Below are 112,780 nucleotides of genomic sequence, written 5' to 3' on the forward strand. Positions count from 1 at the left end.
CGACCACCAGGGTCGCGGGACCGGCGTAGCCGTCCTCGTCGTGCTCGCTCATCGCGGTCCTCTCGTCAGCCGGCATCGCTGTCGGCGTCGGTGCGTTCCTCGGTGCGTCCGAGCTGGACGACCCGGTTCTCCTCCAGCGGCAGGTTCGGATCGATCACCACGCCCTGCTGGCGGGTGAGCCCGTCGATGGCCGCCCAGATGATCTGCGTGAGGTACTCGACCACCGAATCCCGGCCCATCGACCGGCGGTCCAGCCACCATTCACCGGTGCTCTGGACCATGCCGACGATGCCGTGCGCCCACGGTTCGGCGGCGCCGGAGTCCATGTTGAACATCCGCATGTAGTCGCCGAGCAGTGCGGTCAGCGCGGTGGCGATGACCTCCTTGTCCTCGGCGACGACGTCGGATTCGGCCACTTTCTCCGGCACGCCGCCGCGGGCGAGCAGGCGGTAGAGGTTCGGGTGCTCCTCGATCACGGTGAAGAACGCGTCGAGTGCCATCCGGATCCGCGGCACCGGGGCGAGTTCCGCGTTGATCGCCGGGATCAGCCGCTGGAACAGGATCTCGGTGCCCCGCTGGCCGAGTGCGACGTACAGATCGGCCTTGTCGTCGAAGTGCCGGTACAGCACGGGTTTCGTGACGCCTGCCTCCGCCGCGACGTCCTCCATGCCGAGGTCGGGGCCGTGTTCGTCGAGTGCCCGCAGGGCGGCTTCGACGAACTCCGCGCGGCGCGCGATCCGGTGCTTGCGCCATCGGTCGCGGCGGGCGTCCCCGGTCGCGGCCTCGGTGCTCTTCGCGGACACGGACTGCTTGCCGGGCTGCTTGCTGGAGCGCTTGACACGGTCGATCACCCGGGTCATGCTACCAGAGGTAACTGTTACCAGGGGTTACAGGTTGACCGGCATCCGGGATTCGACGATGAGTCAGGCGCTGGAAGGAGCTGCACGATGACGCGGGCACTCGACGGAACCGATCGGGAACGCACGGCGCAGCGGCTGCTGAAGTCCGCGGCGAACAAGTTCTACGACCCGGATGTGGACATCGACTGGGACGCCCCGCTGGTCGAGGGCAAAAACTACATCCTGCCCGAGCGTTCGTCGCTGTACGGCACGCCGCTGTGGGACCGGCTCACCCCCGAGCAGCGCATCGAACTGGGCAAGCACGAGGTGGCCAGCGTCGCGACCACCGGGCTGTGGTTCGAGATCCTCCTGATGCAGATGCTGCTCAAGGAGGTCTACGAGGAGGACCCGACCTCGGCGCACGCACAGTTCGCGCTCACCGAGATCGCCGACGAATGCCGGCACTCCACCATGTTCGCCCGGATGTCCGCGCGGATCGGCTGCCCCGCCTACGGTCCGGTGCCGGTGCTGCGGCAGTTCGCGAAGCTGATGCCGGCGATCTCCTACGGCCCGGCCCGCTACGGCGCGATCCTGGTCGCCGAGGAGGTGCTCGACCGGCTGCAGCGCGAGCAGATGATCGACGAGCGGGTCCAGCCGCTGGTCCGCATGGTCAACCGGATCCACGTGCTGGAGGAGGCGCGGCACGTCACCTTCGCCCGTGAGGAGGTCACCCGCGGGATGGCGAAGCTGCGCAAGCCGGAGATCGCCTACCAGCAGTTCATCATTGCGCTGATCTCGTACTTCGTGACGCGGGCGTTCATCAACCCGAACGTCTACAAGGCGGTCGGCATCCGCCCGCGGGAAGGGGTGGAGGCCGCGTTGAACAATCCGAACTGGCGCGCCACGATCGCGTGGGCGGGCGAGAAGATCATGCCCTTCCTGCAGGAGTCCGGCCTGGTCGGACTGCCGGGGAAGTACTTCTGGCGCAAGTCTTTCCTGCTTCCGGAGGCGGCGTGAGCACCGTTGCGCACCTGCGGAATCCGGCAACGGCGCACCGCTTCGTGACCGGTGACGGCTGTGCACTGCACTTCGAACTGAGCGGCCCGGCCGACGCCGAGGTCACGTTGGTACTCGTGCACGGCTGGACGCAGGACCTGCGCACCTGGGACGGCGTCGTCTCGCGGCTCGGCCCCGGGGTCCGGGTGCTGCGCTACGACCTGCGCGGGCACGGCGGTTCCGCACCCGCCCTCGGCGGCACGGCGACCATCCCGCAGCTCGCCGACGACCTCGCCGAGCTGATCGCGGACCGGGTTCCGGCCGGACCGCTCGTGCTGGCCGGACATTCGATGGGCGGGATGACCGTGATGGCCCTCGCCGAACGGCATCCGGAGCTGGTGGCCACGCGCGTGGCCGGGGTCGCGTTCGTCGCGACGTCGTCCGGGCAGATGGACCGGATCACGCTGGGGCTGCCGGGGATGGCCGGTCAGTTCTCCGCGCGGTTCGAGCGGCGGTTGGCGAAGGCACTGGCACACCGCAAGGGCGACCGGTTGCCGCTCAGCCCGGCGATGGTCCGCTCCGGTGCCCGGTTCCTGGTGTTCGGTGACCGGCCCCGGCAGGCCGACCTGCGGGTCGTGGCCGATCAGCTGCTGTGCGCGCATCCGGCGAGCCTCGGCGCGTTCCAGGACGCGATTTCCACCCACGACCGGCGGGTGGCGCTCGCGATGCTGCGCGGTACCCCGGCAGTGGTGCTGGCCGGGGAGAAGGACCGGCTCTGCCCGTTGCCGCATGCCAAGGTGATAGCCGACGAACTGCCGGATGCCGAGTTCGTCCGCTATCCGGGCGCGGGGCACATGCTGCCGCAGGAACGTGCGGCGGAGGTGGCTCTGCGGATCGGTGCGCTGCTTCGCACGGCGGTCGCGCGCTGAGGGTCACCTCGTCCGCAGCCGGTCCAGTGCCGCGACGGTGCTCGGCACGTCCTCCCAGATCGGCGTGTGTCCCGTTTCCACCACGGTCAGTTCGCAGTTCGGCAGCCGCTCGGCGAGGTACTGCGCGTCGGCGACGGAGCGGGCGCGGTCGTGCCTGCCGTGCAGCACGACGGCCGGGCAGGTGACCGAATCCAGCTTCGGCGTGAGGTCCAGATCCCGTTGACTGGTGAGCACTTCCAGTGCGGCGGCCGGGGATACCCGTGCCGCGTAGGCGAGTAGCCGGGTGCGCAGGTCCGGCGGTACCGGCGTGGCGAACGACCGGTCGAGCACGGCGGCGTGCAGTGCCGGTCCCCAGTCCGCGGCGATGGTGGCGAGGATCCGGTCGACGTCCCCGTGCCCACGCATGTGCGCGCCGGTGTTGGCCAACAGCAGAGCGGAAACCAGATCGGGCCGGACGGCCGCGACCCGGGCGGCGATGCAGCCGCCGGTGGAATGCCCGATCAGCGTGACCGGTTCGCCGCGGTCCTCGATCCGGCGGGCGACCGACTCCGCGACGTCCTCGATCCGCCACGGCCCCGGTGCGGTCATCCAGTCCACTGCGTCGAGATCCGCCGGCAGCGCGGCGGCGAGCGGGGCGAAGATCTCCGGTGCACACAGCGTGCCCGGAACGGCAACGACCGGCCCTGCGGCGCCGGGTCCGGCGGTGGCCGGCACGGTGGCTCAGCCGTCCTTGAGCGGGAATCCACCGCCGATGCCGCGCCAGGCGAGGTTCGCGGTCAGCGCGACCGCTTCCTCCCGGCTCATCGACTGGTTGTGCTGCAGCCAGTAACGGGCGCTCACCTGGCTCATGCCGACCAGGCCGACCGCGAGCAGCCGGGCCTTGCCCTCGTCGAGCCCGGCGTCGGAGGTGATGGTCTCGGTGATCGCCTCGACGCTCGCCGAAGTGGCGCGGTCGACTGCCTCCTGCACGGACGGCTCGCCGCGAAGATCGGATTCGAACACCATGCGGAAGGCACCCACGTCGTTCTTCACGAAGTCGAAGAACGCGCCCACTGTCGCCGGCACCCGCTGCCGGTTGTCGGTGGTGGAGTCCAGCGCGCCCTGCACCCGGCCGACCAGGTCGTCGACGTGGCTTTCCAGCAGCGCGATGTAGAGGTCCAGCTTACCGGGGAAGTGCTGGTAGAGCACCGGCTTGCTGACCCCGGCCTCCTCGGCGATCTCGTCCATCGCCGCCGCGTGGTAGCCGTTGTCGGCGAAGACCCGCTGCGCGGCCGCGAGCAGCTGGGCGCGGCGTTCGGTACGGGGCAGCCGTACGCCTCGCCCTTGCAGTCGCGCCATCTCCGTCATGTTTCCTCCCGTCCGCGGCGTTCACCCGGGCGGGTCGCCACCGCGTGCAGCCGATCCGACATTACCCGCCGGTACGCCCGAAATGCCAAGGGTCAGGCATTCTGGATCCGTGACGACCACGACCTCCCGCACCGCGGCCGCGGCGGTCCGCCCGCCGGTGACCCGGGTGCCATTGTCGACCACGCCCCTGCCGCCGCTCGACCCGGCGCTGCCACCCTGGCCCGGTGCGGTCGAGGAAGCCGGCGGCGCAGCACTGCACGTGCGGCGCACTCCCGGTCCGGACGGCACCACCGCGGTGTACGTGCACGGGCTCGGCGGATCGTCCACCAACTGGACCGATCTCGCCGCGCTGCTGTCCCCGGCCGCCGCCGGCCGGGCGCTGGACCTGCCCGGGTTCGGGTTTTCCGAGCCGGACCCCGGCTTCCGGTTCGGCCTCGACGACCACGCCGAGGTGGTCGCCCGTTACGTCGCGGGGCTCGGCACCGGGCCGGTGCACCTGCTCGGCAACTCGATGGGCGGGGCGGTCGCGCTGCTCGTCGCCGCGAGCAGGCCGGAGCTGGTCAAGACGCTCACGCTGATCTCGCCTGCCATGCCGGACCGGCGGCCGGACCCGCGCCGGCTGTCCGATCCGCTGATGGCACTGGCGTACCTGCCGGTGGTCGGTGCCGGGGTCCGCCGCCGGATGGCCGCGCTGACCGCGCGTGAGCGCGCCGCCCAGGTGATCAAGCTGTGCTTCCACGACCCGACGAGGTTTCCCGACGCCAAGCTGGACGAGCTGACCGCCGAGCACAGCGCGCGGGCCGGGTTCGCCTGGGCAGCGCACGCGATGGAGCGCAGCACGTTCGGCATCTTCCGCCGGTGGAGCGCGTTCGGCGGGGAGTCACTGTGGTCGGTCGCGACCAGGGTGCGGGTGCCCTCGCTGGTCGTATGGGGCATTCACGATCGGGTGATCTCGGTCCGCCGTGCGCCGCGGACCGCCCGGTTGCTCCCGCGTGCCCGGTTGCTCGTCCTGCCCCGGACGGGGCACGTGGCACAGATGGAACGGCCGAATGTGGTGGCCAAGGCGGTACTGGGCCTGTGGGAGGGTGCGGACCAGGGCAGTTGGTAACCCGGCCGGGTGAGTGCCGAGCCGGACGGCCCGCCAGTCGCCGACGGGATCCCGGTGCGGGTGTGGGACCCTGGATCGGTGGACCGGCTGGAGCAGGACGCACGAGCGCACGACCGGCGGGCTTCGGCCGCCGGGTCGGCCCGGCGGTCCACCTCTTCCGCGCGGGACTCGTCGCTCACCGACACCGGCTCCCCGCGGGTCGGCCAGTTCCGCCCGTCGAAACGTCCCGCGCAGCGGGTCGGCGAGGACCGCTACCGCCCCGGCTCACGGCGCACCAGCGCGGAACCGCTGAAGGCGTCGTGGCAGCCGCACGAGGGCGAGCAGCGGCCCCCGCGGCGCAAGCCCCCGACGTCCGGGAAAGCCAGGCTCGGCCGGTTCGTGAAGACCTACGGCTGGCGCGTGTACGCGCTGCCGATCCTGATGGTGATCACCGTGCTGGTCGTGGTGAACACGGCAGGCAGCCCACCCGAACCCGGGTCCGCGTCCGGTGCGGGGGAGGCCGCGGTCGGTGATTCCGCGGTCGGCGGCATCGACAGCGGCGGGGGTGTTCCGGAGAACCCGGCGCAGCCCGCGAACGTCAACGTGCCCACCGCGGACCTGCCCACCGGCGGTCCGTTCACCCAGGCGGGCAAGGGCACCTGGCACGTGGTGCCGGGGTCCGGTCCGGTCATCGGCAAGAGCGGGAAGCTGTTCACCTACACCGTCGAGGTCGAGGACGGGGTGGATCCGGCCAGCTACGCCGGGGACGACGGCTTCGCCTCCGCGGTACAGGGCATCCTCTCGGATCCGCGGAGCTGGACCTGGAACGGCGAACTCCGGCTGCAGCGGGTCGACTCGAGTTACCCGGACCCGAGTTTCCGGGTGAGCCTCACCTCGCCGAACACCACGCACCGGGCCGACGCGTGCGGGTTCCAGATCAAGTTCGAGGCCTCCTGCTACCGCAGCAGCATGGACCGGGTGCTGATCAACCTGGCCCGCTGGGTGCGTGGTGCGAAGGCCTACGGCGCGGACATGACCGGCTACCGGCAGTACGCGATCAACCACGAGGTCGGCCACGCGCTGGGCAACCACCACGTCGGCTGCCCCGGCAACGGCAAACCGGCGCCGGTGATGATGCAGCAGTCGTTCGGCGTGGCCGACGATTACGTGGCGATGCTCAACGACATCCCCGGCGGGGACAAGGGCAAGGTGGCCGCCGACCACCGGGTGTGCGAGCCGAACGCCTGGCCGGATCCCACGCCGCCCGCGCAGTAACCGAACAAAGCAACCCTCGTCCCACCATCCGGACGTCGGGAAGCACACCTTGCCAGCGTGCGTTGTGGGTACTGGGATTGACTACGCGATCCGCGCGAGTATGGAGGACCCGATGTCAGACACGGCACTGCCGCCGCTCGTGGAGCCGGCTGCCGAGCTCACCAAGGAAGAGGTGTCCCGGTACAGCAGGCACCTGATCATCCCGGATGTCGGGGTGGCGGGGCAGAAGCGGTTGAAGAACGCGAAGGTCCTGGTGATCGGGGCCGGCGGGCTGGGCAGTCCGGCCCTGCTGTACCTCGCCGCGGCCGGTGTGGGCACGCTGGGGATCATCGACTTCGACGTGGTCGACGAGTCGAATCTGCAGCGCCAGGTGATCCACGGGCAGTCCGACGTGGGCAAGCTCAAAGCCGCCTCGGCGCAGGAGTCGATCGCGGAGATCAACCCGTTCGTCAAGGTGCACCTGCACACCGAACGGCTCGAGTCGGCGAACGCACTGGACATCTTCGGCCAGTACGACCTCATCCTGGACGGTACCGACAACTTCGCCACGCGGTACCTGGTCAACGATGCCGCGGTGCTGCTGGGCAAGCCGTACGTGTGGGGTTCGATCTTCCGGTTCGAGGGCCAGGTCAGCGTCTTCTGGGAGGACGCGCCGAACGGCAGGGGCCTGAACTACCGCGACCTCTACCCGGAGCCGCCGCCTCCCGGCATGGTTCCCTCCTGCGCGGAGGGTGGCGTGCTCGGTGTGCTGTGCGCGTCCATCGGCTCGATCATGGTGACCGAGGCGATCAAGCTCATCACCGGCATCGGCGACCCGCTGCTCGGCAGGCTGATCAGCTACGACGCACTGGAGATGCGCTACCGCGAGGTCAAGATCCGCAAGGACCCGGAGACGCCGAAGATCACCGAGCTGATCGACTACGAGGCGTTCTGCGGGGTGGTCTCGGACGAGGCCACCGAGGCCGCGTCGGGCAGTACCCTCACCCCGGCGGAGCTCAAGGCCAAGTTCGACCGGGGCGACGACTTCGCGCTGATCGACGTCCGCGAGCCGCACGAGTACGAGATCGTGAACATCAAGGGCGCCACGCTGATCCCGAAGGACCGGATCCTGTCCGGCGAGGCACTGGCCGAGCTGCCGCAGGACAAGCCGATCGTGCTGCACTGCAAGTCGGGTGCGCGGTCGGCGGAGGCGCTGGCGGCATTGCACGCGGCCGGTTTCAAGGACGCCACGCACCTCGGTGGCGGCGTGCTGGCCTGGGCCCGGCAGATCGATCCGAGCCTGCCCACGTACTGAGCAGATCGGCCGGGGAAGGGCCCTTCGGCGGCGTTTCGTCCGCCGAGCGGCCCTTCTCCTGTGTCGGTGGCCGAAAAACCGCCGATGACCAGCGCGTCTTCGTGATGGTGGTGCGCCGGGCCGGTACCGTCTTGCCTCGTGCGGTCCACTCTTGAACGGCCTTCCGACCGGGTCCGCGCCGCTTTCGGCGGCGCACCGGACCCGGTTTCGCCGGTGCCGGATTCCGCGGTATGGCGGTGCGGCGACCTGGTGTTCAAACCGGTCACCGACCGGTCTCGTGCGCTGTGGACGGCGCGGGCGCTGGACTACGCCGAAGACCCGGGCCTGCGGATCGCCAAACCGGTGCGGTCACTGGACGGCCGGTGGATCGTCGGCGACTGGTCGGCGTGGCGGTACGTGGCGGGCAGCACCGAGCACCGCTGCGAGGAGGCGGTGCTGGCTGCGGTCCGGCTGCACCGGGCGACCGCCGATCTGCCGCGACCGGATTTCCTTGCCGCCAGGGACGACGTGGACGCGGTGGCCGACCGCATCGCGTGGGAGGAACTGGACCGGCCGCTGCCGGAAGAGAAGGGCGGCCGCTGGTTCGAAATCCTCGCGCCCGCGCGGCGGCCGGTGAAACTCCCGGATCAGGTGGCGCACGGCGAACTGCTGGCCGGGCTGCTCTTCGACGGCGACGCGGCCCCCGGCGTCGTCGATTTCGTCCCGTACTACCGGCCGGGCGAATGGGGTGCGGCGGTTGCCGCGGTGGACGCGCTCGCCTGGGGCGGCGCCACCGGTGCGCTGCTGGAACGGTGGGCGCATCTGCCGGAATGGCCGCAGCTGCTGTTGCGCGCGGTGTTGTTCCGGTTGGCGGGCAACGCACTCAGTCCGCGCTTCACCGGCGCCGCGCTGGACGGCCTGCGCGGCGCGGCCCGTGAGGTCAGCGCGGTCCTCTGAGCGCTCACCCCCGGGTCGCGCGCGCAGCGCGTCCGATGTCAACTCGCGGAAACATTCGGCGTCTTTCCAGGTAACACGCTCTCCTTACGGTCGGGCCATCGCCGACCCCGAGGAGCGCACGTGCCGCACGTCGACACGCACTGCCCGTACTGCGCTCTGCAGTGCGGGATGCGCCTTGACGGGACCAGCGTCGGACCGCGCGAGTTCCCGGTCAACGCCGGTGGGCTGTGCCAGAAGGGCTGGACGTCCGGCGCACTGCTGCGTGCCGGGGACCGGCTGAGCACGCCGTTGGTCCGCCGCGGCGGGCAACTGCGTCCGGCGAGCTGGGACGAGGCACTGGACCTGGTCGCCGATCGGCTGGCCGGGCTGCGCCGGGACCACGGCGCCGATGCGGTTGCGGTGTTCGGCGGAGGCGGCCTCACCAACGAGAAGGCCTACCAGCTCGGGAAATTCGCCCGTGTCGCGCTGGGCACCTCGAACATCGACTACAACGGGCGGTTCTGCATGTCGTCCGCGGCCGCCGCGGGCCTGCGCGCGTTCGGCGTCGACCGCGGGATGCCGTTCCCGGTCACCGATCTGGCCGGCGCGGACGTCGTGCTGCTGGCCGGGGCGAACCCGGCCGAGACGATGCCGCCGTTCATGCAGCACCTGCGTGGTGCGGACCTGATCGTGGTCGATCCGCGCCGCACGCCGACCGCGGAGCAGGCGAGCCTGCACCTGGCTCCGGCACCGGGTACGGATCTCGCGCTGGCGTTGGGCATCCTGCACGCCGTGGTTGCCGAGGGGCAGCTGGAAAAGTCCTTTGTAGACCTTCGAACCGGCGGGTTCGACGAGGCGTGGCGGATTGCCGCGACGTGGTGGCCGGAGCGGGTCGAACGGGTGACCGGCGTCGCCGCCGCGGATCAGCGTCGTGCCGCGGAGCTGTTGGCGCAGGCCGGAAATGCCTACGTGCTCACCGCCCGCGGCACCGAACAACACACCACCGGCACGGCGACCGTCGGTGCGTGGATCAACCTCGCCCTCGCGCTGGGGTTGCCCGGCCGGGCCGGCTCCGGCTACGGGTGCCTCACCGGGCAGGGCAACGGCCAGGGCGGTCGTGAGCACGGGCAGAAGGCCGATCAGCTGCCCGGGTACCGCAGGATCGACGATCCGGCGGCGCGCGAGCACGTGGCCCGGGTGTGGGGAGTGCCCCCGGAAAGCCTGCCGGGGCCGGGACGTTCGGCCACCGAACTGCTCGACGCGCTGGGGCAGGACGAGGGCCCGAAGGCATTGCTGGTGTTCGGCAGCAATGTCGTGGTCTCCGCGCCCCGTTCGCAGCGGGTCCAAGATCGACTGTCCACACTGGATCTCCTGGTGGTGGCCGACTTCGTGCTTTCGGAGACTGCCGCGCTCGCCGATGTGGTGTTCCCGGTGACGCAGTGGGCCGAGGAGGACGGCACGCTCACCAACCTCGAAGGCCGGATCCTGCTGCGCCGCAAGGCACTCGATCCACCGCCGGGGGTGCGCACCGACTTGGCGCTGCTGTGCGGTCTGGCGACCCGGCTCGGACAGCCTGCCGAGCGGTTCCCGACGGTCGCCGAGACGGTGTTCGACGAGTTGCGCGCCGCGTCGAAGGGCGGGGCGGCGGACTACTCCGGGGTCAGCTACGCGCGTTTGCGCTCCGGAGAGGCGTTGCACTGGCCGGTGCCTGCCGAGGACCATGCCGGCACCCCCCGGATGTTCCTCGACCGCTTCGCCCACCCGGACGGCCGGGCCCGTTTCGTCGCGGTCGACCACGGTGGACCGGCAGAACCACCCGACGCAGAATTTCCCTTGCAGGCCACCACCGGACGAGTGCTTCAGCATTACCAGTCGGGTGCGCAGACCCGCCGGATCGCGGAGCTGACCGCGGTGGTCCCGGAGGCTTTCGTGGAGGTCCACCCGGACACTGCCGCCCGATCCGGGCTCGCCGACGGAGAACGCGCGGTGGTGCGTTCGCGGCGCGGGGAGACCTTCGCGAAGGTGCGCTGCGTTGCTTCGATGCGGCCGGATCTGGTGTTCCTGCCGTTCCACTTCCCCGGTTCTGCGCGGGCGAACCTGCTGACGAACCCGGCGCTCGACCCGGTGAGCCGGATGCCGGAGTTCAAGGTGTGCGCGGTTTCCCTGTCGAAGGCGGACGCATGAACGCCCGGCACGTGGTGGTCGTCGGTTACGGCATGGCCGGCGCCCGGCTCGCCGACGAGATCCGCCGTCGTGATCCGGAAGCCGAGCGCGTGCGGCTGACCGTGCTCGGCGCCGAACCGCATCCGGCGTACAACCGGGTGCTGCTGTCCGCTGTGGTCGCCGGTGGTCTGCACGCGGACACTGTGCGGCTGCACGACGAGGGATGGGCGGAACGCTCGAACGTCGATCTGCGGCTCGATTCGCCGGTGACCGGTCTCGACCCCGCACGACGGCAGGTGGCGACCGCGACGGGTTCCTTCAGCTACGACGCGCTGGTGCTCGCCACCGGCGCGGCTGCGTGGCTTCCGCCGGTGGAGGGGCTGGAACCGGGCCCGGAGGTCGTTGCGTTCCGGACGCTGGACGACTGCACCCGCATCCTGGCCGCGGCTCGTCCCGGCGCGCCGGTCGCGGTCCTCGGCGGCGGGCTGCTGGGGCTGGAGGCGGCGCGCGGTCTCGCCGGACGTGGCGCGAACGTCACCGTGGTCCACCCGAGGGGGCACCTGCTGGAGCGGCAGATCGACGCCGCCGCCGGACGGGTGCTCGCGCGTAGGCTCGCCGACCTCGGCGTGAGCTTCCGGTTCGAGGTGACTGCGGCGCGGCACCTGCCCGGCGACGGGCTCAAACTGGACGATGGCACTTTCGTGCCCGCGGACCTCGTGGTGGTCGCCGCCGGGGTGCGGCCGGAGACCGGGCTGGCCGAGGCCGCCGGGCTGACCGTGCACCGCGGGATCGTCGTGGACGACCTGCTGCGCTCCAGCGATGGGCGCATTCACGCGCTGGGGGACTGTGCGCGGCACGCGGGTGCTCCGGCCGGGCTTGTGCAGCCTGCGTGGGAACAGGCCGCGGTTCTCGCCGATCTGCTCACCGGCACCGATCCGGCCGCGAGGTACCACGGCACCGCTGCGGTCACCCGGCTCAAGGCGCGCGACATCGATCTCGCCGCGCTAGGCGAGGCACACGCGAGCGCCGAAGACGCCGAAGTGCTCACGCTCGACGACCCGTCCGGCGGGCGCTACGGCAAGCTCGTCATCCGGGACAACCGGGTGACCGGTGCGATCCTGCTCGGCCTGCCCGACGCGGCCGCGACCGTGACCCAGCTCCACGACCGCGGCACTCCGGTGCCCGAGGACCGGCTTGCCGTCCTGCTCGGGCGCTCGATGCCGGCAGGCGCGCCGACCGCGACGAGTCCGGCCGAACTGCCCTCGTCAGCCCTGATCTGCCGCTGCAATGCGGTGACGAAGGGGCGTCTGGTCGAAGCCTGGCGCGGCGGCGCGACGGACGCCGCGGCACTCGCCCGTACCACCCGTGCCACCACCGGTTGCGGCAGTTGCCGCGACACGGTGGGCGCGGTCGCCGATTGGCTGGCTGCGCAGTGAGCCCCTGCAGTCCACAAAGGCCACAAAGGAGGACGCCATGACCGCGACGGCCCACCGAGGCGCCCGCTGGATCGACCACTGGGACCCCGAGGACGAAGGTTTCTGGGAGCGCACCGGGAAGCAGATCGCCCGGCGCAACCTGTGGTTCTCCGTGTTCGCCGAGCACATCGGATTCTCGATCTGGACACTGTGGTCGGTCATCGTGCTGTTCATGGGCCCGGACTACGGGTTCTCCGCGGCGGACAAGTTCCTCCTGGTGTCCACTCCGACGCTGATCGGTGCGATCATGCGGCTGCCCTACACCTTCGCGGTGGCGAAATTCGGCGGTCGCAATTGGACCGTCATCAGTGCCGCGTTGTTGCTCGTACCGACTGCGCTCACCGCGATCGTGCTGCATCCCGGTACCTCGCTGGGCACCTTCCTGGTGATGGCCGCACTCGGTGGCGTCGGCGGTGGCAACTTCGCGTCGTCGATGACGAACATCAACACCTTCTACCCGGAGCGCCACAAGGGCTGGGCGCTCGGTCTCAACGCAGGCGGGGGCAACCTCGGCGTGGCAGTCATCCAGCTCGTCGGGCTGCTCGTGATCGGACTTGCCGGCGCCACCGCACCGCGGATCGTGCTCTACAGCTACCTCCCGCTGATCGTCGTCGCCGCCACGTGCGCCGCACTGTTCATGGACAACCTCTCGACCGTGCGCGGCGATACCAGGGCCATGCGTGCAATAGTCCGAAATGGACATACTTGGGTGATGTCCGTACTGTACATCGGCACCTTCGGCTCGTTCATCGGCTACAGCTTCGCGTTCGGGCTGGTGCTGCAGAACCAGTTCGGCCGCACACCACTGCAGGCCGCGGCGGTGACCTTTCTCGGCCCGCTGCTCGGTTCGCTCTCCCGCCCGCTGGGTGGCTGGCTGTCCGACCGGAAGGGTGGCGCTCGCATCACCTTCGGCACGTTCGGTGCGATGGCACTGGCCACGGTGGTGCTCGTGCTGGCTTCATCGGCGAATTCGCTCGCGTTGTTCACCGTGGCGTTCATCGTGCTGTTCGTGCTGACCGGGATCGGCAACGGGTCGACGTACAAGATGATCCCGGCGATCTTCCGGATGAAGGCCAAGGCGGCGATCGACGCCGGTGCCGACGAGGCGGCAGAACTGCGCAAGGCACGTCGGCTTTCCGGTGCGTTGATCGGCTTCGCCGGGGCACTCGGTGCACTGGGCGGGCTGTTCATCAACCTCGCGTTCCGGCAGTCGTTCGCCGGCGCGCACAGCGGGGCACCGGCGTTCATCGGCTTCCTGGTCTTCTACGCCGTGTGCGTGGGTGTGACCTGGGTGGTTTACCTGCGCAAGCCAGCGGTGCGTGCGCAAGTGGCGTTGGCCGGAGCGGAGGTCTGATCATGCCCACTCTCGTGATCGCCGGGCACGGCATGGTCGCGCACCGGCTGGTCGAGGCCGTTCGCGAGGCGGACACCGGTGGCGCGTGGCAGATCGTCGTGCTGGCCGAGGAAACCCGGCCCGCCTACGACCGGGTGGCGCTCACGTCCTACGTGGACACCTGGGATCCGGCCGCGCTCGCCCTGCCTGGTTCGGCCTACGCCGAGGACGACGCCGTCGAACTGCGCCTCGGCGACGCAGTGGTGGCGGTGGACCGTGAAGCCAAGACCGCGACCACGGCTTCCGGGTACGTCCAGCCCTACGACACGTTGGTGCTGGCCACCGGCTCTCGGCCGTTCGTGCCGCCGGTGCCGGGCCGGGATCTGCCGGGGGTGTTCGTCTACCGGACGATCGAGGACCTCGACGCCATCCGTGCGGCCGCACAGCGCCCTGGCCGTGGCCGTCGGGCAGCAGTGGTGATCGGCGGTGGCCTGCTCGGCTTGGAAGCGGCGAAGGCGCTGCGGGACATGGGACTTTCCCCGCACGTCGTGGAGATGGCGCCTCGGCTGATGCCGTTGCAGGTCGACGAGGGCGGCGGTGGCCTCCTGCGCCGGCTCATCACCAACCTCGACGTGACTGTGCACACCGGAACGTCCACGGACGCACTCGTGCCGGACGGCGAACGGCTGCTGGCCCGGCTCGGCAACGGTACCGAACTGGATGTGGACCTGGTGGTCTTCTCCGCCGGAGTGCGGCCACGCGACGATCTGGCCCGCTCGTCCGGCCTTTCGGTGGGTGAACGCGGTGGCGTGCTGGTCGACGCCACCTGCCGTACCAGTGATCCTTCGGTCTACGCGATCGGTGAGTGCGCGGCTGTCGATGGCCGGGTGTACGGCATCGTGGCGCCGGGTTATGCGATGGCCGAGGTGGTTGCGGCCCGGCTCACCGGCAGCGAAGCGACGTTCCCCGAACCGGATACGGCGACGAAACTGAAGCTGATGGGCGTTGACGTCGCGAGCTTCGGCGACGCACACGCGGCCACGGAGGGTGCGCTCGAAGTCGCGGTGAACGACGCCGTATCGGGCACCTACAAGAAGCTCGTGGTCACCGGCGATGGGAAAACCCTGCTTGGCGGTGTCCTGGTCGGTGACGCGGCGGACTACCACACGTTGCGTGCCTTGGTCGGCCGTCCGCTGCCCGCGGATCCGGGAGCACTGCTCGCGCCGGCCGGCGGCGGCGCGGGGGTCGGCGTCGACGCGTTGCCGGACGAGGCACAGATCTGTTCCTGCAACGGTGTTTCGAAGGGCACGCTCACCCATGCCATCACCGAGGACGGTTGCGATTCGGTCGGCAAGCTCAAGGCCTGCACCCGGGCGGGAACATCGTGCGGGTCGTGCGTGCCGACGCTGACCAAACTGCTCAACGCCTGCGGGGTCGAGCAGTCGAAGGCGGTGTGCGAGCACTTTTCGCAGTCGCGAGCGGAATTGTTCGAGATCGTCCGGGCGACCCGGATGGCCACGTTCAGCGAGGTGATCAGCCGGTACGGCACCGGAACCGGATGCGCGGTGTGCAAACCGGCCGTGGCGTCGATCCTGGCGACGCTGGGCAACGGGCACATCCTCGGCGGTGAGCAGGCGACCCTGCAGGACACCAACGATCGGTTCCTCGCGAATCTCCAGCGCAACGGCAGCTATTCGGTGGTGCCACGGATTCCCGGCGGTGAGATCACCCCGGAGAAGCTGATGGTGATCGCCGAGGTGGCGCAGGATTTCGGGCTGTACACGAAAATCACCGGCGGACAGCGGATCGACCTGTTCGGGGCCACTGTGGACCAGCTGCCGGAGATCTGGCGGCGGCTGGTCGATGCCGGCTTCGAGTCCGGCCACGCCTACGGGAAGGCGTTGCGTACGGTCAAATCCTGCGTGGGGTCCACGTGGTGCCGCTACGGGGTGCAGGACAGCGTGGCGCTCGCGATCGAACTGGAGCTGCGTTACCGAGGGTTGCGCGCACCGCACAAGATCAAGTCCGGGGTGTCCGGGTGTGCGCGGGAGTGTGCGGAGGCGCGGAGCAAGGACTTCGGCGTGATCGCCACCGAACAAGGCTGGAACCTCTACGTCGGCGGGAACGGCGGTGCCACCCCACGGCACGCGGAGTTGCTTCTGTCTGATGTGGATACTGAGACGCTGGTGCGGACGATCGACCGGTTCCTGATGTTCTACGTGCGTACCGCGGACCGGCTGCAGCGCACCGCGCCGTGGATCGAGGAGATGGAAGGCGGGCTCGAGCACCTGCGGGCGGTGATCGTGGACGACAGCCTGGGCATCTGCGAGGACCTGGACGCGGCGATGGCCAAGCACGTGGACAACTACACCGACGAATGGCGTGGGGTGCTGGCGGATCCGGAGAAGCTGGCGCGGTTCAGCTCGTTCGTCAACGCGCCCGGCACGCCGGATCCCTCGATCTCGTTCCGTGCGGAGCGGGAACAGAAAGTCCCGGTCCTGCTGGGTGTTCCGGAGGTGCGACGATGACGGTGTCCCTCGAACGAACCTGGACGGCAGTGTGTCCGGCCACCCGGGTTCCGGAGTTCTCCGGAGTCGCGGCACTCGTCGAAGGTAGCCAGGTCGCGGTGTTCCACTTGCCCGGACAGCAGTGGTTCGCACTGTCCAATTGGGATCCGTGCAGTGCTGCGGCGGTGTTGTCCCGGGGCATCGTCGGCGACGCCGGGGGAGAGCCGGTGGTCACGTCGCCGGTCTACAAGGAACGGTTCATGCTCCGAAATGGACAGTGCCTTGACGTCGAAGGCGTTTCGGTTCCGGTGTACCAGGTCCGGGTGCGGGCGGGGACGGTCGAGGTGAGCGCTCGGTGAGCGAAGTCCGCCCGCTGGCCGGTTTCGTCGCCGGGATCACCGCTGCGCGCCGTGCCGAGGAGCTCGGCGCATTGCTGGTGCGCAAGGGCGCCGAAGTCCGGTACGGCCCGGCGATCCGGATCGTACCGCTGGCTGACGACACCGAACTGCACGCCGCCACCGCGCGGTTGCTCGACTCGCCGGTGGACCTGGTGGTGGCCACGACCGGGATCGGTTTCCGCGGCTGGGTGGAGGCGGCCGAGGGCTGGGGTCTTGGCGAGGCGCTGCTGGACCGGCTGTCGCAGGCGTCGTTGCTCGCACGCGGCCCGAAGACGACCGGTGCCCTGCGCGCGGCCGGTCTCTCGGAGGACTACTCGCCGGCCTCGGAGAGCAACGCCGAACTGCTGAACCATCTGATCGAGTCCGGTGTGGACGGACGACGGGTGGCGGTGCAGCTGCACGGCGAGCCGCTCCCGTACTTCGTGGATGCCTTGCGTGCGGCCGGCGCGGAGGTGATCGAGATTCCGGTCTACCGCTGGGTGGGTCCGGCCGATCCGGCGCCGCTGGACCGGTTGCTGGACGCGGTGCTGGAGGGCTCGGTGGACGCGCTGCCGTTCACGAGTGCGCCGGCTGCGGCGTCGGCCTTGGCGATGGCCCGCCGCACCGGACGGCTGCCGGCGCTGGTGCAGGTGCTCTCGACCCGGGTGGTCGTGGCCTGTGTCGGCCCGATCACCGCCGGGCCGCTGGCCGCGCTGGGCGTGCCGACGGTTCAGCCGCAGCGATCGCGGATCGGTGCGCTGGCGCGGACCGTGGCGGAGGCGCTGGTGGCTCGCTCGCCTCGGCTGTGCGCCGCGGAACACCACCTCGAACTGCGCGGCAGCGGGGCGCTTGTGGACGGTGAATGGCGGGAGATAGCGCCCGCGCCGATGGCGTTGTTGCGTGCACTGGCCCGCACGCCCGGACGGGTCGTCTCCCGCCGCGAACTGTCCGCGGAACTCCCGTCCGGCGGCGAAGCACACGCGGTGGAAACCGCGATCGGCCGCCTGCGCACGTCGCTCGGCGGCCACGGCGTGGTGCAGACGGTGGTGAAACGCGGTTACCGGCTGGCGGTGAGTTCCGGCGACACCACGGTGCGCGGTGGCTGACCTCCGGTAGCTGTGCGGATGGTCGCCATCCCGCCGGGCGGGGTGACCCTGTCCGACCGGCGGACGCAACGCAAGCGGACGGTCGAGGTGGCGGCGTTCGAGCTGGCACCGGCCCCGGTCACGCTCGCGGACTACGCCGGTGTGCTGGGACCGGTACGAACCCGTCCGGCTACGGCGGGTACCGGGTTCTGAAGGGCGGCGGCTGGGTGGACGAACGGTGGAGCTGCCGGGTGTCGGTCCGCCGCCGCAACCACCCGGACTACCGCGTGGACGACGTCGGTTTCCGGCCGGCCAAAGGCCGGCTGTACTTGGCCGGGATGATGGCGGCGGGGTGTCCAGGCGGTGTGGTCGAAGGTCGGTGGACCTCCGCTACGGCTCAATGGCCGTCCCACCAGTCCAGGACGCGGGTTGCGTGCAGGGTGAGCCATTTGGACGGTTCGCCTGCCGGAACGTCCACTTCGAACCATACGTCGCCGGGTAGTCGTCCGGTTTGGCGCCACGTGCCGTCCGGTTGCCGGGCTCGGCGGATGCGTTCGACGGCCTCGGTCATCCGGGGGTCCGGTGCGGTGCCGTCCAGCAGTGCTGCCTCGCGAAAGTACGAGCAGGCGTTGAGTCCACTGTAGAGCCACCGGAACGGGTAGCTGAAGGCATCCACCCAAGGACCCACCAGCGCACCCGTCGAAAGCCGGCGGACGAGGCGGCGTTCGAGCAGGTACTCCTCGGCGGACCGTTGCGCGGCACGGGTTTCTTCCGTCCCACCGGTCATGCTGTGGTAGGCCAGCAAGCCCTTGAGCGAGCTGAGGGTCGAGTGGAACGACGAGCGCTTCGAGCCCTCGGCCCATTCGCAGTTCCAACCACCGTCCGGCTGCCGGTGTTCGACGAACCAGTCGACGAGCCCGGTGACGTCCGCGCCGAGCCAGAGGCCGTTCGCGAGTGTCCAGGCGTTGACGCAGCAGTCGATTTCTCCGCCCCAGTACGGCAGATCGTCGTATTCCCACCGGCTGTTCGCGGCGAGCAGCTCGGCAGTGCGGCGTTCGCGCAGCACCGCGGGGTCCAGGCCCCATTCCCGCAGTGAGTCGAGTGACCAGGTGGTTGCCGTCCAGGGCTGACCGTTCTTCTCCGGCGAGGACGCGAAACCGGCGGGGAAGTACGCACCGCCCGCCCACTGGCCGTCCGGCTCCTGAAGTTCCAGCAGCCGCGCCCCGAACCCCTCGGTTGCCACCTTCGCCCTGGTGGCCGTCCAGACCGGCGGCGGTGCACCGGCCAGGTCCCGTTCGACCTGCCAGCGCAACGCCGGATCGGAGTCGAGCAGCCAGGTCAGCACAGCGTCGGACGTCATGGGCTGACTTTAAGCCCAGTTGACCGCAATGTCTCGGTATCCCCGTGCGGTCGCGGCCCGTGCGGCCTCGGCTTCGGTGGCGTCACGGTCTGCGCGGCGCAGCGGATCGAACGCGGTCACCGTGAATGTCAGCCGCTTGCCAGTCGCCTTCGTACGCCAGATGCCCAGGATTTCACCGTCCACCAGCAGGGCACCGGGGCTGCCGAGGATCTTCCAGATCTCCTTGGCCCGGCCCTTGTCCGGTACCAGCACCGCCTTGTCCCGGCACTGGGTGAACGGATCCAGCGGCGGCAGCAGTCGCACGCCGGCCGGCGTCGGCGGATTTTCCAGCGCAGGTAGCCGGTCGGTCGGCAGGAACGTGCGCCGCCCGGCGAGGCGGACTTCGGTGAGCCGTTCCGTCGGCCAGATTTCCGTCACGCACGCGCGGGCGGAGCCGGTGAACCCGGCCGCGTCCCCCGGCGTTGCCGGACCGTTGAACCGCAAGTACCGCTCCAGCACTCGGGCGACGGCGTCGGGCACCGGACGTGTCGACAGCCGTCCGCGGTCCGCCAACGGGGCGAGCGTCGCCGGGGACTGGCCGGCCTCCAGCCGTACCCCGCCGTGCAGGGTCGCCAGCCGCATCAACTGCTCGTGTACGTGCGTTGTCCCGCAGGGGCGGCACCAGCGGGAGAACGCGGGCGGCAGCAGCTTCGTGATCGCGGTGCTCGCCGCGCCCTTGGTCATCGGCCGGGTCACCGTCTTGCGGATCGCCCGCGCCGTCTCGAAGAGAATGTCCACTGCGGACCGGCCCGCCTCGCGCAATTCCTTCTGTTGCCACACCATTCGCGCCAGTGCATCCGCATCGCCGAGCGGGACCAGGGACGCCGTCAGCTCCGCGATGTCGGCCCGGCGGTGGAAGTGCGGCGCACCGCGGTGCGACCACACGAGGACGAGCCGCGGATCGTCGACAAGCGACTCCGGAGTGACCGGGCCGGACCGGCGGGCGGCGAGGGAGAGCAGGGCCGTGTCACGCATGCTGTCCTGGAGCCCGAGGTCGAGCAGCGGCAGCTCGTGCGTGCCGGTGCCCTCGCGGTGCAGCCCGTGCTCGGCGATCCGGTAGGCGAGCGCCTGTTCACGCGACACGTCCAGCATAGTGGCTCTCCTCAGCCGATCCGGTGGTCGAAGGCGTAGGACACGGTGGGTTCGCCCAGTACTCCGTGCACGTTGCCGGTGCCGGTGAGCCCGGCGAGTTCGCCGGTCCCGGAACCCGCCACCACCTCGAACGCCGAGCGGATGCCCACCGGGTCGAAGCTCCACTCGTGCCGGACCAGGAAGGTTCCGCGGCGGCCCGCGAGGGTGCCGTCGAACCGTTCGAAGCCCGGTGACGTCGTGCTCCCGCCGTCATCACCCGCACCCGGGTAGTACAGCAGGTAGTCGCCGGTCGATTCGCCCTCGAATTCCCCGGCGTAGGTCATCGCGGCGTGCACGACGGCCACCCGCTGGCCGGTCGCCTCGCCGCTGGCCACGTGTTCGTCCCACTTCGTCACGCTGAAGGTGTTCATACCGGTCACTCCACCAGGGATACTTGTCATCTTATGGCAGGTATTTCGGTCATACTTGGCGCCATGCGTGCCGGCCGTCTGCTCACCGCGGTGCTGCTGTTGCAGGACCGGGGCCGGATGACGGCCGAGGAACTGGCCGCTGAGCTGGAGGTTTCGGTGCGCACGGTGTACCGCGACATCGAGGCGCTGTCGGCCTCCGGCGTGCCGGTGTACGCCGACCGCGGGCGGCACGGCGGCTACCAGCTGGTGGCCGGTTACCGGACGCGGCTCACCGGCCTCACCGAGGAGGAGGCCCAGTCGTTGTCGCTGGCCGGGCTGCCGTCCGCGGCCGCGGAGCTGGGGCTGGGCACGGTGCTGGCGGCTGCCCAGCTGAAGCTGTCCGCGGCGCTTCCCCCGGAGCTGCGCAGCCGGGCCGGGCGGATCGCCGAGCGGTTCTACCTCGACGTGCCGGGCTGGCATCGGGGCATCGAAAGCCTGCCGTCGCTGGCCGCGGTGGCCGACGCGGTGTGGTCGGCCCGCCGGATCCGGGTTCGCTACGAACGGTGGGGACCACGCGTGGTCGAACGCGTCCTCGAGCCGTTGGGCCTGATCCTCAAGGCGGGCAACTGGTACCTCGCCGCACGCTGCGCCGGCACCGAGCGCACGTACCGGATTTCCCGCATCCGCGAGCTGACCGACCTCGGCGAGCACTTCGAGCGACCGGCCGGATTCGACCTCTCCCGTTACTGGCAGGAGTGGTCCGCGCAGTTCGAACGCCGAATGTATCCGCGGACTGCGACGGTGCGGCTGTCCCCGCGGGCACAGGCTCTCGTACCGTTCTACGCGGGCAGTGTCGGTGCCAGCGCGCTGCGGGAGGCGGTCGAAGCCGGGGCGGAACCCGACGACGATGGCTGGCTGACCATCCGGCTGCCGGTGGAACCGGGCGAACCGGCGATCGGCGAGCTGCTGCGGTTCGGCCCGCACCTCGAGGTGCTCGAACCCGCGGACCTGCGGGCGGAACTGGCCGGCGCGATCGAGGAGATGAGCAGGATTCATGGGTGAGCTGGACGGCGTGCGGTTCGGGGTCACGGCCGAGCGCCGTGCGGACGACCTGATCGGCGCCCTGGTCCGGTACGGCGCGCAGGTGCAGCACGCGCCGACGATCACCATCGTCCCGCTCGACGACGACCCACAGCTGCGTCGTGGCACCGAGGACCTGCTCGCCGCGCCGGTCGGCTTCACCGCGATCACCACCGGAGCAGGGTTCCGCGGCTGGCTGGACGCCGCCGGAGGCTGGGGGCGCCGGGACGCCCTGCTCGAGGCACTGGCTGCGTCACGCATCTTCGCGCGCGGCCCGAAAGCGGTGGGTGCGTTGCGTGGGGCTGGGCTGCGCGAGGAGTACTCGGCGCCAGGGGAGCGCAACGACGAGCTGTTCGGTGCACTCGCGTCGGCCGGGGTGGCCGGTGCGCGCGTCGCGGTGCAGCTGCACGGTACGGCGCTGCCGGAGTTCATCGACCCGCTCACCGCGGCCGGGGCTTCGGTGGTCGCGGTGCAGCCCTACCGCTGGCACTCGCCGCCGGACACCGAACCGGTGCGCTCCCTGATCCACGACGTGCTCGCGGGTGAACTCGAAGCACTGGTCTTCACGAGCGCCCCGGCCGCGACCAACTTCCTCGGCCTCGCGGACGACTTCGGCCGAGGCACTGAACTACGTTCGGCACTACGCGAAGGCACGGTCGTCTGCGCGTGCGTCGGACCGATGACGGCGGCACCGCTGGAGACCGCGGGAATCCGCACGCTGCAACCCGAACGCCAGCGACTGGGCGCGTTGGTGAAACTACTGGTGGCGACGTTGGGCCGGTGAGGCCGGCGAAGCAGGGTCGGCGGCCGGCGAAGCGGCGCCGGGTTGGTGAGGTTCGCGAAGGGCGTTGGCCCGGCGAAGCAGTACCGAGCTGGCGGAGGCGCATCGTCGCCGGTGGAGCTGCGCTGGGCGGGTGAAACGCGCGACGCCGTGTCGGCGCCGGTGCGGCTGGCGAAGCGGTGATGGCTCGGTGGCGCGGGGTCGGGCTGGTGACGGCGGGTCGGTGCAGGTGAGGCTCGCGTGGGCACGGGGGAGCCGCGTTGGGCCGGTGGAGCTGCCCGAAGGCGCGTCGTCGCCGGTGAAGGTGCGCGGGCGCGGCGGAGTGCGCGAAGCGGTGTCGGGGCTCGCGAAGCTTACGATGCGGTGGCGGCGGCTCGTTCCCTGCCGACTGCGTCTTCGCTCATGCCCTGGCGCCAGTAGCCGGTGAAGCAGATTGAGGTCTTGTCGAAGCCTCGTTCGCGTACCAGGTGGCGGCGGACCTGCTTGACCGTGCCTGCTTCGCCGGACACCCACGCGTACGGGGCACCGCCGGGTAGTTCGGCTGCGCGTACGGCGTCCAGCAGCACTTCGCCGTGCGGGCGCGTGCCTCGGACCACCCAGTGCAGCTCCACCGAGGCGTCGGTGTTGAAGGCCTGCCTTTCGGCGCTGTCCGGGATCTCCGCGTACACAGTCGCGCGGGCCGAGCTGGGCAGCGTTTCGAGGATCGCGCCGATCGCGGGCAGTGCAGTCTCGTCGCCCACCAGCAGCTGCCAGCCCGTGCCGTCCGGGACGTCGTACAGGCCGTGCGGACCGACGAACGCGACGTACGCACCCACCTCGGCCTGTTCGGCCCACGTCGACGCCGGGCCGCCGCTTTCCGCGTGCAGCACGAAGTCGACGTCCACCTCTCCGCGCTCCGGGCGTGCGGCGCGCACCGTGTACGTACGCATGTGCGGCCGGATGTCGTCCGGCATCGCCAGGTAGGTGCGGTACCACGACTGCACGTCACCACCGGTCGCCGGCGGCGGCAGCTGCGGGCGTTCTTGACCGGGCAGCGGGAAGAACACCTTCATGTACGCGTCAGGGGCGGCCGGACCGGCTGCCGCGAGACTCGGGCAGTCGAAGGTGATCCGGGCCATGTTCGGCGTGACCCGGCGGATCGCGGTGACTCGCCCGTGATGGTAGTTCAGGTTGCTCATTAGGGCAGGCTAACCTAAAACAATCCCTCGGGGCCATCCCCTGTGTCGTCCGTCGCCGCCTGCCAACGGTACTTCCGGAGGTTCACCCGCTGCTCGTCGGCGAGCACGCCTTCCGTGCGCAGCCGGGCGAGCTGCTCGTGCGCCAGGTGTGGTGCCGGGGTCCCGTTCGCGCGCAGGATCCGGTGCCACGGCAGATCGTGACCGTCCTCGGCGAGCACCCGTCCCACCATGCGCGGGGACGGTGCCCCGCTGAGTGCCGCGATATCGCCGTAGGTCGCGACGGTCCCCACGGGTACGTCGGTGATGACTGCGCGTATCCGTTCGTGCAGTTCGTCGTCCATGATCCAGCACAGTACGAGACCCCGGCAGACTACGAGGAGCGATACTCCGGCCGACCGGTGTGCCGGTGCGTCACCCGGGTGAGCGGACGTGGTTCCATCGCTGATGTGCACGTGCGGAGGACAGGGAGCGGGCAGGCGCGGCTGGTGCGCCCGCCGGTCGCCGCCGCACCCACCTTCACCTGGGACGAAGGTGCTCGCCGCGTGCTGTCCGGTGCGGCCGGGTTCTGCCGGGTGCTCGGTGGCCCCGGAACCGGGAAGACGGCGCTGCTCGCCACCGCGGCGGCCCGCCGGATCGCCGAGGGCGCGGATCCGGAGAGCGTGCTCGTGCTCACCACCTCGCGCAAGGCGGCCGACGTGCTGCGTGCCGACATCACCCGGCGGCTGACCTCGGACGCCGAATCCCGCTCGGCGCTGCCGCGTACGGTGAGTGAACCTCTGGTGCGCACTGTGCACTCGTATGCCTTTTCGTTGCTGCGCCTCGAAGCCAGGGCCGAGGAGCTGCCGCCGCCGCGGTTGCTGGCCGGTGCCGAGCAGGACGTGGTCATGCGCGAGCTGCTGGAGGGTGACCTGGCGGCGGGCGCGCCCGGCTGGCCGGAGCAGCTGCGCCCGGCGCTCACCGTGCCCGGGTTCGCCGAGGAGCTGCGGGACCTGCTGATGCGGGCCGCCGAACGGGGCCTGGGACCGGAGGACCTGGCCGAGCTCGGCCACCGCCAGGACCGCGAGGAGTGGATTGCGGCCGGACAGTTCTGGGCGCAGTACGAGGAGGTCACCCAGTTGCAGGGCGCGGCGCTCGGCCACCGCGGGGCACCCGCGCTGGACGCCGCCGAGCTGGTTACCTCGGCCCTGCTCGCGCTCGAGGACGACGAGGAGCTGCGGGACCGCGAACGCACCCGGGTACGGCACCTGTTCGTGGACGACGCGCAGCACCTCGATCCGTTGCAGATCCAGCTGATCCGCACCATCGGGCACACCGCGGCCGAGTTCGTCGTGGCGGGCGACCCGGACCAGTCGGTGTTCTCCTTCCGCGGGGCCGATCCGCAGCTGTTCGCGGACTCCGACACCGACGGCGACCGCACCGTCGTGCTGACCACCTCGCACCGGCTCGCGCCGGCCGTGCGGGCTGCGGTGACGAAGCTCGGCGGCACCCTGCCCGGCGCCTCGGCACATCGCAAGATCGTGACACCGCAAGGAAAACGCGGGGGCAAGGTGCGGGTCCGGCTGATGCCGACCCCGGCCGCGGAAGCGAGCTGGATCGCCGATCAGCTGCGGCGGGCGCACCTCGTCGACGGCGTGGCATGGCAGGACATGGCGGTGCTGGTGCGGTCCCCGGCACGGACTTTCCTGGTGCTGCAACGTGCCCTGCGTGCCGCGGGGGTGCCGATCGGCTCGGCGACCGAGGAACTGCCGCTGGCCAAGCACTCCGCGGTCCGGCCGTTGCTTGCCGTGCTGCGGGTGGCCGCCGAGCCGGAGTTGCTGGACGTCGACCTCGCCGAAATGCTGCTCTCCTCCTCGCTCGGCGGTGCCGATCCACTCGCGCTGCGCCGGTTGCGCCGTGGCCTGCGCCGGCTGGAACTCGCCGGCGGCGGTCAGCGCTCCAGTGACGAACTGCTGGTCGAAGCGTTGCGCGGCGGGGACATCCTGGCCGGGCTCGCCGAGGTGGAGGCCACCCCGGTCCGCCGGGTCGGCGCCCTGCTGAGCGTGACGCACCAGGCGGTGCGCCGTGGCGAAGGCGTCGAGCAGGTGCTGTGGGAGTTGTGGCAGGCCAGCGGATTGCAGGACCGGCTGCTGCGGCTCGTCGAGCGTGCCGGTTCGCTCGGTGCGCAGGCCGACCGGGACCTCGACGCGGTGGTGGCGTTGTTCGACGCGGCAGGCCGCTATGCCGACCGGCTGCCCAAGGCGAGCGTCGCGGCGTTCGCCGATTACCTGTCTTCGCAGAACATCGCGGGGGACACGCTGGCGCCCGCGGCCATTCCGACCGCCGGGGTTTCGCTGCTCACCGCGCATGCCGCCGCGGGTCGTGAGTGGACAGTGGTCGCCGTCGCCGGGGTGCAGGAAGGTGCGTGGCCGGATCTGCGGCTGCGCGGATCGTTGCTGGGCGTGGAACGGCTGGTCGATCTGCTGTCCGGAGTGGACGAACACGACAAGGTGTCCGCCATCGCGCCGGTCCTCGCCGAGGAGCGCAGGCTGTTCTACCTCGCCGCGAGCCGGGCGTGCCGGATGCTGCTGGTCACCGCGGTGGCCGGGGAGGACGAGCAGCCGTCCCGGTTCCTGGACGATCTCGAGGAAAACGGCGCCGACGACGGTGCGCTCGATTCGCGGATGAAGCCACCCGGCCGTTCGCTGGTGCTGGCCGAGCTGGTCGGGGAGCTGCGCGAGGTCGTGTGCGACGAGAAGACCGAGCCGGGACGTCGGAAACGTGCGGCCCGGCAGCTCGCCCGGCTGGCCGCGGCCGGAGTTCCCGGAGCGCATCCGGACACCTGGTACGGGCTGCTTCCCCCGTCCACAGAGGACCCGGTGCACGGGCCGGGTGACCTCATGCGGATCTCGCCGTCCACAGTGGAGATTCTGGTCAAGTGCCCGTTGCGCTGGCTGATCGAACGGCACGGCGGCAGCGATCCGGCCCAGCTCGCCGCGGTCACCGGCACGCTCGTGCACGGGCTTGCCCAGGCGGTGGCCGGTGGCAGTACCGAGGAGCAGATCCAGGCCGCGCTCGACGAGGCGTGGGTGCGGGTGGATGCCGGTGCGCCGTGGTTCTCCCGGCGGGAGCGTTCCCGGGTCGAGCAGATGCTGCGGAACTTCGTGACCTGGCTGGAGGTTTCCCGGCGTGAGCTGATCGAGGCCGGGGTCGAGCAGGACATCGAGGTCGAGCTGCCGATGGGCGACGACGAGGTGCGCGTGCTGCTGCGCGGCCGGGTCGACCGGGTCGAGCTGGACAAGGACGGCCGTCCGGTGATCGTGGACATCAAGACCGGCAAGGTCCCGGTTTCCGGTGCGGACGCGGAAAAACACCCGCAGCTGGCGGCGTATCAGCTGGCCGTGCTGCTGGGTGCGATCGAGGGCAAGCAGACCCCGGGTGGTGCGCGGCTGGTGTACGTCGCGAAACAGAACGCCAAAACCGGTTCCACGCAACGGGATCAGCCGCCACTCGACGAGGACGCCGGCCGGGAATGGCTGGAGCTCGTGCAGTCCGCCGCGGCTGCTGCGGTCGGACCGGACTACGAGGCACACGAGAACGCCGACTGCGACCGGTGTCCCGCGCGCGGCTGCTGCCCGCTGCGCCCGGAGGGCAGGCAGGTGACCGGGCCGTGAGCGGACTGCTCGTCGCCGACCCGGTGGAACCCGCGGAGATTGCCGACGCGCTGGGCCTGCACCGTCCGACGCCGGAACAGGCGACGGTGATCTCGTCGCCGGTCGAACCGTCGCTGGTGGTTGCCGGTGCCGGTGCGGGCAAGACGGAAACCATGGCCGCACGGGTGGTGTGGCTCGTCGCCAACGGAGTGGTCAGCCCGGAACGCGTGCTGGGCCTGACCTTCACCCGCAAGGCCGCCCGCCAGCTCGGCGAGCGGGTGCGTGCCCGGCTCCGGCGACTGGCCGGCTCGGGCCTGCTCGACCGGATCGATCCGACCGGCGGCCTGCGGGCGACCGTGACCGCGGGGGAGCCGACGGTGCTGACGTACCACGCGTACGCCGGGCGGCTGCTGTCCGAACACGGATTGCGGCTGCCGGTACAACCCGGTGTGCGACTGCTTTCCGAGACGTCGTCCTGGCAGCTTGCGCACCGGGTGGTGTCCACTTGGGACAATGATCTGGACACCGACCGGGTGCCTCCGACAGTGACCGCGCAGCTGCTCGCGCTGGCCGGCGAACTGGGCGAGCACTTGGTGTCCACCGAAAAGCTCGCGGAATACACCGCGTGGCTGTGCGAGGTGATCGAAAGCGCGCCACGGGCAAAGGGACAGCGGGCGGCGTTGCCGATCAAACTGCAGGACGTGCTTTCCGCGCAACGGTTCCGGCTCGCGTTGCTGCCGCTGGTGGAGGATTACCATCGGCGCAAACGGGCCGAAGGAGCGCTGGACTTCGCCGATCAGATGTCACTGGCCGCGCAGCTGGCCGATGGCTATCCGGCCGTGGCGGCGGGGGAACGCGAGCGGTACGGCGCGGTGCTGCTCGACGAGTACCAGGACACCGGGCACGCACAACGGGTGCTTCTGCGGTCGTTGTTCGGCGGGGTGGAGCGCCCGGCGATGCCGGTGACCGCGGTGGGCGATCCGGCACAGGCGATCTACGGCTGGCGTGGTGCGAGTGCGGCCAACCTGCCGCGGTTCACCACGGACTTCCCGCGCAGTGCCGACGAACGCCTCCTGCCTGCGCACGAGTTCGGGCTGCTCACCAGCTTCCGCAATCCGCCGGAGATACTGGAGCTGGCCAACGCAATCGCGGAACCGTTGCGGCAGCGCGGACTGGGCGTGGCACGGCTGCGTGCGCGAGAGGGTGCCGGTCCGGCCGACATCGAGGTGGCGTTGCTGCCGGATGTCCGGGTGGAACGGGAATGGGTGGCCGACGCACTCGCCGCGCGCTGGCACTCGCAGAACGAGGAGACCGGCAAACCGCCGTCGGCCGCGGTACTGGTCCGCCGTCGCGCGGACATGGCGCCGATCGCTGCCGAACTGCGGATGCGTGGCCTGCCGGTGGAGGTCGTCGGACTCGGCGGGCTGCTCGACGAACCGGAGGTGGCCGATCTGGTCGCCACCCTGCGGGTGCTGGCCGATCCGCTGGCCGGAAGCGCGGCCGCGCGGCTGCTCACCGGTTCCCGCTGGCGGATCGCGGCGGCGGACGTGGCGGCGTTGTGGCGGCGGGCCAACGAACTGTCCTCCCCGGCGCCGCGTGCCGAAGGCGGCGACGAGCCGGTGCTCGTGACCGAACGCGCCGAACAGGCCGGGCTGATCGACGCGGTGGACGAGCCCGGTGCGCCCGAGCGGTACTCCGCGGACGGGTACCGGCGGATCCGGCGGGTGGCCGCGGAACTGGGCGCCCTGCGCCGCAGGCTGGACCAGTCGCTGCCCGAGCTGGTGGCCGACGTGGAACGCACGATGCTGCTCGACGTCGAATCGCTCGCCCGCCCCGGCTCGGCAGGGCGGGCGCACCTGGATGCGTTCGCCGAGGTGGTCACCGATTACGCGGAAACCGCACCGACTGCGACCCTGTTGTCCTTTGTGGACTACCTGAACACGGCGGCGCATGCGGAAGACGGCCTCTCCCCGGGTGAAGTGCAGGTCGTGCCGGACCGGGTGCAGGTGCTCACCGTCCACTCCGCGAAGGGGCTAGAATGGGAAGTGGTGGCGGTACCGCATCTGGTGTCCGAAGTGTTCCCCGGCAAACGGCGTTCGTCGTCCTGGCTGCGCACCTCCACCGCGCTGCCGGCGCACCTGCGCGGCGATGCCGCGGACCTGCCGAAGCTCCAGGTGTCGGAGGGATTCGACCGCAAGGAAGTGCAGGAAGCGCTGGAACTGCACGAGGAGGGTTTTGCCGCGCGAGAAGCCGACGAGGAACGCCGGTTGTGCTACGTCGCGCTGACGCGTTCGGAACGGGCCTTGCTCGTCTCCGGGCACTGGTGGAACGAAAGCAGCGCCCGCGCGAAAGGGCCCTCGGTTTTCCTCGCCGAGATCGCCGACGTGCTGCGCGCGGCCGATCCGCCGCTCGGGGTGCTCGCGAACTGGGCCGAGGAACCGGCCGAGGACGAGGAAAACCCGCTCGTGGCCGACTCCCGCACGGCGAGCTGGCCGGTCGACCCACTGGGTGCCCGGCGTTCCGGCGTGACCACCGGGGTGGCACAGGTGCTCGCAGAAATGGCTGCGCTGGCCGAGGAACCGGAACCCGGGTCCGAGCCGGAATCCGATCCCGGGTCCGAGCCGGAATCCGAAGTGGAACCCGATCCGGGATCCGAAGTGGAACCCGATCCGGGATCCGAAGGGGAATCCGAGCCGGTTCCGGTGGCCGACGGCGACGAGATCCCGCTGCCCCCGGAACCGGACGAGGTTCCCGACGAGGAGTTCTTCGACGAGGACGAGGACGCCGTCGATCCCGAGGATCCGGACGGCTGGGCCGCCGACACCGACGTACTGCTTGCCGAGCGTGCCCGTGCACAGTCCACTGTGGATCGGGTCGAGCTGCCTGCCCAGCTGAGCGTGAGCCAGCTGGTCGACCTCGCCGCCGATCCGGCCGCGCTGGCGCAGCGGCTGCGTCGGCCGCTTCCGTTGCCGCCCAGCAGTTTCGCTCGCCGCGGCACGGCTTTCCACAGCTGGCTGGAGCAGCGGTTCGCCGGGGCCGGGCTGCTGGAGATCGACGATCTGCCCGGTGCCGCGGACTTCGGCGCCGCCCCGGACAGCGAATTCGGGGACCTGCAGGAGGCCTTCGAACGCAGTGCATGGGCCGAGCGCGTGCCGGTGGCGGTGGAGGTGCCGTTTTCCGCCGAGGTGGAGGGCATCACACTGCGCGGGCGGATGGACGCGGTGTACCTCGATCCGGACGGCGGCTGGACGGTGGTGGACTGGAAGACCGGCGCGGTGCCCTCCGCCGAACGTCTGCCCGCGCTGTCCGTGCAGCTCGGTGCGTACCGGCTGGCTTGGGCGGCGCTGCGGAAAGTCCCGGTGGAACGGGTGCGCGCGGCCTTCCACTATGTCCGCCGCGACCACACGCTGCGCCCGGTGGATCTGCTGGATGCCGAAGGACTGCGCGCGCTGCTGCGGGACGTGCCGCGGGAGTGAGCTACTTCGACCGGTCGCGGACCGTCAGTGCCCAGCTGACCAGCGGCCACTGCAGGGGCAGCCGCAGCCAGGCCCCCCAGCGCTCCCGTGCCGGGCGGCCACGGCGCTGGTAGTCGAGCGCCATCTTCACGTTGCCGGGAAACACCCCGACGAACAGCAGCGCGGCGGCCAGCCCGCCGAGCCTGCGGGTGCGCGGTACGGCGATGCTCGCGGCCACGCCCAGCTCGGCCACCCCGGAGGCGTAGGTCCAGCTCCGGCGGCTGCCGGGAAGCTCGCGCGGGATCAGGGAGTCGAACGGCTCCGGACGGGCGAAGTGCAGGACCCCTGCGGTGGCGAGCACCCCCGCGAGCAGGTGCGCCGGACGTTGGGACGGGCTGGAATCGGCCATGGGCCCAGCCTGCCACACCACGACCGCCGCGCCGGATGTGCCGGTGTCGGCGGTGGGCTATCCTCCCGCTGTGAGTGTGGCCGAACACCCTCCGGCCCGGGGTATGAAGGCAGTGAAATGAAGGCGAAATGAAGGCGCTGAAACGGCTGCCCCTGAACTCCCGGCTGAACGACCGGCCCGACCACGAGCTCGTCGGCGTGATCAGGATGCCCGAGCTGACCGTCAGCCCGATGCGTTCGATCGTCAAGCGGATCATCGGCGCGCTGCTCGCGCTGCTGGCCACGGTGCTGATCGTGTACGCCGACCGCGGCGGCTACCGGGACACCAACGGCGACGGCGTTTCGTTCCTCGACGCCATCTACTACTCCACCGTCTCGCTCTCCACCACCGGCTACGGCGACATCGCACCGGCCAGCGTGTCGGCGCGGTTCGTGAACGTCATCGTGATCACCCCGCTGCGGGTGCTCTTCCTCATCGTCCTCGTCGGTACCACGCTGGAGGTGCTCACCGAGCGCTCCCGGCAGGCATTCAAGATCCAGAAGTGGAGGACGAAGGTGCGCGACCACACCGTCGTCGTCGGATTCGGCACCAAGGGCCGCTCGGCGATCAACGCCCTGCTCGGTGACGAGGACATCCAGCCGAACCGGATCGTCGTGGTCGACACCGATCAGCAGGCACTGGACGCGGCGAGCGCACTCGGCCTGGTGACCGTGCACGGTTCGGCCACCCGCGCCGACGTGCTGCGCGTCGCCGGTGCCCAGCACGCGCGCGCCGTGGTGGTCGCGCCGAACCGCGACGACACCGCGGTGCTGGTCACGCTCACCGCGCGGGAGCTGGCGCCGAAGGCGCACATCGTCGCGTCCGTGCGGGAGGCGGAGAACGTGCACCTGGTCAAGCAGTCCGGGGCCAACCAGGTCGTGGTGTCCAGCGAGACGGCGGGACGGCTGCTGGGCATGGCGACCGCGAGCCCGCTCGTGGTGGACATGGTCGAGGACCTGCTCACCCCGGAGTCCGGGCTGGCGATCGCCGAACGCACGGTGGAGCCGGCCGAGGAGGGCGGTTCGCCGCGGCACCTGCCGGACATCGTGCTGGGCCTGGTCCGCGGCGGCGTGCTCTACCGGGTGGACGCCCCGCAGGCGGACGCGATCGAACCGGGCGACCGGCTGCTGTACGTCAAAAAGGTGACCCAGGTGGACCAGGTCGAGAGCTGAGCCGGGTGTGACGAACCCGACGCCGCCGGGGGCCGAGGGGCATTTCGGCGCGTCGGAGCCCTTTTCGGACCGCCCTGATGGGGTCCCCCCGGTGCGGTTGTCCCGCTGGGTTTTGCCAGGGGGATCTGGAAGCATGGTGGCGTGCAGGTTTCCGACCCCGCGGTGAAGCGCCCCGTCCAGCGGTGGCTGCAGGTGGGTATTCCGGTGGCGACCGGGGTGCTGGTCGTGGTTCTGGCGTGGCTCGTCGGCCCCGGCCTGTTCGGCATCGGCGCGGACGTCGCAGGCGCACCGGTCGAGGCGCAGGTGACCAAGCCTGCCGCGTGCTCGGTCACCGGTGCGGTGGAGACGGTGCAGTTCCCGCTCGGCGGCAAGACCCGTACCGGAACTCTCGACGGCTGCGGGCACGGGAAGGACGAACACGTCCAGGTCGTCGTGCCGGACAACGTGCCGGCGGACGGCACGGTGGCGGTCACCGCTTCCGACACATCCAGCGGTTCGCAGGACGCTCGCGCGCCGATCGCGCTGGCGCTGCTGCTGTTCTCCTGCTTCTGCGGCGGGATGTACGCGTACCTGGTGATCCGCGGTTCCGGGCGGCCGGCCTTGCTGAGCTGATCAGCTCACCGCGGACGACGGCGCGGAGAAGGTGTTGCAGTCGGCGATCCGGTTGTCCTTCGCCCCGGCCCGCCACCACTGTGCGTAGTGCGCGTTGGTTCCGTGGTCGTGGCTGTGGGACGTGTTGTCGCCACGGGTCTCCTGATCGCTCCAGGCCTTGTTGTACATCTCGCGGGTGACCGTGCCGCCCTGGTCCACGTGCGCGCCGAGGAACATCCCGGAGAAGCACTGTGCCTGCAGTTCCTTGCGCCGTGACATTTCCAGGCCCTCGGCGCTGTTCTGGCCCGCCGCGTAGATCTTCTGCCACGCCGCGTCCATGATGCCCGCGACCTCCTGCACGTGGTGGCCGTACTCGTGCGCGAACAACGCCAGGTAGACGCCGGGGTTGTTGCCGTACTGGTCGGTCTGCAGTCCCTTGAACGGCACGTACAGGTTGTTCTCGCAGTAGTACGCCGCGGTCGCGATGCCGACCTGGATGGTGCCGCATTCGGTGTCGAAGCTGGGTCCGGTGGGGAAGTGCAGTGCGGGCGAGGTGAACGGCAGGTGGTAGGCCTCCAGGAACGGGCCCCATGCGGCGTCGAGGCATTTGCTCGCGGCGGTGAAGAACGCCTCCGCGCCCTGCTGGGTGCTCGCCCACGCGGGCAGGTCGCACACCTGGTTCTGCAGGCCCGCATTCGGATCCTGCAGGAGCGGGTGGTCGCCGAGTTCGAGGATCTTGTGCGGTCCGGAGTCCTCCGAGGACGTCGTGCTCTGCTCGGAACTGGTCGGCTCGTCCGAGGACGTGGACGACGAGCCGTTGTTCGGCGGGAGCTCGTAGGCCGAGGTCGGTGCCGGGGCCGGGGCGTTCAGGTCGCCGGCGGTGGTGTTGCTCGGGTCGGGCCGGTTCAGCGCGACGATCGTGAGCACGCCGAGCACCAGCACGGCGACCGCACCGAGGCTGAGCCCGACGATCAGCCCGGTCGGCTTGCGCCGCGGCTGCGGAGCCGACGGCTGCGGCGGCCATCCGGGAGGCGGCCCCATCGGCGGACCCTGGGGCGGGGACTGCGGGCCGGTCGGCTGTCCCATCGGCTGGGCGACCGGAGGGCCCATCGGCCGTCCTGCCGGTGGCCCCATCGGCCTGCCGTGGGACGGACCCGGGGGGCCGCCGGACGGCGATCCGGTCGGCCCGTACCCCGGCGGTGGTCCGGCTCCGCGCGGCGGTACCGGACCGTAGGGCGGTTGCGTCATCAGGGCAGTCCCGGTGGGTCTCGGCGCAAGCCGGGCGGCCCCCGGCTCGCGGTTCAGCATATCGGGGGAGTGCGGCGGTGCCGCAGCACTTCCGCCGACATCGTGCCCGTCCGGACGTCACCCCAGGTCTGGCCCGGTCTGCGGGGCTCTGGAAGAGTGCACGGCAGCAAGCGCAGGGCCGTGCAGACGAGGGGTTTCGATGACAGCTTCACCCGGTTCGCCCGGTCCCGGCGACGACGCGCCGACGCCGAGCCATGGCACGCCGCTGCCCGGCTCGTCCGAGGCCCCGGGGCCGCAGTCACCGTCCGCCCCCGGCACACCGCAGCAGGCCGGAGACCCGGGTGCGGTGCCGCCGAACTCGGGTCAGCCGGGAGCGGTCCCGTCCGGCGGTGGTCAGCCGGGCGAGCCAGGAGCTGCTCAGCCGAACGTGGGCGAGCCGGGCCGGCCAGCTGCCGTCCCGCCGCCGAACTCGGGACAATCCGGTCAGCCGGACCCATCGGGTGCCGTTCCGCCGAACGCCGGTCAGCCCGGTCAGCCGGGTGCCGGTCAGCCGAACGCGGGGCAGCCCGGTGGTCAGCCGGGATGGGCACCGCCGCCCGGTGCGGGTGGTCAGTGGCAGGCGCCGGGGCAGCCCCAGCCGATGCCGCCCTATCCCGGCGGTGGCGGGTACGGCGGGCCCGGAGGCGGCTGGACTCCGCACGGGCTGGGCAAACCGGGGGTGATCGCGTTGCGGCCGCTCAACGTCAGCGACATCCTCGACGGCGCGATCACCGCGATCCGCCGGTACCCGTTGCTCATCCTCGGCCTGTCGGCGATCGTCGCGGTGGTCGTGGCCGGGCTGAACCTGTTGCTTTCGCTGCTGGTCGTGCCGGATCTCGACCGCGTCTCCCAGCTCGGTCCCGCGGCCACCCGCCAGGAACAGCTCGACGCGGTCTACAGCCTGCTGGGTTCCACCCTCACCTCGTTGCTGCCGACGCTGGTGATCACCCTGCTCGGGCAGACCTTCCTGACCGGGTTCCTCACCGTGGTGATGGGCAAGGCGGTGCTCGGCCGTCCGGTCGATTTCGGCTCGGCGATGCGCGAGGTCGCACCGCGGCTGCTGCCGCTGCTGGCGCTGACCATCCTGTACGCGCTGGCCACCATGGTCGCCGCGGTGTTCTGCCTGCTGCCCGCGGTGCTGCCGTACGTGTTCTGGTCGCTGGCCGGTCCGGCGCTGGTGCTGGAACGCGGCAGTATCCGGCAGGCCTTTTCCCGGTCGGGCAGATTGGTGGCGGGCACGTTCTGGCGGGTGCTCGGCATCCTGCTGCTGGCGGCGATCATCGGCTGGCTGATCAGCGCGATCATCGGCATCCCGTTCAACATCGGTTCCGGTGCGTTCAGCGGCCTGTTCAACCCGCAGCCGACGGTGCCGCAGGTGAGCACCGGCGGGTTGGTGCTGCAGTCGGTGGGCACGGTGATCTCGTCGACGATCGTCACGCCGTTCACCGCGCTGGTCACCGTGCTGCTGTACATCGACCAGCGGATGCGGCGCGAGGGCATGGACATCGAGCTGGCCAGGGCGGCGGGCATCAATCCGCCGCGACAGGCGTGGTGACCTTCCTGCTCACCGACGTCCCGGTCGACATCGACCGGGACCCCGCCAGGCTGCGGGCGGTCGAGGAACTTCGGGATCCGGCGTACGCGGCCGCGCGGCCGGGGCTGGTCCAGCAGGTCCTGCAGTGGCTGGGGCAACGGCTTTCCGACCTGATCGAGGCGTTGAACGGGGTACCCGGCGGTCCGCTGGGACTGCTGCTGGTGCTGGGGTTGCTGATCGTGCTGGCGGTGGTCGTGCGGCTGCGCGTCGGCAAGGTGGGCCGTGCCGCGCAGTCGGCCGGACAGGTGTTCGCCGGCCGCAGGCAGAGCGCCGACGAGTACCGCAGGGCAGCCGAGGCAGCTGCCGCCCGCGGACAGTTCGCGGACGCGGTGCGGGAGCGGTTCCGTGCGCTCGTGCGGGGTCTCGAAGAACGCACGCTGCTCGACGCCCGGTCCGGCCGTACCGCGGACGAGGCCGCCGCCGAGGCCGGGGTGCTGCTGCCGGATCTGGCGGCCGACCTCTTCGCGGCCGCGCGGCTGTTCGACGACGTGCACTACGGCGGACGGTCCGGCACCGAGGCCGGTTACCGGGCGCTGGCCGGCCTCGACGACCGCGTCCGTGCCGCTCGGCCGGTCCTGGTGGGCGTGTGAGCACCTCGGTTTCTCCCGATCTGCACCGGATCTGGCATGCGGCACGGGTTCCGCTGGCGCTGTTGCTGCTGATCGTGCTGACCGCACTGGTCCTCGTGCTCAGCCGGGGCGAGCAGGTCGGCGGAGATCTCGAGCCCGGTTCCTACGAACCGGGCGGCAGTCACGCGCTCGCGCATCTGCTGGAGCAGGAAGGCGTCGAGGTCCACCCGGTGCACACGCTCGCCGAGGCACGTTCGGCAGCCGACGGTGGCACGTTGCTCGTCACTGCGCCGGATTTGGTTCCTGGCAACGGTTTGACCGAATTGCGCCGCCGTGTCTCGCACCTCGTGCTCGTCGCGCCCGGTCCGGGCGCACTCGTGCAGACCGCGCCGTCGGTGAAGTCGGCAGGCAGCGGCGACGTGCGCACGCTGGCGCCGGGCTGCACGGTCGGTTCGGCGGTCGGCGCGGGCACTGCGACGCTCGGTGGCAAGCACTACCGCACCGACGACCAGACCGCGCGCTCCTGCTACCGCGACGGGGGCGCGGCGAGCTTCGTGCAGGTCGCCGATCGTTCGGGCACAGTGACCGTGACGGGTACCGGAAGCCCGCTCACCAACGACCGGATCGCCGACCAGGGCAACGCGGCATTCGGCATGCGGCTGCTCGGCGAGCACCGGCGGCTCGTCTGGTACCTGCCCTCGCCGACGGATCCCGCGTTGGAAGGCGAGAAGAAGCCGTTCGTCGACCTCATCCCGCCCGGCTGGCGCTACGGTGCGCTGACCGCGGGGATCGCGGTGGTGCTGTTCGCGTTGTGGCGGGGCCGCAGGCTCGGGCCGGTGGTGCGCGAACCGTTGCCGATCGTGGTGCGGGCCGCGGAAACCGCGGAGGGCCGCGCGCGGCTGTACCGCCGGGGCGGCGCGGCCGGACACGCCGCGGAGACGGTGCGGGAGGCCGCGCGCGGGCGGTTGCGGACGAGACTGGGGCTGCCGCGCGACGCCGGGCCTGCTGCGATCGTGGACACGGTGAGCGCGCGGACCGGCCGGTCGCAGGCCGAGATCGGTGCCGTGCTCTACGGTCCGCCACCGGCGGACGAGCCCGCGCTGGTGCGGCTGGCGGACGAACTGGACAGGGTGGAACGAGAGGTGGAGCGTTCGTGAGTACCGAACAGGCGCAGGCCCCCGGTGATCCGCAGGCCGCGCGGGCGGCGCTGATCGCGTTGCGTGCGGAGGTCGGCAAGGCCGTGGTCGGCAACGACGCGGCCGTCACCGGGCTCATCCTCGCGCTGCTCTGCCGGGGGCACGTGCTGCTGGAAGGCGTGCCGGGCGTGGCGAAGACGTTGCTGGTGCGGGCGCTCGCGGCGTCGCTGGACCTGAAGACCACGCGGGTGCAGTTCACCCCGGACCTGATGCCGGGCGACGTCACCGGGTCCATTGTGTACGACGCGCACAGCGGGGAGTTTTCCTTCCGCGAGGGGCCGGTCTTCACGAACCTGCTGCTCGCCGACGAGATCAACCGCACCCCGCCGAAGACGCAGTCGTCGCTGCTGGAGGCGATGGAGGAGCGGCAGGTCTCGCTCGACGGCCGGTCGCGGCCGCTGCCGGATCCGTTCGTGGTGATCGCGACGCAGAACCCGGTGGAGTACGAGGGCACCTACCCGTTGCCGGAGGCCCAGCTGGACCGGTTCCTGCTCAAACTGACCATGCCTGCGCCGTCGCGGGAGGACGAGATCGGCATCCTGTGGCGGCATGCGCAGGGGTTCGATCCGCGCAATCTGGCCGCCGCCGGGGTGCATCCGGTGGCGGGCGCACAGCAGCTGGAGGCCGCGCGGGCCGCGGTGGCGCGGGTGACGGTGGGGCCGGAGGTGATCGGCTACGTCGTGGACCTGTGCCGCGCGACGCGGGAGCTGCCTGCTGTCCGGCTGGGTGTTTCTCCGCGTGGCGCAACGGCTTTGCTCGCCGTGTCCAGGGCGTGGGCGTGGCTGGCCGGCCGGGACTACGCGACGCCGGACGACGTCAAGGCACTCGCCCGGCCCGCCCTGCGGCATCGGCTCGACGTGCGGCCGGAGGCCGAACTCGAAGGTGTGACCTCGGACGGCGTCCTCGACCGGGTGCTGGCCGCCGTGCCGGTGCCGCGCTGAACGATGGCGCTCACCGGGCGGCTCGGACTGCTGGCGTTGCTGGGCGCGCTGGTGGTGGGGCTGCTGTTCCCGTCCGGCACCGGCGTGCTCGCCGTGGTCGTGGTGCTGCTCGTGCTGGTGGCGGTGGACCTGGCGCTGGCCGGAAGCGTGCGGGCGCTGCGGTTTTCGCGCACCGGAACGACTTCCGTGCGGCTCGGGGAAGCCGCCTCGGTGACGCTGCTGATGACCAACCCGGGGCGGCGCGCGGTCCGTGGGCTGCTGCGGGACGCCTGGCCGCCGAGTGCGCACGCGGACGACCGGCACCGGGTGGCCGTTCCGCCAGGGGAGCGGCGGGCGTTCACCACGGAGCTGCAGCCGTCGCGCCGGGGTGATCGGGTCGCGGTGCGGGTGACCGTGCGTGCTTGGGGACCGATGGGATTGGCTGCCCGGCAGGGTTCGCACGCGGTGCCGTGGACGGTGCGGGTGCTGCCGCCGTTCCACAGCCGCAAGCACCTGCCGTCGCGGCTGGCCCGGCTGCAGCAGCTGGACGGACGCAGCGCGGTGCTGATCCGCGGGCAGGGCACCGAGTTCGATTCCTTGCGCGAGTACGTGATCGGCGACGACGTGCGGTCGATCGATTGGCGTGCGACGGCCCGCGCGGCGGACGTGATGGTGCGGACCTGGCGCCCGGAACGTGATCGGCATCTGGTGCTGGTACTGGACACCGGCCGCGTCTCGGCCGGACGGGTGGGTGACGCGCCGCGACTGGACGCCGCGATGGACGCCGCGCTGCTGCTGGCGGCCCTCGCCTCCCGGGCGGGCGACCGGGTCGATCTGGTGGCCTACGACCGCCAGGTACGCGCGTCGGTGCCGAATTCGCCGACGCTGCTGCCCTCGCTGGTGAACGCGCTGGCGCCGATCGAACCGTCGCTGGTGGAGACGGACGCGAGGGGCATGGTCGCGGAGGTCCTGCGCCGCACCCGCCGCCGGGCACTGGTGGTGCTGCTGACCGGTTTGGAACCGGCGCCGCTGGAGGACGGCCTGTTCCCGGTGCTGGGGTCGCTGACCGCCCGGCACGAGGTACTGCTGGCCTCGGTGGCCGACCCGCGGGTGGCCGAGATGGCCCGGTCCCGAGGCGACGCCGAAGCGGTCTACGAAGCGGCCGCCGCGGAACGAACGCTGGCCGAACGGGAGTCCGCGGTGGCCCGCCTGACCCGCCGGGGCGTGCGCGTGGTGGACGCGGTGCCGGAAGACCTGCCACCGGCACTGGCGGACCGATACCTGGCCCTGAAGGCCGCGGGACGGTTGTAGGGACGCCGGTTTCCGTACTCCTCACGAGGGCTGGGTGACGGTGGCTCGGTGTGGTGAGGAACGCGGCGTGGCTTCGAATCTCTTGGCTCCGAGGGCTAGCCTCGCCGGTGGGACAACCGGAAGGAGCGGTTCGGTGCAGCTGTACGGACTGGAAGAGCACTTCGTCACCGCGGACGTCATCGAGGCGTGGAAGCGCCAGGACCCGCAGCTGACCGAGCCGTTGATGAAATGGACCGTCGGCAGTCCGCTCACGCAGGAGCTGCTGGACCTCGGCGACGGACGCGTTGCCGCGATGGACGACGCCGGGATCGACACTGCGGTGCTGTCCCTCACGACACCGGGTCTGCAGAATCTCGGCTCCGCGGAGGCCGTCGCGTTGCAAGGGCCGGTGAACGATGCGGTGGCGGAGGCCGTGCGCCGCCATCCCGGGCGGCTGCAGGGATTCGCGGCACTTGCCACCCCCGCGCCGCAGGCCGCCGCGGACGAACTGCGGCGCGCGGTGACCGAACTCGGGTTCAACGGCGCGCTGGTGAACGCGCACTCCGGTGACCGTTCGCTGGACCAATCGGAATTCTGGGACATCTACGAGGCGGCCGAGCACCTGCGCGCACCTGTCTACCTGCATCCGCGTGCGCCGTTTCCGGCCGTCCGTGAGGCCTATTACGGCGGTTTCGGCGAGCCGGTGGACTCCGCGCTGGCCACCGGGGCGCTCGGCTGGCACTACGACGCCGGGCTGACCGCCCTCCGGATGATCGTCGCCGGCGTGTTCGACCGGTTCCCCGAATTGCAGATCATCCTGGGGCACTGGGGCGAGGTCGTGCTCTTCTACCTCGACCGGATTTCGCTGCTGGACGGTGCTGCCGGCCTGCAGCGCCCGGTCGCGGAGTACTTCCGGACGAACATCTTCATCACACCGGGCGGTATTTCCAGCCACAAATACCTGCGGTGGAGCTTGGAGACGGTGGGTGCGGAGCGGATCATGTACGCCTCCGATTACCCGTACGTCCAGGCGCCTGACGGAGCCGCGCGGCAGTTTCTGGACACTGCGCCGATCGACGACACCGACCGGGCGAAGCTGGCCTTCCGGAACTGGGAAAAGCTCGTCGCGGGGATCCGGCGCTGACCCGCGTTCACCGGCCGGCCGGAGCGTTACCCCGCTTCGGGGAGTGCGTCGCCGGCGAGCCTGCGGTCCAGGTCGCCTGCTTCGCCGGCTCGGGCGGCTCGGCGGCCGAGGGTGAAGACGTAGGTCAGGAACAGCAGTTCGACCACCGCGCCGATGCCGATACGCAGCCAGGTCGGCCAGCCGGACGGGGTCACGAATGCCTCGATCACCCCGGACACCAGCAGGGTGCAGGCCAAGCCCAGCGCGATCACCACGACCGAACGGCCCTGTTCGGCCAGTGCGGCGCTTCGGGAACGGCGGCCCGGGTCGATCACCGTCCAGCCGAGTTTCAACCCGGTTCCGGCGGCGATGAAGACCGCGGTCAGTTCCAGCAGGCCGTGTGGCAGCAGCAGGCCGAGCAGCACGTCACCACGCCCGGCCGAGGACATCAGCCCGATCGCGATACCCGCGTTGAGCGCGTTGAGCCACAGCGCGGAGATCACCGGCAGGCCCAGTGCGACGCCGAGGAACAGGCACGTCGCGGCCACCCAGGCGTTGTTCGTCCACACCTTCGCGGCGAACGACGCGGCCGGGCCGGTCGAGTAGTACGTCTCGTACTCTCCGCCGGGGGCGGTCATCGCCTTCAGCTCGTCCGGGGAGATCAGGGACGCGCGGACCTGCGGGTCGGCGGCGATCCACACGCCGAGCACCGCCATCACGGCCACCGACGCGAGTGCGGCGGGGATCCACCAGCGACGGCTCAGGTACACCGCGGCGGGGAACCGCCGGGTGAAGAACAACGCCACCTCGCGCCACGCCGGGCTGTGCGAGCCGGCTACCGCCGAACGGCCTCGTGCCACGAGTGCGGACAGCCGCGCCAGCAGCGCCGGATCGGGTGCGGTCGAACGGATCGTCGACAGGTGCGTTGCCGTGCGCTGGTAGAGCGTGACCAGCTCATCGGTCTCCGCGCCGCTGAGCCGGCGCCGCCGCACGAGGTCACCCAACCGGGCCCATTCCGCGCTGTGCGCCGCGACGAACACGTCCAGGTCCACCGTCACCTCCGCCGTCTGCTGCACACAGTGTCGCGCAGCCGCGCCGGGTGCGGGTGGTGGAGGGGAAGAAGGCCGGGTCCGGTGGCTCTACGCTGGCCCGGTGCAGGAAGAGTCCGATCTCGTCACCGGTGAGGCCGTCGTCCTCGACCTGCGGGTGGCGAAGCTCGCCAGCCGCGGTGTCGCGATGCTGCTCGACGTGCTCGTGCAGGGTGCGCTGCTGCTGATCGCGGTCGTGGTGCTGATGCTGACCGCGGGGTCGCTCGACTCGTCGCTGGCGGTGACTCTGCTGCTCGTCGTGTTCGTGCTGGTCGTGATCGGTTACCCGGTGTTGTTCGAAACGCTCAGTCACGGCCGTTCGCTCGGCAAGCTCGCGCTGGGACTGCGCGTGGTGCGGCTCGACGGCGGACCGATCCGCCTCCGGCACGCCCTCACCCGCGCCCTCGCCGGGTTTTTCGTGGACTTCTGGGCGCTGGGCTTCTTCGGCGCGGTGGCCGTGATCGTGTCGCTGACCTCGTCGAACGGCCGCCGCGTCGGGGACTACCTCGCGGGCACGCTGGTGATCAGGGAACGCGTGCCCGACGCCGCGCAGGCGATGCTCGTGATGCCGCACGGACTGGCGCCGTGGGCCGCACAGTTCGACCTCAGCCGGGTCTCGGACGATCTTGCACTCTCCGCCCGCCAGTTCCTCGGCCGCTACCACCAGCTGCGGCCGGAGGCGGCCGAGGCACTCGGGTACGGACTGGCCCAGCAGATGGCCGCCGCACTGGGAGTGGCGCTCCCGAACGGCATGCCGACCTGGATGTTCCTCACCGCGGTACTGGCCGAACGCCGCAATCGTGCGCAGGCCAGCCTCGCGCCGCGGTACTCGCCGCAGCCGCCGGGGCATGGCGGGCCGTCGTCGGGGTACCCACCGCAGCCGCCGGGGTACCAGATGCAGCCGCCCGGGTACGCGCCACCGCCGGGTGGCGTGCCGCAGCCGGGGTACGGCACGCCGCAGCCGTCGGCCCCACGCGACAACCGGGCCGAGCCGGACAATCCGTTCACCCCGCCGAGCTGAGGCGCCGTGTTCGCTGCACTCGCAGTCGCCGCTGTCCTGGTGCCGTCCGACGACATCACCGTCACTGCTGCCCGCGACGGCCGGCTCACGGTCACCGAGCGCGTCTCCACGAATGTCCACGCTGCGCGCAGGCTTCCGGCTCGCGTGCCGGTGACCGACGACGAGGACCGGCTCTACGCGATCACCGACCTGCAGGTCAGCGGTGCCGCGAGCGTCCAGGACGACACGGTGACCTTCACCGGACCCGCGATCCTCACCTACTCCGTGGAGGGCGCGGTGACCGAAGACGGTCAGCTGCGCCTCCAGCTGACCGGTGGCTGGGATCAACCGCTGAACCGCGTTACCGCGAACTTCACTGCGAACGTGCCCGGAGTGTCCACAGCGGACTGTTTCGCCGGCACCACCGGCTCGGCCCGCCAGTGCACCTTCTCCGAGGTCGGCGACCGCGGTGTGGTGCACGCCGAACAGGACGGACTGGCCCGCGGCGACCGGATGGACCTTGCGGTGCAGTTGCCTGCCGGAGCAATGCCCGCGAACGCCCGCTTCGTTCCGTCGTCACCGCTGGCCGCTGCCTTCGCTTTCGGCCCGGTACCGGCCGCCGCGTTCGCCGTGCTGCTGCTTTTCCTGATGCTCGGGGCGGCGGCTGTGGGATGGCTCCGTCGTCGTGACCGGCACATCGGGCCGCCTGCACCCGGAATCCCGCCCGCCTACGTCGCGTATGTCGCGCGCCGCGAGCTGGACCTCACCGGCACCGTGCTCGACCTCGTCGCGCGTGGCCACCTCCGGTTCACCGAAGACGGGCAGATCACGCACGGCGAAGGCGATCAGCTCAGCTCGTTCGAACAAGCCGTCGTGGCCGCGTTTCCGCCCGGTCCGCTGGCCGCGGTGGATCCGGATCCCACGCAGCTGCGCGCACTTCTCGACGTGGCGGCCCATCGTCATGGCTGGCTTTCCCGGCGACCCCGGCAGCTGCGCCGGGCCGGGCTGGTACTGGCGGCGTTCGGCGTAGTCGCGACGGTGGTGCTCGCCGCGACGATCGGCAACGCGCTGGTGGGTGTCGCGGTGATCGTCGCGGGTCTGGCGACTGCCGCTGCGAAGATCCCGGCCCGTACCGCGCGCGGCCGTGCGCTGGGCGCCCCGGCCGGATCCGCGGAAACAGCACTCGCGGCTGCGCTCGACGGCCTTCTTGCCACGTCCGAACGCCGGCACGCAGTCGCGTCCGTCTAGCATCCGCCCGTGAAGTTCGCGGCCCTGCTGGCGGTTCCGGTCCTGCTCTGGACCACCGCGACCCCCGCCGTTGCGCAGGATCTGCCGACGTTGCCACAGAGTGTCGAGGTGGCGTTGAAAGTCCAGCGGGACGGCAGTCTTTCGGTCACCGAGGCGGTTTCCGTGCCGTCCGGGACCACGATGACCCGGACGATCCCGTTGCGGGTCGGCGCCGGGAACGACCGCGACCGCGTGCGCAAGGTGCGAGACGTGCGGATCGAGGGCCCTGGCTCCGCGGAGACCGCCGACGACCAGGTGACGTTCGATTTGCGCGGCGGCACCTCGGTCGTCCGGTACACGGTGGACGGTGCGGTCGGCCGCAGCCTGGGTGTGGAGAACGTGACCTGGGACGTCGCCGGCGGCTGGGACACCCGGCTCGAACTGGTGCGGGCGACGTTCGCCGCGCCCGCGGTGCCCGACGCGCTCACCTGCCTGTCCGGTGCGCCCGGCTCCGGCACCCGGTGCGGTGCAGCGCAGATCGACCACAGCGGGCTGACCCGCGTGTCCGTTTCCCGGCTGCCGGTCGGTTCGCGGGTGCAGCTGACCGCGGAGCTGCCGGGCGGCACGGTGCCCGCGACCGAGGAGCTGGTGCCCGCGGACACCGTGGCAGGTGCGTTCGCGGCCACTGCGCCGGTGTGGTGGGCGTGGCTCGCCTTCGCTGTGCTCACCTGTCTCGGCGCGCTGACGGTGCTGATGCTGCGCCGCCGCGACGCACGCCCCGGGCGTCCGGGACCGGTGCGGCTGATGGCCGACGGCCAGTTCTCGTCGCCGGATGGCGTGCTTCCCGGCCACATCGGCACCTTGCTGACCGGGCGCACCGACTCCGTCGACCTCGCCGCCACTGTGCTGGACCTATGCGTGCGGAACTACGTGTGGGTCAGCGAGAACGGCTTGCGGGAATGGACGCTTGTGCGTCGGAACGCTCCTGACGCACAGCTGGGCACGTTCGAGCGCGCGGTGTACGAAGCGGTGTTGCCAAGCGAGTCCGTGACGCTTCCCGAACTGCGCGAAGCCGGCGTGACGGTGCCTTCGGCGCTGACAGACGACGTCGTCCGCCGCCGTTGGTTTTCGCGGCGTACAGAACGACTGTCGCGTCTTGGGACTCGACTGTGCGGTTACGGCGTGTTTCTGACCGTGCTACTCGCCTTCACCGTGGGTTACGCGCAACTCGGTCTCGTACTGATCGCGGCCGGCGCTGTGCTGGCTCTCGGTGCACGGTGGCTCCCCGCGCGCACATCGACCGGGCTCGAGCTACGCGACCGGCTTCTCGGCGTTCACCGCGAATTGCTGACCACGAAGCCGGAGAAGGTACCGAAACCGGACCGTGAGTTGTTCTTCTCCCGCGCGCTGCCGTACGCGTTCGCGTTGGGGGATACGGACGCGTGGGTGGAGAAGTTCGCACATAGTGGACGTTCGCTGTCGGCGTACTGGTACGGCTCGTCCACCGAAACTGCCGTAGCAACGGACCGGACCAGCGATTTCGTTACCGCACTCGGAGCTGCATTCGCGGGCACTCACCGTGACGCAGGTCGCGCGCGACCGGACGCGCCGAGGGCCGCCGCGCCTGCGTAGGGTAGGGGCATGGCCGATCCCGAACTCGTTCGCTTCGCCCTCGACAACGGTCTGCGCGTGGTGCTCGCACCGGACCCGACCGCGCCGGTGGTCGGCGTCAGCGTGCACTACGACGTGGGCTTCCGTTCCGAACCGGAGGGGCTGACCGGGTTCGCGCACCTCTTCGAGCACCTGATGTTCCAGGGCAGCGAGAGCCTGGAGAAGCTGGCGCACTTCCGGCACGTGCAGTCGAGCGGCGGCACCTTCAACGGGTCCACGCACCCGGACTACACCGACTACTTCGAGGTGCTGCCCTCCGCCGCGCTGGAACGCGCGCTGTTCCTCGAGGCCGACCGGATGCGTGCGCCGAAGCTGACCGCGGAGAACCTGGCGAACCAGATCGAGGTGGTCAAGGAGGAGATCCGGCTCAACGTGCGCAACCGGCCCTACGGCGGGTTCCCGTGGATCCTGCTGCCGCCGGTGCTCTACTCCACCTTCGCCAACGCGCACGACGGCTACGGCGCGTTCGAGGACCTGGAGGGCGCGACGCTGGACGACTGCGCCGCCTTCTTCGACACTTTCTACTCGCCGGCCAACGCGGTGCTCACCGTCGCAGGCGACTTCGCGGTGGCCGAGGCGAAAGAGCTGATCCAGAAGCACTTCGGCGACGTGCCGTACCGGCCCGCGCCGGTTCGTCCGTCGTTCGCCGAACCGCTGCCGACCAGCGAACTGGTGGGCGAGCACACCGATCCGCACGCGCCGTTGCCCGCGCTGGCCGTCGGGTACCGCATGCCGGATCCGGTCAACGACGTCGACGGCTACCTCGCGTACCTGGTCCTCGCCGGAGTACTCACCGACGGTGACGGTTCGCGGCTGCAGCAGCGGCTGGTGCACGTCGAACCGCTGGTGGTCGACATCGGGGCAGGCGCGGGGCTGTTCGGCCCGTTCGAGGCGCGCGATCCGGACACGTTCACGGTCACCGCGATCCACCCGCCGGACGTACCGCGCGAACGCGTGCTGGCCGCGCTCGACGAGGAGCTGGAGAAGCTCGCGTCCACACCGCCGGACGAACAGGAACTGAAGAAGGTCACTGCGCGCTGGGCGGCGAGCCTGCACTCGGAGCACGATCGCCTGGTGTCGCGCACGCTGGCGCTCGGCGCGTTCGAACTGCTCTACGGCGACGCGTCGCTCGTCTACCGGCTGGCCGACCGGATGTCCGCGGTCACCGGCGAAGCCGTGTCGGCCGCGGCGAAGGCGCTGCGCCCGGACGCGCGCGCCATTCTCGTCGTGAATCCCGCCACCACCGAAGGGACGGACGAACAGTGAGCTCCCCCACCCGCGCCCACCGCAGCGCGGAGGAAATCGGCCGCACCGCCACCGGAGCGCGTCCGCTGCCCGCACTCGGCTCGGCCCGGCTCGCCGCCGATCTGTCGCATGTGGACACCACACTGGCCAACGGGCTGCGTGTGCTCGCCGTGCGCAAGTCCAGCGTGCCGCTGGTCGAGCTGCGGCTGTGGATCCCGTTCGCGGGCACCGACCGGCTGCACCCGGCCACCGCAGAGGTACTCGCGGAAACGGTGCTCACCGGCACCGCGCGCCGGGACCGGGTGGGCCTCGACGCGGAACTGGCGTTGATCGGCGGCGAACTCGGCGCGGGCGTGGACCCGGAACGGCTGTACTTCAACGGTTCCGCGCTCGCCGACGGCCTGCCCACGCTGCTGGACGTGCTCGGTGACGTGCTCACCGGCGCCACCTACCGCGAGGCCGAGGTCGAGCGGGAACGTGACCGGCTGATCGAGCGGATCGCCGTCTCCCGCACGCAGCCGCGCATGATCGCGCGCGAAGCACTGCAGAAGCACCGTTACGGCGACCACCCCGTCACCCGGGAGGTGCCGGAGGCCGACGACGTGGCAGCCGTGGTTGCCGAGCAGGTACGGGCACTGCACGCGGCGTCGGTGCTGCCGCGCGGGTCCGTGCTGGTGCTCGTCGGCGACATCGATCCGGAGACGGTCCCGGCGGAGCTGGAGCGCGCGCTGGGCGGCTGGGCGTCCGACCGTTCCGCGGTGCAGCTGCCCGCGTTGCCGGAGCTGACTGGCGGCGACGTGCTGCTGGTGCCGCGGGCGGGCGCCGTGCAGTCGCAGATCCGGCTGTCCGCGCAGACCGTGCCGCGCACCGATCCGCGCTACCCGGCGCTGCAGCTGGCGAATCTGGCTTACGGCGGGTACTTCTCGTCGCGGCTGGTGGAGAACATCCGCGAGGACAAGGGTTACACCTACGGTGCGCACTCGGGATTCGAGTTCACCGGCGGCCAGTCCGTGGTGAACGTCGACGCCGACACGGCCAACGAGGTGACCGCCGCCGCGCTGTTGGAGACCCGCTACGAGCTGGCCAGGCTCGGACTCGTGCCGCCGACCGCGGAGGAGGTCGAATCGGTGCGGCAGTACGCGATCGGCTCGCTGCTCACCTCCACGTCGTCGCAGACCGGGCTTGCCGGACAGCTGATGGCGCTCGCCTCGACCGGACTGGGCGCGGAATGGCTGCAGCAGCATCCGGAGCGGGTCGCCGCGGTCACCGGTGAGCAGGTGGCCGAGGCCGCACTGGAGTTCTTCGCCCCCGGCCGGTTCACCGGCGTGGTGGTCGGCGACGCGGACCTGCTCGGGCCGAAGCTGACCGCGCTCGGCGGGGTGACGGTGGCGCACTGATGACTACGCCGTTCACCCTCGGCGCGCTGCCGACGCTCTCCCGCTCCACTGTGGACCGTCAGGAGTCCTTGCGCACCAACCCGGAGCGGCTCGCCGCGAAGTGGCCGGAAGCACGCGTGGTGCTGCTCGACGACACCGGGCGCACTCCGGTGGTCGAGGGCGGTTCGTCGCTGGCCACCCGCAAGGCGGTCGACTTCGGTACGGAACCGCCCGCGGATGCGGTGTTCCTCGGTGAGTGGGAGGACATCGACTACTGGTCGGTGCCCGGCCGCATCGAGGGCGACGCGGAGACCGTGCGGATGGCAGGCAGCTGGGGCGTGGTGGAAGAAGTACCGCGCGTCGACGGCGAGGTGTGGGTCGAGTTGCGTGGCTACGGCGACCAGCTCGACGACACGTCGGCCGGCCTGTTCACCACCGCGCAGGCGTTGCGGCACTGGCGGCGCCAGTCCCGGTTCTGCACCCGCGACGGTTCGCCGACGGAGCTGATCCAGTTCGGCTGGGCCAGCCGGTGCGAGGCGAAGGGGCACGAGGAATACCCGCGTACCGACCCGGCAGTGATCTGCCTCGTGCACGACACCGAGGGGGTCAACGGCTCGCACGTGCTGCTCGCCCGCCAGCCGGTGTGGCCGGAAGGCCGGTATTCGGTGCTGGCCGGATTCGTCGAGGCGGGCGAATCGCTGGAAGGCTGCGTATCCCGGGAAATCCGCGAGGAGGTGGGCATCGAGGTCGACGACGTGCGGTACCTGGGCAGCCAGCCGTGGCCGTTCCCGCGCTCGATCATGCTGGGCTTCACTGCCAGTGCCGACCGCTCGGCCCCGCTGGTTCCCGCGGACGGCGAGATCGAGGAAGCGCTGTGGGTGTCCCGCGCGGACCTGCGCGCGGCCTTCCGCAACAGCGGAACCCTCACCAAGGCCCCGACGCCAACGCCGATCGCCGACGGCACGGCGACATTGCTGCTGCCGGGGAACTCCTCGATCGCCCGCGTGATGCTCCAGGCATGGGCGGAAGCGGAGGACTAACCCCTGCGACACACCGGGACTCGTCCCGCGGTGGTCCTCGAGCCAAGGCCGCTCCGGTACTGACCGGGGCGGCCTTGGTCGTTTCCGGTCCGGCGTGGGGTGTGGGTGGCGAAAACGCGGTGTGCGACAAGCGGCCGGGAACTTAAAATCGCCCGCGTGACTACTTCGGCCGTACGTCCGCCGGCTGCTGTGGTGGCTGCGTTCGGCGGTGCCGGTGACCCGGTTTTGTTGCCCGGCGGCCAAGGCGTGACCTGGCGGGCCGGACCGCTGGTGCTGAAACCGGTCGAGTTCGCGGCCGAAACCCGGTGGCGGGCCGAGGTTCTCGACGCGCTGCCGGACTCGGCCGAGTTCAGGGTCGCCCGGCCGGTCCGGAGCCAGGACGGTGACTGGGTGGTCGACGGCTGGGAAGCCGGTCTCTTCGTCGCGGGTACGCCGGACGTTCGCAGACCAGACGATGTACTGCGGGCCGGCATCGCTTTCCACACCGCCATCGCCGACCTGCCCCGGCCGGCGTTCCTGGACGAGCGTGACAACCCGTGGGCATACGGGGACCGCGTCGCGTGGGGCGAGCTGCCCGTCCAGGCATCCCCGGCAGCCATGGGCTTGCTGCGGCCGCTCGTGGACGTTCGCCGCCCGGTCGAGCTCCACTCGCAGGCGGTGCACGGCGATCTGGCAGGCAACGTGCTCTTCGCCGAAGGGATGCCGCCTGCGGTGCTCGATTGGCCGGTGTACTGGCGGCCTCCGTCGTGGGCGTCGGCGGTCGTGGTCGCCGACGCCCTGTGCTGGTATGGCGCCCGGCCCGGCCTGATCGCCCGATGGGCGCAGCTGCCGGGGTGGGGGCAAATGCTGGTCCGCGCTCTGATCTACCGGATCGTCACTCATGACGTGGCGTCCGGTCCCGCCGGGTGGACGCCGGATCAGCTCGCCGCGTACCGGCCGGTGCTCGAGCTGGCCGCCGCCGGCTGACTCCGGCCCGGTCCGGGCTCCCGGCTGCGGTTACAGCAGGGCGCCCAGCGGCAGGATCAGCGCGATCGCGACCACCGAGATCACCGTCTCCATCACCGACCAGCTCTTCAGTGTCTGCCCGACCGACATGCCGAAGTACTCCTTCACCAACCAGAACCCGGCGTCGTTGAGGTGCGAGAAGAACAGCGAGCCCGCGCCGATGGCCAGGACCAGCAGTGCGTTGTGGGTCGGATCGAGAGTGGCCGCGAGCGGGGCGACGATCCCCGCGGCGGACACCGTCGCGACCGTCGCGGAACCGGTCGCCAGCCGGATCGCGACGGCGACCAGCCAGCCGAGCAGCAGTGGCGACAGGTGCGCGCCGGTGGCCAGATTGGTGATCACGTCGCCGACCCCACCGTCCACCAGGGTCTGCTTGAACCCGCCGCCGGCGGCCACGATCAGCACGATGCCCGCGATCGGGCCCAGTGATTCGCCGACGATCGACGACAGCCGCGTGCGGTTCAGCCGCGCCGGGCGGCCGAGCACGACCATGCCGACGAGCACCGCGAGCAGCAGTGCGATCAGTGGGTCGCCCACGAAGTCGAGCACCCGGCGTACCACGTTTTCCTTGCCCGCCAAGATGTCCGCGAGTGCCTTCGCGAGCATCAGCACCACCGGCAGTAACACTGTGGACAGTGTCGCGGCGAAACTCGGCCGGTGCTTCGCGTCGGTGCCATCGGATTCCGGTATCAGCCGCTGCGGCGGCTCGGCATCGGGCACGAGCTTGGCGGCGAAACTGCCGAACAAGGGTCCGGCGATCACCACCGTCGGCAGGCCGACCAGCAGGCCGAGCGCCAGCGTGATCCCCACGTTGGCGTTGAGCGCACCGGCCGCGGCCAGCGGACCGGGGTGCGGCGGGATCAGCCCGTGCAGCACGGAAAGCCCGGCGAGTGCCGGAACGCCGAGCAGCAGCACGGGTTTCCCGCTGCGCTTGGCGACGAGCAGCACCACCGGGATCAGCATCACAAGGCCGATCTCGAAGAACATCGGCAGTCCGATCAACGCGGCCACCAGCGCCATCGCCCACGGCAGCCCGCGCCCGCGGACCCTGCCGAGCACAGTGTCCACGATCCGGTCCGCCCCACCGGAATCGGCGAGCAGCTTGCCGAGCATCGCGCCGAACGCGATCAGCACGCCGACCGACGCGACGGTGTCGCCGACGCCCTTGGTGAAGCTCTTCAGCAGTTTGTCCACCGGCATCCCGGCGATCAGCCCGAGTCCGATCGAACCGAGCGTGAGCGCGAGCAGCGGATGCAGTTTGACCTTGCTGATCAGCACGACGATCAGTGCGATGGCGACCACGGTCGCGACGATCAGGCGGGTGTCGTGGCCGGTCCAGCCGGCGGCGAGGGTGGTCATGCGCGCTCCCGGAATGCGGTCAGTGCCGCGTCGACGAGTTCGGCGGGGCTCTTGGCGAGGTCGAAGGTCCGGCCCGGTTCGTCGCGCTGCAGCGGTTCGAGGTCGGCGAGCTGGGAATCGAGCAGCGAGACCGGCATGAAATGGCCGGAGCGGTGCTTCATCCGCTCGGCGAGCAGCCCACGGTCGCCGTGCAGGTGCAGGAACCAGACGTCGCCGCCACCGGCCAGTACGTCCCGATAGGACCGTTTGAGTGCCGAGGAGCTGACCACGCCACCGCTTTCCCGGTGTTCGCCGATCCACTTCGCGATCGCGGCGAGCCATGGCGCGCGGTCCTCGTCGGTCAGCGGATGCCCGGCGGTCATCTTCGCGATGTTGGCCGGTGGGTGGAAGGTGTCCGCCTCCGCGTAGTCGACCCCGAGCCGTGCGGCGACGGCCGTGCCGACCGTCGTCTTGCCCGAGCCCGAAACGCCCATCACCACGATGACCGTCATCCGCACCTCCCACGTCGTTGTGCCCGGCAAAGTCAAACTCAAAAGTACTACTTAATCAAGAAGAAGTAGTACTTAATCGAATCAGCACGTTAGGTTGGCCGGGTGGGCAGTGATCGGCACGACCAGGTGCTGGACGAACTCGGCGCGGCCATCGCGAACGGCGAGCTGGCGCCCGGTGCCGTGCTGCGGTCCGACGAGCTGCAGGAACGGTACGGCGCTTCGCGCACCGTCGCACGTGAAGTCGTCCGCGTGCTGGAGACGATGGGCCTGACCAGCAGCCGCAGGCGTGTCGGCGTCACGGTGCGGGAGCCGGCCGAGTGGAACCACTACGACCCGCGGCTGATCCGCTGGCAGCTCGACGGCGAGGACCGGAGCCGGGCGCTGCGCACGCTGACCGAACTGCGGTCGGGCGTCGAACCGTGCGCGGCCCGGTTCGCCGCGCTGCGGGCGACCCCGGAGGAACGCGGTCGGCTGCGGGCGCTGGCGAGTCATCTGGAGAGCACGGCGCGGGCCCGGGATCTGGAGACGTTCCTGGGACACGACGTCGCGTTCCACGATCTGCTGCTGTCCGCGTCGCGGAATCCGATGTTCGCGCAGTTGTCGTCGGTGGTGGCAGAGGTGCTGTCGGGGCGCACCGAGCACGGCCTGATGCCCGACGAACCACAGCCGGAGGCGGTTGCCCTGCACGTGGCGGTGGCCGACGCGGTGGGCCGCGGCGACGCCGGCCGTGCCGAGCAGGCCATGCGCGAAATCGTGGAGCAGGCACGCGACGAAATCGCCGTCGCGGTGTCGAGTAACCTCAGCGGCTGAACTCTTCCACATTCGCCGGGGGGTTACTGGTGAGCGCGGCACGCGCGATCGGCTTGATACTCGGCCTGGCTGCCGACGGAGCACTCGGTGATCCACGACGGCGCCCGCCGGTCACCGCCTTCCGGCGGGTGGCAGCCGGTCCGGCAGGCATCGGGATTGCCGGTGTGGCAGTACTGGCCGGGGTGCTCGCGGAACGGGCCGGACGAGGGCGCCCGCTGGTGCAGGCGAGTGCGACCGCGGTCACGACCTGGGCGGTGGTCGGCGCGACCGGACTCGTCACCGAGGGCACCGAGCTGGCCCGCAACCTCGAAGAAGGCCGGCTGGCACCCGTGCGCGGCACACTGTCCGAACTGGACCCGCGGGTTTCCGACGGGCTCGCCGGGGTGGGGCTTTCCCGTGCAGCGGTGGAAACCCTGGCGGAGAACACGTCCGAAGTGGTCGTCGCGCCACTGCTGTGGGGTGCGGTCGCCGGGGTGCCGGGGCTGCTCGCCTCGCGCACGCTCGGGGTGCTGCGCAGGGCCGCCCCCGGCAACTGGATCGTCGACCGGCTCGACGAACTGGTCCACCTCCTGCCGACCCGTGCCGCGGCCGCGCTGACCGTGGTGGCGGCACCGGTGGTCGGCGGCTCGGCGGGCGGAGCGTGGCGGGCTTGGCGGCGGGACACGATCGCGCACCCGAGCCCCAACGCGGGCAGGGTCGAAGCGGCGTTCGCCGGTGCGCTGGAGATCCGCGTCGGCGGGCGCACGGTGTACCCGCAGGGCGTGGTCGAGCTGCCGGTGCTCGGCGTCGGCCGCAATCCGGACGCCGGGCACGTGACGCGCGCGGTGGAACTGTCGCGGGTCGTGGGCTGGCTGGCGGCCGGGACGTCGGTGGTACTGGCCGTGGCGAGCGGCCTGCGGCGCCGGAAAGGCTGACGACCGGCCGGGTTTTTCCGAGAAAAGACCGACGGCGACCGGGTTTCAGCCGGTCGGGGTGTACTCGTCCTCGTCCTCGGCGAGCATCTCCGCGACGGACTTGCGGCGGCTGCGTTCGGGTCGTTCGGTGGTCAGCGCGCCGCCGGGGCGCAGTTCGCGGATCGTGAAGTACAGCCAGCCCAGCAACGCCATGGTGCCGAACGCCAGCCACTGCAGTGCGTAGGAGAAGTACGGTCCGGAGTCCAGCTGCGGCAGCGGCAGCGCGCCGAGTACGCCGGGCTGGTTCTGGTCGAGCTGGAAGTACCCGGGCCGGATGCTGAGGCCGGACGACCTCGCCACCACTTGTGAATCGACGGTGTAGCTCTGCAGCTTCCCGTTCGTCGAAGCGTCTGCGAAGGCGTCACGGTGCTTCGGGTCGTTCTCGTCGCTCCGTACGCGGGCGACCACGGTGACCTGTCCTCCCGGAGCTGCCGCGTACGGCAGCACGCCGGACTTGTCGTCGAGGCGTACGTACCCGCGGTCGACGAGGTACACGGTGCCATCCGTGGCGCGAAGCGGCGTGAGGACCTCGTACGCGCCTTCGCCCTGCACCGTGCGCAACCGCGCGACAACCTCCGCCGAAGGGAGGTACGTGCCGGTGATCGACACGAGGTGCCATTCCGTCTGCTGGTCCGGTACGGCGTTCTGCGGCAGCAGCTGCGCGGCCGGCTGCGGTTTGGCGGTGAACGACGCGGTCAACGCGCTGTTCTGCGCTACCTGCTCGGCGTCGCGCCGGAACTGCCACGGCGACAGCAGCGTGTAACAACAGACGGCGAAGGTGAACACCACCACCGTCAACGCCAGCCACCCGGGCCGGAGCAGAAACCGCAACCGCACCCCTCTACGGTAGGCGGTCGCAGTCTGTGTCCGCGCGGCGACCTCATCTGCAGTGATGCCGGTCCGGACATATCGGAGTCAACGGTGCGCGCGTACCCAGTCCAGCAGCGCAGGCGTCGCACGCTCGATCATGCCGAGCACGTCTTCGAACCCGTCGCCGCTGCCGTAATACGGGTCCGGCACCTCTGCGCCCTCCGGCGCGGACGGGTCGAACTCACGCAGCAGCCGCGCCCGCGACGGGTCGGCGACGCGGGCGCGCAGGAAGTCCAGGTGATCCTCGGTTGCGGCCAGCAGCAGATCGGCCGCCAGGTCTTCTTCGCCGACCTGGGCCGCGACGTGCTCGGTCGGGTAGCCGTGCGCCTTCAGAGTGGCGCGCGCCCGCCGGTCGGCCGGCTCCCCGACGTGCCACGGCCCGGTCCCCGCACTGGTGACGGTCACGGCGTCGGACAGGCCTGCTTCGGCCAGCTTCGCGCGGAACACCAGCGCGGCCATCGGCGAGCGGCAGATGTTCCCGGTACAGACGAACACGACATGGGTCACGGGCACCGAGTCTCGCAGGTGCCTCGTGCGAAGATCCCCAGGTGCCCGCTTTAACCGAGATCATTGCCGTACTCGAACGCAGTTACCCGCCTGGGCTCGCGGAGAGCTGGGACGCGGTCGGGCTCGTCTGCGGTGACCCGGCCGAGGACGTCCGCCGGGTGCTGTTCTGCGTCGACCCGGTCGAGGAGACGCTGGCCGAAGCCGAGGAGACCGGCGCGCAGTTGATCGTCGCGCACCACCCGCTGTTGCTGCGCGGGGTGCACGGCGTGCCCGCGGACACCGCCAAGGGCTCGCTGGTGCACCGCATGATCCGCGGTGGCATCGCGCTCTACTGCGCACACACCAACGCGGACTCGGCCGCTCCCGGTGTCTCCGACGCGCTCGCCGCGGTGATCGGACTCGAGGTCGACCGGCCGCTCGACCCGCACGAGCCGGGCGGGCGGACCGGGCTCGGCCGGATCGGGCACCTGCCGGTGGCCGAATCGTTCGAGACCTTCGTACGCAGGGTCGCCGCCGCGTTGCCTGCCACCGTGCCCGGCGTGCTCGGCGCCGGCGACCCGCAACGTCCGATCCGGACCGTCGCGGTGTCCGGCGGCGCCGGCGACTCGTACCTGGCCAAGGCGAGCGCCGAGGGCGTCGACGCGTACGTGACCGCGGACCTGCGGCACCATCCGGCCGGTGAGCACCTCGCGAGCGGCAGTACCGTCCCCGCACTGGTCGGGCTCACCCACTGGGCCAGCGAATGGCCCTGGTGCGGGCAGGCCTCGGCCCTTGTCGACGCAGCCTTTGCGGGTACCGTCGACGTCTGCGTCTCCGCGCGGTGCACCGACCCGTGGACCGTGCGCGCAACCCGCCCAGCTGCAGTGAACCAGGGAGCACAGTGAAGGCCGATCCCGCCGTCCAGCGTCAGTTGCTCGAACTCGCGAAGGTGGACGCCGAGCTTTCGCGCGTCGCGCACCGCCGCCGTACCCTGCCCGAGATCGCCGAGATCGAGGCAGGGGAGAAGACCGTCCGCGAGAAGCGCGACGCGCTCGTGTCCGTGGAGACCGCGTCATCGGATCTCGACCGGGAGATCGCCCGGCAGGAGAAGGAGATCGAGTCGGTGCGGGCCCGCGAGGACCGCGATCGCAAGCTGCTGGAATCCGGTTCGGTCAACGCCAAGCAGATGACCGACGTCGAGCACGAGCTGCAGACCCTCTCGCGCAGGCAGAGCGCGCTGGAGGACGATCTGCTCGAACTGATGGAGCAGCGCGAGGCGCTGGGCCTGGACGCACAGCGCACCGGCGCCGAGGTGGACAAGGCCGCCCACGAAGTCGAGGCCGCCCTGCGCCGTCGCGACGAAGCGGTCAAGGACCTCGACACCACGCAGGCCCGCCGCGACGAGGACCGCGCGAAACTGCTGCCCCGCTTCCCCGATCCGCTGCTCAAGCTGTACACCCGGACGCTCGAGCACAAGGGCATCGGCGCTGCGCTGTTGCGCGCCCGCAAGTGCGGCGCCTGCCAGCTGGAGCTGGACCGCAACACGATCGCCGAGATCAAGGCACAGCCCGAGGACGCGGTCGTGCAGTGCGAGAACTGCGGCGCGATCCTCGTCCGCACGCTGGAGTCGGGCCTGTGACCGACCGCGTGGTCGTGGAGGCCGACGGCGGCTCGCGGGGCAATCCGGGCCCGGCCGGCTACGGCGCGGTGGTGAAGGACGCGGAAACCGGTGAGGTGCTCGCCGAACGGTACGAGTACCTGGGTGTGGCGACCAACAACGTCGCGGAGTACTCCGGACTGGTCGCCGGGCTGACCGCGGCCGCCGGGACCGGAGCGTCCACTGTGGACGTCCGGATGGACTCGAAGCTCGTGGTGGAGCAGATGTCCGGGCGGTGGAAGATCAAGCACGCCGCATTGGCGGCACTGGCCGCGCAGGCAAGGGAGATCGCCGGGCAGTTCGACCGGGTCGGCTACACCTGGATCCCGCGGGCGGACAACGCGCACGCCGACCGGCTCGCCAACGTGGCCATGGACACCGGCACCGGACGTGCCCCGGCGGACGCGGGAAAACCGGGCGCGTCCACCGGTTCCGCGGCCACGGCACCGGTCACCGCGGTCGACCGGGTGTCGCCGGCCGGCTGGACCGGTGCCCGCGGCACCCCCACCAAGCTGCTCCTGCTGCGGCACGGCCAGACCGAAATGTCGGTGGACCGCCGGTACTCCGGCCGGGTCGACGTGCCGCTCACCGAGCACGGCCGGGGCCAGGCGGCCGCGGCGGCGAAACGGCTGGCCGCGATGCCGGGGCTGATCGACGCCGACGGGGAGCCCGCGCCGATCGTGGCCTCGCCGCTGACCCGCACGATGCAGACCGCGCAGGCGGTGGCCGACGCGGCAGGCGGGCGGGTCGAAACGCATCCGGGCCTGATCGAGACCGACTTCGGCGAGTGGGACGGCCTGACCTTCGCCGAGGCCGCGCAGCGGGACCCGGACCTGCACCGCAGCTGGCTGCGCGATTCCTCGGCCGCGCCGCCGGGCGGGGAGAGCTTCGACGCGGTGTACGAGCGGATCGGCACCGTCCTGCACGAGCTGGTCGAGCAGTACGGCGGGCGCACCGTGGTCGTGGTCAGCCACGTGACGCCGATCAAGACACTGCTGCGGATGGGCCTCGACGCCGGTCCGGCACTGCTCTTCCGCCTGCACCTGGATCTGGCCTCGCTGTCGATCGTCGAGTTCTACCCGGACGGTAACGCTTCGGTGCGGCTGGTCAACGACATTTCGCACCTGTCCTGACCAGCGCGGATGTGCGGTGGATCACGCTCGGGGATGACGCCTGGACGGGGTCGCCCGAGGTATTGGCTAGAGTGCTGTGTCGACCGCGGCGCCGCGGCGTGGGTCCGCGACGGACCTTCTTCAGGGGGGCGCAGGCTCGTGCGTTTCTCGGCAAGTTCCGCGAGAGAAAACAGTGACGAGGACATGACGGCTAGCGCACCCACCGCAGTAACCGAACCGGACCTGCCCGGCGAGGCGTCCCCCGCGACACCCCGGCCGCTGCGGTACGGCTGGCTCGCCGCGACACTGGCCGTGCTTGCCGGCGTTGCCGCGGTCGCCTGGCACGCCACCCGGTACGGGCACTGGATCGTGGACGACGCGGCCATCACGTTCTCCTATGCGCGCAGCGTCGCCGAGGGGCTCGGCCCGGTGCTGCAGCCCGGCGCGCCGCCGGTCGAGGGTTTCTCCGATCCGACCTGGATGATCCTGCTCGCGCTCGGCAAGGTGCTCGGCCTGTTCGACCACGGCATGCTCTTCGGCATCCCGGACTACGTGCTGTTCCCCAAGCTGCTCGGGCTGCTGTTCACCGCGGGCATCCTGGTGCTGGTGCACGTCGTGGCGCGGCAGGTGTTCCGGCGGCATGCCTGGGCGATCACTCTCGTCACCGGTCTCACGCTGGCCGCGATCCCGTCGTTCGTGCTGTGGGTCGTCTCCGGACTGGAGAACTCGCTGCTCGCGTTCCTCGTGCTGGGGCTGGCGACGCTGCTGTTCACCGCGGTGTACCGGGAGCGCACGCTCACGGCCAAGGTGGCGATCAGCGCGGGCGTGCTGGTCGCGCTTGCCGCGCTGACCCGGCCCGAGGGGCTGATCTACGCGGGTACCTACCCGATCGTGGCGCTCTTCGGCGTGCGCCGGGAGGGGTTCTGGCGCAGTTTCCGGTTCGCGCTGCTGTCCCTGGTGTCCTTCGGCGTGCTGTTCGGCGGCTATGTGGCCTGGCGCTACAGCGAGTTCCACCGGCTGCTGGCGAATCCGTCGGTGGCGAAGAAGCAGGGACTGCCGGACCTGATGTCGGTCGTCCGGCCGGGCGAGCTGGTGCTCTACGCGGGGGTCGCCGCCATCGTGGTGCTCGCCGCGGTGGTGATCTGGGCGCTGGTCAAGGCGCCGTGGCGGCGGTCGCTGATCGCGCTGGTCACGCCGTTCGCACTCGGTGTGATCGCCTACGGCGTGCTGATTCCGGACTGGATGGCCCAGCATCGCTTCGCGACGCCGGTGTGGGTGCTCGGCGCACTGGCGGGCACGCTGGCGTTCGGCGAGCTGCTGCGCACCGTCCGGGTGCGCTGGCGAGCCGTGGCGACGGTCGTGGTGGTGGCCGCGGCGATCCCGTCGCTGGTCGGCTTCACCCAGCACGACGAGGAGTTCGTCAAGAGCCCCACGGTGCCCGCCTGCCTGATCGCCGACCGGTTCGGCCGCGGCTTCAACACCTACGCCGACATGCTCGGCCTGCCGCACGCGTCGCTGTTGCTGCCGGACCTCGGCGGCTCGTCGATGACCAGCAGGCTGGAACTGATCGACATGGCCGGGCTGGTCAACGCCCCGATCGCGGACCTGACGCACGACGAGAACATCGTCGGCCTGCGGAACTACGTGTTCGACACGGCGAAGCCGACCTTCATCCACTCCTGGGGCCCGTGGGCGGGCGGCAACGGCATCTCGCTCGACCCGCGCCTCGACCGCGACTACTACCCGATCCTGGTCTACCCGGACGGCCCGCGGCAGGGCGACTTCGTGCGCAAGGACGCGGTGACCGATCCGGCGAAGCTGAAGGCGGTCCAGCAGTACGCGGTCACCACGATGATGGACGTCGAGGCGCAGCGCTTCGGCGACGGCCTCGCCGACTGCGGTCCGACCCTGGCGCGCGGCAGCACGATCCCGCCGCGGGGCTGAGTCAGCGCACCAGCCACAGCACGCACGTCGCCGCCACCAGGGACAACGGCGTCGTCAACGCACCGAGGCGGAGGAACTCCCCGGTGGCCGGCCGATGGCCGGGACGCGACAGCACCCGGCGCCACAGCAGCGTGGCCAGTGAGCCGAGGTAGGTCGCGTTCGGGCCGATGTTCACGCCGAGCAGGACGGCGAGCAGCACCCCCGGATCGGGGTGCGCGCCCAGCGCGGACAGCAGGATCAACGTCGCGGGCAGGTTGTTGACCAGGTTCGCCAGCACGGCTGCGACCGCCGCGGTGAGCAGCAGCTGCGGCAGTCCCGCGGTGTCCGGCAGTACGGTGCGCAGCAGCCCGCCGAGCACGTGCCCGTCCACCGCTTCGACCACCACCGCGAGCGCCAGCACGAACAGGATCAGCAGCGGCGAGGCCTCGGTGAGCACCTGCCACGGCCGGATCCTGCGCTCGGCCAGCGCGCGCACCGCCAGCACGAGGGCGGCCAGCGCGGCCACCCACGCCGGTTCCACGTGCACCAGCTGCCCGGTGGCGAAGCCCACCAGCATCACCGCGAGCACGATCAGCGTGAACTTCGGCGCCTGGCGGTGCTCGTAGGCCGGCCGGGTGGCCGGTTGCCGCAGGTCCGTGCGGAAGAACCAGGCGAACGCGCCGAGCTCGACGGCGATCGTGACCAGCCACGGCAGCGCCATCAGCGCGGTGAACCCGGCGAACGTCAGCCCGGACGCGGCGAAGGCGAGCAGGTTGGTCAGGTTGGACACCGGGAACAGCGTCGACGCCGAGTTCGCCAGGTGCACGCACGCGTAAACGTGCGGACGGGCGGTCAGCCGCAGTTTCTCCGACGTCGCGAGCACGACCGGGGTCAGCAGGACCACCGTGGCGTCGAGACTGAGCACCGCGGTGACCGCCGCTGCCGCCACGAACGTCAGCACCAGCAGCCGGCGGGGTCGGCCGCGGCAGATCTCGGCCAGTTCGCCGCCGAGCCAGGTGAACACGCCCTCCGCCGCGGCGAGGTGGCCGACCAGCAGTATTGCGGCGAGGAACCCCATCGTCGGGAGGATCTCGGCCACCCGGCGGCCCGCTTCCGCGGGCGAGGTCAGCCCGAGTGCGAGCACCACGCCTGCGGCAGGTACCGCGACCACGGCCTCCGGCAGTCCCCGCGGCCGGACCATGGCGAACCACAGGGTGCCGCCGAGCAGGACCACACTGCAGACCGCCGCGAGGGGACCGTTCACGCTCGAACGCTAGCCGAACGCGGTGCGGTGGCGGTCAGACGGAGGTCGGCTCCGGCACTCCCGCGCCGCGTTCGAGCTCCGCTTCCTTCGCCCGGATCACCGGCAGCACGTGCTCGCCGAAGTGCGCCACGTCCTCCAGGTAGTGCAGGAAGCCGAGCAGCAGCAGGTTCGCGCCGCGTTTCTTGTATTCGATCGCCCGGTCCGCGATCTGCTCCGGAGTGCCGATCAGCCCGGTGCGGAAGCCGTCGTTGTACTGCACGAGGTCGGCGAACTCGGAATCCGCCCACATGCCTTTGCCGTCCGCGGTGGACTTCCCGGCCTGCTGCACCGCGGAGCGGAAGCCCTCGACCGCGTCGGTGTTCGCCTTTTCGACGATTTCCCGCAGCACCGCCCGTGCCTCGGCTTCGGTCTCCCTGGCGATGACGAACCCGTTGAGGCCGAACCGGACCGGATGCCCGTTCTGCGCGGCGTACCCGCGCACCTCGTCGACCTGTTCGCCGAACCCGTCGAAATCCTTGCCGTTGCTGAAGTACCAGTCCGACACCCGGCCCGCCAGCTTGCGGGCCGCGGTCGAGTTGCCGCCCTGGAAGACCTCCGGGTGCGGACGGTCCGCGCCCGCCTGCGGTTTGGGCTTGATGTCGAAATCGTGGATCCGGTAGAAGTCGCCGCCGAACTCGGCGTGGTCGTCGGTCCAGAGCTCCTTCAGCACCCGGATGAACTCCTCCGAACGCCGGTAGCGCTCGTCGTGGTCGAGCCACGGTTCACCGAGGCCGGTGAACTCGTCCTTGAACCAGCCGCTGACCACGTTCACCGCGGCCCGGCCGCCGGAGATCACGTCGGCGCTCGCGATGAACTTCGCCAGCACACCGGGGTGCCACAGCCCGGGGTGGATGGCCGCGATGACCTTCAGCCGCTGCGTGGCGAGCAGCAGTGCGAGGCTGAAACCGGTGGATTCGTGCTGGTAGGCGGCACCGTAGCTGGAGGTGTAGCGGACCTGGGTCAGCGCGTACTCGAACCCGTTGTGCTCCGCGAGCACGGCGAGCTCGCGGTTGTACTCGTAGCCCCAGTCGGTGCGCTGTTCGATGTCGCTGGTGACGAGGCCGCCGCTCACGTTCGGGACCCAGTAGGCGAATTTCAGTGCTTCGGACAGCTGGGGTGCAGACATGCGGCGAGTCAAACAGCGGGCCCTGACCAGCGTCAACGCGGGTCCACGCGATGGGAAGTTCCACAAAGGACAGTGCGGGACGGCCGCCGGGGGCGTACTGGTGGCCACCCGGTAGCATGGTCGAAGCGGACGAGCTGGCAGGACGGTCGCGTGCCGGGTGTTCCCGGTTCGAGGAAAGTCCGGACTCCGCAGGGCAGGGTGGTTGCTAACGGCAACCCGGGGCGACCCGCGGGACAGTGCCACAGAGAACAGACCGCCCCCGTCGGTGCTCCATTCGACGGGGGTAAGGGTGAAACGGTGGTGTAAGAGACCACCAGCATCCCGGGCGACCGGGATGGCTCGGTAAACCCCACCCGGAGCAAGGCCAAGAGGGAGCGCACCTGCGCTCCTGCGCAGGCGATCGAGGACGGCCCGTCCGATGCCTGCGGGTAGGCCGCTGGAGCCTGCCGGCGACGGCAGGCCGAGATGGATGACCGTCGCCCCGGCGGCCGCGAGGCTGTGGGGGAACAGGATCCGGCTTACATGCCAGCTCGTCCGCTTCGCGCCGAAAATCACGCTGGGTCACCGCCGGATCGGGGTGCCCAGCCGAATAGTGACGATGTTCGCACCGTCGCGTGATCGATTCCGAGTCATTCGTGATCCGCCGCGCTCACTCACCGGACTCGCGCGAGGCGGCCGAACGGGGCATGCCACACTGGTCGCGGTCCGACCGGCCGGCAGGTGGAGCACCGAGAGTGAACATCGCACTCCCCGCGGGGTGACTTCCCCGCAGCACTGCGAAATCCGGGTGGCCGGGGTTAATCCGAAGCACCCTTGCCACGATGATGGAGGGTGAGGAATTCTCACCAGACGAACCGGATCGGATCCACCACTGCAGGCCCTGTCCACAAGTCGACATCTACACAGCGCGCTTTGACCATTACCCTTTGTCACGCCATGATGTTGTTCGAAGCTTCGCCCCAGCCAGAACCGCACGGCCGCCGCTGTGCACCAGGAGTATCGCGATGACGAGCATGACCACCCTCGAGACGCTGGCCGCCGGCGAGCTCGGCACCGGCAACGTCAGCAAATGGTTGATCGACAACATCATCCCCCTGGTGTTGCTCGCGGTCGCGCTGCTGCTGCTCTGGCTGGGTGGCGGCAAGGGCGACAACGCGGGTGTCATGCGCAGGCTCGCGGGCGTGGTCATCGCGCTCGCCATCATCGGGCTCGCGGTGAGCGGCGCCGGGGTGAACGTGGGCCAGTGGATCGCCGGCCTGTTCACCGGATGAGGCGGGGCAGGCGTGCGCATCAGGACCGATGACGAGGTCTACCGGGTCGACGCCGTCTGGCTCGGCCCGCCGAAGGCGACTTTTCCCTGGAGAGCCCGCTACGTCGCGTGGCTCGTCGGTATCCCGGTCTTCCTGGTCGTGCTCACCGTCGAGCGGTGGGCAGGCTGGAGTTTCGGGTTCTTCTCCACGGCGTGGGCGTTCGTGGCCACCATCGTGATCACCCGGCTGATCACCGCCAAGATCAGCCACGAGCGTCCGCTGGGTGCGGTGATCGCGATGGCGGGCCGGGAACTCCGGACGCCGCGGGAAAGGACCACCGGCACCGGTGGCGCGGTGAGCGCCAGCCGGATCCGCGTGCGAGCGGAGCGCCCGCTGCCGAAACACAAGAGAAGGCGGCAGTACCGCCAGCGTGGCCCCGGCCACGGCGGCGGAGCACAGGCCGGAGTACAGGGAACACCACGAGCGAGCCGGAGCCGCCCCGCGGCTCGGGCCGGGAGGTAGTCGTTGTTCGGTCGCGGCGGAAGCCGGGGGAAGCGGGAACAGGACGTGCCTGCGGGTGTCTGGGAGGCAGCCGGGCAGGTCCGGTCCTCGTCGTACCGGGACAAGAACGGTGCCTCGGCGGGCAAGGGCCGACGGCTGCCCGGTGAGCAGGCGATACCGGCGTACACGCCGTCGATCGCCGCGCGCAGCATCGACGGGCACCTGCTGCGTACCGGGTACGAGGTGTACGCCTGGTACCGGCTCGCTCCGCAGCGCTGGTCCTTTCGTTCCGACTCGCAGCGCCGCGATCTGATCGCGGCCATCGCCGGGCAGTACTCCGAACTGCAGGGCCGCTGGCTGCACCTGCGGGTGACCAACCGGCCGTACCCGATCCGGATGTGGGCCGAGGCACACGTCTACAACGCGGTCGGCAGGCCGAACGACGTGCCGGGCGCGCTGTCCTTCGACGACTACCTGATCGGCGAGCAGCAGCAGCTGATGGGCCGTTCGATGGCGGAGAAGGAGGTCTACCTCGGCGTTCAGGTGCAGACCCGGCGGATGGTGGACCGGGCAGTGGAGCGGGCCGCGCCGGTGCTGCGCAAGATCCTGCCGGAGGCGGTGGACGCCGAGCTGACCGCACTGGACTCCGAGGTCGAGCACCTCGACCAGGTGATCGGCAGTGCCGGGCTGGAAGGCCGTCCGGTGCATGCCGAGGAGATGTCCTGGCTGATGCACCGTTCGTGCTCGCTCGGGCTGCCCGCGCCGCGTAACATGCCCGCCGTCCCCGGTGCGGCGTGGGAGCCGGAGGACCTGGCCAGCTTCACCGACGCCGCCGACTTCCACGCCGATCCGTACGCGCCGACGGTCACCGTCCGCGGCCGTACCGGTTCCAACGCCGGGGTGTCCCGGCATCTCGCGGTGCTCACCGTCGGCCAGATGCACGGGCTGCAGATCCCCGAGGTGGACGACCCGTGGATCCAGCACGCGGACCGGCTGCCCGCCGCGGTCGAGGTGTCCGCACGGATCTACGTCCGCCGCCCGGAGGAGGTCTCCGGCGAGCTGCAGCGGCAGATGAACAAGGTCCGCTCGCAGGTCAAGCACTACACCGACGAGCATGAACTGGAGCCGCCGCAGTCACTGTCCCGGCAGGCCGGACGGGTGCTGGAGATCGACGACGAGATGACCTCGGGCTTCACCGCGCTGGCCACCCGGGTGCGGTCGTGGTGGCGGCTGGCGGTGTCCGGTCCGACCGAGCGCGACGCGCTGCGCCTTGCCCAGCAGCTGCTCGACCTGTACAAGCCGAAGATCGCCGTCGAGCATCCGGAAGCGCAGTACGCACTGGCGCGCGAGTTCATCCCCGGTGAGCCGCTCGCCTCGGCCGCCTACATGCGCCGTGGCTCGGTGGTCTGGACGGCGTCCGCGGTCCCGACCGCGACCGCGGAGGTCGGCGACCGGCGCGGCATCCTGCTCGGCGAGACGGTCACCGCGACGCGGCGTCCGGTGGCCTGGGACCCGTGGATGGCGCAGGAGATCCGCGACGGTTCCGGCCTCACCGCGATGGTGGCCGGCCTCGGTGGCGGCAAGTCCTTCCTCGGCGGCGGCATCGTCTACAAGACGCTGCGCGCCGGGGCGCACTGGACCATCCTCGACCCGTCCGGCCCGCTGTCGCGGCTGTGCGACCTGCCGGAGATCCGCCCGTACGCGCGACCGATCAACCTGCTCAACGCACAACCGGGCATTCTCAACCCGTACCGGGTGGTTGCCGAACCGCTGCTCGAGCACTTCCTCGACGAGGAGGATCCGGAGCGGTCCTGGCGCAGGGAGAAGGCGCTGGCCGGCGCGACCCGGCGGCGGCTGGTGCTCGACGTGCTCACCGGGGTGCTGCCGTACGAGGTGTCGCGGATGGCGCAGACGCGGATCGTGCTGCTGCGTGCGGTGCGTGCGGTCGGCGGCCGGTTCGACGCCGATCCCGGCCAGGTGATCGACGCACTGCGCCGGGATTCCAGCGAGCACCACGAGCACGCCGTCGTGGTCGCGGACTTCCTCGACGAGATGCGCGAGCGGATGGCGCTGCTGATCCCGGAGGACGACGCCGACCCGTACGCCGAGACCCGCGACGACCGGATGACCGTGCTCACCATGGCCGGTCTGACGCTGCCGAAGGACGGCGTGCCGCGCGAGTACTGGACGGACGCCGAATCGCTCGGCGTCGAGATGCTGAACCTGGCCGCGTGGCTGACCCAGCGGTCGGTCTACGAGAAGCCGAAGGAACTGCGCAAGGGCGTCTGGATCGACGAGGCGTTCTTCCTGTCCGAGGTGCCGACCGGGCGGGTGCTGATGAACCGCTTCGCCCGTGACTCGCGCAAGTGGAACGTCCGGGTGCTGCTGTCCTCGCAGATCCCGGCGGACTTCCTGAAGATCCAGGGCTTCGTGGCCCTGCTCGATTCGGTGTTCGTCGGCAGGCTCGACGACGACGACGCACAGGCCGACGCGCTGCGCCTGCTGAAGGTGCCGGTCGGGGTCGGCTACGAGCAGGTCGTCGCGGCACTCGGGCGCCGCCCCGGCGCGCAGCGCGACCTGGAACGCGACCTGGAGCCACGGCAGTTCATCTTCGGCGACGGGGCAGGCGGCGTGGAGCGCATCCGCGTCGACTTCTCCGGTCCGCACCTCGACCAGCTGCGCTCGGTCATGGACACCACCCCCGGCTCGCCCGACGCGCGCACCAAACCGGGCAGCGACCTCGTGGTCAAGCACGAGGAGGAGGCCAAGCCGTACGTCCCGACCCCACCGGAGGACGACGAGCTGGAGCACGACTTCGAACTCCAGGCGGAATTCGAGGTCGGACTCACCGACGAGGAGCTGCTCGGCTCGCCGGACCCGCTCGCGTCCGAAACCGGCGAGGTGGAGGGTGCGGTGCACAACGGAAACGGGAACGGGAACCCGCGGGAGCGCCGCGCCCGAGCCGGTGGCAAGGGCGGCACCGGCAGGGATGCCGCGTGAACACTCTGTGGACGTTGGCGTTCGTCCTCGCGTTCGCCGCCGGCTGGCACGCGCTGCGCAAACGGATCCGGGAAGCCGGCCCGTCCGGGCGCCGTCCGAGCCGCCGCGCGTCGATGCTCGCCGTGGTGGCGATCATCGGAATGCAGACGGTGCTGTTCGCACCGTCGGCCGACGCCGCCGGATGCGGCGAGTCCCCGAACCCGGAACGCCCCGGATCCGGCCTGGTCGGCGCTCTGGACCCGGCCGAAGGCCATGGTGAGGCCGGTAGCGCGTACATCGACTACAGCTACGCAGGCATGGTCTGGAACACCTTCCAGACCGACTGCTCACCGCTGTCCGCGATCGCGTCACCCAGCTCGACGATCGACACCTGGGCGGGCAACCAGCTGTTCAACGTCGGCAAGAACATCGTCGGGGCGACCAACTCCCTGCACTACACGGTGCTGGAAGGCGGTTTGCTCAACCCGATCTACAACGCGGTGAAGGCCGGCGCGGAGAAGGTCTACAACAACATCTACGCACAGCTGTTCGGGCTCGTGGCACTGATCCTGTCGATCATGCTGTTCCGCAACATCTGGCGCGGTGACCTGGCCGGGGTCAGCAAACGGGCGTTGTACGCGCTCGCCGGGGTCTGGCTCGCGGCTTCGTCACTGGCGATGTTGCGCTACTTCGATCCCATCGACAGAGCGATCGTGCAGACCACAACCAACATCCAGGCAGGGTTCGTCGACGAATCCGAGAACCGGGTGGTCCGGCACATCCTGCCCACCGACTTGCACACCCAGATCGTCTACCAGAACTGGCTCCGCGGTGAGTTCGGTTCCTCGGACGCGCCACAGGCGAAACAGTTCGGCCGTCCGCTTCTCGACGCTCAGGGCTTCACCTGGGACCAGCTGCGCAACGGCGATGACGGCAAGCAGAACGTCGTCGACGCGAAGAAGGCCGCCTTCAAGGACATTTCCACCAAGCTCGGGCCCACCACCGGGTACTTCACCGGTGAATCGGGTGGCCGGACCGGCGCCGGATTCCTCGCACTGGGCCAGAGCCTGGTGTACTCGCTGTTCCAGTTGCTGGCCAAGGCATCCGTGTTGCTCGCGCAGGTGCTGATCCGGCTGTTCGCGCTCACCGCACCGCTGATCGGCCTGGTCGCGCTGCTGCACCAGGACATCCTGCGCCGGGTGCTGAAGGTGGTCGGCGGGGTTGCGTTCAACCTGGTCGTGCTGTCCGTGCTCGCCGGTGTGCACGCACTGCTGCTGCAGGCGATCTTCGCCGCGGGCGACTCGCTCAACCTGCTCACCCAGATGGTGCTGGCCGGACTGATCACGGTGCTGTTGTTCCTGGTCGGACGGCCGGTGCGGCGGTTGTGGCAGATGGTCGAGATGTCCGTGGGCGCGGTCGGCTCCGCGGTGCCCTCGCCGGGCGGGTTGTTCTCGCGGTTCCGCAAGAAGAGCGGTCCGACCCCGCAGGACGAGTTCTGGCAGAACGTCCGTGACACCGACGACGTCGTGGACGGCGAGCTGCGCGGTCCGATCGGCGCCACCGTCGGCGGCGGCAGGCACCGGCCGGAGGCTGCGGTGTTCGCCAGCGCGCAGCGGCTCGACAACGGTTCGCGTGCCGCACGGCCGGCTGCGGCGTGGTCCGGTGCGCCGTGGCCGGGAGCGGTCGGCCCGGCGTCGTCGGCGGCCGCGCTGCCCGCGGGCGGCGGTGGGGGTGCGGCGATGTTCGGTCAGTACCACCCGGTGAACGGCGATCCCGGCGATTACGTGGTGCCCGGCGCCCGGGTGCCGGCGCAGGAAAGCCGTCGCGTCGACACGTCTCCGGTGGCCGACCGGCGGTGGAGCGACGAACCCGAGCCGGTCGTGGTGCCGTCGCGGATCGACTCGCCCGACCGCGGTTACGCCACCCCGGCTCCTGACCAGCCCGGCTTCACCCCGCCGGGGGTACGGGCACAGCCCCGGCGGGTCGATCCCGAAGTGGTGGCAGGCAAACCGGTGTTCGTGCTGTACCGGCCGTCGCGCGGTATCGAGGTGCGCGACACCGACCAGATCGTGGGACGGTGACGCGTGCCGATCCGCACGAATCGGGGCCGGGCCGCGGTCTACCGGCGGCTGTGGGGCTTCCCGCTCCGCTCGCCCCGGCACCTCGTCGGCACCCTGGTCTTCCTGGCGATCCTGGTCGTCGTGCTCGGCATCGTCCTGCCGCGCACGGTGGGCAAGACCAGTGCGACGCCATCGGCGCCGACGTCCGGCGCGTCGCCCCGGCCCGGCGTCGCGGCGCCGGTACCGACCACCGCGACGCTGCCCACCCGGTTGTCCAGTCCGCTGGTCACGCCCACGTCGGCCCCGCCGAGCCCGGAGGCGATCGCGGTCGCCAAGCAGTGGGCGGCGGCGTGGGTGCACCATCCGGCCGGCATCTCCAACGCCGAGTGGCTGAACGGGATGCGCGCGCTCACCACGGAGGAGTACCTCCCGGTGATGTCCACTGTGGACCCTTCGAACATTCCGGCCACTCAGGTGACCGGTGATCCGACGGTCACCTCGTCCTACGGCAGCTCCGTCCAGGTCGTCGTCCCCACCGACGGTCCGCAGCTCAGCATCACCGTGGTCAAGACCGACGCGGGGTGGCGAGTGGCGGACTACGACCAGGCGAGCTGACCGTGCGGCTCGCCATCCTGGTCGGCGTGCTGGTCGCCGCCGTGTTCGCCGCGGTGCTGACCACGAGCGCGGTGACGAAGGTCGTGATCGACCAGCAGCAGGCCGCGGCGGGCGGCGTTGCGAACACCTCGTGCGACGCGGCGATCGGGCCGACCCAGCCGGGACAGCCGGGACAGGGCACCGGCCAGGCCTCCCGGCTCGACGACGAGCAGCGCGGCACCGTCTCGCTGATCATCTCGATCGGCAAACAGCGCAGCCTCGCCCCGCGCGCGTGGCAGGTGGCGATCCAGGCAGGTATGACCGAATCGGGGCTGCACAACGTGGACCACGGCGACCGCGATTCGCTGGGGATCTTCCAGATGCGCCCGTCGATGAACTGGGGCAGCGCGGCACAGGTCACCGATCCGAACTACGCGATCAACAAGTTCTTCGACGTGCTGCTCGGCGTCCCGGACTGGCAGAACCTGCGCCCCGGCGACGCGGCGCAGTCGGTGGAGCGCTCCGGTTTTCCCGACCGCTACCACCGGTGGGAGGCGATGGCCGCCACGCTGGTGGAGAACCTCGGCCAGGTCACCGACGCGGCCGGCTGCGGGCAGGGACTGGGTGCCGCGCTGCCGCCGAGCCAGGCCGCGGCGCAGGCGATCAAGTTCGCGATGGGGGAACAGGGCAAGCCGTACGTGTGGGGGGCGACCGGCCCGAACACCTACGACTGCTCGGGCCTGATGCTGCGGGCCTACGAGTCGGCGGGCGTGGTCCTGCCCCGGGTGTCCCGCGATCAGTACAAGGCGGGCGCGATGCTGCCGGTGCACGAGGCACAGCCCGGTGACCTGGTCTTCCTCGCGACCGACCCGGCCGATCCGGCGACGATCCACCATGTGGCGATGTATCTCGGCGACGGCAAGATCGTCGAGGCACAGCAGACCGGCGTGCCGGTGCACGTGCGGCCGTTCTCCTTCGACGAGGCCGAAGTGGTGCCGCAGGCAGTGCGTCCCGGCGTCTAGCATGGAGTGCGGGAGGCACCGGCACTCGAGCACGCACCGGACCGTTCGCGCGGCCGGATTCACCCGAAGTCGCGGCCTGTCCACGAGCAGGTGGCCGCGCGCTGGCAGAGGATGACACACGTGGCACGGAAATTCGGCAAACGAGGCAAGCCCGGCCAGGGCGAGTCCCCTGACCCGGCAGCGCTCTTCGGCGCACCCCAGCCGCAGCGCCAGTCCGCGCACCCGGCGTCCAGCACCCCGCTGGCGGATCTGCTCAACCAGGGCTGGCCCGGCGTCGACGCCGGGTACGTGGTGCTGCCGAGGTCACTGGCCGAGGGCATGTCGCTGCCGTGGCAACAGCAGATGGCCGCGCTGCTGGCCCAGTTCCACGCGGAGAACGCAGACCTGGCCTGGCCGGTGTACCGCGTCGTCCCGTCCCGTTACGAACGTCTCGTCGACCTGGACGAGGAACAACTCGCCGAGGCGGGCTACCTCGTCGAAATGGACACCGACGGCGAGATGGTCTACCGCGAACGCAGTGGCCGCAAAGTCCAGGACCCGGACCACACGTCGGTACTGGTGTCCTGCCTCGACCCGATCCCGCGTCCGGCAGCCCATCCGGCCGCCCCGGCCCCACCCCCGGGCCCGCTGGCCGCCCCGGCCCCGATGAACATCGGCCCGGCCCCGGTGTGGCGATCCAGCCCGCAAGGCCAACCCGACAGCCAACCCGGCCCACGCCCTGGCGGTGAACCGCCGACGCACAGGCCGGCGCCCGGTGCGGGTGCGCCGTCGCCGTCGCCGTCGCCGTCGCACAGAGCCGGACCGGGGGATTCGGGTGCGCCGCCACCTGGTGCCGGTCCGGGTGCCGGTGAGGCGCCATCAGGCGCCGACGAGGCGCCGCGTGGTGCCGGGCCGGTCGCGGCGGCCGGTGCGGCGCAGTTGCGCGGTGCCGGTCCGGGCGCTGGTGAGTCGCAGTCGCGTGGTGCTGGGCCGGGTGTTGGTGAGTCGCCGTTGCGTGGTGCTGGGCCGGGTGTTGGTGAGTCGCCGTTGCGTGGTGCTGGGCCGGGTGTTGGTGAGCCGACGTCGCGTGGTGCCGGTGCGGCGTCGGCTGGGGCCGGGCCGGTTCCGCAGCCTGGCGTTGGTGAGGTGCCGTCGCGGGCTGCCATATCGGGACCTGGCGAGGTACCCACGCGTGCCACCGGGCCGGGCCGGGCGTCACCGCCGGGCGTTTCCGGCCTCGGCGAGCCCCCGGCGGCTCCCAGCCGAGACGCCTCCGTCCCGACCGGACGAGGTCCGGCGGAGCGCGGCACTCAGCCGCCGCCCGCGGACGGTTCTGCCACGTCCGGCGGTGCTGTTCCACCCGGGCGAACCGGCCCAGCCACCCCCACCGGCGGCGTCCCGCTGGGCTCGGACGAGGGGACTGCCGGTCCTACCGGGACGGGTCGCCATTCGGTCGGCCGCGCTGGCGAGGCTGCTTCTGCTGGTGCGGATCCGGCGGGGCCGCAGGCGCGGGCGACTTCGGCCGGCGAGCCGGGCCGGCCACCTGCTGATGAGGCCGGTTCTGCCGACGCGGACAAGACGGATTCGGCGGCTGCGTCTCCTGTGGCGCCGCGGCGTGCTGATGAGACCACCCCGCCCGGCGGAATCCCGGTCGATCTCGAGGGAGATGCTGCCGTGTCCGCGAGGGCGAGTCAGCACTCCGCTGAACCGGATCGACGCCCGTCCGAGCCGGGTACGCAGAGCCCTCCGGAACCCGCTTCGCCGTCTGGCGTTCCAGCCCCCCAACCGGCTACGTCGAACACGGCAGTCGAGTCGGGTTCGGCAGGCACTTCGGGCCCGGCGGACATGGCAGCCGCGTCGGGTTCGGCGGGCACGACAGCCGCTTCGGACGCGGTGGGTGCGGCTGCCCAGGGGCCGGCGGAGGCGTCGGTTCCGGGTTCGGCGAGCGCGGTTGCTGCGTCGCCGCCGTCCTCGGCTGAGGTTTCCGGGGCGGCTGCGGCATCGCCGGATGGTTCCGTTGTTCCACCGGCAGTCCAGGCTGGTGCTGGGCAGGCGGGGCAGGACGGTCCGGTGCCGGATCGCTCGGCTGCTTCGGCGGCGGTTCCGAAGGACGAGGACGAACAACGCCGTGCGCGGGAGTCGTGGCAGCCGGAACCGTATGTGCATGAAGCTCGGCAGGCCGCGCCGCCGCACGGGGATGCCGGCCACCGGGGTTCGCCGCCGGGGGAGTCCGGGCGGAATGTGGTTCGGCCGCCGGAACCGGGGGCCGTCCCGGCGCCCTCGAAGGCGGTCCAACCTGGCTCGGCGCAACCCCAGGAGAGCGGGCCGCAGACCCGACCGGGAGCACCGGACTTCCCGGTCGGCACGCGTCGCCCTGAGACAGTTGCCCGGCCTCAGGGCGACGACCTGCCAGCCGACCCTACGGAAGCGCAGCCACCATCCCGGACCGGCGGGTCACCGCCACGCACACCCGTGCCGTCCGAGGGCCCGGCCAACCCGCCGCAATCGCCTGCGAGCCCAATGCAGCCGTCCGCCGATCCGCTGCAGTCGCCTGCGAGCCCGGCTCAACCGCCTCCCGACCAGCCGCAGGCGACCGGCACCTCGCCGCAGCCTCCGGCCGACTCGCCGCAGCCGCCGCAGCCTCCGGCCGACTTGCCGCAGCTGCCGCAGCCTCCGGCCGACTTGCCGCAGCTGCCGCAGCCTCCGGCCGACTTGCCGCAGCCTCCGGCCGACTCTCTCCAGCCGCCGCAGCCTCCGGCTGACTTGCCGCAGTCGCCGGAGTCGCACGCTGCCTCGGTGCGGCCTTCGGCAGATCCGGTGCAGTCGTCGGTCGATCGGCCCCCGCCATCCACCGCTTCGTCACCGCCCCCGGCCTACCCGCCGAACCCGGCCGCCCAGCCGCCTCAGTCGTCGGCTGGGGTGGGGGGAGCTCCGGTGACTCCACCGTCCGGACGTTCGGCGGCGGGTGGACCGCCGCGGTTTCAGTTGCCGCAGCCTGGCGGAGGACGGCGGGGGGACGAGGAGGCCGGGCCGGATGGGCGGCCGTTGCCGGTGTTTCCCGGGCAGGAGACGGGCGCGGTGGCGCCTCCGCCGGTACGGGATTACCGGTCCGAACTGCCGGTCTTTCCGGGGCGGGAGCCGGTGGTGCCGCCGGTACCGGGGCCGGGTTCGGGGCAGCAGCCGGAGCCGCCTGCCCCGGCTGCTTCGACCGACGACGTCGACACCCCGCCCCGCGGGACTCCGGTGCAGCAGCTGCGTGGGTGGTTCGACCAGCACCCGGACCAGCATCCCGATCCGCAGCCGAGCCGGTATCCGGAGCAGCACCCCGACCAGCAAGGCGGCGGAGAGTTCGGTCCCACCGGCGATCCCACCGAAATCCCGTTCCGCTGGCGAAAGTGACGCGCCAGGTGTCACGCTGAGGCCATGTCTGACGACCCGAACCCGGACCAGGGCTGGTATTACAACACCCGCACGCACGAGGTGGAGCATCTGCAGCGCAGCCGCAGCATCGACCTGCTCGGCCCCTATCCGGACGAGGCGAGCGCACGCCGCGCGCTCGAGACCGCCCGCGAGCGCACCCGGCAGGCCGATGCAGCCGACCGGGCCTGGGCGGGCGACGACGACTGACCCCCAAACGGGCGGGCCCCGCCGATCGAGGGGGGGAAGCGACGGCCGGCGCTCAAGCGGGGCGGATCGAGCGTACGACGGCTGACGCTCAGCGGGCCGGTGCGCTGAGCGGGCCGAGCGGTCCAGGTCGGCGGCGCTCAGCAGCCGATGCGGCTGAGCGGGTACGGGCCGGCGACGGCGAGCGCTCCTGAACCGGACGGCGCGCCGATCCCGTCGATGACGGCGACCGCTGAGTGCTCAGTGGGCCGGCAGCACCGACGGGTCCAGTACGAACTCCGGGTCCACCTGTGCTTCCAGGTCCGCGCCGGTGCGGCCGTTGCCCCATGCGCGGGCGTTGCGGAGGTGGAACTCCACGCCCTGGCGCTGGTAGCGGGCCCAGTCCCGGGTCTCCGCGTCCACTGTGGACAGCATGGTCGCGAGGGTGCTCAGATTGTCCGGCTCCAGCTCGCCGATCGGGCGGGTCGTGCCGCGTTCGGCGGCTCGGACGTGCCCGGACGCGCTCATCCAGCCGAGCAGTGCCTCGCCGAGCTGGTCGGTCAGGAATGCCACGTCGTCCGCGTCGGTCACCTTGTTCCCGATTGCCACGAGCCGCACGCCGAAGTCGCGGGCGTGGTCGGCATACTGCCGGTACACGCCGACGCTGCGCAGCGTCGGCTCGCACACCAGGAACGTCACGTCGAAGCGGGTGAACAGCCCGGACGCGAACGCGTCGGCGCCCGCGGTCATGTCCATCACCACGTACTCGCCCGGTCCGTCGACCAGGTGGTTCAGCAGCAGCTCCGCCGCACCGACCTTCGAGTGGTAGCAGGCCACGCCCAGATCGTCCTCGTCGAACCGGCCGGTCACGCCGAGGCGCACCCCGCCGAGCGGGCGGAAACACGCGTCGAACACCGGATTGTCCTCGAACGGCCGCACCAGCCGGGAGCCACGTCCCGGTGGGGTCGTCTTGATCATCGCCGCCGCGGAGGGGATCCGCGGGTTGTCGCCACGCAGGTGGTCCTTGATCAACGGCATGTGCTCACCCAGCGTCGGCCAGGCCAGCGCCTGCTCTTCGGTGGCCCCGAGCGCCACCGCGAGGTGCTGGTTGATGTCGGCGTCGATCGCCAGCACCGGTTTGCCTGCGTCGGCCAGGTAGGACACGAACAGCGACGAGAGCGTGGTCTTCCCGCTGCCGCCCTTGCCGACGAACGCGATCTTCACGGCGAACCCTTTCCGATAATGAAGACGGTTTTCATTGTGGCACGCTACACCCGTCCGGCCCGCGCCCGAACGGGCGATCACGGCCGGTCGAGCGGATACTGTGGGGTGGTGCCCCCACTCGTGATCCGGACCCACGCGTCGGGAGGAGACTTCGGTCGTCTCCGGGCGCAGTTCGGGCTGCCGGATTCCTTCGGGCCGGACGTGCTCGCCGAGGCCGAGGCGGCGGTGCTCGACCCGCTCGTGTCCGCGGGTGGCCGGGAGGACGCCACCGGGCTGCCGTTCGTCACGATCGATCCGCCCGGTTCCAAGGACCTGGACCAGGCCATGCTGATCGAACGCACGGCGGGTGGTTTCCGGGTGCACTACGCGATCGCCGATCTCGCCGCGTTCGTGCCGCCCGGCGGTGCGCTCGACCGCGAGGCGCGCCGCCGCGGGCAGACGCTCTACCTGCCGGACGGCAACGTTCCGCTGCATCCGCCGGTGCTGTCCGAGGACGCGGCAAGCCTGTTGCCCGGCGAGGTGCGCCCGGCGGTGCTGTGGACGATCGACGTCGGCGAAGACGGCGAGCTCGCCGCCACCCGTGTCCGTCGTGCGCTGGTGCGCTCCACCGAACAACTGGACTACGACGGTGTGCAGGCCGCGCTCGACGCCGGGCGCCCGCATCCGTCGGTGGCCGCGTTGCCGGAGCTGGGGCGGCTGCGCCGGGAGCTCGCGGTCCGCCGCGGTGCGGTCGAGTTGCAGCTGCCGGAGCAGGAGATCACCGGTGACGCGGACGGCGGCTGGGTGCTCGCACGCAGGCCGCGCACTGCCGTCGACGCGTGGAATGCGGAGATTTCCCTGCTCACCGGGATGGCGGCGGCGCGGATCATGATCGAGGCCGGCGTCGGGGTACTGCGCACGTTGCCACCGCCGGATCCGGAAGCGGTGCAGCGGCTGCGTCGGGCCGCCGTCGCGGCCGGACTCGACTGGCCGTCCGCTCTCGGGGTTTCGGAGTTCTTGTCCACTTTGGACCCCGGGCAGCCCGCGTCGATGGCACTGTTCGCCGACACCACGCGGCTGCTGCGCGGCGCGGGCTACACCGCATTCGACGGAGAGCTGCCGGAAGTGCTTACGCACGGCGGGATCGGCGGCCCGTACGCGCACGCCACCGCGCCGATCCGGCGGCTCGTCGACCGGTTCGCCGCGGAGGTCTGCCTGGCGGTCACGGCCGGGCGCGAGGTACCGTCGTGGGTCCGCGAGGCGTTGGCCGAAGTGCCTGCGCAGATGTCCGCTTCGGACGGTCTGGCCGCCAGGGTGGAGCGGGCCTGTCTCGACCAGGTCGAGGCGTGGGTGCTCGCCGAGCGCGTCGGACAGGAGTTCACCGCGGTGGTCCTGCGTGCGGAGGAGACGAAAGCGGAGATCCTGCTGGAGGATCCACCGGTGATGGCGAGGTGCTCGGGTACGCGGTTCCCGGAGGGGGAACGCATCACCGTGCGGCTCACCGAGGTGGACGTCGACCATCGAAAGGTGTCGTTCGAACGCGTATGAGGAGCACGGAACTGGTTGACGACCTCGGCGAGCCGGTACCGCTGGAGCGCCTGCCGGAGCGGGTGGTCTCGCTTGTGCCTTCGCTGACCGAGGCGGTGGAGGTGAGCGCGCCGGGGCGGATCGTGGCGGCAACCGACTACTGCACCCAGCCGCGCACTCTGGACGTTTCGCGGGTCGGTGGGTCGAAGTACCCGAAGCTCGACCGGGTGCTGGCGCAGTCGCCGGATCTGGTGCTCGCCAATTCCGAGGAGAACCGGCCCGAGGACGTGGAAGCACTGCGGGCCAACGGGATTCCGGTTTTCGTGATGGCGGCGGCGGAGTCCGTGCCCGCCGCGCTGGGGTCGTTGCGGCGGATTCTCACCCAGATCTTCGGGATCGCGGAGCCGGAGTGGCTCGTCACTGCGGAGGAGCTCTGGCGGGACGTCGAACCGGTCCGTCACCGTGCGGTCGTCCCGGTGTGGCGGAAACCGTGGGTAGTGCTCGGCCGCGACACCTTCGCCGGAGACGTACTGCGCCGGGTCGGCATCGAGAACGTCTACTCCGGACACCCGCAGCGGTATCCCCGGCCGTCGATCGACGAACTGCGGGAGGCCGGGGCCGATCTGGTCGTACTGCCCGATGAGCCGTACGAGTTCACCCAGGACGACGGCCCCGGCTTCTTCCCGCAGTTGCGTCCGGTGCTGGTTTCCGGCCGGTACCTCAGCTGGTACGGACCGTCCCTAGTGGACGCCTACGCGGCGCTCAAAGAGTCAGTCCGGTGAGGACGGTGACGCGTTCCTCGGTGAAGTCCGCCATCGCCGCGGCCGGGCCTTCCCGGCCGATCCCGGAGTCCTTGACCCCGCCGTAGGGCATCTGATCGGCCCGGAAACTCGGCACGTCGCCCACCAGCACGCCGCCCACCTTGAGCCGGGCGGAGAGGTCGAACGCGGTGCGCAGGTCCCGGGTGAACACGCCGGTCTGCAGCCCGAACCGGGACGCGTTGATCCGTGCCACGCCATCGTCTACCGAGGACACCCGGATCAGGGAGACGACCGGCCCGAACACTTCGTCCGCCAGCACCGACGCGTCCTCGGGCGCGTCGGCGAGCACGGTCGGCTGCACTGTGGACCCGGTCCGGCCGCCGCCGGTGAGCAGTGTGGCTCCGGCGGAAACCGCTTCGGAGACCCAGGATTCCACCCGTGTGGCAGCACGCTCGTTGATCAGCGGGCCGACGTCCACCTCTTCTTCGCGCGGGTTTCCGGTGCGGAGCGCGGCTACCTGGGCCAGTACCTTCTCCTGCACCTCGTCGTAGACGTCGGTGTGCAGGTAAACCCGCTGGACCGAGATGCACGACTGCCCGGCCTGGTACATCGCGAACGTCGCGATCCGCTGTGCGGCGAAGTCCAGATCGGTCCAATCCGGACAGACGAGCACCGCGCCGTTGCCGCCGAGTTCCAGTGCCACGTGCTTGCGCGGCACGCGGTCGCGGATGGCCCAGCCCACCGGCACCGAGCCGGTGAACGACACCACCGGCAACCGCGGATCCGCTACCAGCTCGGCGGTTTCTTCGTTGCCGAGCGGCAGGATCGACCAGCTGCCGGCGGGCAACGCGGTCTCGGCCAGGATTTCGCCGAGCAACAGCGCGGTCAGCGGGGTCGACGGCGCCGGCTTGAGCACGATCGGCGCGCCTACCGCAATGGCAGGAGCGACCTTGTGCGCCACCAGGTTCAGCGGGAAGTTGAACGGGGTGATGGCCAGCACCGGTCCTCTCGGCACGCGGCGGACCAGCGCGAGCCGCCCGGTGCCGCCCGGGTCGGTGTCGAGGCGCTGCAGTTCCCCGGAGAACCGGCGGGCCTCCTCTGCCGCCCAGCGGAAGGTGGACACGGCCCGGTCCACCTCGCCGCGGGACCACTTCACCGGCTTGCCCGATTCCGCCGTGATCAGCCGGGCGATTTCCGCACTGCGTTCGGAAAGACGGCGGGACACGTGGTCGAGCGCACCCGCACGGACGTGCGCGGGCAGCGCGGCAAACTCGTCCGCGACGTCGGCCGCGGCCTGCACCGCAGCGTCCACATCGGACGGACCAGGCAGGTGGTGTGCACCGGCTTCGGAGCCGTCGAAGGAATGCCGGATGACCGCGGTGGCCTTGCCGGTCACCGGTTTTCCGGCGACCCAGAACGGAACAGTCATGAGCGGGCCTCCGTACGGACTGCGTGCTCGAGCACGGTGAGGCCTTCGTCGAGCAGTTCATCGGACAGCGACAGCGGGGGAAGGAGCCGGATCACGTTGCCGTAGGTGCCGCAGGTCAGCACCACGACACCGTGGGCGTGGCACGACGCGGCGATCCGCTTGGTCAGGTCGGCGTCCGGCTCCGTCGTGGCGGGCTGCACGAATTCGGCGGCCAGCATCGCGCCACGGCCACGGACGTCGCCGATCACCCCGGTTTCCGTTGCCAGTGCGTGCAAACGCTGCAGCACCTGTGCCTCCATCCGGTTCGCGGAGCCTGCCAAGTCTTCGGTGCGCATGGTCTCGATTGCACCGAGCGCGGCCGCGCACGCGACCGGGTTGCCGCCGTAGGTGCCGCCGAGCCCACCCGGACCGACCGCGTCGAGCAGCTCCGCACGCCCGGTCACCGCCGAGAGCGGCAGCCCGGCCGCGATGCCCTTGGCTGTCACCACCAGGTCGGGGACCACGTTTTCGTGCGTCGAGGCGAACCATGAACCAGTGCGGCAAAAACCGGTTTGCACCTCGTCCGCCACGAAGACCACACCGTTGTCCGCGCACCATGCGGAAAGCGCGGGAAGGAATCCGGGCGCGGGCTCGATGAAGCCGCCCTCGCCCTGAATCGGCTCGATGACCACGGCCGCGACCTGGTCCCCGCCGATCTGCTTCTCGATCCGGTCGATCGCAGTGCGCGCGGCTTCGTCGCCGGACCGGCCGTCGCGGTACGGGTAGGAGCCCGGCACGCGGTACACCTCGGGCGCGAACGGGCCGAAACCGTGCTTGTAGGGCACCGATTTCGCGGTCAGCGCCATGGTGAGATTCGTCCGGCCGTGGTAGGCGTGGTCGAACACCACGACCGCCTGGCGTCCGGTGGCGGCACGCGCGATCTTCACTGCGTTCTCGACTGCCTCGGCGCCGGAGTTGAACAGCACCGACTTCTTCGCGTGCTCGCCCGGTGTGACCTCGGCCAGTGCCTCGCACACCTGCAGGTAGCCCTCGTACGGCGTGACCATGAAACAGGTGTGGGTGAACAGACCGGCCTGCTCGCGTACCCGGTCCACGACCGCGGGCGCCGAGTGCCCCACGTTCGCCACCGCGATGCCGGAGCCGAAGTCGATCAGCACATTGCCGTCGACGTCGGTGAGCAGGCCGCCGCTGGCCGAGGTGAGGTACACCGGCAACGTCGACGAGACGCCCGCCGCGACCGCGTTCCCACGCCGCTGCTGCAACGCACGGGAAGCGGGGCCGGGGATTTCGGTTTGCAGCCTGCGTTGCCGAGGTGCCGGGGCCCGGACACCCACGGTCCGGGGCGCCACGGCCCGGGGTTCCGACGCGGTGCTCGCGGTCATGGGTGCGCTCCTGGGGTGAACGGATGGGACGTCCTCAGCATGCGTGGCGGGAGCGGTCGGCGTCAGGTGGCCATTTTGTCCAACTAGTCAGATAGAATTGGCCGTTATGGCACTCACCCTCGGTGGACTGGCCGATGAACCCGCACTCGGACTGCGCGTGGTCGCCGGTGAATCCGGGCTGGACCGGCCGATCGGCTGGGTGCACCCGACCGAGCTGATCGATCCGCAGCCCTTCCTCGAAGGTGGTGAACTGCTGCTCACCACGGGACTTGCGCTCGACGACGCGACAGCGGCCGGGTACGTCAGCAGGCTCGTCGACGCGGATGTGGCCGGTCTCGGGTTCGGGGTGGGGCTGAGTCACCCACGCGTGCCGGCCGCGCTGATCGAGGCTGCCGACGAGGTGGGCCTGCCGGTGCTGGAAGTGCCGCGGCGGACGCCGTTCATCGCGATCACCCGTGCGGTGTCCCGCTCGGTCGCGGCCGACGAGTACGCCGCGACGGTCCGTATCGGGCGGGCGCAACAGGAATTGACCCGCACTGCGGTCGGCCGGTCCGGCGTGGCCGGGGTCGTGCGTCGTCTCGCGCGGCTCATCGACGGCTGGGTCGTGCTTTACGACGCGGGTCGTGTGCGCGAAGCCGCCCCGGCCGCGGCCCGTTCCCGCGGAGCGCACCTGGATCTGACCGGTCTCCGCGCCGGCGCCAGGGTCGTCACCGACGGCGACGACGAGGTCGTGCTCCAAACCCTGCACACCCGGGGTGCGCTTGCCGTCGGCACCGCCGAACCGCTCGACACCACCGGAGGGCACATCGTGAACACCGCGGTGTCCCTGCTTTCCCTCGCGCTGGAACAAGACCGTAGCCAACGGGAGGCGTTTTCCCGGCTGCGGACCGGAGTGCTGGAACTGCTCGCCGAGGGGCGGTACGACCTGGCGCACCGGGTGATGCCGGAGCTGCCGCCCGAGCCGTGGACCGTGCTCGTGGCCACCGGCAGCCGCGCAGCCCGAAAAGCACTGTGCGAACGTTGGGAAACCGTTACCGGGCACGTCTTTTCCGCGCATCGCGGCACCCGGCTGGTCATCGTGACCGACGATCCCGCTCAGGTGCGCGAAGCGCAGGACTGTCACCTTGGCTTGTCCGACGCCGCGGACTTCCCGGCCGCGCTCCGGCAGGCGGAGGAAGCCGCCGACGCGGCACAGCAACGGCGGGTGCCCCTGCTGCGTTACTCCGACCACGCAGGCGAAGGCTTCCTGGGGCTGGTGGATTCCTCGGCAGCGCAAGCGTTTTCCGAACACCTGCTGGCACCGCTGCGTGCTTTCGACCGGACCGGCCGTGGTGACCTGGTTGCCTCGCTGCACTGCTGGCTGGAACACCACGAGCACTGGGACCTCGCGGCCGCGAAGCTCGGCGTGCACCGGCACACCCTGCGCAACCGGGTGAGCAAGGCCGCCGAACTGCTCGGCCGCGACCTGGACGCACCCGGGGTGCGAGCCGAACTGTGGCTCGCCCTGCGGATCACCTCGTGACGAGCAGCGCGATCGGCGAATCCCCGCACCGGCGCAGGGTCGCTCCCGCCGACGTCGTGCACGGCTCGGCGCCGGAGGTCCACCAGGCAGGCACGTCGACGTCGCGCACGAGCGAACCCGTCGCCTGCCGCACGCTGTTGGACACGATCACCCGGCCCTGTGCGTTGAGCAGCGCGGCATGCCTGCCCAGCGACCGCAGCCGTCGGCTCACCGTGCGCTCGAACTCGCGGACGTACACGTCCGCGCCGACGACCCCGGCGAACCCGCCTTCGCAGGAGACCGGCACGGTGAAGGTGAGCGTGTACTCGTCGGTGCAGAGGTAGTCCACGTACGGCCCGTTGATGTGCCGCCGCCCGCTGTCGCGCGGCACGGTGAACCAGGATTGTCTGGTGTAGTCCAGGAAATTGGGGCTGTCCGGGACGAGGCTGATGAACAGCTGTTCCGGTTCCCCGCCTTCGGCACCGGCGCAGGTCCACCACTCGAACCCGAACTCCTGATCGGTGAGCACATGCGGTGCGCTCACGAATCCGGCCCCGATCACCAGCCCGCCGAGCGCCTCGATGACTTGCGGGCGGATGCCGTGCAACGCCTCCGCGGTACGGCCCGCCGGTTCGGCCAGCAGCGCCTCGGCGGCGGCAAGCACCGGCTTCAGCCGGGCGAAGGTTTCCTCTACGAGGGCGGACACCTGGGTCACGACCTCGTCGCCGGTTGGCGTTCGGGTGTCGGTCACGATGCTCACCTCGTGCTGCAGGGTCATCGAAGCTTACGGCGTTTCGAGGGACAGGTGCAGATCTGCGAGCCGATCGAGCGCGCTCCGCACGTGGTCCTCGGTCAGCTTGCGCGCCAGATCGCCGTCTGCCGCAGCGATCGCGGCGACGACGGCCTGGTGCTCAGCGTAAGCCTCCCGGCACTGCTCCGGTTCGCCGAGGGGTACCCAGAGCAATCCGCCGTGCTCACCCTGCAGCGCAACCTCCTGATTGGTGAGCCGGGGGGACTGTGCGGCCGCCGCCACTTCGAGGTGGAAGTGCCGTTCGGCGCGGATGGCCTCCGGTCCGGTCGCCTTGAGCAGGTCCTCGGTGACCAGCCGCAATCGTTCGAGGTCTTCCGGGGTGCTGCGCTCGGCGGCGAGTTTGGCCGCCGCGCCTGCCACCGCGAGGTAGTGGTCGCCGAAGTCGCGCAGGTCCGCCATCGAGACCAGCCGCAGCCGGGCCGCCCACGAACTGGGTGGCGGCCACGCAGGGGTACGGACGAAGCTGCCGCCGCCCCGCCCGCGCCGGGTTTCCACCAGTCCCTGCTGGCGCAGTACGGCGAGCGCTTCACGCACGGTGACCGTGGAGACCCGGAACTGCGCGGCCAGCTCCACCTCGCTCGGCAGCTGCTCGGCGTCGTCGAGCAAGCCGAGGGTGATGGCGTCGAGAAGCCGGGCCGCGACCGCTTCGGCGCGGCCGAGCTGATCGAGCGGAGCGAACATCGCCAATCGCGCGCTGTTCGACATCTCGTTGCGCATCGTGGTCCACCCGTCTCGGCGTGCGTGCGATGGGGTCAATCCTGCCCCAGGACCTTGTCATGTGAAATATGGAGTTATATGTTTCAGCCTGCCACGGAGAGTCAGGAGGCGCACGCGTGCAGGAACTGAAGCATTTCGTCGGCGGCAAGTACGTCCACTCGCTGTCGGGGGAGGTCGCCGAGATCGTCGACCCGGTGACCGGACGGCCGTACTGCACTGCGCCGGTGGCCGGTGCGGAGGACGTCGACCGCGCGCTGAAGATCGCCGCGGAAGCCTTCGAGACCTGGCGCGAGACGACCCCGGGCCAGCGTCAGCTCGCCTTGCTGAAGATCGCCGACGCGGTGGAGGCACGCAGTGCGGAGATCATCGGCGTGGAGTCGCGGGACACCGGTAAGCCGGTGGCGCTGACGGTGTCCGAGGAACTGCCGATGATCCTCGACCAGCTGCGCTTCTTCGCCGGCGCCGCGAGGGTGCTCGAAGGCCGTTCGGCCGGGGAGTACATGGAGGGCCACACGTCGTTCGTCCGGCGGGAGCCGATCGGGGTCTGCGCGCAGGTGACACCGTGGAACTACCCGCTGCTGATGGCGATCTGGAAGATCGCGCCCGCGCTCGCGGCAGGTAACACCGTGGTGCTCAAGCCCTCGGACACCACGCCCGCCTCGACGTTGCTGCTCGCCGAGATCGCCGCGGAGTTCCTGCCGGCAGGCGTGTTCAACGTCGTGTGCGGCGACCGGGACACCGGTCGCGCGCTGGTGGAACACGAGATCCCGGCGATGGTGTCGATCACCGGCTCGGTGCGGGCGGGGATCGAGGTCGCCGGTGCGGCGGCCCGCGACGTCAAGCGGGTGCACCTGGAACTGGGCGGCAAGGCGCCGGTGATCGTGTTCGAGGACGCGGACGTCGAAGCGGCCGCCGAGACGATCGCGATGGCCGGGTACTTCAACGCGGGGCAGGACTGCACCGCGGCCGCGCGGGTACTGGTGGCCGAAGACGTGCACGACACCTTCGTCGCCGCGCTCACCCGGCAGGCGGTGGCGGCCAAGACCGGCAAGCCGGACGACGAGACGGTCGCCTACGGTCCGCTCAACAACGCCGATCAGCTCGCCAAGGTCGGCGGGTTCATCGACCGGTTGCCGGAGCACGCGACTGTCCACTGTGGTGGCAGGCAGGTCGGCGAAGCGGGCTACTTCTACGAGGCCACCGTGGTTTCCGGGGTCCGCCAGGACGACGAGATCACCCAGAACGAGGTGTTCGGCCCGGTGATCACCGTGCAGCGGTTCGGTACCGAGGCGGACGCGGTGCAGGCGGCCAACGGGGTGCCCTACGGCCTGGCGTCCTCGGTGTGGACGAAGGACCACCAGCGCGCGATGCGGATGTCCGCGAAGCTCGACTTCGGCTGCGTCTGGATCAACACGCACATCCCGCTGATCGCCGAAATGCCGCATGGCGGGTTCAAGAAGTCCGGCTACGGCAAGGATCTCTCGCTCTACGGCCTGGAGGACTACACCCGGGTCAAGCACGTGATGAGCGCGCTGTAGCGATATCGGTGACCAGACCAACGAGAGGGCCCGGCATGCCCCATCAAGCCCCCGCCGAGACCCGGCGCACCGGTCGGCGCCCGCAGGGCGGACGGCCCGCGATCCGGCTCACCGGCCTGCACAAGCACTTCGACAAGGTGCGCGCGGTCGACGGCGTCGACCTGGACATCCCGCCCGGCGAGTTCTTCTCCATGCTCGGCCCGTCCGGCTCCGGGAAGACCACCGTGTTGCGCATGATCGCCGGTTTCGAGCTGCCCACCGAGGGCACCATCGAACTGGCCGGCGAGGACGTCAGCAGGCTGGCGCCGTTCGAACGCGACGTCAACACCGTCTTCCAGGACTACGCGCTCTTCCCGCACATGTCCGTGCGGCAGAACATCGAGTACGGGCTGAAAGTCCGCAAGGTCGGCAAGGTGCAGCGGCGGCAGCGGGCCGCGGACGCGCTGCGCACGGTGCGGCTCGAGGAGTACGGCGACCGCAAACCCGCGCAGCTCTCCGGCGGCCAGCGCCAGCGCATCGCACTCGCGCGGGCACTGGTGAACCGGCCCAAGGTGCTGCTGCTGGACGAACCGCTCGGCGCGCTCGACCTCAAGCTGCGGCAGGCGATGCAGGTCGAGCTCAAGCAGATCCAGCGCGAGGTCGGCATCACCTTCGTCTTCGTCACGCACGACCAGGACGAGGCGCTGACCATGAGCGACCGGATCGCGGTCTTCAACGCCGGGCGGATCGAACAGGTCGGTACCCCGGTCGAGGTGTACGAGCGGCCGGCGAGTGCGTTCGTCGCGGGCTTCGTCGGCACCTCCAACCTACTCAGCGGGCGGGGCGCCGAGGCGGTGATCGGCCGGCCCGGCGTGTTCAGCATCCGGCCAGAGAAGATCCGCATCGACGGTGATCTCGCCTCGCCCGCTGGGCCCGGCGAGACATCCGCGACCGGTTCGGTCACCGATGTCGTTTATGCCGGGTCGACGGTGCGCTACGCTGTCGCGCTCGACGCGGGTGGCCAGTTGTCCGTGATCCGCCAGAACACCAGTGCACCGGCCGAGTTCGCGGATGGCCGGGTTCGGCTGAGATGGCGGCGCGAACACAGTTTCCAGGTCCCCGAAGCCGGCTAGTTCTCACGGGAAGGGTTCTCTCGACATGAAGAACAGGAAGACGTTGCTCGCAGGGCTGTGTGGCGTGAGCCTGCTGCTCGCGGCCTGCGGCACGTCGGGCTCCGATTCCGCAACCGGATCGGCGCCGGGCGCACAGGGCTTCACCCCGCCCAAGCTCGCCGCGCTCACCCAGCTGGGCCAGCCGGAGGGGCAGCTGAACGTGCTGGCGTGGCCGGGTTACGCGGAGAACGGCTCCAACGACCCGAAGGTCAACTGGGTGACGCCGTTCGAACAACAGACCGGCTGCAAGGTCAACGTCAAGCCGTTCGGCACCTCGGACGAGGCCGTGACCTTGATGAAGACCGGCCAGTACGACGTGGTGTCCGCCTCCGGCGACGCCTCGCTGCGGTTGGTCGCATCGGGTGACGTCGAGCCGGTGAACACCGCGCTCGTGCCGAACTACAACGACGTGTACCCGTTCCTCAAGAACAAGTCGTGGAACAGCGTGAACAACGTCGCCTACGGCGTTCCGCACGGCTGGGGTGCCAATGTGCTGACCTGGCGCACCGACAAGGTGAGCCCGGAGCCGAAGTCGTGGTCGCCGATGTTCGACCAGAACTCGCCCTACAAGGGCAAGGTGATCGCTTACGATTCGCCGATCTACATCGCCGACGCCGCGGTCTACCTGATGGCGCACCAGCCCGACCTCGGCATCAAGAACCCGTACGCACTGGACGACAAGCAGTTCAACGCCGCGGTCGACCTGCTCAAGAAGCAGCGCCCGCTGGTCGAGGAGTACTGGTCGGACTATCTGAAGGAAACGCAGTCGCTCAAGAGCGGTGACGGCACCATCGGCACCGCCTGGCAGGTGACGGTGAACCTGGCCAAGAGCGAGGGTGCGCCGCTGCAGTCCGCGGTGCCGAGCGAGGGTGCCACCGGCTGGTCGGACACCTGGATGGTGAGCGCGAAGTCGCAGCACAAGACCTGCGCGTACAAGTGGATGGACTACATCATCAGCCCGAAGGTGAACGCACAGGTCGCCGAGTACTTCGGTGAGGCACCGGCGAACTCCAAGGCCTGCGCGGAATTCACCGACAAGTCGCTGTGCGACACCTACCACGCCAATGACGCCGCGTACGCGGCCAAGATCCAGTACTGGACCACACCGATCCCGCAGTGCCTGGACGGCCGCACGGACGTCAAGTGCAAGGACTACGGCGACTGGACCAGGGCCTGGACGGAGATCAAGGGCTGACTCTCGTGGGTGCCGACGCCAACCGGCACCCACGAGCCATCCGGGAGTGGCGGGCACCCTCCCCCTATTTGTCCGCCACTCCCGGTCTTTTCCCGTTCCCTTCCGAAAGCGCAGGCACATGACCGCCGTGAGCCCGCCGAGCGACCGCGTTTCGGCCTTCTTCCACCGCAGGCCCCGGCTGCGCCTCGGTATTCTGCTCAGCGCGCCGATGCTCTGGCTCGGCCTCGCCTACCTCGGCGCACTCGCCGCACTGTTCGTCACCGCGTTCTGGTCCACCGACGTGTTCACCGGCAAGGTGGTCACCGACTGGTCGCTGGACAACTTCGTCACGCTGTTCAGCGATTCGGTGTATCGCACCATCACCGTGCGCACGGTCGGGATCGCGTTGCTGGTCACGGTGATCGACGCGGTGATCGCGTTCCCGATGGCGTTTGCCATGGCCAAGCTCGCTTCCCCGCGGGCACAACGGGTCCTGGTGATCTTGGTGATGACCCCGCTGTGGGCGAGCTACCTGGTGAAGGCGTACGCGTGGCGGACCCTGTTGTCCGGCAACGGGGTGCTCAACTGGCTGCTGAAGCCGTTCGGCGTCAGCGGCCCCGGCTACGGCGTGACCGCCACCGTGATCACGTTGTGCTACCTCTGGCTGCCGTACATGATCCTGCCGATCTACGCCGGGCTCGAGCGGCTGCCGGATTCCCTTGTGGACGCTTCCGGTGACCTCGGTGCGCGTTCGCTGCGCACCTTCCGTTCGGTGATCCTCCCGCTGTCCTTCCCGGCCATCGTCGCGGGCTCGATCTTCACGTTCTCCCTTTCGCTCGGCGACTACATCGCGGTGAAGATCGTCGGCGGCACGTCGCAGATGCTCGGCAACGTCGTCTACGACAACATCGGCGCGGCCAACAACCTGCCGTTCGCCGCGACGGTGGCACTCGTGCCGGTCGTGATCATGCTCGTCTACCTGGCCGCGGTGCGCCGCACCGGCGCGCTGGACAACCTCTAGGAGACCGCCGGTGCGGATGTCGAAGACCGCTCGGGTGCTGCTGTGGACGGCACTCGGCGTCGGATTCGCGGTGATCTACTTCCCGCTGCTGGTGGTGCTGCTCAACTCGGTGAACGCGGACACCACGTTCGGCTGGCCGCCGAAGAGCTTCACCCTGGAGTGGTGGGGCCGCGCGGTCACCAACGAGGGCGCCCTGCACGCGCTGTGGACGAGTGTGCTGGTCGGCCTCGTGGCCACGGTGATCGCGCTGCTGCTGGGCACGATGGCCGCGTTCGCATTGCAGCGGTACCGGTTCTTCGGGCGGAATTCGCTGTCACTGCTGGTCGTACTGCCGATCGCGTTGCCGGGCATCGTCACCGGGATCGCGCTGAACAACGCGTTCCGCACCATCCTCGGCGTCGACCTCGGCGTGGTCACGGTGATCGTCGCGCACTCGACGTTCTGCATCGTGGTGGTGTTCAACAACGTGGTGGCCCGGTTGCGCCGGCTCGGCGGCAATCTGGAAGAGGCGTCGATGGACCTCGGCGCCAACGGACTGACCACGTTCCGGCTGGTGACCTTCCCGATGCTGCGGTCGGCACTGCTTGCCGGCGGGCTGCTGGCGTTCGCGCTGTCCTTCGACGAGATCATCGTGACCACGTTCACCCTCGGCACCGGGATGGAGACGCTGCCGATCTGGATCTACGACAACCTGTTCCGCCCGAACCAGGCCCCGGTGGTCAACGTGGTGGCGGCGGTGCTGATCGTGGTCTCGACCGTGCCGGTGTACCTGGCCCAGCGCCTTTCCGGCGGCGACAGCTCCAGCGGCGGCCGGATCTGATGCTGGGCGGCCTGGTTCCACCGGCACGATCCACTCCCGGCCGCGACGCCGAGGTCGCCTGTCTCAGCGGAACCCGTCGGTCGCCTCGCGTAGTGCGGCCAGGATGCCCGGGTCGCTGACCGCGTGGCCGGCTCCCTCGGTGAGGCGCAGGGTCGAGTCCGGCCACGCGCGGTGCAGCTGGTAGGCGGTGATCGGCGGGCAGACCGCGTCGTAGCGGCCCTGCACCAGTACCCCGGGGATACCGGCGAGGCGGCCTGCGTCGCGGATCAGCTGGCCCTCCTCCAGCCACGCGCCGTGCCGGAAGTAGTGCACGGCCAGCCGGGCGAAGTTCAGTGCGAACGACGGGTTCGAGTACTGGTCCACGAACGAGGTCTGCGGCAGCAGCGCCACGGTCGCGCCTTCCCAGACACTCCAGGCGATCGCGGCCCGCTCCCGCATTGCGCGGTCGGCGGAGTGGAGCAGCTCCGAGTAGCCCTCGAGCGGGTCTTCGCGCTGCCGTTCGTCCAGCGGAGCCAGGAACGCGTCCCATTCGGCAGGGAACAGATTCGCCGCGCCACCGCGGTAAAGCCAGTCCAGCTCGCGTCGCCGCACGGTGAAGACGCCGCGCAGCACGAGTTCCGACACCCGCGTGGGATGTGTCTGCGCGTAGGCCAGCGCCAGCGTGGAACCCCATGACCCACCGAACAGCTGCCAGCGCTCGATGCGCAGTCGTTCCCGCAGCAGTTCCAGATCGGATACCAAGTGCCACAATGTGTTCCTGGCCAGATCCGGATCCGGATCGCCGGCGCTGGGCGTGCTGCGGCCGGAGCCGCGCTGGTCGAAGAGGATGATCCGGTAGGCCGCCGGGTCGAAGTGCCGCCTTGCCACCGGTGCGATCCCGCTGCCCGGTCCGCCGTGCAGCACCACGACCGGCTTGCCGTCCGGATTTCCGGCGTCCTGGCAGTAGATCCGGTGCCCGTCGCCGACGTCGAGCATCCCGTCGGCACGCACCGGCGTCGCCGGGTAGAGCTCCTCCATACCGGCTACTCTTCACCGGCCCCGCCCCGCCGGGGAATCCGGGGTGCGATCCCGGAACGGGGATTGGGGCGGGCTGGGGGTGCGAATCCGATGGCACGGGTGTGGTCTGCGGTGGAAACCCGGGGAACCAGGGACGGGTTGTGGGGGCGAACCCGGGAGGGCCTGGGCTGGCACCCAGGTGGGGACCCGCTCCCGCCGCCGAGCGGAGCGGGCCCCCGTCCGTGATCGCGTCCGCAGCACTCGGCCGCGTTCGCGAAGACCATGCCGCCCTTGCCGATCACCGCGGAGCGCATACCCGTCTCGTCGAGGTCCGGACCCGCTGCGGGCTCCTACGCTAAGCCGCATCCGAACGCGGGTCAAGTACCTGATTATGGTTCATGGATGTGAATACGATGTATGAAAATCGGCTGCCCGACCCCCCGCCTGCCGGGGGCCGGGCAGCCGCTGGGTAGCTTTTCGCAGGAATGCCCGAACCGACGCGAGAAAGGCTCGCGAATGTCCGCGGTCAGCTACTTCGAATCCATTGTGGTCGGCGCCCTGCAGGGGGTGTCGGAATTGTTTCCGGTGTCCAGTCTCGGGCACAGTGTGCTGTTGCCCGCGCTGGTCGGCGGGAACTGGGCGCGGGACCTGAGCATCGGAAAGGACTCGCCGTATCTCGCGGTGCTGGTGGCCATGCACGTGGCGACCGCACTCGCGCTGGTGCTGTTCTTCCGGCGGGACTGGGCACGGATCATCGGCGGGCTGTGGACTTCTGCGCGGGATCGCGAGGTCCGCACGCCCGATCAGCGGCTGGCCTGGCTGCTGGTGCTCGCCACGATCCCGGTCGGGATCGCCGGTCTGCTGCTGGAGAGCCTGCTGCGCGACGTGCTCGGCAAGCCGGTGCCGTCGGCGATCTTCCTTACCCTCAACGGCGGGGTGCTCTACGCCGCGGAACGGTTCTCCCGGGTGCGTCCGGCTGCGAAGCCCGCGCGTGCCGAGGAAACCGTGGACTTCAGCGCCGAGGAGACGCTGGTGCTGCGCGCGGTCACGGTCGAGGAGGCCACCGACGCACGGCTGTCGAAGCTGGGCGTGAAGGAGGCCGTGCTGATCGGCTCGGCGCAGATCCTGGCTCTGCTGCCGGGGATCAGCCGTTCCGGCAGCACCATGGTGGCCGGGCTCCGGCGCGGCCTTGCACACCAGGACGCGGCACGCTTCGCATGGCTGCTGGCGACTCCGGTGATCCTGGCCGCCGGCGTGCTCAAGATGCCGACGCTGTTCACCCCGGAGAACAGCTCCTCGCTCGGTCCGGCGCTGGCGGGCAGTGTGGTGGCATTCGTCGCGTCCTACATTTCTGTCCGATTTCTGACGAAATACTTCGAAACGCGCACCTTGACCCCGTTCGCGATCTACTGCGGCCTCGCCGGAATCGGCAGTCTGCTCGTCTTCACGTTGTGAGGGTGGGCTCGGTGCACAATTCTTCCGGGTGCACACTGAGCACATCGAAAACGTGCCGACACCCCCGCCGCTGAGCGGATCGACATTCTGCACGGCGTGGACCCTCGACGTCCCCGCCGTGCTGGTGGTGTTCGTGCTCGGCGTCGCCTACCTCGCCGTCGCGCGCCGGCAGCAGACGTGGGCGCCCGGCCGGACCACGGCGTTCCTGGCCGGCCTGGCCACTCTCATCGTGGTGACCTGCTCGTTTCTCGGCGTGTACGACACCACGCTGTTCTGGGTCCGCGCGACGCAGAACACCGTGTTGCTGATGGTCACGCCGTTGCTGCTCGCGCTCGGCGCCCCGGTGACGCTGCTGATGCGCACTGCTCCACCCGGGCTTGCCGGATGGCTGCGTCGGCACGGCCGTGGTCCGCTCGCGCGGTTCGTGACTTTCCCGCTTTCGGTCACCGTCGTGCTGATCGCGCCGTTTCTCGTGCTCTACCTCACGCCGTTGTACAACGTGACTCTCGATTCCGCAGTCGTGGGCGGGCTCGTGCGAGTGGCGCTCGTGCTGGCCGGATTCCTGTACTTCTACAGCCGCGTGCAGCTCGATCCGACGCCCCGGGACGATTCGCACCTGGTGTCGGTGTGGATCTCGTTCACCGAGGTGGTTTTCGACGGCGCGCTCGGCCTCGTGCTGTGGCTCGGCCCGCTGCTCGCCCCCGCGCACTACGACGCCGTGCACCGCGGGTGGGGGCCGGATCCGCGCACCGATCAGGTCATCGGCGCCGGAGTGTTGTGGATCGGCGGCGATGTGGCCGGGCTGCCGTTCGTCGGTGCGCTGTTCATCCGCTGGTCCCGCGACGACGAGAAGCGCGCGAAACAGCTCGACCGGCGCCTCGACGAGGAATCCGAGGCAGGCGTTGCACCGCCGGGCGGGCTGTGGTGGGAGAACGACCCGGAGCTGGCCGCGCGGTTCCGCCGCAGGTGAGCTCCGGGCCGTTCGGGAGTACTCAGTGGAATGCGTGTTCGGGCGCGGGGAACTCACCCCGTCGGACGTCCTCGGCGAACGCCGTCGCGGCACCCTGCAGCACGCCGGCCAGGTCCGCGTAGCGCTTCACGAACCGCGGCGCCTTGCCCCGGCGCAGGCCGGCCATGTCCTGCCACACCAGCACCTGTGCGTCGCAGTCCGGGCCGGCGCCAATGCCGACCGTGGGGATCTTCAGCTCGTGCGTCACCCGCTTCGCGGCCTCGGCCGGCACCATCTCCATGACCACCGCGAACGCCCCGGCTTCCTGCAGCGCCAGCGCGTCGGCGAGCAGCGCGTCCGCCGCTTCGCCGCGTGCCTGCACCCGGTATCCGCCGAGGTTGTGCTCGCTTTGCGGGGTGAATCCGAGGTGGCCCATCACCGGCACGCCCGCCGAGGTGAGGGCTTCCACGTGCGCCGCGAACCGGCGTCCACCCTCCAGCTTCACCGCCTGCGCACGACCCTCCTTCATGAACCGCACCGCGGTCGCGAGTGCCTGTTCCGGCGAGAGCTGGTAAGAGCCGAACGGCAGATCGGCGACCACCAGCGCACGTTTGGCCGACCGGGTGACCGCGCGGACCAGCGGCAGCAGCTCGTCCACGGTGACCGGCAGCGAGGTGTCGTACCCGAACACGTTGTTGGCGGCCGAATCGCCGACGAGCAGCACCGGGATGCCGGCTTCGTCGAACAGTTCGGCGGTGTACATGTCGTAAGCGGTGAGCATCGGCCACGGTTCCCCGCGTTCCTTGAGCTCCCGCAGATGGTGGATGCGGACCTTCCGGCCGGGCGCGGGCGGCGCGGCCGCGGGGCCGGTGCCGTACGGGGCGGCCACTTCGCCGGATTCTCCGGCAGACTGGGCAGACATCGTCGTCGACCGTCCTTCCCTCGAGGCCTCGGTGAGGTCCCCGGGTCGTGGAGTCAGTACCGCGTTCAGCGTGACACGGCCCCGCGGTCCGCCCAAGATCGTGCGATCAGCTTCACACGCCCGGGTCGCGGCAACCTGTCCGTCTGCCCGGCGTCCACCGGCCGGACGTCCGGTGGACGGGAAGCCCGGTCACCGCGTGCATCGACGGAGCGGCCGTACCGCGCAGAAAGGTATCCATGGGAACCCCGGTGAACGCGCGAGCGCGCATTCCGCGCTGGAAGGCCAAGGCGGGTGGGGTCACTGCCACCGTCGTGCAGCTGGCCGCGGTCTTCTCGGTCGTGCTCCTGCTGGCCGGAGGCAGCCACGGGCACCTGCTGGGCACGATCGACGCGGCGTTCTCCGCGTTGAGCGTGCCGACCAGCGCCAGCCTGGTGATCGTGTTGCTGCTGGTGGTCCTCGGCGCCGCGCTGCGCCGGCGCAAACGGGCCGCGCTCTGCACACTGCTGCTGTTCCAGGTCGCCGGTCTGCTGCTCACCCTCGTCTTCCAGGCATTGCTGCTGTGGGCACCGGATCTGCTCACGCTCAGTACGCGGGCGATGCGGCACATCCCGGTGCAGCTGGGTGTGCTGACCGCCGCCGACGTGATTTCGGTGCTGCTGATCTGGTTCCTGCTGGCGCTGCGCCCGGCGTTCCCCGCGCGGCTGGCGCCGGGGGCGTGGCGGAACGGGCTGTCGGTGCTCTTCGGCGGGCTGTTCGGAGTGGTCCTGCTCGGCTGGGGACTCGTCGAGCTGTTCCCGCACACGCTCGCCGACAGCTGGGCGCGGTTCGCCTGGGCGGTCAACCACGCCACCGGCGAGAACCTGCCGCTGAATCGCATCGGGGTGGGCGAAGGACCGGCGTGGGCCGACGCGGTGCTGGACCTCTGCTCGGCGTTCGTCGCGACGGCCGCGCTGTACACGCTCTTCCGCGGGGTGCGGAGCCGTCGCCTTCGGACCGACGATGAGGAACTGCGGCTGCGCCGTCTGCTGGCGGAGTTCGGCGAGGACGATTCGCTCGGCTACTTCGCGACGCGTCGTGACAAGAGCGTGGTGTTCGCGCCCAACGGCCGCGCCGCCGTGACCTACCGGGTGCTCGGCGGTACCAGCGTTGCGAGTGCGGACCCGATCGGTGCTCCCGACGCGTGGGCGGACGCGGTACAGGCCTGGCTCGCGGAGGCCTATGTGTACGGCTGGGCTCCCGGCGTTCTCGGTGCGAGCGAACGCGGTGCGAAGACCTACGCCGCGGCCGGCCTGCGTGCGCTGGAGATCGGCGACGAGGCGGTGCTCGACGTCCGCGAGTTCTCCCTCGCCGGTCCGGAACGGAAGTCCGTGCGCCAGGCGGTGAAGCGGATCGAGCGGGCCGGTTACACCGCGCAGGTCCGCAGGCACGGTGAGATCCCCGGGGACGAGATGGCGAAGCTGCTCGCCCGCGCGCAGCAGTGGCGTGGCGCGGAGACCGAACGAGGGTTCTCGATGGCGCTCGGCCGGCTCGGTGACCCGAGTGACGGACGCAGCGTGATGGTCGAGGCCTACGACGCACAGGGCGAGCTGCGCGGACTGCTTTCCTTCGTGCCGTGGGGAAAACGCGGGCTCTCGCTTGACCTCATGCGGCGGGACCGTGCCGCGGAGAACGGGCTCAACGAGTACCTGGTCGCGCAGGTCGTCGGGGCCGCGCAGCAGCTCGGCGCACAACGGATCTCGTTGAACTTCGCGATGTTCCGCGCGGTGTTCTCCGAGGGCGAGCGGATCGGCGCGGGACCGGTTTTGCGCGCCTGGCGCGGGATTCTCGGCGTCTTCTCGCGGTTCTTCCAGCTGGAGTCGCTGTACCGCTCGAACGCCAAGTACGGCCCGGAGTGGCAACCGCGGTTCCTGTGCTACTCCTCGGCGCGCCGGCTGCCGCGGGTCAGCATCGTCGCGGGTGCGCTGGAGGGATTCGTGCCCACCGGCAGGCGCCGGGCGCTGCGGCTGGAAAACGTGGGGAAGGACTTCGTCGCCGAGGTCCGGAAGATCGACGATGCCGCGGCGCACGTGCCGCCTGCCCCGCGCCGTCCCGAGCAGGTACGGGTGCGCGTCGCGAAGCTGGACAAGCTGCGGGAACTCGGGGTGGACCCGTATCCGGCCGGCTTCCGCCGGGAGGACCTGCTCGGCGACATCGTGGCCGAATTCCCCGGTCTGGAACCGGATTCCCGCACCGGCCGGCGGGCAAGGGTGGCCGGGCGGGTGCTCGCCCTGCGGGCACACGGCGGGCTGTGCTTCGCCCTGATCAAGGACTTCTCCGGGGAACTGCAGCTGATGCTGGATGCGAAGGTGCTCGACCTGTCCGGCTGGCGCAAAGGAGTGGACCTCGGTGACCACGTGGGCGTGGCCGGTGAGGTGGTGGTTTCACGCCGAGGCGAGCTGTCCGTGCTGGTGGACGAGTGGACGGTCACCGCGAAATGCCTGCATCCGTTGCCGGACAAGCGAAAAGGCCTCATCGACCCGGAGACGCGGGTGCGTCGGCGCTACCTCGACCTGGCGGTGAACCCGGATTCGGCGCAGATGCTGCGGCTGCGCTCCACGGTGGTCCGCGCGGTGCGGGAACACCTGTACCAGGGCGGGTACCTGGAGGTCGAAACGCCGATGCTGCAGACCGTGCACGGCGGGGCGAACGCGCGTCCCTTCGTCACCCACATCAACGCCTACGACATGCGGATGTACTTGCGGATCGCCCCGGAGCTGTACCTGAAGCGGCTCTGCGTGGCCGGCGTGGAGCGGGTGTTCGAGCTGAACCGCAACTTCCGCAACGAGGGCGTCGACGCCACGCACAATCCCGAGTTCACGATGCTGGAGGCGTACCAGGCGTACGCGGACTACAACTCCATGCGTGACCTCACGCGCGAGCTGGTGCAACACGCGGCCGAAGCGGCGTACGGCGCACAGATCGTGCGGAGGCACGGCGTGGACGGGCATGTGGTCGAGCACGACATCTCGGGTGACTGGCCGGTGGTCCCGGTCCACGAGGCCGTTTCGCTGGCGTTGGGGGAGGAGATCGACTCTTCGACCTCCGTGGCGCGGTTGCGGCGGCTGTGTGCCGCGGCCGGCGTTTCGGCGCCGGAGGACGCCGGACACGGTGACCTCGTGCTGAAGGCGCACGAGCACCTCGTGGAAGGGTCGACTGTCGGACCGACGTTCTACACCGACTACCCGACCGACGTCTCACCGCTGACCCGGCCGCACCGCGGCGATCCGCGGCTGGCCGAACGCTGGGACCTCATCGCGTTCGGTTCCGAGGTCGGTACTGCCTACACCGAACTCACCGACCCGATCGAACAGCGGCGCCGTCTGCAGGAGCAGTCCCTGCGCGCGGCGAGCGGGGACGTCGAGGCAATGGAACTGGACGAGGACTTCCTGCTGGCCCTGGAACACGGCATGCCCCCGACCGGCGGGCTGGGGCTGGGCATCGACCGGTTGCTGATGCTGCTGAGCGGTGCCTCGATCCGGCAAACGGTGCTGTTCCCGTTCGTCCGCCCGCAGGCGTGACGGCCACCGTTGTCCCGTTCCGGTAACCGGTCCGTCGCTATCGGTGGCGGAACGGAGGCGGGGCACGTCACGGGTGTGACACCATCGCGCGCAATGTTGCAGACCTTCGCCTAGGGTGTGCGAGTGCCTGCCGCGCGACTCGCTTTGGTCGTCCTCATCGGACTCGGCGTGCTGGGGTATTCCGCGTGGCTGCTGGAATTTCTGCTGCCGACCGGAGTGTCGCCGATCGAGGCGCCGGTCGAGGACCTGATGCTCGCGCGACCGTTGTTCCGGATCGCGGTCGGCGTCGCGGGGCTGGCGTTCCTGGCGGCCGGACCACCGTTGATGCGGCTCGCTCCGGTGCACTGGACGGGCCGGACGACCGCGGTTTCGGTGGCCGGGTTCGGGATCGTGCTGCTGGTGGACGCCGGTGTGCCCGGTGCGATGCCGCTTCCGTTGCTGCAGAACGTGCTGTTCGCGGTGGGCACGGTGAGCCTGGTGCTGTGGTGGCCACCCGGCTGGCGTGCGTGGGCGGTCGGTGCGCTGGTGCTGGTGCTGCTCACCTGGGCGCTGGTGCTGTTCGGCCCCGCGCCGTGGCGGGGCGTGTTCAGCCGGGCACAACTCGTGGTCCGGTCGGCGGAGCTGATCATCGGCGGGGTGTACGTCGTGCGGATGCCGCTGTCGAGGAGCCGGAAAATGTCGGTGCCGGGTGAGATGCTGCGGAGCACTCGACCGACACGTCCGAAATGAGGCTCCGATGGCAGCGAACGTCCCCCCGGTACCCGATGAGCGAGCCGGCTTGCTCGGGTTCCTCACCCAGCAGCGGAATGCCCTGAAGACAGCGGCATTCGGCCTGACCGAGGACCAGGCCAGAGCTGTACCGAGCGCGAGCGCGCTGAGCGTCGGCGGCCTGGTGAAACACGTCGCGGCCACCGAGGACGGCTGGATCGACCTGGTGCTGCGGATCCCGCCGAAGCCGATCGAGGAGAGCATGGCGAGCTACCAGGACAACTACCGGCTGAGCCGGTCGGAGACGCTGGCCGGAATCCTCGCGGAATACGACCGCGTGGCAACCCGCACCGAGGAGGTCATCGCCGGTATCGAGGACCTTGGCCAAGCCGTCCCGGTGCCGAAGGGCGTGCCGTGGTACCCGGACGACGTGCAGGCCTGGTCGGTCCGCTGGGTACTGCTGCACCTGATCGAGGAAACCGCCCGCCACGCAGGCCACGCCGACATAGTCCGCGAATCCGTGGACGGAGCCACCGCCATCCCACTACAAGCAGCCGCAGAAGACTGGCCGGAGTCGGACTGGGTGAAACCCTGGAAACCAACCCCCTGACCACACCGCGGGGCCGCACTCTTTGCCACACCCCCGCGGCCCCGCCACCCCGACGAGGGCGATCCACCCACAGTTCCGCCTGAGGCCCCCGGTTGCGTCCGATGCCGCCGGTTGCGCCCACGCTGACGGTTGCGCCCGACGCCGCCGGCTGCACCCGACGCCGCCGGTCGCACCCACGCTGACGGTTGCGCCCACGCTTTCACCCACGCCCGCGGGTGCCTGCTCCCGACAGCCACGCCCATGCCCACTCGTGTGCTCACGCTCACGCGTGCGCCCACGCCCGTGGGTTGCCTGCCCCCGGGCACCCGCGGACGTACCCACGCTTTCCGCTACGTCCGTGGGTGCCTGCTCCCGACACCCACGCCCGCGCCCGCACCCACGCCCGCACCCACGCGTGCGCCAACGCCCGCACCCACGCCCGCACCCACGCCCGCACCCACGCGTGCGCCAACGCCCGGACCTACGCGTGCGCCAACGCCCGCGGCGTGCGCTTACACCCGTGGGTGCCGGCGCCTGGCACCCGCGGGCGTACCCACGCTTTTCCCCGCGTCCGTGGGTGCCTGCTCCCGGTACCCGCGGGCGTACCCACGCTTTCCGCCACGTCCGTGGGTGCCTGCTCTCGGTACCCGCGGCCGGACCCGCCACCGCGCACACGTCCTCACTCGCGCCCTCGGTTGCGGCTGTGCCACGCCAGCTCCCGCGTAGCCCTCCGGCTGCACCCACAACCGCGCCTACGCCTGCACCCCACAACCGCGCCTGCGGCTGTGCTGCACAAGGTTGGCTCCGCAGCCGGCCCCGCACCGAGCGGAACTCCGGGGGCGCATTTGGCGGCGCGCCTGGTCAATACCGAGTCTGGCGGTGTCGCGCCCGGCAAGGGGCGGGCGGGCCTGCGCCGCGCCTTGTAGCGGGTGTGGGATGCCGGCTTCGTCCGTGGTCGTCGGTGTGGTTGGCGGCTCCGCGCCTGCAAGCGCGCGTCCCCTGCGGCTCCCCGCCAGGATCTGTCCGGTACTCGCCCCCGCCAGGATCTGTCTGGTATTCGCCCCGCCAGGGTCGCTCGGTATCCGCCAGGCCAGGACCCGCTCGGTGCCCGCGCCACCGGACCGTGCCCCTGGGGCCTGCCCACCAGGGCCGTCTAGGCCCCGGCATCGCGCCGGCGGCCTCTTGTACGCGGAGCGTGCCCCCACCTCGGCCCCCACCTCGGCACCCCCAACCTCGGCACCCGGCCCCAGAGACCGTCAGAAGAGGGTCGGTTCCTCCGGGAAAGCGCCTTCGATCACGAGCATCCGACGTTTGGTCTCGACGCCTCCCGGGGCGGAGAATCCGCCGGGTTTGTTGCCTGCGGCCAGTACCCGGTGGCACGGCACGACGATCGGGAACGGGTTGTGTCCCATCGCCTGTCCGACCGCCTGTGCGGATCCCGGCATGCCCAGTTCGTGTGCGATGTCGCCGTAGGTGAGTGTCTTGCCCGGCGGGATCGCGCGTGCGACGTCGTACGCGCGACGGTGGAACTCCGGCACCTCCCGAAGGTCCAGCGGTACCTCCCGCAAATCCCGCGGCTCACCGGAAAGCAGCGCGACGATCCCGGCCACGGTCGCCTGCAGCGCGTCCGGTACCGGAGCCTCGACCGCATCGGGGAAGCGCGCGAGGAGATTCGCCCGCGTGCGCGCAGCTGAGCTGCCCGGCAACGCGGTGCCCACCACCGCACCGTCTCGCCAGGCCAGCCCGCACGCCCCGATCGGGGTGCCGAACACCGTGAACTCCACCGTCATACCGCGAGCCTACGACCGGGCACCGACAGAAACCGGCGGAAATCCGACCGCACCGCCGAGCGGCTCAGGACTTCCGTTCCCGCCACCCGTTGGTCATCGGCAGCCGCCGGTCGCGGCCGAACGCTTTGAACGTGATCTTCGTGCCCGGCGGGTACTGCCGACGCTTGTACTCGGCCCGGTCGACCATCCGGACCACCCGGTCGATGGTTTCCGGATCGAAGCCCGCCGCCAGCAGATCCTGGTAGCCGCGGTCGCCTTCGACGTAGTCGTCGAGGATGTCGTCGAGCAGCGCGTAGTCCGGCAGCGAGTCGCTGTCCTTCTGATCCGGCCGCAGCTCCGCCGACGGCGGCTTGCTGATCGAGTTTTCCGGGATCGGCGGCGTTTCCCCGCGTTTGACCGCCTCCGCGTTGCGCCAGCGGGCCAGTTGCCACACGTGCGTCTTGAACAGGTCCTTGATCGGCGCGAACGCACCCACCGCGTCGCCGTAGATGGTCGAGTAGCCCACTGCCAACTCGGTCTTGTTGCCGGTCGCCAGCACGAGGTGACCGTCCAGGTTGGACAGTGCCATGAGCAGCATCCCGCGTACCCGCGCCTGAATGTTCTCCTCCGCCAGCCCGGTCAGCTGCAGCTGGTCCACGTACACCTTGACCATGTCTTCGATCGGCTCCACGCGGTAGTGCGCGCCGGTACGCCGGGCGAGGTCGGAGGCGTCGTCCTTCGAATGCACCGAGGAGTACTTCGACGGCAGCGAGACGCCGTACACGTTGTCGCCGCCCAAGGCGTCGGCCGCGAGCGCCGCGCACACCGCGGAGTCGATACCGCCGGAGAAACCGAAAGTGACCGTGGAGAAGCCGTTCTTGTGCACGTAGTCGCGCAACCCCACGACGAGCGCCGACCACACCTCGGCCTCGTCCGAAAGCGGCTCACTGAGCACCGGGTCAGCCAGCGCCTCGTACGCCGCCAACGGCTCGTCGCTGAGCACCCGACGGTGCACGCGAAGGCCGTCGAATTCACCCGAGGAACCCGGAGCACCACCGCCGAGGTCCATGTCCAGCACCACCAGGTGCTCCACGAACTGCGGCGCCCGCGCGAGCAACGCCCCGTCCGCGCCGACCACCAGCGAGTCGCCGTCGAACACCAGGTCGTCCTGGCCGCCGATCTGGTTCGTGTACGCCAGCGGTGCACCCGCTTCGGCCGCACGACGCGCCACGAGCGGCAGCCGCTGCTCGTCCTTCGACCGCTCGTACGGCGACGCGTTCGGCGCGACCACCAGGTCCACTCCGGCCTTGCCGAGCGCCGAGATCGGACCGCCGTCCTGCCAGATGTCCTCGCAGATCACCATGCCGATGTCGACGCCGTGCAGCCGCAGCACTTCCAGCTCGGTACCCGGCTTGAAGTAACGGTGCTCGTCGAACACGCCGTAGTTGGGCAGGTGGTGCTTGAACTGCCGGGCCACGACCTCGCCGCGGTACAGCGCGGCCGCTGCGTCACGCGGACCGGCCTCGTCGTGGTCCAGGTAGCCGACGTAGGTGAGCACCTCGCCGCAGCCTGCCTCGTCGAGCCGCCGGGCCAGTTCGGTCACCGACCGCAGCGACGCGTCGGCGAAGGTGCGGCGCAGCGTGAGGTCCTCCACCGGGTAACCGGTCTGGGACATTTCGGGGAAGACGACGACGTGGGCGCCGGATTCGGCGGCCTTGCGCGTCCACTCGACAGTGCGCGCGGTGTTCCCGTCGAGGTCGCCGACAGTGGTGTTGATCTGGGCCAGTGCGATGCGCAGTTGCGGCATGCCGCCATTCTGTCCCACCGCGACGGTCCCGGCGAAGCGGATGTGAGCGAGCAGCCGGGGCCGCGGCGGACCGCGACCCCGGCGCCGGTCAGGACTTCTTCATCTTCATCATGCTGCGCACCCGTTTGATGGTCTGCTCGAAGTCCGAGTCGAACGGGTTGTCGTGCACCAGGTAGGTCCAGGTGGTGTTCGCGCGGCGCAGGCCGGCGTCGGCGAGGTCGAGGCCGTCGTCGGTGATCTCGGCTTCCTCGAGGGTCTTCGCCGCCCGCGTAGCCGCTTCCGGGATGATCTTGTGGAACTCGGGGATCGCCGCGCGGTGGAACTCGTCGAGCGGGGTCTCCCTCGCCAGCGCACGCAGGTGGATGCTCTCGCGTACGTCGGTCAGGTAGGCCAGGTGGTCGGACCACAGCTGGTCGAGGTGGAACAGCAGCACCTCACGGCACACCTGCTCGAGCCGCTCGGTGTCGTCCAGCTTCTCCTTCAGCTCGGCGAACTTCTCCTCGTGCGCCTTCTCCATCCCCTCGGCGGCCAGCGCGCTGTGCAACACCTTGTCACGGTGCTCCAGCAGTTCGGCGCGCTGCCGTTCGATCAGCCGGGTGTAGCGCCAGGTGTTGCGGTGGATCTCCAGATCGACGCCCTCGGCGACGCGCTGGGCGTGGTTGATCTGCCGGTGCGCGGCCGGATCGGTGATCTCGCCGGTCTCGGAATCGGAGTCGATGCCCTCGGGGATGTCCGGCGCGTTGGAGAGCACCAGATCGTCGTTCAGGCTCGCGAAGAAGATCGCGCTGCCAGGGTCGCCCTGTCGTCCGGAACGGCCGCGCAGCTGCCCGTCGAGCCGGCTCGACGGGTACCGCGCGGTGCCGATCACGTGCAGGCCGCCGAGCTCGGCGACCTCCTCCCTGGTCGACCCTTCGGTGCCGCCGAGCCGGATGTCGGTACCGCGGCCCGCCATCTGGGTGGACACGGTGACCGCGCCCTTCTTGCCCGCCTCGGCGATGATCGCGGCTTCTTCCGCGTCGTTGCGTGCGTTCAGCACCACGCACGGCAGATCGACCTTCGCGAGCTTGTCCGCCAGCTCCTCGGACTCGGCCACGTCCTGGGTGCCGACCAGGATCGGGCGGCCGGTTTCGTGCACCGACGCGATTTCGTCCTGGATCGCGCGCAGCTTCTGCGACGGCGAGGCGAAGATCCGGTCGGGCTGGTCGGCACGGACGTTCGGGGTGTTCGGCGGGATCACCGCGACCTCGAGCCGGTAGAACTCGCGCAACTGCTCGGCCACCGCCACCGCGGTCCCGGTCATACCCGCCACCTCGGGGTAGCGCGCGAGCAGTGCCTGCACTGTGATCGAGTCGAGGATTTCGCCCCGGTCGGTCGCGGTGACCTGCTCTTTCGCCTCGACGGCCGCCTGCAGGCCGTCCGGCCAGCGCTGCAGCTCGGCGACCCGGCCGCGGGCTGCGTTGATCAGCTGGACCTTGCCGTCGCGGACCAGGTAGTCGACGTCCCGGGTGAGCAGCGCGTGCGCGTGCAGCGCAACGTTGACCGCGGCGAGCCGGTCCGAACCCGAATCGCCGTACAGGTCGATGCCGCCGAGCGACTTCTCCACCACCGAAGCGCCCGCACTGGTCAGCCACGCGTTGCGGCCGTCGGTGTCGGTCTCGTAGTGCAGCCCGAGGCGCAGCCGCCGGACGACCGTGGCGACCTCCTCGTCGGCGTCGTTGTGGTCGATCGAGCCTGCCATCACCAGCGGTACGCGGGCCTCGTCGACCAGCACCGAGTCGGCTTCGTCGACGATCGCCACCTCCGGGGCGGGCTGCACCAGGTCGTCGACGTGGGTGACCAGACGGTCGCGAAGCACGTCGAAGCCGATCTCGGCGACCGCGCCGTAGGTGACCTGCCGGTAGTAGGCGTCCTTGCGCTCCTCCTTCGAGTGCGCCGGCTCGACCCAGCCCACGGTGACGCCGAGCAGGGCGTACACCGGGTTCATCCACTCCGCGTCGCGGCGGGCGAGGTAGTCGTTGACCGTGACCACGTGCACCCGACGGCCGCGCATCGCGTGCCCGGCGGCGGCGAGTGCCCCGGCGAGCGTCTTGCCCTCACCGGTGTCCATCTGCACGACGTGCCCGGTGAGCAGGCCCATCGTGCCGAGCAGCTGCACGTCGAACGCCCGCTCGCCGAGTGCCCGCCGCGCCGCCTCGCGGCCGAGGGCGCACACCTCCACCAGCTGGTTGTCGGTGTAGGCCGTGGCGCCGTCGAGGGACTCGGCCAGCTTCTCCGCGCGTTCGGTGAGCTCGGGGTCCGCCAGCTCTTCCAGCTCGGGCTCGAGTTTCTCGACCGCGGGCAGCAGCGCTTCGTAGCGGGTCAGCTCGACGCTGCCCGGCCGTTCGATGATCCGGCGTAGCCGCTTGCCCACCCGGCTGATCAGTGCCACCCCTGGTCTCCTCATCTCTGTCTTGCGCCGACAGTGTCCGCTCGTGTCCGCTCGCGTCCCGCGCACTCCGCCTTGCCCAACGCGCCGGTGGTGCGCCGGAGTTCCGCGCCAGGATGGCACGATCAAACCGTGTTCCGTCATCCCCGCGCCAGCTCTCGCGCCCATCGGATCGTCGCGCTCGCGGTGTCCGGCCTGCTCGCCGGCACCCTCGCGGCGTGCTCGTCGAACTCCGGCCAGGCCGTGCCCTCGCCGTCGGTCGAATCACATCCGCCGGTCGGACCGGTGCCTGCCGGACTGGAGCGCTTCTACGGCCAGAGCCTGACCTGGGCTGCCTGTGCACCCTACGCGACCTCGGACGACGCGCAGTCCGCCTTCCGCACCCAGGGCATCCAATGTGCCCGGTTGACCGTTCCGCTGGACTACGCCAAACCGGACGGACCGACCATCACGCTCGGAGTGCTGCGGCATCAGGCCGAGGATCAGGGCGGCAAGGTCGGGTCGCTCGTGCTGAACCCGGGTGGTCCGGGAGCCTCCGGCATGGTCGCCGCGGCAGGCATGGTCGAGCAGGTTTCGAAGAACGATCTCGGCAAGCGTTTCGATCTGGTCGGATTCGACCCGCGGGGGATCGGCGCGAGCGAGCCGCAGATCCGCTGCTTCACCGATCAGGAGCGCGACGCCGACCGCGCGGACGACAGCGAGACCGACGGTTCGCCCGCAGGCGTCGCGAAGCAGGAGACGCAGGAGAAGGACTTCGCGGCGAAGTGCACGCAGCGCACGAAGTACGGCGACGACATGCTCGCGCACGTCGGCACGCGCGACGTTGTGAAGGACATGGACGTGCTACGCAGCGTCCTCGGCGACAAGAAGCTCACGTACCTCGGTTACTCCTACGGCACGCGTCTCGGGTCGACGTACGCGGAGACCTTTCCGAAGAACGTGCGCGCGCTCATTCTCGACGGCGCCGTAGACCCCGATCAGAGCCCGGAGGAATCCCTCGTCGCGCAAGGTCAGGGCTTCGGCACGGCGTTCGGTGAGTTCGCGAAGTGGTGTGCCGCTCGGCAGGACTGTGCGCTCGGCACTGACCCGGCAGCGGCGACGAAGGCGTTCCAGGACCTCACTCGGCGGCTGATCGACTTCCCGGTGTCAGTGGGTGACGGTCGCAAGCTGTCCTACGAAGACGCCACCACGGGTGCGATCCAGGCGCTGTACCAGCAGAGTCTGTGGGAGTACCTGAACACCGGCCTGAACGAGTTGAAGCAGCAGCAGGGCGGCACGCTCGAGAAGCTCGCGGACATCTACAACGAGCGTGGTCCCGACGGCCGTTACGGCACCACGCAGGACGCCTTCACCGCGATCCGCTGCGTCGACGACCCGCGCGTGACCGACCCGAAGCAGGTCCTCGAAGCGCAGGAGAAGTACGTACAGGTCGCGCCGTTCCTCGACGACGGCAAGCAGGCCAGCTCGGCGCGCGACTCGTGTGCGTTCTGGCCGGTGCCGAACACGTCGCAGCCGCACGAGCCCAATGTCCCCGGCCTGCCGAAGACGCTCACCATCTCCACCACCAACGATCCGGCGACGCCCTATCAGGCGGGCGTGAACCTTGCGAAGGCGCTGGGCGGTTCGCTGCTCACCTTCGAAGGCACCCAGCACACGGTGTTCCTGCAGGGCAACAGCTGCGTCGACAAGGTGGGCGTGGCGTATCTGATCGACGGCACGGTGCCGGCCGAAGGCACTCGCTGCCAAGGCAGCTGAATGAGACGGGCCACGGCGGTCATGGCTGTGGCGGCGCTCGCCGTCACAGCCTGTTCGGCTGCTGAGCCGCAACTCCGCTGGGGCCCGTGCGAGCCGTACGCTCGTGGCAGCTTGGAGAAGCAGCTGTACGCGGATCCGTCCTTCGACTGTGCGCGGCTTACCGTGCCGCTCGACTATGCCAGGCCGTCCGGGCGCACAGTCACGCTCGGCCTGCTCCGGCATCGCGCTACCGACACCGCTCATCGGGTTGGGTCGCTCGTACTCGACCCAGGCGGTCCGGGCGGTTCCGGGATGACCGCTGCGGCGACGCTGGTGAAACCCGCCGGACAGCTTGCGGCGCGGTTCGACTTCGTCGGCTTTGATCCGCGCGGTGTCCACGCGAGCGAGCCGCGGATCACCTGCCGCTCCGACGCTGAACAGGACGCCGACCGTGCGTCTGACGCGGAAAGTGACCGCTCTCCGGCCGGCGTCGCGAAGCAACTGGCCGAAGCGCGTGCGTACGGCGCTTCGTGCGCGAAGAACACCGGCGCGGACGTCCTCGCGCACATCGGCACGCGGGAAGTTGTACGTGACGTCGACGCCCTTCGCTCCGCTCTCGGCGAGGAGAAGCTGACGTACTTGGGCTACTCGTACGGCACGCAGATCGGATCGTCGTACGCGGAGGCGTACCCGGACAAAGTGCGCGCGATGATCCTCGATGGCGTCATCGACCCCGCGCAGGACCTACCACAGACATTGGTCGCGCAGACCGCAGGTTTCCAGGACGCCTTCACGCAGTTCGCGCGGTGGTGCGCGAAGCAGCCCAGCTGCCCACTCACCGGCGACGCGACCACCGCGTTCCAGCGTCTTGCACGCCCGCTAGTCATCAGCAAGGCGCCTGCGTTACCCGGCCGTACGCTGTCTTTCGAGGACGCAGTGACCGCCACCAATGCGGCGCTGTACTCGCGCGACAATTGGCCTGTGCTCTTGCGTGGGCTTCAGGAACTCACGCACGGACAAGGCAGCACACTGCTGGACCTCGCTGACAACTACTACGAACGAGACCCGGACGGTCACTACAGCGGTGCCATCGACGCCTACTTCGCCGTTCGCTGCGTCGACTACGACCGGGTGACCGATCGCGCGACCATCGACTCCGCGCACCGGCAAATGCTCACGAACGCACCGTTTCTCGACGGCGGATCGCCGGATACCAGTGAGCTGGACGTCTGCTCCACCTGGCCCGTACCGCCGACGTCACGGACGCACCGCCTGTCCGCGCCGGAGCCGTCAAAGGTCCTGGTCGTCTCGACAACGCACGACCCGGCGACGCCGTATCGGCAGGGCGCCGCCGTTGCGAAGGCCCTTCGCGCCCCGCTGCTGACCTTCGACGGCACCCAACACGCAGCGTTCCTGCGCGGAAACGCTTGCGTCGATCGCATCGCAGCTGAGTACTTGGTCACCACTGTCGCGCGCGACAGTCGGTGTGGCTAAGGCACCTGCTGCGTGAGCAGCACCTCGAACATCACCGGGCTGTCCGTGATCGTCTCGGGTGGCACCTGCAGCCACAGCCGCGCGAAGCGGTGCGGCTGGGTGACCGTGACCCACACCTTCACGTTTACGTCGGAATGAATCTGCGGCACCAGTCGCGACGCGACGGCCTGTGGCAACGTTCCGCCCACGCGGTAGCCGTCGACGCCCTGGATCGTCTCGCGGATTTCGGTCTGCGGTTTCCGGAGTGCCCCGAGCAGGTTCACGAAGCCACCGTCCGGACCGAGGAAGCGCTGCACGGTGAAGGTCGCCGGGCCGGACGTCGCGTGTCCCTTCGAGTCTTTCGTGGTCGCCGCGCCGCCGTTGACCGTGAAGGAGAACTCCCGCTCGCCGGTGCTGTTCGCCAGCTCCCCGGTACCTGCCGCACGTCCGCCGTTGTCGAGACCGGCTTCACCGTCGAGTTTGCTCAACGGCAGCCGGGGGAGCACCCCGTTGACCGCCACGGAGAAGTGCAGGCTCCGAACTGAGGCGAAGGTCGACTTCGAGGCGCTCAGCAGCTCGCTGCCAACCGGCAACGGCGATGACGCTGTGCAACTGCCGACGAGCCCGACAAGCAGCAGCGCCGGGAGGAAGCGTCGGCTGCGCATGGCCGTGAGCTTACTCGGCTGGCCTGATTCTTTCGGATGGTGTCCGCCAGGCCACTTCCGGCCGCCCCGGCCACCCAGCAGACTCGCCATTCGTGATCACCGAGACCCGTCCCGCACCTCGTCTCCACCGCGCCTGGTTCGTGGCCGCGGCCGCGTTCGTCGCGCTGTTGGCCGCTGCCGGCTTCCGGGCCGCGCCCAGCGTTTTGATCGACCCACTGCACGAGGAGTTCGGCTGGTCCCGCGCCACCATCGGGGCTGCGGTGTCGGTCAACCTGGTCCTCTACGGCGTCTTCGCGCCCTTCGCCGCGGCGCTAATGGAACGGTTCGGCATCCGTCGGGTGGCAGCGACTGCGCTGTTCGTCGTCGCGATCGGCGCCGGCGGCACGGTGTTCATGAGCTCCAGCTGGCAGCTGATCCTGTGCTGGGGCGTGCTCGTGGGTACCGGCACAGGGTCGATGGCGATGAGCTTCGCGGCGACAGTGACCACTCGGTGGTTCGTACGCCACCGCGGTGCGGTGACTGGTGTGCTGACCGCCGCCGGCTCTACCGGACAGCTGGTCTTCCTCCCCGTAGTGGCCGCGCTCGCCGTACACGACGGCTGGCGTACGGCGTCGCTGGTCATCGCGATCGCGGCACTCGCCGTGGTCCCGCTCGTGCTCCTCGTCGTGCGTGACCATCCAGCTGACATCGGCACTGTCGCGTACGGCGCGCCGGAGGGCACAGCGGTCGCCAGCCCGGCCCCGAAGACCGGCTCCGCGCGACGCGCGCTGACTGTGCTCTTCCAAGCTGCGCGCACCAGGTCGTTCTGGCTGCTCGCGATCGGGTTCGCGATCTGCGGTGCGACCACGAACGGACTGGTCAGCACACATTTCGTACCCGCTGCGCACGACCACGGCATGCCGCAGACCACCGCCGCGAGCCTGCTCGCGCTGGTCGGGATCTTCGACGTGGTGGGGACCATCGCGTCGGGTTGGCTCACCGACCGTGTCGATCCGCGCATCCTGCTCGGCGTCTACTACGCGTTGCGGGGACTCTCGCTCGCCCTGTTGCCACAGCTGTTCACGGATTCGGTCCAGCCCAGCATGTGGGCGTTCATCCTGTTCTACGGCCTCGACTGGGTCGCCACCGTCCCGCCGACCGTCGCGCTCTGCATCCGCACCTTCGGCGAAGCCGGTCCGATCGTCTTCGGCTGGGTGTTCGCCTGCCACCAGCTCGGCGCGGGATTCGCGGCGTCGGCAGCAGGCGCGGTGCGGGACCAGCTCGGCGACTACGCGCTGGCCTGGTACGTCGCCGCGGGGCTGGCGGTGATCGCTGCCGTCGCCTCGTTGTCGATCACCCGATCCGGCCGGATCCGACCGGTCGCAGTGCGCTGACTTCCCGGTCGAAACGCCCCGGCGACCCGTGAAACATCCCGTTAACACGTGCTGGTTAGGGTGCGGCCATGGATCGCCAGCAGGAATTCGTGCTCCGCACTCTGGAAGAGCGCGACATCCGTTTCGTCCGCCTCTGGTTCACCGACGTGCTGGGGTTCCTCAAGTCGGTCGCGGTCGCGCCCGCGGAGCTCGAAGGCGCGTTCAGTGAGGGCATCGGGTTCGATGGTTCGGCCATCGAAGGCTTCGCGCGGGTGTACGAGTCGGACATGGTCGCCAAGCCCGACCCGTCGACGTTCCAGGTGCTCCCGTGGGAGACGCCGGAGGGCGGCCCGTACTCCGCGCGGATGTTCTGTGACATCGCGATGCCCGACGGTTCACCGTCGTGGGCCGATCCGCGGCACGTGCTGCGCCGCCAGCTGTCGAAGGCAGGCGAAGCGGGCTTCACCTGCTACGTGCACCCGGAGATCGAGTTCTTCCTGCTCGCCACCCTCCCCGAGGACGGCACCGAGCCCGAACCCGCGGACAACGGCGGCTACTTCGACCAGGCCAGCCACGCCACCGCGACGCATTTCCGGCGGCACGCCATCGAAACCCTCGAGGCGATGGGCATCTCAGTCGAGTTCAGCCACCACGAAGGGGCACCGGGGCAGCAGGAAATCGACCTTCGCTACGCCGACGCGCTCACCATGGCCGACAACGTGATGACGTTCCGCTACGTCGTCAAGGAGGTCGCGCTGACCCAGAACGTGCGCGCGACCTTCATGCCGAAGCCCTTCAGCGGTCAGCCCGGTTCGGGCATGCACACCCACGTCAGCCTGTTCGAAGGGGACCGCAACGCGTTCTACGACGCGGAGGACCCGCACGAGCTGTCCGACACCGGCAAGGCGTTCGTGGCCGGAGTGCTGCACCACGCCAAGGAGATCTCCGCGGTCACCAACCAATGGGTGAACTCGTACAAGCGGCTGATCAGCGGCAGCGAGGCACCGACCACCGTGTCGTGGGGCCGGGCGAATCGTTCCGCGCTGGTCAGGGTGCCGATGTACTCACCGGGAAAGGCGTCCTCCCGTCGCGTGGAGATCCGCACGCTCGACTCCGCGTGCAACCCGTACCTGGCGTACTCGGTGATCATCGCGGCCGGGCTGAAGGGCATCGAAAAGGGCTACGAGCTGCCGCCACCTGCCGAGGACAACATCTGGCAGCTGTCGGACTCCGAACGCCGCGCCGCCGGCTACTCGCAGCTCCCGCAGAACCTCGGCGAGGCACTGGCGGAGATGGAGAAGTCGGAACTGCTCCCGGAAGCCCTCGGCGAGCACGTGTACGACTTCTTCCTGCGCAACAAACGTGTCGAGTGGGACAACTACCGGAGCGCAGTCACCCCGTACGAGCTACGCACGCTGCTGCCCGTGCTCTGACCCATCCCGCGTTTCCGCACGGCCCGGAGCGCAGCTTTCATCGAAACCCTGGCCGGGCGCTCGCAGCCGCCGGGGTTGTTACCGCTCCGGGCAGGGGACAGTCGCATCGGCCCTCGGTGGCGTGCCGGGCTTTGCGACTGGTACTTCGGGTGCGGCCGTGTTGGAGCCAGGGGAGTCCCCGCTTTCGCGAAGCTTCCCTGCCGTCCGGCGGCCATGAGATCTGGCCCACCGGCCGTCGACCTGACCAACCGCACTCGGGCACCGACGTCATAGCAGGTCAACGCTGTTGCCCCGAGCGCACTGACCCAAGCCGCGACCAGCGACGTCCGACACCGCACGGCCGCCCGCGGTCCCGTCGGCGACCTCCCCGCTCAGCTGAAAGACAAACACCGGCGCCCATGACCACCACCGGACAGAGTGCGCTCCGAAGTCATCTTCGCCGACCAGGAACTCCTCGAACAACACCCGCCCCGCCCGGCCCGACGCCCCGGCTACCGCGCGACGAAGGCGTCGCCGTCCGACCTCGGTCCCCGCCGTCCCTCCCACCGGACAGCCCGGCAAACTCCGCGCGATCCCCGAGTGACCGCGGTCCACACCGCAGTAGCCGCTTCCCCTCCGTCGGCTATGTCCCCGCCATGTCGGCCACTCCCCACCCCGTCGGCCACTCCCCGCCATGCCGGTCACGTACTCACCGAGCCGGCCACTCCCCGCCATGCCGGTCACGTACTCACCGAGCTGGCCACTCCTCACCACGCCGGTCACGTACCCACCGAGCCGGGCCACGTCCCGACTACGTCGGCCACCCCCGCTACGTCCTCGTCCAAGCCCTGACCCGCGCTACCCGTCCGCGTTGCTACCCGCGCGCCTTGTCCGCACCTCTCGCGCAACGGGCTGTCTGCGAGCCTCTGACCTGCGCCGACCCCGTTAAGTCACCCCCCTGTTTTCGGGCTGTTGCGAGGTGTGTAATCTTCTCTTCGTCGCCAGGAACACCGGGACGGCGGGGCCGAAAGCCCCACGGACCGGAGGCCAGGGCCGAGCGGTTGACACCGCGAAACGGACCAGGTAGCGTTCAGCGTCGGCCCACGAGCGGCCGCCGATTCCCTACGACTAACCTTGTAGGTCTCGGCATGCTCGACCAAAAGCTTGAAACAATGCTGGCGATTGGCTCGTTTGTGGGTTGGTTGTTGGTGTGTTGCTTGAGAACTCAACAGTGTGCTAGTGAACTAAGCCAGTAGAGTTTTTTTTGTTTTTGGAGAATCCTCGTTGGGTTTTCTTTGAGTTTGATGTGTAGTCATTGGTTGAACTGTTCATTGTTGGAGAGTTTGATCCTGGCTCAGGACGAACGCTGGCGGCGTGCTTAACACAT

Annotated in this window: 92 protein-coding genes, 1 other RNA gene and 1 pseudogene (1 of these 94 running past the window's edge); 64 read left to right on the top strand and 30 right to left on the bottom strand. The window is 70.4% G+C overall.

Annotation, left to right across the window (positions count from 1 at the left end; all coding sequences use genetic code 11):
- A protein-coding gene (locus ABD793_RS12575) for a DUF4873 domain-containing protein (RefSeq protein ID WP_344858982.1) crosses the window boundary here: on the bottom strand, nucleotides 1-52 show its 5' end (the start). The gene continues 275 nt to the left of window position 1, outside the view; the window shows 52 of its 327 coding nt (coding positions 1-52); its start codon is at nucleotides 50-52; the stop codon falls past the left edge of the window.
- 13 nt (nucleotides 53-65) lie between these two features.
- On the bottom strand, nucleotides 66-860 hold the full coding sequence (locus ABD793_RS12580) for a TetR/AcrR family transcriptional regulator (protein WP_344858984.1): 795 nt from the start codon (nucleotides 858-860) through the stop codon (nucleotides 66-68).
- Between the two features lie 87 nt (nucleotides 861-947).
- Between ABD793_RS12580 and ABD793_RS12585 the strand changes: the two genes are divergently transcribed.
- Together ABD793_RS12585 and ABD793_RS12590 are read left to right on the top strand one after the other, a co-directional pair.
- Nucleotides 948-1,856 (top strand): AurF N-oxygenase family protein, encoded by a 909-nt coding sequence (locus tag ABD793_RS12585; RefSeq protein ID WP_344858986.1) that lies wholly within the window; start codon nucleotides 948-950, stop codon nucleotides 1,854-1,856.
- Nucleotides 1,853-2,764, top strand: coding sequence for an alpha/beta fold hydrolase (locus ABD793_RS12590; protein WP_344858988.1), 912 nt, complete (start codon nucleotides 1,853-1,855; stop codon nucleotides 2,762-2,764). Before ABD793_RS12585 ends, ABD793_RS12590 begins: the two co-directional genes overlap by 4 nt.
- Nucleotides 2,765-2,767: 3 nt before the next feature.
- Here ABD793_RS12590 and ABD793_RS12595 read toward each other — a convergent pair whose 3' ends face one another.
- Nucleotides 2,768-3,478, bottom strand: coding sequence for an alpha/beta fold hydrolase (locus ABD793_RS12595; RefSeq protein ID WP_344858990.1), 711 nt, complete (start codon nucleotides 3,476-3,478; stop codon nucleotides 2,768-2,770).
- Between the two features lie 6 nt (nucleotides 3,479-3,484).
- A complete protein-coding gene (locus ABD793_RS12600) occupies nucleotides 3,485-4,111 on the bottom strand; it encodes a TetR/AcrR family transcriptional regulator (protein ID WP_344858992.1) in 627 nt (208 codons plus the stop codon).
- Nucleotides 4,112-4,220: 109 nt separating this feature from the next.
- On the opposite strand from ABD793_RS12600, the gene ABD793_RS12605 reads away from it, so the two are divergent.
- From ABD793_RS12605 to ABD793_RS42665, 11 genes and pseudogenes are all read left to right on the top strand, one after another.
- Nucleotides 4,221-5,219, top strand: coding sequence for an alpha/beta fold hydrolase (locus ABD793_RS12605; protein WP_344858994.1), 999 nt, complete (start codon nucleotides 4,221-4,223; stop codon nucleotides 5,217-5,219).
- Nucleotides 5,220-5,297: 78 nt separating this feature from the next.
- Entirely contained in the window at nucleotides 5,298-6,473 is a 1,176-nt protein-coding gene (locus ABD793_RS12610) for a DUF3152 domain-containing protein (RefSeq protein WP_344859239.1), read from the top strand.
- Between the two features lie 112 nt (nucleotides 6,474-6,585).
- Complete coding sequence (moeZ, locus tag ABD793_RS12615; protein WP_344858996.1) at nucleotides 6,586-7,767, top strand: adenylyltransferase/sulfurtransferase MoeZ; 1,182 nt, start codon at nucleotides 6,586-6,588, stop codon at nucleotides 7,765-7,767.
- 138 nt (nucleotides 7,768-7,905) lie between these two features.
- Complete coding sequence (locus ABD793_RS12620) at nucleotides 7,906-8,703, top strand: TIGR02569 family protein (protein WP_344858998.1); 798 nt, start codon at nucleotides 7,906-7,908, stop codon at nucleotides 8,701-8,703.
- 120 nt (nucleotides 8,704-8,823) lie between these two features.
- Nucleotides 8,824-10,866, top strand: a complete 2,043-nt coding sequence (locus ABD793_RS12625) for a molybdopterin oxidoreductase family protein (protein ID WP_344859000.1) — start codon at nucleotides 8,824-8,826, stop codon at nucleotides 10,864-10,866.
- A complete protein-coding gene (locus tag ABD793_RS12630) occupies nucleotides 10,863-12,281 on the top strand; it encodes an FAD-dependent oxidoreductase (protein ID WP_344859002.1) in 1,419 nt (472 codons plus the stop codon). The genes ABD793_RS12625 and ABD793_RS12630 overlap by 4 nt, the downstream gene beginning before the upstream one ends.
- Before the next feature lie 37 nt (nucleotides 12,282-12,318).
- Nucleotides 12,319-13,674, top strand: a complete 1,356-nt coding sequence (locus ABD793_RS12635; protein ID WP_344859004.1) for a nitrate/nitrite transporter — start codon at nucleotides 12,319-12,321, stop codon at nucleotides 13,672-13,674.
- Nucleotides 13,675-13,676: 2 nt separating this feature from the next.
- On the top strand, nucleotides 13,677-16,181 hold the full coding sequence (gene nirB / locus ABD793_RS12640; protein WP_344859006.1) for a nitrite reductase large subunit NirB: 2,505 nt from the start codon (nucleotides 13,677-13,679) through the stop codon (nucleotides 16,179-16,181).
- Nucleotides 16,178-16,519, top strand: a complete 342-nt coding sequence (nirD, locus tag ABD793_RS12645) for a nitrite reductase small subunit NirD (protein WP_344859008.1) — start codon at nucleotides 16,178-16,180, stop codon at nucleotides 16,517-16,519. The genes nirB and nirD overlap by 4 nt, the downstream gene beginning before the upstream one ends.
- Entirely contained in the window at nucleotides 16,516-17,643 is a 1,128-nt protein-coding gene (locus ABD793_RS12650; RefSeq protein WP_344859010.1) for a uroporphyrinogen-III synthase, read from the top strand. Before nirD ends, ABD793_RS12650 begins: the two co-directional genes overlap by 4 nt.
- Nucleotides 17,644-17,785: 142 nt before the next feature.
- A pseudogene (locus ABD793_RS42665) lies at nucleotides 17,786-17,939 on the top strand (SUMF1/EgtB/PvdO family nonheme iron enzyme); the annotation flags it as partial.
- An 80-nt stretch (nucleotides 17,940-18,019) separates the two neighbouring features.
- Here ABD793_RS42665 and ABD793_RS12660 read toward each other — a convergent pair.
- Genes ABD793_RS12660 through ABD793_RS12670 form a run of 3 tightly spaced genes read right to left on the bottom strand, consistent with a single transcriptional unit; the run spans nucleotide 18,020 to nucleotide 20,523 of the window.
- On the bottom strand, nucleotides 18,020-18,982 hold the full coding sequence (locus tag ABD793_RS12660; RefSeq protein WP_344859014.1) for a prenyltransferase/squalene oxidase repeat-containing protein: 963 nt from the start codon (nucleotides 18,980-18,982) through the stop codon (nucleotides 18,020-18,022).
- A 9-nt stretch (nucleotides 18,983-18,991) separates the two neighbouring features.
- Nucleotides 18,992-20,113, bottom strand: coding sequence for a DNA glycosylase AlkZ-like family protein (locus tag ABD793_RS12665; RefSeq protein ID WP_344859017.1), 1,122 nt, complete (start codon nucleotides 20,111-20,113; stop codon nucleotides 18,992-18,994).
- Nucleotides 20,114-20,124: 11 nt separating this feature from the next.
- Nucleotides 20,125-20,523 carry a DUF3224 domain-containing protein gene (locus ABD793_RS12670; protein WP_344859020.1) on the bottom strand — a complete coding sequence of 133 codons (399 nt, stop codon included), beginning with the start codon at nucleotides 20,521-20,523 and terminating at the stop codon, nucleotides 20,125-20,127.
- A 63-nt stretch (nucleotides 20,524-20,586) separates the two neighbouring features.
- Between ABD793_RS12670 and ABD793_RS12675 the strand changes: the two genes are divergently transcribed.
- A complete protein-coding gene (locus ABD793_RS12675; RefSeq protein ID WP_344859022.1) occupies nucleotides 20,587-21,564 on the top strand; it encodes a helix-turn-helix transcriptional regulator in 978 nt (325 codons plus the stop codon).
- Nucleotides 21,557-22,366 (top strand): uroporphyrinogen-III synthase, encoded by an 810-nt coding sequence (locus ABD793_RS12680; RefSeq protein WP_344859024.1) that lies wholly within the window; start codon nucleotides 21,557-21,559, stop codon nucleotides 22,364-22,366. The genes ABD793_RS12675 and ABD793_RS12680 overlap by 8 nt, the downstream gene beginning before the upstream one ends.
- A 350-nt stretch (nucleotides 22,367-22,716) precedes the next feature.
- On the opposite strand, the gene ABD793_RS12685 is transcribed toward ABD793_RS12680, so the two are convergent.
- Together ABD793_RS12685 and ABD793_RS12690 are read right to left on the bottom strand one after the other, a co-directional pair.
- On the bottom strand, nucleotides 22,717-23,541 hold the full coding sequence (locus ABD793_RS12685) for a siderophore-interacting protein (RefSeq protein WP_344859026.1): 825 nt from the start codon (nucleotides 23,539-23,541) through the stop codon (nucleotides 22,717-22,719).
- Between the two features lie 14 nt (nucleotides 23,542-23,555).
- Complete coding sequence (locus ABD793_RS12690) at nucleotides 23,556-23,882, bottom strand: MGMT family protein (protein WP_344859028.1); 327 nt, start codon at nucleotides 23,880-23,882, stop codon at nucleotides 23,556-23,558.
- Nucleotides 23,883-24,026: 144 nt separating this feature from the next.
- Here ABD793_RS12690 and ABD793_RS12695 point away from each other — a divergent pair, with 144 nt between their 5' ends.
- Nucleotides 24,027-27,191: an ATP-dependent helicase gene (locus ABD793_RS12695; RefSeq protein WP_344859241.1), complete on the top strand. Its 3,165-nt coding sequence runs from the start codon at nucleotides 24,027-24,029 to the stop codon at nucleotides 27,189-27,191.
- Nucleotides 27,188-30,646 carry a UvrD-helicase domain-containing protein gene (locus tag ABD793_RS12700; protein WP_344859031.1) on the top strand — a complete coding sequence of 1,153 codons (3,459 nt, stop codon included), beginning with the start codon at nucleotides 27,188-27,190 and terminating at the stop codon, nucleotides 30,644-30,646. Before ABD793_RS12695 ends, ABD793_RS12700 begins: the two co-directional genes overlap by 4 nt.
- A 1-nt stretch (nucleotide 30,647) precedes the next feature.
- Here the strand turns inward: ABD793_RS12700 and ABD793_RS12705 are convergent, their stop codons facing one another.
- Nucleotides 30,648-31,034 carry a DoxX family protein gene (locus tag ABD793_RS12705; RefSeq protein ID WP_344859034.1) on the bottom strand — a complete coding sequence of 129 codons (387 nt, stop codon included), beginning with the start codon at nucleotides 31,032-31,034 and terminating at the stop codon, nucleotides 30,648-30,650.
- 128 nt (nucleotides 31,035-31,162) lie between these two features.
- Here ABD793_RS12705 and ABD793_RS12710 point away from each other — a divergent pair, with 128 nt between their 5' ends.
- Both ABD793_RS12710 and ABD793_RS12715 read left to right on the top strand, forming a co-directional pair.
- Nucleotides 31,163-32,245, top strand: coding sequence for a potassium channel family protein (locus tag ABD793_RS12710; RefSeq protein WP_344859036.1), 1,083 nt, complete (start codon nucleotides 31,163-31,165; stop codon nucleotides 32,243-32,245).
- Between the two features lie 141 nt (nucleotides 32,246-32,386).
- Entirely contained in the window at nucleotides 32,387-32,857 is a 471-nt protein-coding gene (locus ABD793_RS12715) for a hypothetical protein (RefSeq protein WP_425548690.1), read from the top strand.
- On the opposite strand, the gene ABD793_RS12720 is transcribed toward ABD793_RS12715, so the two are convergent.
- Nucleotides 32,858-33,946, bottom strand: coding sequence for a neutral zinc metallopeptidase (locus tag ABD793_RS12720; protein ID WP_425548691.1), 1,089 nt, complete (start codon nucleotides 33,944-33,946; stop codon nucleotides 32,858-32,860).
- A gap of 778 nt (nucleotides 33,947-34,724) precedes the next feature.
- On the opposite strand from ABD793_RS12720, the gene ABD793_RS12725 reads away from it, so the two are divergent.
- From ABD793_RS12725 to ABD793_RS12750, 6 genes are all read left to right on the top strand, one after another.
- The gene (locus ABD793_RS12725) at nucleotides 34,725-35,678 is read left to right on the top strand and encodes a DUF7847 domain-containing protein (RefSeq protein ID WP_344859038.1); all 954 of its coding nucleotides are present in this window, start codon (nucleotides 34,725-34,727) and stop codon (nucleotides 35,676-35,678) included.
- Complete coding sequence (locus ABD793_RS12730; RefSeq protein ID WP_425548692.1) at nucleotides 35,675-36,307, top strand: DUF4129 domain-containing protein; 633 nt, start codon at nucleotides 35,675-35,677, stop codon at nucleotides 36,305-36,307. The genes ABD793_RS12725 and ABD793_RS12730 overlap by 4 nt, the downstream gene beginning before the upstream one ends.
- Complete coding sequence (locus tag ABD793_RS12735) at nucleotides 36,304-37,443, top strand: DUF4350 domain-containing protein (RefSeq protein WP_344859044.1); 1,140 nt, start codon at nucleotides 36,304-36,306, stop codon at nucleotides 37,441-37,443. The genes ABD793_RS12730 and ABD793_RS12735 overlap by 4 nt, the downstream gene beginning before the upstream one ends.
- Nucleotides 37,440-38,423: an AAA family ATPase gene (locus ABD793_RS12740; RefSeq protein ID WP_344859047.1), complete on the top strand. Its 984-nt coding sequence runs from the start codon at nucleotides 37,440-37,442 to the stop codon at nucleotides 38,421-38,423. The genes ABD793_RS12735 and ABD793_RS12740 overlap by 4 nt, the downstream gene beginning before the upstream one ends.
- Nucleotides 38,424-38,426: 3 nt before the next feature.
- A complete protein-coding gene (locus ABD793_RS12745; RefSeq protein ID WP_344859050.1) occupies nucleotides 38,427-39,713 on the top strand; it encodes a DUF58 domain-containing protein in 1,287 nt (428 codons plus the stop codon).
- 133 nt (nucleotides 39,714-39,846) lie between these two features.
- Nucleotides 39,847-40,836, top strand: a complete 990-nt coding sequence (locus tag ABD793_RS12750) for an amidohydrolase family protein (protein ID WP_344859052.1) — start codon at nucleotides 39,847-39,849, stop codon at nucleotides 40,834-40,836.
- A gap of 26 nt (nucleotides 40,837-40,862) precedes the next feature.
- Here the strand turns inward: ABD793_RS12750 and ABD793_RS12755 are convergent, their stop codons facing one another.
- A complete protein-coding gene (locus ABD793_RS12755; RefSeq protein ID WP_344859054.1) occupies nucleotides 40,863-41,867 on the bottom strand; it encodes a stage II sporulation protein M in 1,005 nt (334 codons plus the stop codon).
- 100 nt (nucleotides 41,868-41,967) lie between these two features.
- Here ABD793_RS12755 and ABD793_RS12760 point away from each other — a divergent pair, with 100 nt between their 5' ends.
- The 7 genes from ABD793_RS12760 to ABD793_RS12790 all read left to right on the top strand — a co-directional run bounded on the left by ABD793_RS12760 (nucleotide 41,968) and on the right by ABD793_RS12790 (nucleotide 50,428).
- Nucleotides 41,968-42,924 (top strand): RDD family protein, encoded by a 957-nt coding sequence (locus ABD793_RS12760; RefSeq protein WP_344859057.1) that lies wholly within the window; start codon nucleotides 41,968-41,970, stop codon nucleotides 42,922-42,924.
- Nucleotides 42,925-42,930: 6 nt separating this feature from the next.
- Nucleotides 42,931-44,151: a DUF2207 domain-containing protein gene (locus tag ABD793_RS12765; RefSeq protein ID WP_344859059.1), complete on the top strand. Its 1,221-nt coding sequence runs from the start codon at nucleotides 42,931-42,933 to the stop codon at nucleotides 44,149-44,151.
- Between the two features lie 9 nt (nucleotides 44,152-44,160).
- The gene (locus ABD793_RS12770; RefSeq protein ID WP_344859061.1) at nucleotides 44,161-45,762 is read left to right on the top strand and encodes a DUF2207 domain-containing protein; all 1,602 of its coding nucleotides are present in this window, start codon (nucleotides 44,161-44,163) and stop codon (nucleotides 45,760-45,762) included.
- Between the two features lie 9 nt (nucleotides 45,763-45,771).
- A complete protein-coding gene (locus ABD793_RS12775) occupies nucleotides 45,772-47,067 on the top strand; it encodes a M16 family metallopeptidase (RefSeq protein WP_344859063.1) in 1,296 nt (431 codons plus the stop codon).
- Nucleotides 47,064-48,443: a M16 family metallopeptidase gene (locus ABD793_RS12780; RefSeq protein ID WP_344859065.1), complete on the top strand. Its 1,380-nt coding sequence runs from the start codon at nucleotides 47,064-47,066 to the stop codon at nucleotides 48,441-48,443. Before ABD793_RS12775 ends, ABD793_RS12780 begins: the two co-directional genes overlap by 4 nt.
- Nucleotides 48,443-49,462: an NAD(+) diphosphatase gene (gene nudC, locus ABD793_RS12785; RefSeq protein WP_344859067.1), complete on the top strand. Its 1,020-nt coding sequence runs from the start codon at nucleotides 48,443-48,445 to the stop codon at nucleotides 49,460-49,462. The genes ABD793_RS12780 and nudC overlap by 1 nt, the downstream gene beginning before the upstream one ends.
- Nucleotides 49,463-49,618: 156 nt before the next feature.
- Complete coding sequence (locus tag ABD793_RS12790; RefSeq protein WP_344859069.1) at nucleotides 49,619-50,428, top strand: TIGR02569 family protein; 810 nt, start codon at nucleotides 49,619-49,621, stop codon at nucleotides 50,426-50,428.
- Between the two features lie 30 nt (nucleotides 50,429-50,458).
- Here the strand turns inward: ABD793_RS12790 and ABD793_RS12795 are convergent, their stop codons facing one another.
- Together ABD793_RS12795 and ABD793_RS12800 are read right to left on the bottom strand one after the other, a co-directional pair.
- A complete protein-coding gene (locus ABD793_RS12795) occupies nucleotides 50,459-51,826 on the bottom strand; it encodes a GntT/GntP/DsdX family permease (protein WP_344859071.1) in 1,368 nt (455 codons plus the stop codon).
- Entirely contained in the window at nucleotides 51,823-52,317 is a 495-nt protein-coding gene (locus ABD793_RS12800; protein ID WP_344859073.1) for a gluconokinase, read from the bottom strand. The genes ABD793_RS12795 and ABD793_RS12800 overlap by 4 nt, the downstream gene beginning before the upstream one ends.
- A gap of 102 nt (nucleotides 52,318-52,419) precedes the next feature.
- Here ABD793_RS12800 and ABD793_RS12805 point away from each other — a divergent pair, with 102 nt between their 5' ends.
- Nucleotides 52,420-53,127, top strand: coding sequence for a FadR/GntR family transcriptional regulator (locus ABD793_RS12805; RefSeq protein WP_344859075.1), 708 nt, complete (start codon nucleotides 52,420-52,422; stop codon nucleotides 53,125-53,127).
- A gap of 29 nt (nucleotides 53,128-53,156) precedes the next feature.
- Nucleotides 53,157-54,041 (top strand): cobalamin biosynthesis protein CobD/CbiB, encoded by an 885-nt coding sequence (locus ABD793_RS12810; RefSeq protein ID WP_344859077.1) that lies wholly within the window; start codon nucleotides 53,157-53,159, stop codon nucleotides 54,039-54,041.
- 45 nt (nucleotides 54,042-54,086) lie between these two features.
- Here ABD793_RS12810 and ABD793_RS12815 read toward each other — a convergent pair whose 3' ends face one another.
- Together ABD793_RS12815 and ABD793_RS12820 are read right to left on the bottom strand one after the other, a co-directional pair.
- Complete coding sequence (locus ABD793_RS12815; RefSeq protein ID WP_344859079.1) at nucleotides 54,087-54,917, bottom strand: SURF1 family cytochrome oxidase biogenesis protein; 831 nt, start codon at nucleotides 54,915-54,917, stop codon at nucleotides 54,087-54,089.
- Between the two features lie 78 nt (nucleotides 54,918-54,995).
- Nucleotides 54,996-55,457: a low molecular weight protein-tyrosine-phosphatase gene (locus ABD793_RS12820; protein WP_344859081.1), complete on the bottom strand. Its 462-nt coding sequence runs from the start codon at nucleotides 55,455-55,457 to the stop codon at nucleotides 54,996-54,998.
- Between the two features lie 41 nt (nucleotides 55,458-55,498).
- Here ABD793_RS12820 and ABD793_RS12825 point away from each other — a divergent pair, with 41 nt between their 5' ends.
- From ABD793_RS12825 to ABD793_RS12840, 4 genes are all read left to right on the top strand, one after another.
- Nucleotides 55,499-56,341 carry a Nif3-like dinuclear metal center hexameric protein gene (locus tag ABD793_RS12825; protein ID WP_344859084.1) on the top strand — a complete coding sequence of 281 codons (843 nt, stop codon included), beginning with the start codon at nucleotides 55,499-55,501 and terminating at the stop codon, nucleotides 56,339-56,341.
- Nucleotides 56,338-57,075: a zinc ribbon domain-containing protein gene (locus ABD793_RS12830; protein WP_344859086.1), complete on the top strand. Its 738-nt coding sequence runs from the start codon at nucleotides 56,338-56,340 to the stop codon at nucleotides 57,073-57,075. The genes ABD793_RS12825 and ABD793_RS12830 overlap by 4 nt, the downstream gene beginning before the upstream one ends.
- Nucleotides 57,072-58,226 carry a bifunctional RNase H/acid phosphatase gene (locus tag ABD793_RS12835; protein WP_344859088.1) on the top strand — a complete coding sequence of 385 codons (1,155 nt, stop codon included), beginning with the start codon at nucleotides 57,072-57,074 and terminating at the stop codon, nucleotides 58,224-58,226. The genes ABD793_RS12830 and ABD793_RS12835 overlap by 4 nt, the downstream gene beginning before the upstream one ends.
- A gap of 183 nt (nucleotides 58,227-58,409) precedes the next feature.
- The gene (locus tag ABD793_RS12840; protein WP_344859090.1) at nucleotides 58,410-60,149 is read left to right on the top strand and encodes a glycosyltransferase family protein; all 1,740 of its coding nucleotides are present in this window, start codon (nucleotides 58,410-58,412) and stop codon (nucleotides 60,147-60,149) included.
- 1 nt (nucleotide 60,150) lies between these two features.
- On the opposite strand, the gene ABD793_RS12845 is transcribed toward ABD793_RS12840, so the two are convergent.
- Together ABD793_RS12845 and sfnG are read right to left on the bottom strand one after the other, a co-directional pair.
- Nucleotides 60,151-61,329 carry an SLC13 family permease gene (locus ABD793_RS12845; protein ID WP_344859248.1) on the bottom strand — a complete coding sequence of 393 codons (1,179 nt, stop codon included), beginning with the start codon at nucleotides 61,327-61,329 and terminating at the stop codon, nucleotides 60,151-60,153.
- Between the two features lie 97 nt (nucleotides 61,330-61,426).
- Entirely contained in the window at nucleotides 61,427-62,557 is a 1,131-nt protein-coding gene (gene sfnG, locus ABD793_RS12850; RefSeq protein WP_344859093.1) for a dimethylsulfone monooxygenase SfnG, read from the bottom strand.
- A gap of 130 nt (nucleotides 62,558-62,687) precedes the next feature.
- Between sfnG and rnpB the strand changes: the two genes are divergently transcribed.
- The 7 genes from rnpB to ABD793_RS12885 all read left to right on the top strand — a co-directional run bounded on the left by rnpB (nucleotide 62,688) and on the right by ABD793_RS12885 (nucleotide 70,963).
- An RNA gene (gene rnpB, locus ABD793_RS12855) (RNase P RNA component class A) lies at nucleotides 62,688-63,094 on the top strand.
- A 467-nt stretch (nucleotides 63,095-63,561) separates the two neighbouring features.
- Nucleotides 63,562-63,828, top strand: a complete 267-nt coding sequence (locus ABD793_RS12860) for a hypothetical protein (protein ID WP_344859096.1) — start codon at nucleotides 63,562-63,564, stop codon at nucleotides 63,826-63,828.
- A 12-nt stretch (nucleotides 63,829-63,840) separates the two neighbouring features.
- The gene (locus tag ABD793_RS12865; protein WP_344859098.1) at nucleotides 63,841-64,329 is read left to right on the top strand and encodes a hypothetical protein; all 489 of its coding nucleotides are present in this window, start codon (nucleotides 63,841-63,843) and stop codon (nucleotides 64,327-64,329) included.
- Between the two features lie 3 nt (nucleotides 64,330-64,332).
- On the top strand, nucleotides 64,333-67,308 hold the full coding sequence (locus ABD793_RS12870; RefSeq protein WP_344859100.1) for an ATP-binding protein: 2,976 nt from the start codon (nucleotides 64,333-64,335) through the stop codon (nucleotides 67,306-67,308).
- Complete coding sequence (locus ABD793_RS12875) at nucleotides 67,305-69,368, top strand: magnesium transporter (RefSeq protein ID WP_344859102.1); 2,064 nt, start codon at nucleotides 67,305-67,307, stop codon at nucleotides 69,366-69,368. The genes ABD793_RS12870 and ABD793_RS12875 overlap by 4 nt, the downstream gene beginning before the upstream one ends.
- 3 nt (nucleotides 69,369-69,371) lie before the next feature.
- Nucleotides 69,372-69,962, top strand: a complete 591-nt coding sequence (locus ABD793_RS12880) for a hypothetical protein (RefSeq protein WP_344859105.1) — start codon at nucleotides 69,372-69,374, stop codon at nucleotides 69,960-69,962.
- A 2-nt stretch (nucleotides 69,963-69,964) separates the two neighbouring features.
- Nucleotides 69,965-70,963 (top strand): C40 family peptidase, encoded by a 999-nt coding sequence (locus tag ABD793_RS12885; protein ID WP_344859108.1) that lies wholly within the window; start codon nucleotides 69,965-69,967, stop codon nucleotides 70,961-70,963.
- Between the two features lie 303 nt (nucleotides 70,964-71,266).
- On the opposite strand, the gene ABD793_RS42670 is transcribed toward ABD793_RS12885, so the two are convergent.
- Nucleotides 71,267-71,509, bottom strand: coding sequence for a hypothetical protein (locus ABD793_RS42670; RefSeq protein ID WP_425548693.1), 243 nt, complete (start codon nucleotides 71,507-71,509; stop codon nucleotides 71,267-71,269).
- Nucleotides 71,510-74,020: 2,511 nt separating this feature from the next.
- Between ABD793_RS42670 and ABD793_RS12895 the strand changes: the two genes are divergently transcribed.
- Both ABD793_RS12895 and ABD793_RS12900 read left to right on the top strand, forming a co-directional pair.
- A complete protein-coding gene (locus ABD793_RS12895; RefSeq protein WP_344859256.1) occupies nucleotides 74,021-74,341 on the top strand; it encodes a hypothetical protein in 321 nt (106 codons plus the stop codon).
- 24 nt (nucleotides 74,342-74,365) lie between these two features.
- Entirely contained in the window at nucleotides 74,366-74,569 is a 204-nt protein-coding gene (locus ABD793_RS12900; RefSeq protein ID WP_344859110.1) for a hypothetical protein, read from the top strand.
- 237 nt (nucleotides 74,570-74,806) lie between these two features.
- Here the strand turns inward: ABD793_RS12900 and ABD793_RS12905 are convergent, their stop codons facing one another.
- Nucleotides 74,807-75,769 carry an ATP-binding protein gene (locus ABD793_RS12905; RefSeq protein WP_344859113.1) on the bottom strand — a complete coding sequence of 321 codons (963 nt, stop codon included), beginning with the start codon at nucleotides 75,767-75,769 and terminating at the stop codon, nucleotides 74,807-74,809.
- Nucleotides 75,770-75,889: 120 nt separating this feature from the next.
- Here ABD793_RS12905 and ABD793_RS12910 point away from each other — a divergent pair, with 120 nt between their 5' ends.
- On the top strand, nucleotides 75,890-77,296 hold the full coding sequence (locus ABD793_RS12910; protein WP_344859251.1) for an RNB domain-containing ribonuclease: 1,407 nt from the start codon (nucleotides 75,890-75,892) through the stop codon (nucleotides 77,294-77,296).
- Nucleotides 77,293-78,057, top strand: coding sequence for a helical backbone metal receptor (locus ABD793_RS12915; protein ID WP_344859116.1), 765 nt, complete (start codon nucleotides 77,293-77,295; stop codon nucleotides 78,055-78,057). The genes ABD793_RS12910 and ABD793_RS12915 overlap by 4 nt, the downstream gene beginning before the upstream one ends.
- Here the strand turns inward: ABD793_RS12915 and ABD793_RS12920 are convergent.
- Both ABD793_RS12920 and gabT read right to left on the bottom strand, forming a co-directional pair.
- Entirely contained in the window at nucleotides 78,038-79,465 is a 1,428-nt protein-coding gene (locus ABD793_RS12920) for an aldehyde dehydrogenase family protein (protein WP_344859118.1), read from the bottom strand. The genes ABD793_RS12915 and ABD793_RS12920 overlap by 20 nt on opposite strands.
- The gene (gene gabT, locus ABD793_RS12925) at nucleotides 79,462-80,847 is read right to left on the bottom strand and encodes a 4-aminobutyrate--2-oxoglutarate transaminase (RefSeq protein WP_344859120.1); all 1,386 of its coding nucleotides are present in this window, start codon (nucleotides 80,845-80,847) and stop codon (nucleotides 79,462-79,464) included. Before gabT ends, ABD793_RS12920 begins: the two co-directional genes overlap by 4 nt.
- A 106-nt stretch (nucleotides 80,848-80,953) precedes the next feature.
- Here gabT and ABD793_RS12930 point away from each other — a divergent pair, with 106 nt between their 5' ends.
- Nucleotides 80,954-82,369, top strand: coding sequence for a PucR family transcriptional regulator (locus ABD793_RS12930; protein WP_344859124.1), 1,416 nt, complete (start codon nucleotides 80,954-80,956; stop codon nucleotides 82,367-82,369).
- Here the strand turns inward: ABD793_RS12930 and ABD793_RS12935 are convergent.
- Together ABD793_RS12935 and ABD793_RS12940 are read right to left on the bottom strand one after the other, a co-directional pair.
- On the bottom strand, nucleotides 82,359-83,126 hold the full coding sequence (locus ABD793_RS12935) for a cache domain-containing protein (protein WP_425548694.1): 768 nt from the start codon (nucleotides 83,124-83,126) through the stop codon (nucleotides 82,359-82,361). The two genes, ABD793_RS12930 and ABD793_RS12935, sit on opposite strands and share 11 nt — an antisense overlap.
- A gap of 6 nt (nucleotides 83,127-83,132) precedes the next feature.
- The gene (locus tag ABD793_RS12940; protein ID WP_344859131.1) at nucleotides 83,133-83,876 is read right to left on the bottom strand and encodes a FadR/GntR family transcriptional regulator; all 744 of its coding nucleotides are present in this window, start codon (nucleotides 83,874-83,876) and stop codon (nucleotides 83,133-83,135) included.
- A 116-nt stretch (nucleotides 83,877-83,992) separates the two neighbouring features.
- Between ABD793_RS12940 and ABD793_RS12945 the strand changes: the two genes are divergently transcribed.
- From ABD793_RS12945 to ABD793_RS12965, 5 genes are all read left to right on the top strand, one after another.
- Complete coding sequence (locus ABD793_RS12945; RefSeq protein ID WP_344859134.1) at nucleotides 83,993-85,414, top strand: gamma-aminobutyraldehyde dehydrogenase; 1,422 nt, start codon at nucleotides 83,993-83,995, stop codon at nucleotides 85,412-85,414.
- 35 nt (nucleotides 85,415-85,449) lie between these two features.
- On the top strand, nucleotides 85,450-86,526 hold the full coding sequence (locus tag ABD793_RS12950) for an ABC transporter ATP-binding protein (protein ID WP_344859136.1): 1,077 nt from the start codon (nucleotides 85,450-85,452) through the stop codon (nucleotides 86,524-86,526).
- A gap of 25 nt (nucleotides 86,527-86,551) precedes the next feature.
- On the top strand, nucleotides 86,552-87,760 hold the full coding sequence (locus ABD793_RS12955) for an ABC transporter substrate-binding protein (protein WP_344859138.1): 1,209 nt from the start codon (nucleotides 86,552-86,554) through the stop codon (nucleotides 87,758-87,760).
- A gap of 118 nt (nucleotides 87,761-87,878) precedes the next feature.
- Nucleotides 87,879-88,760, top strand: coding sequence for an ABC transporter permease (locus ABD793_RS12960; RefSeq protein ID WP_344859140.1), 882 nt, complete (start codon nucleotides 87,879-87,881; stop codon nucleotides 88,758-88,760).
- A gap of 16 nt (nucleotides 88,761-88,776) precedes the next feature.
- Entirely contained in the window at nucleotides 88,777-89,580 is an 804-nt protein-coding gene (locus ABD793_RS12965; RefSeq protein ID WP_425548695.1) for an ABC transporter permease, read from the top strand.
- 63 nt (nucleotides 89,581-89,643) lie between these two features.
- Here the strand turns inward: ABD793_RS12965 and pip are convergent, their stop codons facing one another.
- Nucleotides 89,644-90,597, bottom strand: a complete 954-nt coding sequence (gene pip / locus ABD793_RS12970) for a prolyl aminopeptidase (protein ID WP_344859144.1) — start codon at nucleotides 90,595-90,597, stop codon at nucleotides 89,644-89,646.
- 495 nt (nucleotides 90,598-91,092) lie between these two features.
- On the opposite strand from pip, the gene ABD793_RS12975 reads away from it, so the two are divergent.
- Both ABD793_RS12975 and ABD793_RS12980 read left to right on the top strand, forming a co-directional pair.
- Entirely contained in the window at nucleotides 91,093-92,031 is a 939-nt protein-coding gene (locus ABD793_RS12975; RefSeq protein ID WP_344859146.1) for an undecaprenyl-diphosphate phosphatase, read from the top strand.
- Between the two features lie 28 nt (nucleotides 92,032-92,059).
- Entirely contained in the window at nucleotides 92,060-93,001 is a 942-nt protein-coding gene (locus tag ABD793_RS12980; RefSeq protein WP_344859148.1) for a cytochrome c oxidase assembly protein, read from the top strand.
- A 22-nt stretch (nucleotides 93,002-93,023) separates the two neighbouring features.
- Here ABD793_RS12980 and panB read toward each other — a convergent pair whose 3' ends face one another.
- Nucleotides 93,024-93,902 carry a 3-methyl-2-oxobutanoate hydroxymethyltransferase gene (panB, locus tag ABD793_RS12985; protein ID WP_344859150.1) on the bottom strand — a complete coding sequence of 293 codons (879 nt, stop codon included), beginning with the start codon at nucleotides 93,900-93,902 and terminating at the stop codon, nucleotides 93,024-93,026.
- Between the two features lie 236 nt (nucleotides 93,903-94,138).
- Between panB and lysX the strand changes: the two genes are divergently transcribed.
- The 3 genes from lysX (at nucleotide 94,139) to ABD793_RS13000 (ending at nucleotide 98,777) form a co-directional block, all read left to right on the top strand.
- Entirely contained in the window at nucleotides 94,139-97,459 is a 3,321-nt protein-coding gene (lysX, locus tag ABD793_RS12990) for a bifunctional lysylphosphatidylglycerol synthetase/lysine--tRNA ligase LysX (RefSeq protein ID WP_344859152.1), read from the top strand.
- Between the two features lie 123 nt (nucleotides 97,460-97,582).
- On the top strand, nucleotides 97,583-98,188 hold the full coding sequence (locus ABD793_RS12995) for a hypothetical protein (RefSeq protein ID WP_344859154.1): 606 nt from the start codon (nucleotides 97,583-97,585) through the stop codon (nucleotides 98,186-98,188).
- 7 nt (nucleotides 98,189-98,195) lie between these two features.
- Nucleotides 98,196-98,777, top strand: coding sequence for a DinB family protein (locus tag ABD793_RS13000; RefSeq protein WP_344859156.1), 582 nt, complete (start codon nucleotides 98,196-98,198; stop codon nucleotides 98,775-98,777).
- A gap of 1,235 nt (nucleotides 98,778-100,012) precedes the next feature.
- On the opposite strand, the gene ABD793_RS13005 is transcribed toward ABD793_RS13000, so the two are convergent.
- The 3 genes from ABD793_RS13005 to secA2 all read right to left on the bottom strand — a co-directional run bounded on the left by ABD793_RS13005 (nucleotide 100,013) and on the right by secA2 (nucleotide 104,760).
- A complete protein-coding gene (locus ABD793_RS13005) occupies nucleotides 100,013-100,546 on the bottom strand; it encodes a methylated-DNA--[protein]-cysteine S-methyltransferase (protein ID WP_344859158.1) in 534 nt (177 codons plus the stop codon).
- 64 nt (nucleotides 100,547-100,610) lie between these two features.
- On the bottom strand, nucleotides 100,611-102,332 hold the full coding sequence (locus ABD793_RS13010) for an NAD+ synthase (protein WP_344859160.1): 1,722 nt from the start codon (nucleotides 102,330-102,332) through the stop codon (nucleotides 100,611-100,613).
- An 88-nt stretch (nucleotides 102,333-102,420) separates the two neighbouring features.
- Nucleotides 102,421-104,760, bottom strand: coding sequence for an accessory Sec system translocase SecA2 (secA2, locus tag ABD793_RS13015; protein ID WP_344859161.1), 2,340 nt, complete (start codon nucleotides 104,758-104,760; stop codon nucleotides 102,421-102,423).
- Nucleotides 104,761-104,943: 183 nt separating this feature from the next.
- On the opposite strand from secA2, the gene ABD793_RS13020 reads away from it, so the two are divergent.
- Complete coding sequence (locus ABD793_RS13020; protein ID WP_344859253.1) at nucleotides 104,944-106,512, top strand: alpha/beta hydrolase; 1,569 nt, start codon at nucleotides 104,944-104,946, stop codon at nucleotides 106,510-106,512.
- A 111-nt stretch (nucleotides 106,513-106,623) separates the two neighbouring features.
- Nucleotides 106,624-107,985, top strand: a complete 1,362-nt coding sequence (locus ABD793_RS13025; RefSeq protein WP_344859162.1) for an alpha/beta hydrolase — start codon at nucleotides 106,624-106,626, stop codon at nucleotides 107,983-107,985.
- Here the strand turns inward: ABD793_RS13025 and ABD793_RS13030 are convergent.
- Nucleotides 107,982-108,629, bottom strand: a complete 648-nt coding sequence (locus ABD793_RS13030) for an LppX_LprAFG lipoprotein (protein WP_344859164.1) — start codon at nucleotides 108,627-108,629, stop codon at nucleotides 107,982-107,984. The genes ABD793_RS13025 and ABD793_RS13030 overlap by 4 nt on opposite strands.
- Nucleotides 108,630-108,721: 92 nt before the next feature.
- Here ABD793_RS13030 and ABD793_RS13035 point away from each other — a divergent pair, with 92 nt between their 5' ends.
- Nucleotides 108,722-110,002, top strand: coding sequence for an MFS transporter (locus tag ABD793_RS13035; RefSeq protein ID WP_344859166.1), 1,281 nt, complete (start codon nucleotides 108,722-108,724; stop codon nucleotides 110,000-110,002).
- Between the two features lie 68 nt (nucleotides 110,003-110,070).
- Nucleotides 110,071-111,414 (top strand): type I glutamate--ammonia ligase, encoded by a 1,344-nt coding sequence (glnA, locus tag ABD793_RS13040; protein WP_344859168.1) that lies wholly within the window; start codon nucleotides 110,071-110,073, stop codon nucleotides 111,412-111,414.
- Nucleotides 111,415-112,780 lie beyond the last annotated feature (1,366 nt).

This window comes from Amycolatopsis ultiminotia (assembly GCF_039536925.1).
GTDB classification, from domain to species: Bacteria; Actinomycetota; Actinomycetes; order Mycobacteriales; family Pseudonocardiaceae; genus Amycolatopsis; species Amycolatopsis ultiminotia.

Excerpts from the sequence above, each read along its gene's own strand:
- ABD793_RS12580 (WP_344858984.1), bottom strand. The coding sequence starts at position 860 with ATGACCCGGGTGATCGACCGTGTCAAGCGCTCCAGCAAGCAGCCCGGC.
- ABD793_RS12585 (WP_344858986.1), top strand. The coding sequence starts at position 948 with ATGACGCGGGCACTCGACGGAACCGATCGGGAACGCACGGCGCAGCGG.
- ABD793_RS12600 (WP_344858992.1), bottom strand. The coding sequence starts at position 4,111 with ATGACGGAGATGGCGCGACTGCAAGGGCGAGGCGTACGGCTGCCCCGT.
- moeZ (WP_344858996.1), top strand. The coding sequence starts at position 6,586 with ATGTCAGACACGGCACTGCCGCCGCTCGTGGAGCCGGCTGCCGAGCTC.
- ABD793_RS12630 (WP_344859002.1), top strand. The coding sequence starts at position 10,863 with ATGAACGCCCGGCACGTGGTGGTCGTCGGTTACGGCATGGCCGGCGCC.
- ABD793_RS12635 (WP_344859004.1), top strand. The coding sequence starts at position 12,319 with ATGACCGCGACGGCCCACCGAGGCGCCCGCTGGATCGACCACTGGGAC.
- nirB (WP_344859006.1), top strand. The coding sequence starts at position 13,677 with ATGCCCACTCTCGTGATCGCCGGGCACGGCATGGTCGCGCACCGGCTG.
- nirD (WP_344859008.1), top strand. The coding sequence starts at position 16,178 with ATGACGGTGTCCCTCGAACGAACCTGGACGGCAGTGTGTCCGGCCACC.
- ABD793_RS12660 (WP_344859014.1), bottom strand. The coding sequence starts at position 18,982 with ATGACGTCCGACGCTGTGCTGACCTGGCTGCTCGACTCCGATCCGGCG.
- ABD793_RS12665 (WP_344859017.1), bottom strand. The coding sequence starts at position 20,113 with ATGCTGGACGTGTCGCGTGAACAGGCGCTCGCCTACCGGATCGCCGAG.
- ABD793_RS12670 (WP_344859020.1), bottom strand. The coding sequence starts at position 20,523 with ATGAACACCTTCAGCGTGACGAAGTGGGACGAACACGTGGCCAGCGGC.
- ABD793_RS12675 (WP_344859022.1), top strand. The coding sequence starts at position 20,587 with ATGCGTGCCGGCCGTCTGCTCACCGCGGTGCTGCTGTTGCAGGACCGG.
- ABD793_RS12680 (WP_344859024.1), top strand. The coding sequence starts at position 21,557 with ATGGGTGAGCTGGACGGCGTGCGGTTCGGGGTCACGGCCGAGCGCCGT.
- ABD793_RS12685 (WP_344859026.1), bottom strand. The coding sequence starts at position 23,541 with ATGAGCAACCTGAACTACCATCACGGGCGAGTCACCGCGATCCGCCGG.
- ABD793_RS12690 (WP_344859028.1), bottom strand. The coding sequence starts at position 23,882 with ATGGACGACGAACTGCACGAACGGATACGCGCAGTCATCACCGACGTA.
- ABD793_RS12705 (WP_344859034.1), bottom strand. The coding sequence starts at position 31,034 with ATGGCCGATTCCAGCCCGTCCCAACGTCCGGCGCACCTGCTCGCGGGG.
- ABD793_RS12710 (WP_344859036.1), top strand. The coding sequence starts at position 31,163 with ATGAAGGCGCTGAAACGGCTGCCCCTGAACTCCCGGCTGAACGACCGG.
- ABD793_RS12720 (WP_425548691.1), bottom strand. The coding sequence starts at position 33,946 with ATGGGCCCTCCGGTCGCCCAGCCGATGGGACAGCCGACCGGCCCGCAG.
- ABD793_RS12725 (WP_344859038.1), top strand. The coding sequence starts at position 34,725 with ATGCCGCCCTATCCCGGCGGTGGCGGGTACGGCGGGCCCGGAGGCGGC.
- ABD793_RS12745 (WP_344859050.1), top strand. The coding sequence starts at position 38,427 with ATGGCGCTCACCGGGCGGCTCGGACTGCTGGCGTTGCTGGGCGCGCTG.
- ABD793_RS12775 (WP_344859063.1), top strand. The coding sequence starts at position 45,772 with ATGGCCGATCCCGAACTCGTTCGCTTCGCCCTCGACAACGGTCTGCGC.
- nudC (WP_344859067.1), top strand. The coding sequence starts at position 48,443 with ATGACTACGCCGTTCACCCTCGGCGCGCTGCCGACGCTCTCCCGCTCC.
- ABD793_RS12795 (WP_344859071.1), bottom strand. The coding sequence starts at position 51,826 with ATGACCACCCTCGCCGCCGGCTGGACCGGCCACGACACCCGCCTGATC.
- ABD793_RS12800 (WP_344859073.1), bottom strand. The coding sequence starts at position 52,317 with ATGACGGTCATCGTGGTGATGGGCGTTTCGGGCTCGGGCAAGACGACG.
- ABD793_RS12840 (WP_344859090.1), top strand. The coding sequence starts at position 58,410 with ATGACGGCTAGCGCACCCACCGCAGTAACCGAACCGGACCTGCCCGGC.
- ABD793_RS12845 (WP_344859248.1), bottom strand. The coding sequence starts at position 61,329 with ATGGTCCGGCCGCGGGGACTGCCGGAGGCCGTGGTCGCGGTACCTGCC.
- sfnG (WP_344859093.1), bottom strand. The coding sequence starts at position 62,557 with ATGTCTGCACCCCAGCTGTCCGAAGCACTGAAATTCGCCTACTGGGTC.
- ABD793_RS12860 (WP_344859096.1), top strand. The coding sequence starts at position 63,562 with ATGACGAGCATGACCACCCTCGAGACGCTGGCCGCCGGCGAGCTCGGC.
- ABD793_RS12900 (WP_344859110.1), top strand. The coding sequence starts at position 74,366 with ATGTCTGACGACCCGAACCCGGACCAGGGCTGGTATTACAACACCCGC.
- ABD793_RS12915 (WP_344859116.1), top strand. The coding sequence starts at position 77,293 with ATGAGGAGCACGGAACTGGTTGACGACCTCGGCGAGCCGGTACCGCTG.
- ABD793_RS12920 (WP_344859118.1), bottom strand. The coding sequence starts at position 79,465 with ATGACTGTTCCGTTCTGGGTCGCCGGAAAACCGGTGACCGGCAAGGCC.
- gabT (WP_344859120.1), bottom strand. The coding sequence starts at position 80,847 with ATGACCGCGAGCACCGCGTCGGAACCCCGGGCCGTGGCGCCCCGGACC.
- ABD793_RS12930 (WP_344859124.1), top strand. The coding sequence starts at position 80,954 with ATGGCACTCACCCTCGGTGGACTGGCCGATGAACCCGCACTCGGACTG.
- ABD793_RS12935 (WP_425548694.1), bottom strand. The coding sequence starts at position 83,126 with ATGACCCTGCAGCACGAGGTGAGCATCGTGACCGACACCCGAACGCCA.
- ABD793_RS12940 (WP_344859131.1), bottom strand. The coding sequence starts at position 83,876 with ATGCGCAACGAGATGTCGAACAGCGCGCGATTGGCGATGTTCGCTCCG.
- ABD793_RS12950 (WP_344859136.1), top strand. The coding sequence starts at position 85,450 with ATGCCCCATCAAGCCCCCGCCGAGACCCGGCGCACCGGTCGGCGCCCG.
- ABD793_RS12955 (WP_344859138.1), top strand. The coding sequence starts at position 86,552 with ATGAAGAACAGGAAGACGTTGCTCGCAGGGCTGTGTGGCGTGAGCCTG.
- ABD793_RS12960 (WP_344859140.1), top strand. The coding sequence starts at position 87,879 with ATGACCGCCGTGAGCCCGCCGAGCGACCGCGTTTCGGCCTTCTTCCAC.
- ABD793_RS12965 (WP_425548695.1), top strand. The coding sequence starts at position 88,777 with ATGTCGAAGACCGCTCGGGTGCTGCTGTGGACGGCACTCGGCGTCGGA.
- pip (WP_344859144.1), bottom strand. The coding sequence starts at position 90,597 with ATGGAGGAGCTCTACCCGGCGACGCCGGTGCGTGCCGACGGGATGCTC.
- ABD793_RS12975 (WP_344859146.1), top strand. The coding sequence starts at position 91,093 with ATGTCCGCGGTCAGCTACTTCGAATCCATTGTGGTCGGCGCCCTGCAG.
- panB (WP_344859150.1), bottom strand. The coding sequence starts at position 93,902 with ATGTCTGCCCAGTCTGCCGGAGAATCCGGCGAAGTGGCCGCCCCGTAC.
- lysX (WP_344859152.1), top strand. The coding sequence starts at position 94,139 with ATGGGAACCCCGGTGAACGCGCGAGCGCGCATTCCGCGCTGGAAGGCC.
- ABD793_RS13000 (WP_344859156.1), top strand. The coding sequence starts at position 98,196 with ATGGCAGCGAACGTCCCCCCGGTACCCGATGAGCGAGCCGGCTTGCTC.
- ABD793_RS13005 (WP_344859158.1), bottom strand. The coding sequence starts at position 100,546 with ATGACGGTGGAGTTCACGGTGTTCGGCACCCCGATCGGGGCGTGCGGG.
- ABD793_RS13010 (WP_344859160.1), bottom strand. The coding sequence starts at position 102,332 with ATGCCGCAACTGCGCATCGCACTGGCCCAGATCAACACCACTGTCGGC.
- ABD793_RS13030 (WP_344859164.1), bottom strand. The coding sequence starts at position 108,629 with ATGCGCAGCCGACGCTTCCTCCCGGCGCTGCTGCTTGTCGGGCTCGTC.
- glnA (WP_344859168.1), top strand. The coding sequence starts at position 110,071 with ATGGATCGCCAGCAGGAATTCGTGCTCCGCACTCTGGAAGAGCGCGAC.